This is a genomic window from Sulfitobacter sp. F26204 (assembly GCF_026410305.1).
Classification (GTDB): domain Bacteria; phylum Pseudomonadota; class Alphaproteobacteria; order Rhodobacterales; family Rhodobacteraceae; genus Sulfitobacter.
Genome location: NZ_JAPMLQ010000004.1, coordinates 1 through 115343, shown reverse-complemented (window position 1 = coordinate 115343; position 115343 = coordinate 1). Strand labels below are relative to the sequence as shown.

The window sequence follows — 115343 nt, the reverse complement described above, 5'->3', positions numbered from 1 at the left end:
TTGCCCGAGGATTTTGCCAAGGCGACCCCCAAGGTCGAGATCAACAAGATCAGTGAATATGATTCCGACGGGCCGTTTTTTGCCTGGAACTGGCTGAAACTCGGCGAACATTCCGGCACTCATTTTGACGCACCGCATCACTGGATTTCCGGCAAGGATTTTGAGGACGGCTATACCGATTCCCTTGATGTTCAGCGGATTGTCGCCCCCGTAAATGTCATTGACTGCTCTGCGCAAGCTGCTGATGATCCGGATTTCCTGCTGACCCCTGACCATGTCCAAACTTGGGAAGCAGAACATGGTAACATCAACCCCGGCGAATGGGTGGTGATGCGCACCGATTGGGACAAGCGGTCTCATGACGAAGAACTGTTTCTGAACGAAGACCCTGACCCATTTGAGGATGGTGCCCATAGTCCGGGACCAACCCCGGAATGCATTGATTACCTCTTGGCCAAAGGGATTGTCGGCTGGGGCACGCAATGTGTCGGGACCGATGCGGGCATGGCCGGCAAGATGAGCCCCCCCTACCCGGCTCATAACTTCCTGCACCGCGACAATTGTTTCGGGTTGGCCAGCCTTGTTAACCTTGATCAGCTTCCCGCGAAGGGGGCCATATTGATCGCGGCCCCCCTAAAGATCGAAAATGGGACCGGCAGCCCGATCCGCGCATTGGCACTTGTGCCTGCATAGAGGTTGGCGATTTCGGACAGTGACAATCGCCCGACTTGAGCGCCTGGAAAACCTGCCCGTGCTCCCGACGCGCTCTTGTCTCCGAGCTGTGGGCAACCTACTGCTGGAACCAGAGCATACTATCCTGATCAAAATGAGTTGGCGCAAGTAGATGAGCACGAACACGCCTTCGCAGGTCACAGGCTACGGCGCCGCCTGGATCATTGTATTCGTCTGGTCTTTTTGGTTGATTGTCAGCCGGATCGCGAATGACAGCGGACTGACAATCTATGATCTGGCCGCCATGCGCTATGGTTTGGCATCGATCCTCGCACTGCCGCTCTGCCTGTATTACAAACCGTGGCGCGGAATGCGTCTGAGGCAGATTGCGGCGCTCTCCTTTATCCTGGGTCCGGTCTATATCTTGTCCGTCTTTTCCGGTTTCCTCTATGCCCCAGCGGCCCATGGCGGCATTTTCATGAACGGCGTCTTGCCGTTGATCTCTATCCTCTTCGGGCTTGTGCTGTTGCGCTCCGCCCCCAGCCTGCGACAGATTGTCGGCGCTGTGCTTATCCTGTTCTCGGCAATTGTTCTGGCATGGGACGCCAGCGCGACAAGCACAACAAATGCCTGGATCGGGGATCTGCTCTTTGTGGTGGGTGCAATGTTTTTTGGAACCTATGTGCTGCTGTCAGAACGCTGGCAACTGGGTGCAATGCAGATCATTTTTTGCGGTACGATCGTCAATGCGATCCTTTATCTGCCTATCTGGGCGCTTTGGCTGCCCTCTGGTTTATCAAACGCTCCGCTTGGTCCATTGTTATTGCAGTCTGTATATCAGGGGTTTGTGCCAAACCTTATCGGCCTGTTGTTCATCGCCCATGCCTCCCGCACAATCGGAACGGCAAATACGTCCTCCATTCTTGCCGCTGTGCCCGGTGTTGGCGGGCTTTTGGGCGCAGTTATCTTGGGCGAGGCACTAAGCCCGACCAGTATTTTCGCAATTGCTTTGCTGACGATCGGATTGCTGATCAGCGTTCGCCGACGCACCCGCCCGCCAATGTGATCGCAGAGTGATCCATCCGAAAAAAATCTTCGCTCCCTGCGTCCAGGCGGACCGGCTTGTTCACGACACTTTAACGCGCCTTTGCCGTTTGCATGGCGTCGCGCAGTATTTGGCGATCACCGATATGGTTGGCAAGCACCAATATCAAACGCGCATTCAAGGCATCGCTCTGCGCCTTGTCCAGACCCTGATGCAGCGCCAAAAGTTCATCGTAAAACCCGTCGGGATCCGGGATATTGGGATCAAGGTTGAGACTCATGATGACAGCTCCTTGCCGGTGTTCCTGCGCATGGCGGATTTAATTGCGTCCACATCGGCATCAAGCCACCGCGCGCCGACATGCTGATCCGGCCGGATCAGATAGAGCGCTTGTTCCGCATTCCCCAGAAAGCGTTCAGCTATGGCACCCGTAGGATCAGCATCCTTTGTGTTTAGCGAAACGGTGTTTACCCTGATCCCATCCACCTCGTTCAGCGTGGGAACTGTGCTATTGATGGCAAAGAGCGTGAAATCTCCTGTGAACTTTGACAACAGAAACCCTGCATCCAGCGGTGCATCGGGACAGGCTGATCCGGGACGTGTACGTGTTGGCAAATCTGCATGATCCGGCCCGTTCAGCGGCAAACCATCATAGACACAGGGCACCGAAAGCCGACCTGAATTCACCAACGGTCGCGCAAAAGCGTGTTTTTGCGCCAGTTCAAGAATTGCATTGCGGAACACCTTGCTGATCTCGCTTTTCGGTGTGAGGAAATCTGTGGCCCGGGTCGAATTGAGAATGTTCTCGTCCGCGCCGTGTACCCGTTCCTGCGAATATGTATCGAGAAGCGCCGCAGGGGCCAGACCTTTGATGACGAGATCCAGTTTCCAGGCGAGGTTGTCGGCATCCTGAACGCCAGAGTTCGCCCCGCGTGCGCCAAAGGGGGAAACCTGATGTGCGCTATCACCTGCGAAGAGAATATTTCCGTGACGGAATTCCTTCATCCGGCGGCATTGAAAGGTATAGATCGAAGTCCATTCAAGCTCGTATTCTGCCCCCTCACCCAGCATTGCATCAACCCGTGCGCGAATGTTTTCCGGCTTCAGTTCCTTGGCGCGATCAATGTCCCAGCCCAATTGGAAATCGATCCGCCAGATGTCATCAGGTTGCTTGTGCAACAAGGCGGAAGCACCGCTGTCCTTGAACGGGGGTTCGAACCAGAACCAGCGTTCTGTCGGGAAATCAGCCGTCATCCTGACGTCTGCAATCAGGAAATTGTCCTCAAACACCCGGCCGTCAAAACTGAGGCCCATCATATCGCGAATGGGCGAGCGTGCCCCGTCACAGGCAATCAGCCAGTCCGCCTCTAGTTGGTAGATGCCATCGGGCGTATCGACGTCAAGCGTGACGATTCCGGCCTGCTGTTGCATGCTGGTTACCGCATTCTGGCCGCGAATTTCGATCGGTGCGCCCTCTGCCTGGGCGGTACGAATTGCATCAACCAGAAACTTCTCAAAATATGGCTGTTGCAGGTTAATAAAGGCAGGAAACTTGTGCCCCGCTTCGGGCTGCAAATCGAATTCGAAAACTTTTTCGTTACCGTGGAATACCTTGCCGATGTTCCAAACCACACCTTTGTCCATCATTGCCTGCCCAGCGCCCAGACGATCGGCAATCTCGAGCGTACGTTTGGCAAAGCAAATGGCACGGCTACCTTGTCCGACCCCCTCGTGATCGTCCAGAACAAGCACCGGCGTACCCCTGCGTCCCAGATCAAGTGCAACCGCCATGCCGATCGGGCCACCACCGACGATCACAACGGGATGCCGCTGCGGCGGCGCCGATTGCGCCGCTACCTTCTCATATGGATAGAGCTTGAAGGCGATGTTGTACCTGACGTCTACCATGTGATGTCCCCTCGTTGCCTGACCAGTTATCCTTGCAATTCCGCCCACATCTCCAGGTCGCGCTTGTCGGTCCAGATGCGCGGGTGCAGAATGCCACGCGCCTCGTCATAGGCGCGCGCGACGTTAAACGGCAGGCAATGTTCGTAGATTGCATAATCCTTGAACTTTGGATCGCAAGACGCGCGGACCGCATCCCAGGCCTCTTTCAGTGTGCCACCACGTGCGGCCACCTTGGCGGCGGGTGCATAGGTGCTCTCGACAAAATCTCTGGTGCTTTCGATAGCGCGTGCAACCGCTTCTTTGCCTATCAGCGCACCACCGCGCCCCGGCGCAATCGCGTCGACATCATAGGCTTTGATATTGTCGAGCGTCTGCCCCCAGTCGCCGAAATAGCCGTCACCACAATAGCAGGCAGAGTGGTCCTCGACGATATCACCGGTGAACATCACATTCTCGTCCGGCACATGGATCACTGCATCCCCTGCTGTATGTGCACGACCGATCTGTTTTATGTCGACACGCCGCTTGCCCAGGTAGACGGTCATACTGTCGCTGAAGGTCGTTGTCGGGTAGGTCAGGCCCGGAATGCTTTCATGTCCTTCGAATAAACGCGGAAAGCGCTGGAATTCGCTGTCCCAATCTTCCTGGCCGCGTTCTTCGACCATACCGCGGGCCACATCGGACATGATGATCTGGTCAGCACCATAGGCGCTTGCCCCCAGAACACGCACAGCGTGATAATGGGTCAGCACCAGATGGGTAATCGGTTTGTCAGTGACTTCGCGGACCTTCTCGATAACCTTGTTCGCCAAGCGCGGCGTTGCCTGCGCTTCGACAATCATCACGCTATCGTCCCCGATGATCACGCCTGAGTTCGGATCGCCTTCGGCCGTGAACGCCCAGAGATCGCGGCCCACCTCATCAAAGGTGATTTTCTTTTCTGACATGTCCCCTTGGGAAGCAAATGCTTTGGCCATCTTGGTATCCTGTCTTGCTAAATTTGGTTTCTGGTGAAGGGATCAGGGGAATTTCACAGCGGGCGTGATCTTGCCTGAGCAAGCCCCAAAACCGATGCGATACCCCTCGCCCTGTGCGTGACCCGTCAGGATCATCGTATCGCCGTCTTCGATAAAACTGCGTGTGGATCCATCGGCCAGCGTCAGCGGTTCCTTCCCGCCCCAGCTGAGTTCCAGCAGGCTGCCCCGTTGCGCTTTCTCGGCCCCCGAAATGGTGCCAGAGCCCAAAAGATCGCCAGCGTTCATCGCACAACCGGATGAAGAATGATGCGCCAGTTGTTGAGCGGCAGAGTAATACATCTCGTTATAATTGGTCCGCGAAATGACCTCCTGCGCGCCTCCCTCTGGCTGAATGATGACACTGAGGTCAATATCATACAGCGATGGACCCTCTTCATGCAGATAGGGAAGCAGTTCGAACTCGCGTTCTGGTGTCGGCGTGCGGAAGGGTTCCAGCGCGGCCTTGGTTACGATCCAAGGTGAAATCGTCGTGGCAAATGCCTTGGCCTGAAACGGCCCGAGTGGCTGGTATTCCCATGGCTGTATGTCACGTGCGGACCAGTCGTTCAGCAGCACATACCCAAAGATCATTGCATCCGCTTGAACGGCATTGACGGGCTGGCCCATCTCGGTGGAGGTGCCGACGATAGCCCCCATTTCCAGTTCAATATCCAGCCTTTTCGAAGGACCGAAGCTTGGCACTTCCGCGTCTGGTGCCTTGAACTGGCCGTTCGGCCGGATAATGTCAGTGCCGGAAACAACGACGGTTGACGCCCGTCCGTTATATCCAATCGGGATGTGCAGCCAGTTCGGAGGCAAGGCATTTTCGGCACCGCGAAACATCGTGCCGACATTTGTCGCATGATGTCGGCATGCATAAAAATCAGTGTACTCGGACACAACCATCGGAATATGCAACATCGCGTCCGCCATCGGCACCAAATAGGGTGCAACCTGTGACTGTTCATCAGAATCAGAGGTGAGAATGCCAAACAGGCGCGCGCGCAACTTTTCCCAGGCTTCCGGCCCAAGATCCATTACATCGTTCCAATAGGGCACATCAAAAACCGGTTCTTCTGTCAGCGTCAGAATACCCGCTTCTTCCAGGCCGGTCACATCGAGGATCATATCCCCGATCGCCACACCGCACCGAGCCTCAAGGCTGTTGGTCGAAAACACACCATAGGGCAGATTGTTCAACGGGAAAGGCGTTTCCGCGCTGTTGGCGCTTTCTACCCATGAGGTCATCAGTTGTGTCATGTTGTTACTTTCGCGTCAGGTTGTTGATCAGGATGCGCGGCGGCGATCGCAGGCACAGCCAATGCATTGGTTTCGATGCGTAGCACGTTTGGAAACGGCTCAAGGTCAAGCCCCCAGCGACGCGCATTATAAACCTGTGCAACGATGCAAAGATCGGCAAGGTCCGGACTCTCATCAAAGGCAAATGTGCTCTGCGGGTCAACCATGGTTTCGACGGCGGCAAAACCCTGCGCCATCCAGTAACACATCCAATCTGTCGTTTGTTCGGCTGTGGCCCCAAAACGGCTTCGGAGTTGGCCGATCAGGCGCAGGTTGTTTATCGGATGAATATCAAGCGCTACGGTATGTGCTGCCGCCAATACGCGGGCACGCCTCAAGGCATCCTTTGGCAGTAGCGCAGGTTCCGGCCATGTGGCGTCAATATAGTCCAGGATCGCCATTGACTGCGTGAGCACGGTACCATTGTTCAATACAAGCGTCGGAACGCCCTTGCCGGGGTTAAGCGCGGCGTAATCGTCGCGCCGCTGATCCCCCGCAACCAAATCAACAGGAATGGTGTCATATGGAACGCCCTTGAGGTTCAGGGCGGCCCGCACGCGATACGACGTTGTCGAACGCCAATAAGAATAAAGTTTCATTTCTTGCCCGCCGACCCGTCAAACTTCTTTTCGATGCCTTCCCAGCAATCGATGTAATCGTCCTGCAATGGTGCCTCCTGCGCCGCGAATCTGGTCAGTTGCTGCGGAAAGCGCGTTTCGAACATGAATGACATTGTGTTATCCAGCTTTTCCGCGCCCAGTTCGGCATTTGATGCAGCTTCGAATGCGTTTCTGTCCGGCCCATGGGGCAGCATCATATTGTGCAAGGAAATGCCGCCGGGCATGAACCCTTTTGGCTTTGCATCATACTGACCATAAATGTTGCCAAGCAGCTCGGACATGATGTTCTTGTGATACCACGGCGGGCGGAAGGTATCTTCGGCCACCATCCAGCGTTCGCGGAACAAAACAAAATCGATATTCGCGGTGCCTTCCTGCCCGGAAGGTGCGGTCAACACCGTAAAGATGGAAGGGTCCGGATGGTCAAACAGGATCGCGCCTACCGGACAATAGGTTTTGAGATCATATTTCACCGGCGCATAGTTTCCGTGCCATGCGACCACATCCAACGGGGACTGGCCGATCTCTGTTTCGTGGAACTGGCCACACCATTTTACAGTGACGGTTGATGCCACCTCGCGGTCTTCGAAGGCTGCAACAGGTGCCTTGAAATCACGCGGATTGGCCATACAGTTGGCCCCGATCGGCCCCCGTCCGGGGAGTTGGAATTTCTGACCATAGTTTTCGCAAACAAACCCGCGACATGGCCCATCCAGCACCTCGACCCGATATACCAAACCACGTGGAATGATTGCTATTTCCTGTGGCGCAATGTCGATGATCCCCAATTCGGTGCAAAAGCGCAAACGTCCCTCTTGGGGTACGATCAACATCTCACTGTCAGCTGAGTAAAAATAGCTGTCGATCATGCTCTCGGTAACCAGATAGATATGCGACGCCATGCCGACCTGGGTATGAACATCACCTGCAGTTGTCATGGTGCGCATGCCAGTCAGCCAGGTCAGCTTTTCCTGCGCATGTGGCAGCGGATCCCAACGATATTGGCCCAGACTTGCAACATCTTCGACAATATTCGGAGCAGATTTCCAGTAGGGCAGGTCGATCTTTTCATAGCGATGCGAATGCTTGACTGAGGGTCGAATGCGGTAACACCATGTGCGTTCATTCTGATGGCTGGGTGCGGTAAAGGCTGTGCCGCTCAACTGCTCTCCATATAGGCCATAGTTGCATTTTTGCGGACTGTTCATGCCTTGCGGCAAGGCACCGGGCAGGGCTTCGGTTTCATAATCATTCCCGAAACCCGGCATATATCCCTCATGCGGGCCGGGCAAAGAGGGGGCCTGTATAAATGGCACCGCCGCTGTTTGCTTGTTCATTTCGTCCTCCTCACTTAAGTTTCGATTTTAGCTATCAGTTACTTATGTAACTAACAATCACAAGATCAGATCATTGGACTGTTTATGCCTTTTCAACTTGAATCCTTCCTTCCCTATCTCCTGAATCAGGCCGCCGAAGCGGTCAGCGCAGACTTCAAGCAAAGCTATCGTGACCGTTATGGCATGCTTCGAACAGAATGGCGTGTGTTGTTTCATCTGGGTGTCTACGGACAGATGACCGCAAAAGGCATCTGCGAGAAAGCGACCATTCACAAGACCAAGATCAGTCGCGCCGTCACAGCGCTTGAGAAAAAGCGATATATTACAAAAAAGGTGGCTTCTCATGACCGCCGAATTGAACATCTCAACCTAACCGACCTTGGAGAGGAAGTGTTCTTCAACCTGCGAAAATCCGCAGAGGAATACGAAACCAAAGTAACCGAGGATCTTGATGATGAAGAACTCACACAATTAAAATACCTGCTTGGGAGACTCTTGGTCAGCCGTTGAATGCTACCCGCAGCATGGCGACCCCGTGCCATACGCTTGACTGTGCTATTCCATGAAATGTCTTGGGGAACCGGGCCGGTGCGTGGCATCCGCGCCGCCCTCTTTTCATGCCGCCCCATGCAGCTTTACGCGGCCATTGTGCCGGTTTACAGGGCCACCTCAACAACGCCATCTTTTTCAGCAGCCCGACTCTGGCACAAGATCACCGCTGTTTCCCGCTGTGCCTTTGACAGAACAAAGTCGCGGTGTTCAACCGTGCCCGAGACAAGCCCGCATTTGCACACGCCGCAAATGCCGTCGCTGCATTTGACGTCGATATGGATACCGTTTTCGGCCAGCACTTCGGTGGCCGTCTTGTCGACCGGAACAATGAATTCCCTGTTGGAGCGCGCCAGTTTCAATGTGAATTCGTGATTGACGTATTCAGGTTGTTCCGGGACCGAGAAATATTCCAGATGTTGTGCCTCTTCGGGGAACCCGTTCCGCGTCGCCGCATCAAGCACCGCACGCATATAGCGATCAGCTCCGCAGGTATAAACATGCCAGCCCGGTTTATACCCTGACAGGATCGCATTCAGGTCCGCCCGTGTGCCCTCGTCCGTAATGTTCAGGTGGACTTTGTCCGCCCAGGGGCTGTTGCCAATATCATCCATCAATCCCATCGCAGCCCGTGTGCGCCCCGAATAGTGCATGACAAAATCACGGCCTTGTGCATGCAACTCATGCGCCATTGCGATCATGGGTGTGATCCCGATACCTCCTCCCATCAAAAACGATCTGCTGGCTTGCAGATCGAGCGGAAAATGATTGATCGGTTTCGAAACGAAGATCCGGCGGCCTTCACTAAAGATGCGATGCATCAGCTTTGATCCTCCCCTGCCCTTTTCTTCGCGCAAAACAGCAATCTGGTATCTGCTGCGGTCCGCCGGATTGCCGCACATCGAATATTGCCGCAGGAATTCGGGTGCCACGACTATGTCCAGATGTGCCCCTGCCGACCAAGTCGGCAAATCATCACCGTCGACAGAGCGGAATTCATATTTCATCACACCCGCGCCGCTGGCTTCGGCCTTGGTGATTTCAACCTGAATCACCGGGCTGTCACCAGCAGCGGAATAAATATGCAGATGACCTTTTTCGTCACGTTCCAGCAGAGATTTGTATTCCTGCGCGGTGATCATCGCTTGATAAGCGGCGATGCCCGCCTCGCGGTCCATCGGAAAGGGATAGGGGTAGGGATGCGGTGCCAGAGGCGCGGGATATACCGCAAGTGTCTGATCTTCGTATCTGAGGTTCAGATCTCTTTGCAATGACCGCGCGTTCACCGGGTTCGTTGTCGGACGATAGCCTCCATCGTCCTCGATCTCTAAGTCCCACCACCATTTCTTGACTGGATTCAAACTGCCATTGCCTGCGGCATCATCAAGTCTCGCCAAGGCGGGTGCGAGTTGTGGCATCTTCATCGCTGCCCAGCGAAACGGCTTTTCCTTGAATATTCCTTCCAGGTTCCAAGGACAGGTTTTCATGCAACGGCCACACATCGCACCACCCGCGGTCGTGACACGGTAAGTTGCACATTTCTGGCTGTCCGATTTCCAGATTTCATAGCCATTGAACATCAGCTTTGGGCCTGCCGTAATTGCACCCGACGGACATTCGCGGGCACATTTGTTACAGCTTTCGCAAAAGCGTTGCAGACCGAAATCGATCGGCTTGTCATGGGCCATAGGCAAATCGGTTGTCACCGTGCCGGATTTGAGTCGCGGACCAAGAAAAGGGTTCAGGATCACTTCGCCGATGCGACTGACTTCGCCCAACCCCGACAACAGTAACAATGGAGGTTGCAATACTTCGCCGTCCATCACGGTATGGGCTTTGGCCTTGTAACCGAGATTCCGGATTTGTTTGGCGATCACCCCGCCAAGCAAGGAAAAGCGAAGATATGCCCGCATGCTTTGTGCAACGGCAATCCAGTCATCACCGGATGACCCTTCCATCGTTTCATACCCTTGATCAATAATCATGTTGATTGCTTGATCATGAGGCGGATCAATTGGTTCGCCCCGCGCATCGTGACTATACCAGGCCCAGTCAGGGCAGCGCGAGATGCCCACGGCATCAGCCCCCAGATAATAGCTGGTGGCCTTGATCAACGCCGCGGCCTCCTGCGGCGCCAGTTTTGTTTTTTCAGCGGCAGTCTCACCATCCTGCAGCAATACAAAAGCACCCAGGGCGCGCCGCTGTGCCGAGGACGGAGCAGATTTGCGCACATAATGCCCACCCTTCGCGGCATCCTGCATTTTGCGCCCCATATCTCCGAACTGGGCGCGGGCAAACATGTCGGTGCGTTTCGGTACGCGGACGACATTGGGTTCATCAATATAAGTCGTTGGTACCTCGACTCTTTTGAGATCTTCAAAAGGATGTGCCCCATCAACAAAGCGCCGGTTGGCATAGGGCAATGCATTCATCTGGTTCTTGGCGGATGCAATCCCGAGTTTCCAGGCCAGACCAAAACCTGATTTCGGCTGTTGCGCCATCGGGGCCAAAGGAAGGTCGGGTGCGATTTCAAAACTGGTTGTGACCGCAGCAAGGCCAAAACGGCTGCCGACATAAGGATGCGACAAATTCCCATCCTCTAAGGTGGCAAGGCCCGCAGCCACGGCCAGTTTACCCAGATCAACATCGGAACTGGACACAGTATGCCCCCGCGCCCCATAGCCCAACAACCGCAAATAATTGGCCAGAATTACCGCCGCTTCCGCCGCCAACAACCCGGCACGGTGCGCCTGGGCATCTTTGATCCATCCAGCGCCTGGCTCGTTATCATCAGGGTCACGCGGGTTTTCAAAGAGAAACACCAAAGCATGGGTATGATCTTCAATGCCAGTTGCTGGAGCATCCATCGACTCCTTGAGATCGGCCATGATCAGGTCAATCCCCGCTGCCAGTGTCTTGGTCTGGCGAGTCCTGAGATCATGACCCAGCCGGGTGACATCGGGATTTACTTGCGGCGTGCTTAGCATCGCTTCGACGGGCAGCTTGCAAACCCCGACCACCGCGGCATCGGAAAAGTATCCGAACGCTTTCAAGTGATCGGCGCGCTCCTGGGGATCAGTGGGCACCTGCGAAACCGCTGGATTGATCAATCCGTCTCGTATCGCATCCAGCATTGCCTGATGTTCGCGCATTGCGTTCACGATCGACCTTGGATCAGCGGGGCGATCAAACGACAGTTGGCAGGATGGTGGCAGTGACGTCAGATCCGGAACTTGGTCCCTACGCGCCAATCTTTCTGTTGGATATGGTCCCATATGAACCGGGCGTTTTTTATCTGAAAAGAAACGGATCGTCATTGAGCGTCCAGTTGTTCGGGCTGCAGTTGTCTGCAGTAATGCCGGTCGCAACCAACATTGCAAATCACAAAACCAACGGTCCAGTCACGACGCCCAGGCCAAACAGGCGCCCAGCATCACATTCTTCAGTTTATCGCCCTGACCAATATCGGCCTCACTTCATCAGGCTTGCCAGTGCCGTGCACCGCATTGCAGGGCAAACCGCCTCGCCAGCCGGCATCAAACAGTGATCTTTCAGTTTATATCGGTGCATTCGATCGGGGTTCTGACCTATTCGTCGGCCTGTTCGTCGCCTTCCATGGTAAGCGTCACGGGCTCGTAGGTTGGCAAGAAATAGCTGCCCAATGTCGCCTTGTAGGGTATACCCAGGTAATTTTCCCGCACAAAAAAGGTAAGGGTCTCGCCTTCATAAGTCGGGGCGGCGATTTCGGAAAACTCGGGAATACCGTAGTTATGGAGCCGAACCAGACCCGCAACCGCCTTTTCTTCGGGGTTCTCAGCCTCATACGCCTTCATGTACTGCGCCTGGAATTCGTCAGGATCGATGATCAATTCGTACTTATAGCCATGGGCCATATGGTTCAGAATATTTGCGTAAACGCGTATCCATTCGGGTTTCTGCAAGGCGGGGGCTGCCTCGATCAGTTCCTTTGCGTTTGTAACTTGCGCGTCGCCGACGATCACAACAGGTGCGCCCTGATCGTTCACAATCGTCGAAATCGGAGGGAGTCCATCAGACATATCTTAGTACTTTCCCGGAATGTGCATGGTGCAGCCCTTACTCTTCAAGCAAAAGCCATTTGGCATTTGTCCAGCTTGTGTCAGCCGGAGACATTGTACCGTCGAATTCGTTCTTTTCCCACATCCGAAGTTTCCCAGTCGCGGGATCCGGTGCGAAAACAAAATAGATCTGGCTGGTCGCGTCGCCCCAGTTCGCATCGGCGACGACCACTTCAGGCAGATCAAATTCCGCCGCAAGAACGCCAGCGGTCGCGCTGTCCACTTCCATATCCTGCAATTTTTTCAGACGGGATTCTTCAAGGTTGTAATCGGCATCTGAGACGACCTCGCCATCGGCGATCTTCTTGGCTTTCCAGGCGTCAGCCTCTTCCTTGGCAACCGCTTTTTTGAAATCTTCCGACACTCTGTCGATATGCGCATCCAGCTCTTTGGGGCTCATTTCCTCGGTCGGTCGTTTATCCAGTGCAAGAGCGAGCAGATCGTGTTGCGTGCTCTCGGTCTTGTCTGAAATGGCATTGATGGCCTTTTCAAAAATCTTTGCGGCTTTCGCAGCCGGAAATTTCGTCTCCGAGATCACACGCCCCGGGGCCAGCAGCTCTGCCTCGATCTTGGCTGACGTATCCGCACCCTTGATCTTGTCAAGGCTGGGGTGTCCTGGTACGGCGTTAAAAGCATGCTGCGCATTATCGCCTGCAGTGCGCATCATTTCCATATCACCCGTCATGGCATTGATCTTGCCCATCAGGCTTTCCAGAACGACCTTGGACCGTTCCAATGCCGCGTCTGTTGTCGTGCTGGGCGGTCGTTTCTTGCCAAGGAACTTCTTGTCTACGTGGTTACCCCCCCGCAGGACAGAAGTTGTATCGCCGCCATAACCGGCACCGCGTGACCATGGCGGATCGCCGCCATTGGCCTTGGTCACCGCATCGGCGAAAACGTCGCTGGCAATATGCGCGGTGATCTTGTCGATCTCGACCTGAGATGCGCCGCTGGGCAATGCGGCCAGTGCGATCTCCGTCATGGCCTTCACATAACTCGCTCTGTCCTTGATCTTGGTACCGTCCACAAAGACATCATATCCACCATCCGTCGAGCGTCCGTCCCCACTGGAACTATCCCCCTTTGATCCCGGGGCGGCATTGTAGACATATTTGAATTTAACGCTGATCGCTTTCTTGATCCGTTCTTCGATCCCCATGTCGATCTCACCGGTCGCCGGATCAACTGCGCGGGTGCCGGCCCATTGGGTCGGATCATCAAGCATCGTTTCGATCCCCGACAGGTTCTGACCCGGCGGTCTGGTATCGCCCATGACCACGCCTGTATCCCAGTTCTTGGTCTGGCTTTGCGCAAGGTTCGCACCAGCGTCAGCAATCGTATACTCCAGACTGCGCATCAACGGATTCTGACCTTCATGCGCTGATCTGTTGGCGGGATAGATGTCGCCTGGAACAACCGTCACGTTGCCCGCAGCATCCGTCACCGTACGATCTGCCGCCTGAACCGTTCCGGTGTTTACGATCCCCGAAAACTTTTCCATCACCTTGAGCGGTTCGGTCTCTTTCATCCGGCGCACAGGCCCGGTTGAAAAGCAAGACCCGACCGGCCCCTGGGACAAAGGCGTCATCATCGCGGAAAGCACCGCTTCCTTGGCATCATTGTGCGAGATGTTGCGCGGTGTTTTTCCCGTCGTATCGGCAACAATATGACGGGCGCGCCCGCTTTGCTTTTCACTGCGCTTTGCAACCTTGGTATCACCAATGATCTCGTTCGCCCTGTCCTTGGTTGCGGGATCGGCAAACAATTTTTTGGTTTTGTCGATCTCATCTATCGCATGAGGAGAATAGGTTTGTAGGGAACCAGGGTGATACAGGATATGATCCATGGCCGATTTGGCATTCTTACTGTCAAAGTCGACGCTGCCATTGCCTTGGATCACCGCATCCGCCATCAACGCCGAGCGCTTTTGCGCTACGGCATCTATGTTCAAGTCACGGTCTCCGGGCTCTCTGTCCGTTCCGCCACAAGGATCCTTTTTCAACTGGGCACCGCTGTCCATATAAGCATTGAAGCCGTCGAAATATTCCTGCCCGCGTGCGCTGCCAAGTTTCAGCGCACTGATCGCCATGGCCTCTGCGGCGGCCTTGCTGGGCGGTCCCTTGGTGCCGTCGGGTTTGGTGATCTCAAGCTTGTTGCCCTTGGCATCGGCAAACCCGCCATCCAGTCGATCAACAACAGCACCCACATTTGCAACAATCAGCGAAGGGTCTTCCAGTTTCTTGATCAGTTCGAGAGCCTCTTGACCCACATCCGGTGCCTTGCCATAGGCCTCGATCACTCTGGCTTTGTCCTCTTCACTCAGCGGGGACTTGGCCTCGGCCGAGAGCGGACCAAAGGTGATCGCGTCAATCAACTCGCGTTTGTCCAAAAGGGTCTCATTATCCGCAACCGCTGCATCAAGAGCACTTTGGGCCGTAAAATAATCGGATTGGGCCGTGACAAATGCCGCCGAGGCATTGTTTTTTGCGGTCAATGCCGCAGCCTCTGCCGCATTTGCGGCCGTCATCGCGGTCCGTGCCGCCCCCAGCACGCCATTCAACCGCGCGATTTCGGCCGCGGCTGCCGCCTGTTCAACTGGGGACAGGGTTGTCAAATCAGCGGGCAGCGTAGCCTGATAGGTTTGCAAGGCAAGCGCGGCTTCATACTCGGCATTTGCGGCAGCGGTCGCGGCGTCAAACGCTGTGTTATATGCTTCCTTCGCAGCTTTTTCTGCGGCTTCTGTTGCATCCCAGTTGTTCAGTTTCTCACGAAAAACCTTTTTCTTTGCCTGCACATTCTTCAACGATTGAGTTGTCGCAGCGATCGAGACATCTATCGCCCCAGTTGCGTCGATATTGGCCATCGCGGCAATTGTGGCGGCATAGGCTTTCGGCTCGGATTTGCTGAGCGCCAGCAGGTTTTCGAATTGTGCCGGGGGCAGCTTGAGTGTCTTGATCTTGTCCAGGACCGGCAAGGCAGCAGTGATCGCGGCCGGGTCATTGCGCGCCGCATGAACCAGCACCAACTGCTGTTCATCACTCAGTCCGTATGCATCGATCTTGGTTTTGTTCGCCTCATCCGCATCGGTCAATGATCCCACCACGTCATGGGCGGTTTCAGAAATGCCCTTGGCAAGACCGCCAAAGAAGTCTCCGATGTCTGATGCGGCCTCTCCAGCGGAACTCGTCAGCTCCGAGACATCTTGTCCGAGCGATTGACCGATTCCGCCGAAAAAATCCTTGGCGGTTTTCAACTTGTCGTCCGCCATCGGAAGTTTCAGCACGCTCTGGACCGTTTTCTTAAGCAATTGCAAAGTTTTGGCTGCTTTGTCCAAATTACCTGCATTCAATTCCGTGACAAACATCTGGCTCAACATCTGAACCTTTTTTACCGCGCCGGGGTTCGCGGATGCACCGGCTTTGATCAGGTCAGGCTGCATTGCCGCATATTCAGCAAGCAGGGCCTTCCGACGTTTGGCATCGGCATCCTTGGGATCAGGTGCTGCTGCGGGCCGGTCAACTGGTTTGCCAGCATTGGGCGTTCCCGACCCATCACCCGCCGGGGCCAACGAGGAACCATCATCCTGCGCAACTGTATTGGGCTTTATTGCAAGCGCCGCAGCAATTTCCGTTTTCAACTTGGCCAGAAGTGCCTGCGCAGCATCCAGATCATCACCTTTGACCAGTTTGTCAAAGCTTTGGGCGTCATTGGCCAGAGACTTGGCAATGTCGCCGCCTGCGTTCTTCATTGCTTCCTTCAGGTCATTGCTCAAGGCCTTGAACCCCGACACCAATGCCTTGCGCTGCTTTTCATCTTCCGCCGTGTCATCTGTCGCGCTGTCATCGGCTGCGTCACCGGGCAATATCAATGCCAGTTTCAGGGCGAGCCCGCGTTCCGCAAAAAACTCCTTACCAAGGCGTACCAATGACGTTGGCGGATCATCCGCAAGGCAAGTCAGTTCGACAATCTTGCCCTTCACGTTCATGGTGCCCATTGCACCCTTGGACCCGCCGCCAACCTTCTTGGCCATCCTCCAGAGCGCCTCCGGCGGCTTGCGTATGTCAGTCTCAAGGACAAGACCCTCCTTGCCCAGAAGGATTGCAAAGTTATGCGTTCTTTTACGGGCTGCGGCGATCACTGCGCCCAGTTCCACACCCTCTTTTTTCAGTTCGGCAGGCGATTTTTTAGTGGCCATTCTGACAACCTAAATTGCTGGATGATTGAATATCTAAAAACAGAGTATCGCGAAAAAATATGCCATCACGTTAGCGCGAGAAGCGTGATTTCACCAAGAACAGATTTAATACTTGAAAAAGCTATCCATTATCAGATGGTTATCTGATGGCCCGCAACACAGATAACTCGGGATGGGCCAATCCGGCAGATCCCGAGTTTAAGGTTTTTCATTCAAGGCAGCTCGGATTGTGTTGGTTCGCCACACCCAGTCGGATGCACCGCAACACCTATTCCGCCATCTGCTTGTCGACTTGTTGCTCTTCGTTGATCATCGCCTGCAACTGTCGACGAAACCGCAATTGCCCACCATCAATCGGCAGATCGATATGCGGCGATGTCTTGTTGGTCATCCCCAGTTGGACAGCGTTCAAAACGTCGCGGTCCTCTTCAAAGGCGTTCTGCACATCCTCACTCATCATTTTGGAGAGTGCCGCGTCATCAGGACGGATGTTGCGCAGTTGGAACCAGTAGTAACGCGTCTGCCCGTCGGTGGTAGGTGTCATGAAATTGTAGCTGTCCATGATAAACGTCTTTTCATGCAGCTTGCCATCCGGCCCCCCAGTTCCTGCGGGCGTGAACACCGCTTTGATCAGGGCATGTGAGGGATAGCGCACCTCGTAATGTTGCAGCCGGTCGCAGTTTCCTTCAAATTCCACGATCTTTTTGTAAAAGGGTGCCGGTTCATGGTCCATCATCCAGCGGTGCACGATCACACCCTTATCCGTCTTGGAAATGCGTAGCGGCGTATCTTTGGTCGCAGGGGCAGCAAAACTGCTTTGATGCACCCATGCTACATGGGTGGGGTCCAGCAAGTTATCGCACATCAAGAGATAGTTGCAGTCCAGTTCCATCGCCGCACCCCGGTTCATTCCCCAGGCCGGGTCGCCAAAATTCTCGATCTCGAAAATGTCTGCCACATCCGCCAGCGCCGGATTGCCCATCCAGATCCAGACCAGACCATATTTTTCGTGCATGGGATAGGCGTGTACCTTGGCATTGGAAGGTGCACGCCCCGCACCCGGTGCCCAGACACATTGCCCTGCGCAATCAAAGGTCAGCCCGTGATACCCGCATTCAACGGTATCGCCTTTGATGCGCCCCTTGGACAGAGGCAGTTTGCGATGCGGACAGGCATCTTCAAGTCCGACCAACTCCCCCGCCTCGGTGCGAAAAACACAGATATTTTCACCCAGAACCGTAATCTGCTGAAGATCGCGGGTGATCTCGTGATCCCACGCAGCAACATACCAAGCATTTTTCAGAAACACACCTTATCTCCCCAAGATGCCCGGCAGGTTCAAACCCTGCTCGCGCGCGCAGTCCAGCGCCTCTTCATATCCTGCATCAGCGTGCCGCATGACGCCGGTCGCAGGGTCGTTCCACAGAACATTCGCGATGCGTCGATCCGCATCTTCGGTGCCGTCACAACAAATCACCATGCCGGAATGCTGGGAAAAGCCCATGCCAACGCCGCCACCGTGGTGCAGGGATACCCAGGTTGCGCCACCTGCGACATTAAGCATCGCGTTGAGAAGCGGCCAGTCAGAGACCGCGTCAGACCCGTCTTTCATCGCTTCGGTCTCACGGTTGGGCGACGCGACAGAGCCGCTGTCCAGATGATCGCGTCCAATCACCACAGGGGCGGACAATTCGCCGTTACGCACCATTTCGTTAAAGGCCAACCCCAATTTGTGACGCAGGCCAAGACCCACCCAACAAATACGCGCAGGCAAACCTTGGAAGGCAATGCGCTCGCGCGCCATATCCAGCCAGTTGTGCAGATGTGGGTCGTCGATCAATTCCTTGACCTTGGCATCCGTCTTGTAAATGTCCTCTGGATCACCGGACAAGGCACACCAACGAAACGGGCCGATGCCACGGCAGAAAAGCGGCCGGATATATGCAGGTACAAAACCGGGAAAGGCAAAGGCGTTTTCCAGCCCTTCTTCTTGCGCGACCTGGCGGATGTTGTTGCCGTAATCCAGTGTCGGCACACCCATATTCCAGAAATCGACCATCGCTGCCACCTGGACTTTCATCGAAGCACGGGCGGCCGTTTCCACGGCTTTCGGATCGCTTTCCTGTTTTTCACGCCATTCCGCAACGCCCCAGCCTTGCGGCAGATAGCCATGCACGGGGTCATGTGCGCTGGTTTGGTCGGTGACCATATCAGGCTTGACACCTCGCTTGACCAACTCAGGAAAGACATCAGCCGCATTCCCGATAAGCGCGACTGACTTGGCTTCTCCAGCGGCGGTCCAGCCTTCGATCATTGCCAGAGCTTCATCCAGGTCATATGTCTTTTCATCAACATAACGCGTGCGCAGGCGGAAATCGGCGCGGGTCTCATCGCATTCCACCGCCAGACAACACGCACCCGCCATCACAGCAGCCAGCGGCTGTGCACCGCCCATACCTCCCAGACCGCCGGTCAGTATCCAACGCCCCTTGAGGTTGCCATTGTAATGTTGGCGCCCTGCTTCCATGAAGGTTTCATAGGTGCCTTGCACGATACCCTGCGTGCCGATGTAGATCCAGCTGCCCGCAGTCATCTGACCGTACATTGCCAGACCCTTTTTATCGAGCTCATTGAAATGGTCCCATGTCGCCCAATGCGGTACGAGATTGGAGTTGGCGATCAGGACGCGTGGCGCGTCCTTATGGGTGTTGAACACGCCAACTGGTTTGCCTGATTGTACCAAAAGCGTTTGTGTCTCTTCCAACTCTTTTAACGCGGCAACGATCGCGTCAAAATCTTCCCAGGTGCGGGCGGCGCGCCCTATGCCCCCATAAACCACCAATTCATGCGGGTTTTCGGCGACATCGGGATGCAGGTTGTTCATCAACATGCGCATCGGCGCTTCGGTCAGCCAGCTTTTGGCGGTGATCTCTGTTCCGGTGGCGGGGAAAACGTCACGGATGTTGTGGCGGGGGTTGGTCATGTGGTGCCTCCTAAGGTCGGGGCCAGATCGGCCAAAGTGGTGAGGATTTTAGCAAGTTGCGCACGCAGGGGTTCTGCCTTGGTCCGGTCATAGGTCCATGGCGCAGCTTCGGTCGTCAGGTAAGCCGACTGGGCCAGTTCCATCTGGATTGCATGAATGCCATCCTGTGGCCGGCCATAGTGGCGCGTTGTCCAGCCCCCTTTGAAACGTCCGTTCAACGTGGATGTATACCCTTCGGCCTGAGCGCAGATTTCTGTCACCGCAGATTCAATTGCGGGTGCGCAGGTCGCACCGACGTTTGTGCCGATATTGAAGTCGGGCAAGACACCATCAAACAGGAATGGAATGCTGGAGCGAATGGAGTGACAATCATACAGGATCGCCACACCGTGCAGACCGCGCACACGATCCAGTTCCTCGGCAAGGGCGGCGTGATAGGCCGCATGGAATGCCTCGCAGCGCAGCCCGATTTCCGCAGTCGTTGGCGCGACATCCCAAATGTCCCGCCCGTCAAAATCGGTCAGCGGCACCAATGTCGTCGTATTCTGGCCCGGATAGAGGCTGTTTCCCGAAGGATCGCGGTTGGCATCAATCACGTAGCGGTGAAAGTTTGCGGTAACGGTTGTCGTATCGGGCAGCAGCCCTTCATAAAGCTGGTCGATGTGCCAATCCGTATCCGCGAGTTTGCGGCCATTCAAATTCAGTTTTTGCGCAACCTCGTCAGGAAGATAGGTTCCCGTATGCGGCAGACCCAGCACGATAGGGCCACTGCCCTGGCTGATTGTAACCGGTGTCATCCGCCGTATCCTTTGACAAAGTCAGGCAGTTCAACCGCGCTGGACAGCGCACCTGTTGCCACCAATTCCGCCGCCGCTTCGATCGAGGGTGCCATATATCTGTCCTCGGCAATCACGGGGACCTGCTTGCGCAATACAGCCATGGCATCCTGCAATGCCTTGCTGGTCTGTAACGGGGCGCGGAATTCGATTCCCTGAACACCACACATCGCCTCAACGCCGATGATGACATTCAGATTCGCATTCATGCGAACCAGTCGTCGTGCCGCATGGGCCGCCATGCTGACATGGTCTTCCTGGTTGGCAGAGGTTGGCGTGCTATCGGTGGTACAGGGGTTGGCAAGATGTTTGTTCTCGCTCATCAATGCAGCAGTGGTCACCTCTGCAATCATCAGGCCGGAATTCAACCCCGGATCAGGCGTCAGGAAGGGTGGCAAATCAAAGGACAGCGTCGGATCGACCATCAAGGCGACGCGACGTTGTGCGATGGCACCGATTTCGGAAATTGCGACGGCAATCTGGTCTGCGGCAAAGCCAACCGGCTCCGCATGAAAGTTCCCGCCCGAGACGATAAGTCCATCCTCGACCAGCACCAATGGATTGTCTGTGACGGCATTCGCCTCAACCTCCAAGGTGCGCCCGGCGAAATGCAGCAGGTCCATCGCGGCACCGGTCACTTGCGGTTGGCAACGAATGCAATAAGGATCCTGTACGCGGGTGTCACCATCTACATGGCTTTCGCGAATTTCGGACCCTTCCATCAGGTCACGTTGGGCTCGGGCCACTTCGATCTGACCCCTGTGTCCGCGCAATGTGTGAATGGCATCCTGCAACGGTGCGGTTGACCCCATGATCGCATCGGTGGACAAGGCGCAGCTCAAAACTGCAGACGCTGCGTTTTGCCACGCGCCCCACAGACCGACCAGCGCACATGCTGTTGAAAACTGGGTGCCGTTGATCAGAGCAAGTCCTTCTTTCGCACCCAATGTGATCGGGTCCAACCCTGCCTGGGACAAGGCTTTGGCCGCGGGCAACCGGGCTCCGTCAAAAAATGCCTCTCCCTCGCCAATCATTGCTGCGGCCATATGTGCCAGCGGGGCGAGATCACCAGAGGCGCCCACCGACCCTTGGCTGGGTATGACCGGGGTAACACCCTTGTCCAACATCTCTTCGATCAATTCGATCGTGGTCATCGCAACACCGGATGCACCACGCCCAAGCGACAGCAACTTCAGCGCCATCATCAACCGTGTGGTGGACAGGTCCAATGCCTCCCCCACACCGCAACAATGGGACAGGATCAGGTTTCGCTGCAGTGTGGCAACATCTTTGGCTGCAATCTTGACACTGGCCAGTTTGCCGAACCCGGTATTGATCCCGTAAACAGCCTCTTCGCCACTGGCGGCTTTCGCAACCATCGCCGCCGCGGCCTCGATCCCGGCATGCGATGACGGATGCAATCGCGCCGCCTTGGCACCAGACCAGATGTCATGAAGTTCCTGCAAAGTTGCCGAACCGGGTGTCAGGATAACAGTCATAGCGCCCCCTTGAAAATGCGAGAATGAAGTGGATTGAACCCGATGCGGTAGGCCAGTTCCGCCGGATGTTCGACATCCCAGACGCACAAGTCCGCCTGCGCACCTGCAACGATCCGACCCCGGCGCTTATCGCCGAGGGCAGCAGCGGCATGAGCGGTCATGCCCAGCAATGCCTCAAGCGGCGTCATGCGAAACAGCGTACAGGCCATATTCATGGTCAACAGCGGAGAGGTCAGCGGTGAGGAGCCAGGATTGCAATCCGTGGCCAGCGCCATGGGCACGCTATGGTCGCGAAATGCCTGAATCGGCGGGGCCTGGGTTTCGCGCAGCGTATAAAACGCACCCGGCAGAACCACCGCGACAGTACCAGCCTCGGCCAGCGCCTTGACGTCGTCTTCCGTCGCATATTCCACGTGATCCGCACTCAGCGCAGCATAGGAGGCAGCCAATCTGGTTCCTCCGATATTCGACAATTGCTCTGCATGCAGCTTGACGGGGAGGCCCAGCGCCACCGCTACGTCAAACACCCGTGCAATCTGAACGGTATCAAAGGCGATGCCTTCGCAAAAGCCGTCGACAACGTCGACAAGACCCTCTGCATGCGCGGCCTTCAAAGTCGGAATACAGACCTCGTCAATATAGGCATCTGGCTTGCCAGAATATTCCGCAGGCACGGCATGGGCACCCAGAAAACTGGTGTGTACCTCAATCGGTCTCATGTCTGCTATCCGACGAGCAACACGCAGCATCTTGAGTTCGGTATCGCGATCCAGTCCATAGCCGGACTTGACCTCAAGCAGTGTTACCCCCTCGGCGATCAACGCATCCACACGTTTCAAGGAGACCGCGAGCAGGTCAGCTTCCGTCGCATTGCGCGTTGCCGTCACGGTTGAGACAATCCCGCCTCCGGCCTTTGCAACCTCGGTATAGCTTGCCCCGTTGAGCCGCTGTTCAAATTCAGCCGCGCGGTTGCCGCCGAAAACCACATGGGTATGACAATCTATCAATGCAGGGGTGACAAGACGCCCACCAAGATCGTGCCGACCCTGGTCACGGAAGTTATCGGGAAGGTCTGCCTCGGATCCTGCCCAGGCAATCTGCCCGCCATCCAAAGCGATCACACCTTCAGGGACAAGACCGAAATCCTTGTCTGTTTTCAGGGTGACGAGTTGCGCATTGGTTAAAAGCATCAAAGTCGACTCACTTGCAAATGTTCTCGCTTGATGCTTTTATGTGCATACATAATAATTTTGTCAAGCGAGCGTATCATGAAGACTGTTTGGGCGAAGACGGCATTGTTACCCACCGGATGGGCATCAAGGGTCCGTATCGACATTGATGACGCGGGCCGCATTGCAAGTGTGCGCCCCAATGCACCCGAGGCCGGCACGCGCGCGGGTCTCTTGCTCCCCGCCCCGGTCAATGTGCACAGCCATGCCTTTCAACGGGCAATGGCAGGTCTCACCGAACGGCGCGGCCCAAACCCGAACGACAGTTTCTGGACCTGGCGTCAATTGATGTTCAGATTTCTTGACCGCCTGACCCCAGACCATGTCGAAGCGATCGCAGCCTTTGTACAGATGGAGATGTTGGAAGCGGGATATGCCACCAATACTGAATTCCACTATCTGCATCACCAACCGGGCGGCGTGCCCTATGAAAACCTTGCCGAAATGTCGGAAAGGATCGCTGCGGCAGCACAAAAAACCGGCATCGGGATTTGTCTGTTGCCGGTGCATTATGAATTCGGTGGATGTGATGGACGCGGCCTGACAGCGGGGCAGATCAGGTTCGAAAACACCCTTGACCGTTTTCACGAACTGCACACAGGAGCGGTCAAAGCCCTGTCACCCCTGCCCCAAGACAGCAGCTATGGCGTTGCGCCCCATTCCCTGCGTGCGGTTGGGGAACAAAACCTCAAGTCCTATGGCGATCTTTTCCCAACCGGACCGATCCACATGCACCTTGCCGAACAAATCCCCGAAGTTGAGGAAGTGATGAAACATCGCGGTGCCCGTCCTGTCACATGGGCGCTGGAGAATATGAACATTGGTGACCGCTGGTGTCTGATCCACTGCACACAGATGACGCCCCATGAAACCTTGCAACTTGCCCGCTCCGGTGCCGTGGCAGGCCTGTGCCCGATCACGGAAAGCAGCCTGGGCGATGGTATTTTTGACGCTGTGCGCTGGATGGATGCAGAGGGGGCAACGGCGATCGGATCTGACAGCAACATCCGCATTGCACTTGCCGAAGAGCTGCGCACACTGGAGTACTCCCAACGCCTGCGCGACGGCACCCGTGCCGCCTTGGCAACTTATGAATTTTCAACGGGGCGACGTATGTTTGATGCAATCTTGAAAGGCGGGGCACAGGCCACAGGGCGCAAGACTGGCCGGCTCGAGACCGGCTATTGGGGAGATATGCTGACGCTCGATACAACCTCCGAACATCTCTCGGGACGCACCGAAGACACGGCTTTGGATGCCTGGATCTTTGCAGGGGATGACCGGTTGGTCACAAACGTTTGGTCCGCAGGGCGTCACATGGTCAAAGATGGCAGACATAGCGCACGTGCCGAGATCGTCGCGAATTACCTGCGCACGCTCGACGCCTTGCAAGACGCACTATGAGCGCTCCTTCGTTTCGCAACTGGCAAAGCGTGCAGGAAGAGGTACGCCGCCGCATTCATGCCCGCATCTGGAAACCGGGTGATCTGATCCCGAACGAGGCCGACCTTGCCCTGGAATTCGGCTGTGCCCGAACCACCGTAAACCGGGCGCTGCGCGCCCTTGCAGATGCCGGTGTACTGGACAGGCGGCGTAAAGCCGGGACACGAGTCGCCGCACAACCGGTCGCCAAGGCAACCCTGCAGATCGCCCTGATCAAGACAGAGATCCGGGAGCGTGGCCAGGACTACAGCTATCAACGTCTTACACGCTCAAAATCAATACCGCCCGCGGCAATCAGCGACGTGATGCAAACGGCGCAAAGCCGCGCCTTGTTGCATATCCGCGCCCTGCATCTTGCAGATGACAAGCCCTATGCCTTTGAAGACCGCTGGATCAATACGGATGTCGTCCCCAGTGCCCGCGCCGAAGCCTTTGACATGCTCAGCCCAAACGAATGGTTGCTTACCCATACCCCGTATACTCATGGTGAGATCGCATTTTCGGCGACCGAAGCAACCGCAGATGAGGCAGCTGTTCTGAAATGTGCGGAAGGAAGCGCGCTCTTTGCGATTGATCGAATGACTTGGGATGGTGCGCGTTCGGTGACCAAGGTACGCCTGCTATTTAGGCCCGGCCATCAGCTTCGCACCAATTTATAGAGCTCTCCACGGGTTTTGACAGTGCGATAAATCCACATGGCGCAGGCATTTACCGAGGTCATTCGTAACCCAGCTTGGCTTTCTTCATGTGGACATCAAAACGGGCCTCTTTGGCCTCAGCCTCGGTCGTGAACCAGTCTGTGCGGCACTGGGCCTTGCTGCCAATGCAACCCCATTCGCGCACCAAAGCCCATTCATCAAACAGACCACGCAGAATTTCTATCCGGTAAAACCGTTCAAGATCGGTTTTTTTGTCATTCAGAGTCAAATACATAGGGTTTACTTGGCAAAAGTCTAATCGTCCGATGAGAGGTAACAAACCCTCATAGGGATGTCTTTAGAAATTTATCGTTCCGATGCCAAGAACGTGCTGTTCAAAATCACGCGGCGGCATCCGCGCCGCCGTTAAATTCCTGTCCATTCCTTTAATGGTCTCTGCGATTATCAAAAAAACCAAAAGACTTCTGCTAAATTGAATGCCATGGCTTTCCCGTTCCCATCACCTAATATCCAATAAAGAGTTTACCAAGCGAGGAACGCTATGTCTGTCAGCTATTACGCACCCAGGGGCGGTCATCCCGGTCAGGATCAATTGCTGACGGACCGAGCTGTTTTTACCGATGCCTATGCAGTCATTCCCAAAGGAACGATGCGCGATATTGTGACCTCCTACCTGCCGTTCTGGGATAAAACCCGGCTTTGGGTGATTGCCCGCCCTCTGAGCGGTTTTGCCGAAACCTTTTCACAATACATCATGGAGGTCGGTCCCGGCGGTGGATCGGACCGCGCCGAGACTGACCCAAATGCCGAAGGGGTGTTGTTTGTTGTCGAAGGCACCGCAACACTGGTTGTGGCAGGCACGACCCATGAAATGACACCCGGTGGATATGCTTTTCTACCACCCAATTCCGGTTGGACCCTGCGCAACAACACCAAGGACACGCTGCGGTTTCATTGGATCAGAAAGGCCTATGAGGCTGTCGAGGGGCTTGCCTATCCCGAGGTGATCGTCACCAACGAGCAGAACATCGCACCAACAGTAATGCCGGACACCGACGGCAAATGGGCGACCACTCGTTTCGTCGATCCCGCTGACATGCGCCATGACATGCACGTCACCATCGTCACCTTCGAACCAGGTGCGGTCATCCCGTTTCTGGAAACCCACGTCATGGAACATGGGTTATATGTGTTGGAGGGAAAGGCCGCATACCGTCTGAATACCGATTGGGTCGAAGTTGAAGCGGGTGATTACATGTGGCTACGCGCATTTTGTCCGCAGGCCTGTTATGCAGGTGGTCCGGGGCGTTTCCGTTATCTTCTCTACAAAGATGTGAACCGACAGATGGCGCTGCATCCCAGAGGTCACCTGTAGCCGTCAGGCACCGCGGCCAGTGCCACCAATTGCAACTGACAGCGCATGACCGGCGGCGACCACTGCTTCGCTCAACGGCGCTATCTGTTCTGTTCCCAAACGCGAAGTCGGCCCCGAAACCGAAATACCTGCCACTGCCTCACCGTGAATGTCGAAAACCGGTGCCGCGATACAACGCATGCCCAGATTGCGTTCTTCCCCGTCTATGGCAAACCCCCTACGGCGGGTTTCACGCAGGTCCGACAAAAGGGCAGCGCGGTCTGTCAGGGTGAACTCTGTGAAACGCTCCAACGGAACCGCTGACAGCAGTCTGTCAATCCGCGCGTCACTCAAATGGGCCATGAGTGCCTTGCCAATTCCCGAAGCGTGCATGCACGACAACGTCCCAGGCGGGAAAAATGCACGTATGACGGCCTGTGTCTCAACCTGGCTGACAAAAAGGACCTGACCGTTCTGTTCAATGCCCAGATTCGCAGTCTCGCCTGTCATCTCCATCAAATGCCGCATAACCGGCCGGGCACGCTCCACCAATGGGCTGCGCTTGAGAAACCGCGCTCCAATGACAAAAGCCTGGGCACCGATATGCCAGACCTGACCGGTCTGATCGAACTCTACCAATCCCCTGCCTTCTAGTGTCACCAAAATACGGTAGATCGTCGCTGGCGACTGGTCCAGATCAGCGGCCAAGGTCGACAATGCCTTTCCCTGCCCTTCGCTCAGGAAATCGAAAACCGCCATCGCCCGATCCAGAGATTTGATGGTATTCTGGGCTGTCTTGTTATTCCAGTCACGCGGACGCCCACGCGGCTTTCGGGCGGTTCGGGCCGGATCAAATGAGGAGGTCATGTGCCACACGTTTCTATGTTGAAATTCACATTCAGACTATGAAAAATACAACCGTCTGACAACAAAGCATTTATTGAAAACAAAGTTAAATGAAAAATGTTTTCAAAAAAATATCATGTGTAGCGGGGAGCCATTAAGATGGCGCAACACTCTTCCAGGAGATCAAGATGAGCTTCCAGAACCCTACATTCATCCCCGGACCGACCAACATGCCAGAAGCACTTCGCAAGGCATGTGACATGCCGACCATTGATCATCGCTCACCGCTGTTCGGCAAGATCCTGCACCCTTGCCTTGACGGAGTGCGCCAGGTTCTGGGTTCCAGGGATGCCAGCATCTTTTTCTTTCCATCCACCGGAACAGGCGGCTGGGAAACTGCCCTTACCAACACCCTGTCCAAAGGCGACAAGGTTCTGGCGGCGCGCAACGGCATGTTCTCGCATCGCTGGATAGACATGTGCCAACGTCACGGGCTTGACGTTCAGATCGTCGAAACCCCCTGGGGCGAGGGCATTCCAACCGACGAATACGCAAGAATTCTGCAAACTGACACCAACCACCAGATCAAAGCGGTGCTGGCCACGCATAATGAAACAGCTACCGGTGTAAGATCTGACATTGCCGCTGTACGCGCAGCAATGGATGCTGCCAACCACCCTGCCCTGTTGTTTGTTGATGGCGTAAGCTCCATCGCGTCGATGGACTTCCGTTTTGACGACTGGGGTGTGGATGTCGCCGTGACCGGCAGCCAAAAGGGGTTTATGTTGCCTGCGGGGCTGGCCATTGTTGGATTTTCCGTCCGGGCGGTCGCTGCGACCGAAACCGCAGACCTGGCGCGCACCTTCTTTGACATCCGCGATATGCAAAGAAGCTATGAAGCAAGCGCATTCCCCTATACCCCGCCTGTTGGATTGATGAACGGGCTCAAGCTGTCGCTTGAAATTTTGCTGGAAGAGGGCATCGATAATGTAATCGCCCGCCACGCCCGCATCGCTACTGGCGTACGTCTGGCCGTGAAAGCATGGGGCCTTGAACTTTGCGCGGCATCTCCCGAACTTTACTCGGACACCGTGTCCGCGATCCGCACCCCCGAGGGCTTCAATGCGACAGACATCGTTACCCATGCAGCCGAAGTATATGCTGTGGCATTCGGTGTGGGCCTTGGTGACGTCGCAGGCAAGGTCTTTCGCATCGGTCATCTTGGCAGCCTTTCAGAGGTGATGATGCTCAGCGGTTTGGCAACAGCAGAGATGTGCATGGTTGATCTGGGTCTGAATGTGAAATTGGGCTCCGGTGTTGCCGCCGCGCAGGAATATTACCGCAGTCACCCGGCACCCAGACTGGCCCGTTCTTAGGGAAGGATTGAATGATGAAGATCCCAGTCTACCAAGATGTGTTGGATGCGTATGAGCGCATTGCGCCTCATATCATCCGCACGCCTGTGCTTACCTCGCCCTACCTGAACGAATTGACCGGCGCGCAGTTGTTTTTCAAATGTGAAAACTTTCAGACGCCAGGTGCTTTCAAGGTACGCGGCGGCTCCAACGCGGTGTTCGGGTTAAGCGACGAACAGGCCAAATCGGGTGTGGCAACACATTCATCGGGTAACCATGCCTCCTGTCTGAGTTACGCAGCCAATCGTCGGGGAATTCCGTGTAATGTGGTGATGCCCCGCACCGCGCCGCAGGCCAAGAAAGACATGGTGCGCCGTTATGGGGGCGTCATCACGGAATGTGAGCCATCAACATCTTCGCGCGAAGCAACTTTTGCGCGCGTGCAGGCTGCAACCGGTGGTGATTTCGTCCACCCCTACAACGATCCGCGCGTGATCGCCGGGCAGGGGACCTGTGCACTTGAATTTGTCGAACAGATGCACAACGATTACGGTGGAGGACTTGATTTCGCCATGGCCCCAATCGGGGGCGGCGGTATGGTCTCAGGTATCTGCCTGACCCTGGCCATGCTTGCCCCCGAAACACGGATCATCGCCGCTGAACCGGAACAAGCAGACGACGCGATGCGCAGTTTCAAGGCCGGCTACATCATCGCCGAAGATGCGCCCAAGACAATCGCCGACGGCTTGTTGGTGCCGCTCAAGGATCTGACGTGGCACTTTGTATCCAATCATGTCACGGATATACTGACAGCTTCTGAGCAAGAGATCATCGAGGCGATGAAACTCACATGGAAACATCTGCGCGTTGTGATGGAGGCCAGTTCATCCGTGCCACTCGCCACCATTCTAAAGAACCAAGAAAAATTCGCCGGCAAGCGGGTCGGCATCATCATTACCGGCGGCAATGTCGATCTAGGCCAATTGCCATGGCTAACGTAGAGGGAAGTCAAACATATGAAAACTCATGTAAATTTCGAGGATTTTGAAGTTGGATTCGACATTCCTGCCAAACCCGGCATGGATGAATCCGAAATTCAGACTCCCTGCCTGATCCTTGACCTCGACGCGTTGGAACGAAACGTCAAGAAGATGGGCGATTATGCCAGGACCCACGGGATGCGCCACCGGGCACATGGCAAGATGCATAAATCTGTCGATGTGCTGAAGCTGCAGCAAGACCTGGGCGCGGCGGTCGGTGTCTGCTGCCAGAAAGTTTCCGAGGCGGAAGTCTTTGCCCGAGGCGGCATCCAGGATGTGATGGTGTCCAATCAAGTGACGGAGCCTGCCAAGATCAAACGTCTGGCAGAAATGCCAAAATATGGCTGCCGGGTTCTGGTCTGTGTAGACGATCCAGAAAACGTGAAAGCCTTGTCCAACGCCGCAGTTGCCGCCGGTACAGAAATCGAAGCGCTGGTGGAAATTGATTGCGGCGCAGGCCGCTGCGGGGTGAATACCACCCAGGATGTCGTGAACATTGCCAAGCTGATCGACGCTGCCCCGGGGCTGAAGTTCGCCGGCATTCAGGCCTATCAGGGCGCGATGCAGCATCTCGATCTATATGCTGACCGCAAGGAAAAGCTCGACATTGCAATCGCCCAGGTGACCGATGCAGTGAACGGGCTAAACAGCAACGGGCTGACCTGTGATATTGTTGGTGGCGGCGGCACAGGCTCTTATTATTTCGAAAGCGCGTCAGGGGTTTATAACGAATTGCAATGCGGGTCCTATGCCTTCATGGACGCGGATTATGGGCGTATCCTCGACGAAAAAGGCGATCGCATTGACGCAGGTGAATGGGAGAACGCCTTGTTTATTCTCACTACTGTAATGAGTCATGCCAAGGCGGATATGGCCGTCGTGGATGCCGGCCTCAAAGCTCAGTCCGTCGATAGCGGATTGCCCGTTGTCCATGGCCGCAATGATGTCACCTACCTAAAGTGTTCGGATGAACACGGCGTCGTGGCCGACCCTGACGGCGTGCTCAAGGTGAACGACAAATTGCGTCTGGTGCCAGGTCATTGTGATCCGACTTGCAATGTGCACGACTGGTATGTCGGCCTGCGCGGCGGCAAGGTCGAAACCGTCTGGCCTGTATCCGCACGTGGCAAGGCCTACTAAACCCGTGGCGTAACCGTTTACCACGTTTCCCAAGCGCCGCTCCTTCGATCCGCAATCCCAGCGTGGTGCCACAACTTACCAAGGATAGCCCTATGATAATTGTCCCTGAACGTGAAATCGCCAATCTGATGACCCGCGATGCGGCCTTTGACGCGGTCGAAAGCGTATTTGCCGCAATGGCATCCGACGATGCCTATAACTTCCCGGTCATTCGCGAGGCTATTGGCCACGAGGACGCGCTCTACGGTTTCAAGGGCGGCTTTGACCGGGCAGGTATGACACTGGGCCTCAAGGCCGGTGGATATTGGCCAAACAACCTTGAAAAACACGGGGTGATCAATCATCAATCTTCGATTTTTCTGTTTGATCCGGACACCGGCAAGGTCAGCGCGATGGTCGGGGGAAACCTTCTGACCGCGCTGCGCACGGCGGCGGCCTCCTCTGTCTCCATCAGGCATCTTGCCCGCGAGGACGCCAAGGTAATGGGCATGATCGGTGCGGGGCATCAGGCAACCTTTCAGTTGCGCGCGGCGCTTGAACAGCGGAATTTCGAGAAAGTCATCGGCTGGAATTACCACCCGGAAATGTTGCCCAACATTGAAAAAGTCGCGCAAGAGGCTGGCCTGCCCTTTGAAGCGGTCGACCTCGACGGCATGATCGAGGCGGATGTTGTGATCTCGATTACATCGACCTTCAACCCCTCTATCATGGCCAAACATATCAGTCCCGGCACCCATATCGCCTGTATGGGCACCGACACCAAGGGCAAACAGGAGGTCGAGGCCGGTCTTCTAGCCAAATCAACTGTGTTCGCCGATGAGGTAGCCCAATCAATCAGCATCGGCGAAGCGCAGCATGCAGTCGCCGCCGGCCTGATCCGCAAAGCCGATATTCACCAGATCGGCGCGGTCATAAACGGCACTCACAAGGGCCGCACATGCGATACGGAAATCACCCTGTTTGACGGCACCGGGGTTGGTCTGCAAGACCTCGCTGTGGCAGCAGCAGTTGTGAAACGCGCGGTTGAAAAGGGTCTCGCGATCCACGTCGATTTTTGATGTCAGCCTTGCAGACCGCCTGGTGGTTTGCCCGACTGGCCCTGCGGGAATAACGCACAATGTCGAAACCAGGAACGCACGAGGTCGAAAACCGCGCGCTTTCCTGTTTCCACTTGATTCTGATCGATCTGTCGCCGTCTATTGATCAATGCCGTTTCTTGGGCGGCATCAGGTCGGTGATCGTGCCTTCGAACATCTCTGCGGCAAAGTTCACTGTCTCGGACAATGTCGGATGTGGATGGATCGTATGGCCCAGATCGGTAGCATCGCATCCCATTTCAATCGCCAGGGCAACTTCTGCAATCAGATCACCTGCGTTCGTGCCGACGATGGCGGCACCGACAACACGATCATCAGCAGGGTCGAACAGTACTTTTGTCATGCCTTCCGAACGTGCATTTGACAGGGCGCGACCAGAGGCGGCCCAGGGGAAGACGCCTTTGCCCACCTTGAGGCCCTTGGCCTTGGCTTCGGTTTCGGTGATGCCGACCCATGCGACTTCGGGATCGGTATAGGCCACCGACGGAATCACCAGCGCGTCGAAGGCGCGTTTTTCGCCTGCTGCAACTTCGGCCGCGACCTTGCCTTCGTGCACGGCTTTGTGCGCCAGCATCGGCTGGCCGACCACATCACCTATGGCAAAGATATGCGGCACACCGGTGCGCTGCTGGTTGTCCACGGCGATAAAACCACGTTCATCCACCGCCACGCCCGCCGCTTCCGCGTTGATCAATTTGCCATTAGGGCGGCGTCCGACCGATACCAGCACCTTGTCAAAGGTATCTGTTGTGACCTCACCTTTATCGTTTTCAAAGGTGACCTTCAGCCCTTTCTTGTCAGCTTCCATGGCCGTCACTTTGGTCTTGAGCATGATGTTTTCATAGCGTTTGGCGATGCGCGTGTGCAGCGGCTTGACCATGTCCTTGTCCGCGCCCGGCATCAACTGGTCCATGAATTCGACCACGGTGATCTTGGCCCCCAGAGCATCATACACACAGGCCATTTCCAGACCGATGATACCACCGCCAAGGATCAGCATGCGCTTTGGCACATCAGCCAGTTCCAGCGCGCCTGTGCTGTCCAAAACACGCGGATCGTCATGCGGGATGAAAGGCAATTCAACCGGTTCCGACCCCGCCGCGATGATGCATTGATCAAAGCTGACGGTCTTGGTGCCGTCCTCGCCGGTCACTTCGATCATGTTGGGGCCGGTAAAGGTGCCGGTTCCGCGCAGGGTGGTGACCTTGCGCCCCTTGGCAAGACCGGTCAGCCCCCCGGTGAGTTGCCCAACAACGGAATCTTTCCACCCCCTGAGCGCGTCCAGATCAATCTTGGGTTTGGCGAACTTCACGCCATGCACGGCCATGTCTTCGGCTTCGGTCAGCACCTTGGCCACATGCAACAGCGCCTTTGACGGGATGCATCCCACATTCAGGCAGACACCCCCCAAGGTTGGGTTTTTCTCGATCAATACGACATTCTTGCCCAGATCGGCGGCACGGAAAGCAGCGGTATACCCACCGGGGCCAGAGCCCAGGACAACCACTTCGGCGTGGACGTCGCCGGGACCGGTTGCGGTACCTGTGGCCGCTGCCGCCGCAGGTGCAACAGCCGGTGCCGCAGCCGGCGCAGGTGTTGACGCCGCCGGCGCTTCCGCCGCCTCTGCCCCGTCCAGCACGATGATCACGGAACCTTCAGAAACTTTGTCGTCTATCCTCACTTTGATCTCTTTCACCACACCCGCAGCCGGGGATGGCACTTCCATTGTGGCCTTGTCGCTTTCCAGCTCGACCAGCGGATCTTCGACGGCGACCCTGTCACCCACGCTGACCAGAATGCCGACTACCGGAACTTCGTCAAAATCGCCAATATCAGGTACTTTGATTTCCATGATCGCCCCCCCCCTTACAACATCAGCCGGCGCACATCGCCAAGCAGGTGTTTCAGCGTCGAGCAGAACCGTGCGGCCAAGGCCCCGTCGATGGCGCGGTGATCATAAGACAATGACAAAGGCTGCATGTTGCGCGGCTGGAAGGCCTCGCCGTCCCAGACCGGTGCCATTTTCGAACGGGTCAGCCCAAGGATCGCAACCTCTGGCGCATTCACGATCGGAGTAAAGGACGTACCGCCAATGCCGCCGAGCGAGGAAATCGTGAAGGTCGCGCCCTGCATGTCACCACTTTTCAACGCACCCTCGCGGGCCTTGGCCGAAAGATCACCCAATTCCTTGGAGATTTCCACCAACCCTTTGCGATCCGCATCCTTGATCACAGGCACCATCAAACCGTTTGGCGTGTCGGCGGCAAAACCGATGTTGTAAAAGTCTTTCTTGATCAGCTTATCACCATCGGGATGCACGGAAGAATTCACTTCCCAGTGCTGCTTGAGGGCCGAGACTGAAGCTTTGATGACAAAGGACAAGAGGGTCACACGATAGCCTTCGGTTTTCGCCTGCGTGTCCAGTTCCTTGCGGTATTTGTCGAGATCGGTGATGTCGGCCTCTTCATTATGTGTGACATGCGGAATGTTAAGCCACGACCGGTGCAGCGCAGGTCCGGACAGCTTTTTGATGCGTGGCATTTCCACGTCTTCAACGGGGCCGAACTTGGAGAAATCCACCGCGGGGATCGGAGGGATGCCTATGCCGCCGGATGCACCGCCCCCCGCAGCCGTGGCAGAAGTCGTGGATTTGAGGTACTTCGTAACATCCTCGCGCAGGATACGCCCCTTGCGGCCTGTACCGTTTACTTTTGTGATGTCGATGTCCAATGTCCGGGCAAAAGCGCGGATGGAAGGCGAGGCATGTGCCTTCCCAAATCCCGCGTCAGTGACAGGCGTCGACGTGGCCGATACAGGGGCGGTTGGCGCGGATGCCGGCGCTGGTGCAGGCGCTGTTGCCGGGGCCGCGGCAGGCGCATCAGCGGCTTCAGCGCCTTCCAGAACAACGATCAGCGAACCGCGAGACACCTTGTCCCCCTCAACAACCTTGATCTCTTTCACCACACCCGCAGCCGGGGATGGCACTTCCATCGTCGCCTTGTCGGATTCCAATTCTATCAGTGGGTCTTCGACTGCAACAGAGTCGCCAATGCTGACCAGAATGCCGACAACAGGCACCTGATCAAAATCGCCGATGTCTGGAACTGTGACTTCAATTGTCATGATAATTCTCCTTTTCCGGCTGCTCAAACAAGCCGTGGGTTCGGCTTGTCGCCGTCAATGTCGTACTTGGTAAGCGCGGATTTCATTTCGGCTTTGGTGATCGCGCCTGCGGCGAACAGTTCGCTCATGGCAGCGGCTGCAATGTGGTTTGCATCGACCTCAAAAAACCGGCGCAGGTTTACTCGACTGTCGGAACGGCCAAAACCGTCGGTGCCTAGAACGCAGTAGGCATTCGGCACAAAGGCGCGGATCTGCTCGGCATAGTTCTTCATGTAATCGGTCGCAGCGATGATCGGACCCTTGGCCTTGCTCAGTACCTTGGTCACATAAGGGACTTGCTTTTCGTCCAGCGGGTTCAGTCGGTTATGCCTTGCGGCATCCTGACCACCACGAGCCAATTCGTTGAAACTGGTGGCCGACCAGATGTCAGAGGTAACACCGAAGTCTTCCTTCAACATTCTGGCCGCCTCGATGGCCTGGACAAGAATCGTGCCCGACCCCATCAGGTTGACATGCTTCTTGCCCGGTTTCTTGGTCTCACTCAAACGGTACAGCCCTTGTATGATGCCCTCTTCAGCTCCCATCGGCATATCGGGATGCTGATAGTTTTCATTCATAAGCGTCAGGTAGAACGTGATGTCTTCCTGATCGACAAACATGCGCTGCAATCCGTTGTGCATGATCACCGCCAGTTCATAACTGAAGGTCGGATCATAGGTCACGCAGTTCGGGATCGTACCGGCAAGGATGTGACTGTGGCCATCCTCGTGCTGCAAGCCCTCTCCGTTCAACGTTGTGCGTCCCGCTGTCGCCCCCAACAGGAACCCGCGCGCACGGCTGTCACCCGCCGCCCAGGCAAGGTCACCGACACGTTGATGCCCGAACATTGAATAGTAGATGTAGAAAGGGATCATCGGAACGCCATGGTTTGAATAGGAAGTCGCAGCCGCGATCCAGTCCGCCATTGCACCGGCTTCATTGATGCCTTCCTGAAGCACCTGACCGTCGATGGTTTCCTTGTAATACATCATCTGATCGGCATCTTCGGGCGTGTAATTCTGCCCCAGGGGGTTGTAGATACCCGCCGATCGGAACAACCCCTCCATCCCGAAGGTACGGCTTTCGTCCGGCACAATCGGCACGATGAATTTACCAATCTGCTTGTCACGCAACAGCGTTGTCAGAATACGCACATAGGCCATTGTCGTCGAAATCTCTCGATCTCCGGTGCCTTTCAACTGAGCCTCGAACTTGGACAATGGCGGAATTTCCAACTTGGGCACGTTGCGCCATTCACGTTTTGGAAATTCGCCACCAAGGGCGGTGCGGCGATCAGCAAGATAAGCTTTTTGTGCGTTGTTGAGAGACACGAAAGGTGCCTTGGGCAAATCTTCGTCCGAAACAGGGATCTGGAAACGGTCGCGGAATTCGCGTAGCTGGTTGTCCGCAAATTTCTTGGCCGAATGTGTAGTGTTTTGCCCTTCGCCGGCTGTACCCATGCCGTAACCTTTGACCGTCTTGATCAACAGGCAGGTTGGCTGGCCCTTGGTGTCACTGGCCTTCTTGAACGCGGTATACACTTTTTGCGGATCATGCCCGCCCCGGCGTAAAGCCCAGATTTGATCATCCGACCAATCGGCAACCAATGCCGCTGTCTCAGGGTATTTGCCAAAGAAATGTTTGCGGATATAGGCGCCATCCTTGGATTTGAATGTCTGGTAATCTCCGTCAACGGTTTCATCCATCAACTGTTTCAGCCGCCCGGTATGATCATTCTCCAGCAGATCATCCCAGCCCTTTCCCCAAAGCAGTTTGATCACATTCCAACCGGCACCGCGGAAATCACCCTCAAGTTCCTGAACGATCTTGCCGTTACCGCGCACCGGCCCGTCCAGACGTTGCAGGTTGCAATTCACGACAAAGATCAGGTTGTCCAGACCTTCACGCGCCGCCAGATCGATGGCACCCCGGCTTTCCGGCTCGTCCATCTCGCCGTCACCGAGGAAAGCCCAGACCTTGCGGTCACCCATGTCGATGTGACCCCGGTTGTGCATGTATTTCATAAATCGCGCCTGATAGATCGCCATCAACGGACCCAACCCCATCGAAACCGTGGGAAATTGCCAGTAATCCGGCATCAGCCAAGGGTGTGGATATGACGACAGGCCACCGCCGTTCACTTCAGACCGGAAATTTTCCATCTGCTCTTGCGATATGCGGCCCTCCATAAAGGAACGCGCATAGATGCCGGGGATCACATGACCCTGAAAAAACACCAGATCGCCACCGTGGATCGCGGATTTCGACCGCCAGAAGTGGTTAAGGCCAATGTCATACATCACTGCAGAGGAGGCAAATGAGGCAATATGGCCGCCGTATTCACTGCTTTCCTTGTTCCGTCGCACTACTGTCGCCATGGCATTCCAGCGGTTTATCGTCCGGATACGCCATTCCATTTCCTGATCGCCCGGCACCTCAAGCTCGTCGTCGGCGGGAATCGTATTCTGGTAAGGTGTCGTGGCGGAAAACGGCAGGGTTGCACCGGCTGCACGGGCCTGTTGCACGGCTTTATCCAACAGGTAATGGGCCCGGTTCGCACCGTCCTTTTCAATAACATCCTGGATGGCTTCCTGCCATTCCTGGCTTTCGATCGGATCAATATCGCTGTTTTGTATGGTCATTTCGGGAATTCGAACCTTTCCGAAAGTGGCGCGGCGTTAGACATAGATTGACAGTAAAGGCGAGAACCGCATTGCGCCTGCTTGGTAGCCTAGGATGGGAAGTGGAGCTTTGGTAGCAATTTCGAGATCATGAACAGAAAACCCCGCCACACAAACGCGCAGCGGGGCCTCCCTGCTCCGGGTTTTTCGGAGGTCAGCTTTGCTTTGAATTGTCCTTGATACCAACTACGGCACCGGCCAGTTCGGCTTCGGCTTCGTCACCGATTGTCTTGGGCAAAAGCAGGTTCAGGATAATCGCGATAAAGGCCGCAGGCAAAAGACCGGAAGTCATCAGAATTCCAAATGTATTCGGAATCTTGCCGCCACCACCATTCAACAGGAAAGCACCGGCATCGTCGAACTTGAAGAAGATATTAAATGCATCCGGAACCTGTTGCAGACCAAGCCCAACCGAAAGTGCAACCGCAAAGATGATCATGTTACGGCTGTTCCAGTTGACATCCGACAACATGGACAAACCCGCCGCCGCGACCATGCCGAACATGACAATCACACCGCCGCCCAGGACCTGAATCGGAATTGTGCTGATGACGGCACCGACTTTCGGCACCAAACCACAGGCAATGAGAAAGATCGCGCCAATTGTAACAACATGGCGTGACATCACGCCCGTCATCGCGATCAATCCGACATTCTGGCTGAAGGACGTGTTAGGCAGCGAACCGAACACACCGGCAAGCGCGGAACCCAAACCATCTGCATAGGTTGCTCCGGTTACTTCCTTGTCTGTTGCTTCACGGTCAGCACCACCTTTGGTAATTCCCGATACATCGCCAACAGTTTCAATTGCGGAAATAAAGGCCATCAGACACATGCCGATGATGATCGCGGGGTTAAATGCAATGCCGAACTTGAACGGCTGAGGCAGGGCAACCCATGCGGCACCTCCCAGGCCAGACAGGTTCACATCGCCCATCAGGAAGGCCACAACATATCCGACGATCAGGCCGATCAGCACCGCAGACACCGACAACATGCCACGCGCGAAAAACTTCAGCGCCAAAGTAACAAACAGGACAACCCCGGCCTGGAACCAGTTCGACATGCCACCCCAGGTCGGCTTGCTCCGGTTGAAATCACCCGCCCCGCCGGCTGCATATTCGATACCGACCTTGATCAACGCAAGACCGATCATCAAAACGATCAGACCCGTCACTAACGGGGGCAGTGCAAAGCGGATGCGCCCCACAAAAATCCCTAGACACGCGTGAAACAAGCCACCAATGACCACACCTGTCATCAACCCGGCAAGCCCCGCGGTGCCTGCCCCGACCATCGCCGGGATCATGACTGGCAGAAAAGCAAAGGAGGTTCCCTGAACAATCGGCAACCGCGCCCCAACAGGGCCAAATCCGATTGTCTGGAATAATGTTGCGACACCCGCAAACATCATAGCCATCTGTAACAGATAAACCCGCGCTTCGGGGTCCGCATCAGGTCCAAAGGCAATGCCTGCGACACTTGAAATGATGATCGCTGGCGTGACGTTCGATACGAACATCGCCAGAACATGCTGAATTCCAAGCGGTACAGCCTTTGCGAGCGGTGGGGTATAATTTGGGTCGCGGAGCTGTTCCGGCGTTCCAATGGAAGCTTCTGTCATAATCATTGTCCCTCTTGTTGATACGTTTTGCCGGCTTTTACGTTTGCCAGTCTTGTCAAATGGTTTCAGTTTGCGTCGATGATACAGCTTTGTTCCAACCAGTGCTCTTGCAGGTTTGCACCTGCGCCAATGCGGTCAACAACAGCAAACAGGCCGGGTCCGGCCAAAGGTGTCAGCACCCCATGCCAGGTGCCGCGGTGGTAGTTGATTGCCTGCCCCCCTGTGGTGACGAAGGCGCGCAGATCGACAGGTATGCCATCTGCATCCGCGGCAACGACGACCAGAAAAGGGTCGGCCGACATGGGCACAAATGCCTGCGACCCCTCTGGATGTCGCTCAACAAGTTCCAGCTTGAGCGGTAGAGTAACCGTTTCGCTTTGAAAAATGCTGATGCCTGCCGCGCCATCGGAAAAATCCAGTTGGGCGCGATCGTGGAACCGGCCACATTTCCCTTGATTGATCAATTTGTCGGCAGCCCCAGCCGCTTCCAGGACATCGCCGTAAGGTGCAAAACCCCCGGCGGTCAAAGGCTCTGTTTTGATGTGGAATGTCATGCCGAGAACCGTTCGATCAGTCGCAGTTCCGCAATCCGTTCAACTTGTTTGCAGGACTCTGAAAATTCCGTTTCGCGGTCGTGATCAATCCGCCGCTTGAAGGCTTCAATGATCGAAGCCTTGCTGTTGTCCCGCACCGCGATGATAAACGGAAAACCGAATTTTTCGGTATATGCCCTGTTCATTTCTGTCAGGTTTGCGCGTTCGTCATCTGTCAAGGCATCCAACCCCACTGAGGCCTGTTCGGCGGCGGATTCCGCGGTGAGTTGTTTAGCCTCGGCAAGCTTACCGGCAAGATCAGGGTGGGCATTAAGGACACCCAGACGCGCATCTGGGTCAGCGCTGCGGAATACGCGCGTCAATGCATTGTGCAACCCTTTGGCAGTATCATGGGTTGGCCCCAGTTCCAGCGCGTGAGCCCCTTCAGCAATCCAGGCCGAATGCTCGAAAATGCCGCCAAAAGCGGCAACAAAGGTATCCCTGTCCATTTCAGAGGGGCGGGCTTGCATTTTGCGCGGGTGCTCCCTTGTCCAGTGCTCGGCAATCTCAAGGCGGGTGGCAAACCATACTCCGTCATGGGATTGAAAATATTCAATGGCGCGGCGCAACGCCGCGGCCCGGCCCGGACGTCCGATCAGGCGGCAGTGAAGGCCTATTGAAAGTACCTTGGGCGCACCAGCCTCCCCTTCTTCGTAAAGGTAGTCAAAGCTATCCTTGAGGTAGCTTTCGAATTGATCGCCATTGGTATATCCGGCCTGAATTGCAAAACGCATATCGTTACAATCCATCGTGTAGGGTACGATCAACTGGTCTTTTCCGTCGAATTGCATCCAATAGGGCAGATCGTCGGCATAACTGTCCGCGACATAGGCAAATTGCCCGGTCTCGGCCACCAGCCGGACGGTATTGTTGGAACAGCGTCCCGTATACCAGCCCCGTGGCGCAGTGCCGGTCACCTCGGTATGCAGCCGGATTGCTTCGGCAATCGCTGCCCGCTCTTCATCCTCGGGCATGTCCTTGTGTTCGACCCATTTCAGGCCGTGGCTGGCAATCTCCCACCCCGATGCGATCATCGCCGACACTTGTTCCGGCGCACGGGCAAGGGCCGTCGCCACGCCGTAAACCGTAATCGGCAGGTCGCCCAACATACGATGTACCCGCCAGAAACCAGCACGGGCACCGTATTCATAAATTGATTCCATGTTCCAGTGACGTTGACCGGGCCAGGCAGCAGCACCTGTGATTTCTGACAGAAACGCCTCAGAAGCGGCATCCCCATGCAGGATGTTATTCTCGCCACCTTCTTCATAATTAAGGACAATTTGCACAGCGATCTTTGCGCCGTTCGGCCAGTTTGCCACTGGTGGGTTGGCCCCATAGCCCGCCATGTCACGTGGGTATCTTTGCACTGTTCGCACTCCTCGTTCAGATGCTTATATTTCAAAACAATAGTTATGTTTTTCAAAAAAAACACGAAGCAGCATTCGGGTGCCCCATGCTTTGCATACACCCGTCAGCTCTGTCACTAAGACAGAAACGCGAGGAGCAACAAGATGACCGGTTACCTGACGACACATGTACTGGACACGGCACGCGGCTGCCCGGCCAAAGGCCTGAAAATTGACCTGTACAGGATTGAAGACGCAAGACGGATCCACCTCAAGACATTGGTTACCAATGATGATGGGCGCACGGATGAACAGATTTTGCCGTCTGATCAGTTTGCCACAGGTATTTACGAATTGCTTTTTCATGCCGGGGACTATCTGGACGCGATTGGCACCCCGCCCGAGACCCCGCGATTTCTGGACGTCATCCCACTGCGCTTCGGCATGTCCGAGGCGTCACATTATCACGTCCCACTGCTGTTGTCCCCATTTGGATATTCAACCTACCGCGGCAGTTGAGCCTGAAGCGAATGATCGCGTACAGCTTCGGTTATGCGCGAGATCACATATTCCATGAACAATCGGGTTTTGGGGTCTTGGCGGCGGCGATGGGTGAACAAACATGCCATCTGGATCGGCTCGGGCGGTGTTTCGGTCGCGACGGCCACCAACCGCCCGGCCTTGATATGTTCCGCGACTTCGAAAATGGGTTTCAGGGCAATCCCGTTTCCTGATAGCGCCCAGTCCGTCAAGACATCGCCATCGTCTGATTCATATCGTCCAGCGACACGAAACCGCTTGGGTCCATCCGCAGTCAAAAGCCGCCACTGGAATTCGGTTGCACCAGGAAACCTCAGGTTCAAACATTCGTGCTTTCCAGACATCAGATCTTCACCCGATGTTGGCTTCCCATGTGCCTCGACGTATGCGGGACTGGCGCAGAGGATGCGTTCAACATCAGCAATCTTGCGAATGCGCAAGTTGCTGTCTTCCGGTTGCCCCAGGAAAAATGCAAGGTCCAGTCCTTCGGTTGTCAGATCCACCTTGCGGTCGGTCAGGCGCAATCTGATGTTCACTTCGGGATATTCCACCAGAAACCCAGGCACCAATGGCGCAATCAAACGCCGCCCAACGCCAAGCGGTGCGGCAACATACAAGGACCCTTTGGGATTATCGGTGATGTTGACGACCTGCGCCTCGGCGCTTTCTACCGCCTCAAGGATCTCGCAGGCACCCCCATAAAATGCCTTGCCCTGTTCCGTAGGGGTCAGGCTACGGGTAGTCCGTTGGAAAAGCCGGACGCTAAGATGCTCCTCCAATTGCGATATGCGCGAAGATGTGACAGCAGGCGATATGCGTAAATCGCGCCCGGCAGCAGACATACTGCCAAGCTCATAGACACGCACAAAGGTTCTGATGTTATCTAGATATGACATTGTTTGGTTTTTTTTGATGCTGCTTGGTGTTTTGACACGATACCAGAACAATGTGGTTTCGCATAGTATAGCATCAAATTCGGAATGCGGGAGAACACCATGTACGACTTAGCCATCATTTGGGACTGGATCGCATTTGCGGTGCGCTGGTTACACGTGGTGACGGCGATGGCCTGGATTGGCGCATCGTTCTTTTTCATCGCACTCGATCTGGGTCTGCGTCAGGCTGCCAATATGCCCAAAGGCGTCCATGGCGAGGAATGGCAGGTACATGGCGGCGGTTTTTACCACATTCAGAAATACCTCGTTGCGCCGGAAAATATGCCAGAGCACCTGATCTGGCACAAATGGCAAAGCTATATCACCTGGGTGTCCGGTGCCGCCCTGCTGATGATTGTTTATTGGGTGGGAGGCGAATTGTTCCTGCTGGACCCGACCAAGGCAGATTTGTCCTTGTGGCAGGGCATCCTGATTTCCGGTGGTTCCCTGACGATTGGCTGGATCGCCTATGACGCAATGTGCAAGTCCAGGCTGGGTGAACATTCAACTTTGCTGATGCTGCTGTTATTTGCGCTGCTGGTGCTCATGGCATGGGGCTACAACCAGATATTTACCGGCCGTGCCGCCCTGCTCCACCTGGGTGCATTTACGGCCTCGATCATGACCGGCAACGTTTTCTTTCAAATCATGCCGAACCAGCGCATTGTGGTAAACGACCTGAAGGCAGGACGCACACCGGATGCCAAATACGGTAAGATCGCCAAACTACGTTCAACCCACAACAACTACCTGACGCTGCCTGTTGTGTTTCTAATGCTGGCCAACCACTATCCTCTGGCCTTCGGCACCGAATACTCATGGATCATCGCCAGCCTGATCTTTCTTACCGGCGTCACGATCCGCCATTATTTCAACACGATGCACGCCACCGGCAAAGGCCCGGACTGGACATGGGCGGTGACGGTATTACTGATGGTCCTGATCGCCTGGTTGTCGACCATGCCGGGCATCAACACCTTTGAAGAGGCCGAGGCACGGCCGCTCACCCCCTATGAACAGCGCTTTGCTTCTGCCGCGGGATTTGACGCCGCCTATGATACCGTGATCGGTAACTGTTCAATGTGCCACGCCCGCGAACCGGTATGGGATGGCCTGCGATGGGCCCCCAAAGGCGTCGTGCTCGAAACCCATAGCGATGTGGCCCGCCACGCTGATCAAATCTATCTGCATGCCGGCCTGAGCAAGGCGATGCCGCCGCCGAACGCGGTTCAGATGGAGGATGAGGCCCGCGCGACCATCATCGCCTGGGTGAAAGCCGCGCGCGCGGAGTGAAAAGAGCCGGGGCTTTCCAAACCAATGGATGGTGATCAAACACCCCGTTTCACGCCGGCAGCACACCAATACGCCAACCTTCCATCGTAATGGTGAGCGCGGCATTCCCGCCCATTTGGAATCACGGGCGATGCGATCCCAGACAACCGTTGCTCTGGCCGGGGCCTTAGCCTGTCAGATGGCGTTGGAGCGTGCTTCGTCCAGCATGGTTGTGCGAATGCGTCGTGTTACATCCCCTGGCCGGCCAGTCCCCACTTTCACACCATCCACCTCGACAACTGGCAGGGCATAAATCGGAGAGGCTGTAATAAACACTTCATCGGCAGCTTGCGCTTCGGCGATGCTGAAGGGGCGCTCCTCGATCTGAAGCTGGGCAGAGTCGCGCAGACCCATGATCGCCTTTCGCATCACGCCATGCAAAATGTCGGATGACAATTGCCGCGTGATGATCCGACCATCCTTGACGATAAAGGCATTTGCCGAGGTTGCTTCGGTGACAAAGCCGTCCTTGACGAAAAAAGCGTCATTCGCTCCGCGGGCCACAGCATCGGTTTTCACCATTGACGTGTAAAGCAACTGAACCGATTTAATATCACGACGGATCCACCGGCCGTCTTCGACCGATACCACCTTGAGACCCACTTCATTGATGGGATTTTCCACAAAGTTAAGCGTTTGGGTAAAAGCAGTTACCGTCGGCGTTGTATTGTCGGGGAACAGGAAATCACGTTCTGCGATGCCTCGTGAAATTTGCAGATAAACCCCGCCAACATCAATGTTGTTCTTTGCGACAAGTCTGCGGTGCATCTGCAAAATCTCGTCACGCGATAAAGGGCACTGCATCTGCAGTTCGCCCAACGAACGTTTCAGCCGGTCTATATGAGCGTCAAATTCACTTAATTTGCCGTCAATCACGGCGGTATATTCATAAACAGCATCCGCCATCAGAAACCCCCGGTCGAACACAGACACCTTTGCGTCCTCCTCGGTCAGGAATTCGCCATTGAGGTAGACAATTCGGGACATGCGTGGCCTCTCTATGGTTTCGGCACGCTTCCCGATCAGGGCTTTGAGTGCCGTTTACGGCCTGTGAGTTACCATAGAGGCAAATTATATGTCAAAGTATATAAAATGTAGACATGTATAATTCACATGGTTACGCTATACCAATGCTCGAGTCTTGGAGGCTGCCATGTCAGATTCACACAGCACACGCCGTCTTATTGATGCCTATCCATTTGTCAGCGGCAGCAATCCGATAGCGGCAAATCATGAACACGTACTTATTCTGCACCTCAAACGCGGCCTGGATGCGGACATCAAGCGGGTGCTGACGCAACATTCCAACCTCAGCCTGCCCCAATGGAGAGTTATCTCAGTCCTTTACCGCAGCAGCGACGTGGTGAGCCAAAAGGAACTGGTGAGCCGAACCTACATCACACAGGGCCAAGCGAGCCGCGCCTTGTTCACGCTCCAGACCAACGGCCTCGTGGTCGCCAGCCAATCCGAAAAGGACCGCCGCTCCTGGGACTATTTGATCAGTGACAAGGGGCGCAAACAATTCGAGGTATTGCTGCCGCATATGGAAGCCCGCCGCAAAGATCTGGACAGCGCGCTGTCGCTGCAGGAACGCGAACAGTTTTTGTTGATGGCGCGGAAAATTGCCACGGTTTTGGAAGAACGACTCGAAAACAACTGAAGCGGTCACCGCAGAAGCACCGTATCATTACAAGGGAGAAGACTATGATACAAAAACGGAAATTCTTCAAAACGATAGCAGGCGCGCTTGCCGGAATTGCGATGTTCGGCGCGGCTCCTGTTCTCGCCGAAGACTGGAAGCCTTCCGGGCCTCTCGTCATCGAAATCGGATTTGGCGCAGGCGGATCAACGGACGTCATTGGCCGGATCGTTGCCAATACGATCAAGGAACAGACTGGCTGGAACGTCATTGCCGAAAACAAACCCGGCGGTGGCGGCATGGCGATGTTCACCGCGATTGCCAATAAACCAGCTGATAACCTCACAGTTGGGCTAGGCGTGAACATGCCGGTGATGATCAATCTCGTAAACCGCCCCGATGAGGTAAAATTCAATCTCGACAGCTTTGCCTATCTTGGCACCGCAGCAGGGGCTCAGGTCGCACTGGTGGCGCGCGGAGATGCACCCTTTGACGACCTTGAAGGCATGATCGCCTATACCAAAGCCCAAGGAGGTCTGGCCATCGCGTCAGATGCCAAGCCACAGGTCTTGACCATGCAGCAGGTCGCAGCGCAGGCGGGTACGGAATTTCAATTCCTATCCACCAAAAGCAGCGCCGAGATCATAAAGCTGTTGTTGGGCGGCCAAGCGCTGGTCGGCTTTGCCACGGGGACTCACCTCGAGTATCTGGAATCCGGCGAACTGAAAATGATTGCCAGCGCAAACCGGACCCGGCACGGTTATGCTCCGGACACTCCGACCCTGATCGACGAAGGTTATGATGTCTATGTCGATCCATGGTTCTATTTCGCCATGTCTGCGGATACCGATCCCGAAGCGCAGACCGCCATTGCAGCGGCCCTTGCCAAGGCGCTTGCCACGGATGATGTGAAATCCGCAGTCCGCAACGCACTGAGCGTTGAGGTTGTGAACCTTGGGCCGGAACCGACCAAGCAAATGCTTGTCGACGGCATCGAAAATGTCAAAATACTGTTCGGCAAATAACCAACAGCGACCCAAAGGGTGCCAGTGTCCTCGGATGCTGGCACGACCAACTTATGAAAAATGCCATTGATCGACTATCCGGGCTGTTTTTTGTGCTTTTTGCACTGGCACTATGGCTGTATCTGATCCCCACCCAGATCGAGACAGTGGATTATGGCGCAATCCGCCCTAAAACCCTCCCCCAGATCCTTGCGGTCATTCTGGGCCTGTTTGGGGCCCTGTTGATGATAAAGCCCGCGGACGGAACCGATCTGAGTCAAGTGCCCTGGGCGAAAACGATAATGATCATTGCGGTATTGGTTGCGGGTCTTTGGTTGGTCGTTGAACTCGGATTTGTCTATTCAGCCACACCCTTGGCGCTGACCCTGATTTTTCTGATGGGCGAACGCCGCCCCCTCTGGATCAGCATCGGCGGCTTCGTCATACCGGCGCTAATCTGGTACGCCGTGACGATACTCCTGGAAAGACCGCTTCCGTGAACTGCACTCAATTGAACCTTCTACACCATGCCTGAGCTGAGCATTATCCTCGCGGGGCTTTCAGATGCCTTTACGATCACCAACCTGTTTTTTGTATTTCTGGGCGTGCTCTTGGGACAGTTCGTAGGTGCCGTTCCGGGGATTGGCCCGGTGATGGCAATGGCAATTGCAATCCCCTTTACATTTGGGCTCGATGCGCTGGTTGCAATCGGATTTCTGATGGGTGTCAACAAAGGTGGCCTCGTCGGTGGCGCGATCCCCGCCATTCTGATGAACACGCCTGGCACACCCGACGCGGCTGCAACTGCCCTTGACGGCTATCCGCTCGCCAAACAGGGTAGGCCACTAAAGGCGACCAAGATGGCGCTCTATTCCTCTGTGACCGGCGATACCTTCAGCGACATAGTGCTGATCACCGTGTCGGCACCCATGGCCATTCTGGCGCTAAAGATGGGGCCCGTCGAGGTGCTGGGCCTGATCATTTTAGCCTTCTGTGTCATCTCCGGTCTGATTGGAAATTCTATCACCAAAGGTATCATCGCCGCCGCGCTTGGCATGTTGGCGGCCACTGTTGGCACAGACCCACAGCACGCCACCCCGCGTTTTTATTTTGGCTACTTCGAGATTTACGACGGCCTGCCCTTGGCTGCAGTGGCAATCGGGATGCTCGCGATTTCCGAAATCCTGCGCCGCATGGCTGAAAACACAGGTGTTATGCGCAAGGGGATCGAGGTATGCGACACGGGCAATCCTGCCGATCAACGCATTTCGTGGCCTGAGTATTGGTCCTGTCGATTCACCCTGGTGCGCGGTACCATCATCGGCACGATCCTCGGCGCGCTGCCGGGAATCGGATCGACCGCCGCCGCCTTTATGTCCTATGCCGGTGCACGACAGGCCTCCAAACACCCTGAAACCTTCGGCAAAGGCAATATCCAAGGTATTGCCGCCTCGGAATCCGCGAATTCTGCCGTGATGGGGGCAAACCTGATTCCATTGCTCACCCTTGGCATTCCCGGCAGCGTCGGGGCGGCGCTGATCATCAGTGCCTTCATGATCCACGGAATCCAGCCGGGTCCGCTGATGTTTGAAAAACAAGGCCAACTGATTTACGGTCTGTTCGGTGCCATGGTGATGGCAAATGTCTTGAATCTCATTGTCGGGCAGGTGGGGATGCGTTTCTGGATCAAGGTCGTCTCCGCGCCAGAATCCGTGATTTTTCCATCCGCAATCTTATTGTGTTTCGTCGGAGTATCGCTCGCATCGGGCGGTATTTCCGGAATCGTCATCATGCTGATTTTTGCAGTGCTTGGTCTGGTCATGAACGCCCTCGGTTTTTCAGTTGTGATCTTCATCATCGCTTTCTTCCTGGGTCCTCGACTCGAAGAATCCCTATCCCAGACCCTCGCGCTCCTGAATGGCAATCCATGGGCATTGTTGAACTATCCAATCGCATTGGCACTGGTGGTTCTCGCAGCTGTGGTTCTTTTCTCAACCCAACGCAAACGCGGCCGCTGAAAATCCATATCCCTATCATTTGATGCAAGACCAGCGCTGCCCGGGTGCTGCGCAATCTCACCAGACAATCGCGTAAGATCAGGAACCGGCGCTACAGAAACCGGATCGCGAATGAAATGTGCCTTTGTTCAACGGCTGTCCGCCCCCCCCCCTGCCGCAAACAGATTTCCCGCACGCCGAAGGGCCTCGTCACCCTTTCAAAAAGCCCCTGTCCACATCAATCGAAACCGATGACCCTGCGTCCTGTCAGAAGTCCGACTCCCCCTGGTCAGAATTTACTTTTGCCCACTTGGTTAACCAGTTGAATATTTGCAAGAAAAACGCGGCACGAAACTCTTGACACTCAAGTTCGAATGTAAGAGTTACTGCGAATGAAGTGAATGGCGTGTATTGGTCCAACCTAGACCACAACATGCGGTGGTATTGAGACTTGGCTTAGTCTATTTCTTAACCCACAACGCCAATTTCGCCGCGTCAGCCGATGCACATTGGCACGCCCGGGTAGCTCAGGGGTAGAGCAGTGGATTGAAAATCCTCGTGTCGGTGGTTCGATTCCGCCCCCGGGCACCATTTAAATACTCCATATTTTCAATGGCTTGCATGTGTTTTTGCATGAGCTTCCTCCCTCTTATATTTGCTGTCTTTTCGCTCAGTGGCACACTGGTGGCACAGGGCATCTTACATAGGCGGCGACTTCGGCGTTTCCGTGTGGTCCGAAGCACGCTATTTCGTGTCTGAGTCTACAGGATCAAACTGTTTCGTCCACTCTGCCCTGTCTCCCTCAATCATCGCGACATAAGCGTTCACTTCGGGCACGATAAACCGGGTGCTGCAATTTTCGTTGAACGGGTTGCCGAATTTGTGTTTGCGCGGAAAACTCGGGTTTTCCCTGTGCCACCGGTCAATCGTGGCGCGGGAGACTTCGAAAAGCCGCATAAGGTCCTTGATGGTGCAGTAGCGGCGGCCTGAAAGCCATTTGGGGAGTGAGGTGTCCGTATTCGACATTGTGTCGTTCCTTGATTGTTTGAGTTGATCGCCGCCGAAAGATTGAAGGGTCGGCTCACTGACACCAAAGATAATGGACCCTCGGGAACGGATCACGGCAGCATCCCCAGCTTTTTACAGTAGCAATGTCGAATCCTGTGGATTGTGTGCGCAAATGAATATGGATGACCGCCGTTTGGTGTGTGAAGCAGTTGGTTTGACGGTGATGGTCTGAATTTGATGCGTTATTCTTTATATGGCTTTGGTTGCACCTTTGGGTGTTTGTTTATCTTTGAAGAGGCCGAATACTGCGGCCTCTTGGGGCTGCAAAGCTGATGGTTTTGCAAGTAGGCGGCGCGAAAGCGCCTTGGTTGTTCGGTGGCTCAGGCCACCGCGTTTTCTCCAATAGCTTTTGTGGGTGTGGGTTGAGGTGTTGTATTCTTTTAACCGGGTAAGGGGATTGGTCGCGCTGAGTGGTTTTTGTAGCTGTGATTGCTACCACTATGGCTGTGCATTTTCAGGTGATGGAGTGGCAGTGTTTTCAGTGACGCGCTGAAGAAGCTGCGCAATTTCAGAGCTGCGCAACGATCTCTTCTCGACAAGCTCACTGGCGAGTGCTTCCAAGACCTGTTGATGCTGCCGCAGGATTTCTCCGGGGCGTTTTTCCGCCTTCATAATGCGCTGGCGGACACGGTCACGGATCGCTGGTGTCGCGAGGTGAAGTGCATCGGGGTTTGCGTGCCAGACCGGCCCTTCATGGCCGAGGCCGTATGCTGCCTCGATGTCCACGGCATGGCGGGTCGCAAGGGCCAGATCCGATGTTGCGGGCCCGCCCGCGCCGGCTGATACTTCGCCGAGCATGAGCCGTTCAGCTGCCCGTCCGCCCAAGGAATAGACGATTTCATCCTCGATATCGCAGAGGCGGCTTTCGCTTGATTGCGCGCGGCGATGGATTTGGCCGCCGTCACCTGTGATCATAATGCGGTCGATGGGTCCCAGGTCCAGAGCTTTGCCGATGACAGCATGCCCTGCTTCATGAACCGCAATTCGCCATGTGCGGTTGGGGTTCTCTTTGGCGGAGCCAATTTTCAATTGTTCTTCCAGCATTGCGACATGCAACAGCTTCCTTTCGTGCCGCGCGTTGGAGCGGGCAGCACGAATTGCAGCGTCAATGTCAGCCGCGCTGTGGCCCACGGCACGATGGGCGAGCTTCTGAAGCTCGTGGTCGGCAATGTCTTTGCTTAAGTCGTGGGAGAGGATCGCATACAGTGCTTCAGCATCCGGCAAGGGGACCTCGATCTTAACATCCATACGCCCTGAACGCAGCACAGCGGGATCCATGCGGTCGACATGGTTGCAGGTGCCAACGACAACAACACCTTCTCGCTGCGCGATCTGATCCATCTCTGCGAGAAAAGCCGTGATCACTTGAATGCGATAGTGGGAGGCATGGCGATCGTCATCTGTCCGCGAACCGACCGCGTCGATCTCGTCAATCACGAGGATGCAGGGCGCATTGCGGCGCGCTTTGGCGAAAGTCGCGCGCATTTCGCGCAGCATATCCCCAAGATGGCCCGCTGCTTGCCATTCGCCGAAGCTGCCGGTCACTACGGTAAGCCCCGCACTATTGCCCATCGCGCGGGCCAACCATGTTTTGCCGGTGCCGGGCGCATCATACAGCAGCAAAGAATGGCTCAGCTCATGCCAAGCAGCTTTCCCGGCCTGCCAATCGAGCAGATCGGCAACGATGCGCCGCGCTGCGGTCAGTGCGGTGTTGTCACCCGTTATGTCTTCAAGGCGGGGACCGTTCTCTTTGGCGTGACGATGCGTCATCCTGCGCAGGCGTTCCACGGCTTGGTGCAATGCTGGAGCCCGCGTGGCTGCGCAGATATCAACGGCCCCGAGAGCTTTCATAGCTGTTTCAGTCGGTAGTGCTGCTCGGACATTGCCAGCGCCGGCAAGCTGGTCGGCGAGATGACCACAAGTCAGAAACTTCAGGAGCACATCATGCGTGACATATGAGAAAGCCAGAGTGGTGGGGGCAACGGCTTTCAAATGAGCAGGAAGTGTAATGCCGTCGGGCTGCAGTATGATAACTGGCTCGATCTTGTCGACGCTATCGACCAGAAGACGATTGAAGCGCGACTGCGCATTCTTCGCAAATGCGCCCTCTGCCACGTCCGGCTCAATGATAAGCCATCGGGTTGGGAAAGCACTTTTCATCGTGTCTTTGATCAGTTGCAGGTCCTCGATAGCAATATCACGGATGACGGTAATGGCACCGCATTGCGCACTTTCCTGCTCTTGATCCTGAGAACCAAAGGTCGCTGCCAACCTGATGCCTGTCAAAAGCTGTCGAGCGGGCAGATACCGTGATGAAATATCTGCGCGCTCGGTGAATTGCGTTGCTGGAACAGGGCCTTCGAGTTTTTGAAAAAGAATATCCAGCTCGGATGGCTCTTCGTCTTCGTCGTTCAGAAAGCGCGCTGGAGCAAGGCCGTGGTGGCGGCGCAGGCGTTCAATCAGAGTGTCGGCGAATGCTGCCCAAGTGGGCGTTTTTTTGGTGAGATGGGGCATGATAAAGCCCTCCATATAAAATATGCATATGTGATCTCCGGCCGGATGACCGGAGAAACGAAAAAGATTTTCGGAACAGACTATGAGACGCTCACGCTCGTCGGTTCAGCGAGCGCATCAAGCTCGGCGAGGATCACAGGGGTCATAGCAATATCGTAAATTTCGGATTTCACCTTGATCTGATCTGCAAAAACGGCGTGAGGGACTACGGCGTCAGGAAAGCTCTCCCGCAGCTTTTTGTGCAGGCGCTTTTCAAGACGAATGGCAAGTTGGCCAGAGTTCACGGACACCTTCCGCAGGACTTCGCAGGGCATGTCTGTGTCCCGCAGCAGCTGATGATATAGGCGACTTTCAGGATTGTTCGAATAGCCCAGCTTCACCAGCTCACGGCTGTTTGGTAGCGTGAACTGGATGGCGTAGAGATAGCTAGGTGCTGCAGGCCATTGCTCTCCGCACGCGCCACATGAGATGCGCCCTGTCTGCAAGTTCGCGCGGGCGATCCGTTGTTCGTGCCCGCAGTCCGAATGGCGGTAGTGCCTGTAGTTTGGGTCGCTCTCTGGATCAGGCCCGATGAGTTCCCAGCCACGTGCAGCAGCTTCGCGCATTTCAGTTTCTTTATGGCAAATATCGCAACGAAGGTCGGTTTTACCCGCTGCCACACGTTCGGCAAATTCAAACTGACGGCGGATTTTATGACCGCACGCGGCCTCATAGAATGCGTAGTGGCGGTTATCAGGACACCGTTTAAGGAAGATCAGTCCTGCGGCCTGTGCAGTCAAAACCCATTTTTTTTGCACGCAAACAGAACACAGCGGTTGCGCGGACATCAGCGTGAAAAGCCTGACCTTGATCAGTTCACCGCAATGTTGGCAGCGCAGCGCGAGATGAAAACGGTCAATGATGCGGGCGACAATATCGTAACCTTTGTCCCGGGCCGCCTCAATCCAGTGAGGCATCAGCTTGCCGGGGTAGATTGGGACGGGAGAGCCGGAGATCGTGAGGGTATTGGCGAAGTTGGACATGAGGAATCCTCCGAGAAACTGCAGCTGCAGCGCACGTCAAAGACGCGGCACAGGCAGGCGGCCGTTCTATGAAAATGTGATGAAGTGGCTCTCCCCAAATCTGAGGGGAAAGGAATTGGCCAGCTCGCTTTAGAGGGCCGCGCCCAAGTCGCTTTCCGGCGGCTCATCAGTATGTGGGCCATCGACAGGACCGCCGTCAAACAACGGCAAACTGATCATCGCATCGATAAGATGGCGTCCGTGGATCAAAAGTCCGTTGCGATGCATTGCCGTTGAAGAGATCCCAAGCACTTGAAACTTTGTGAAAAACGCTACCTGCATCTGCAGGTGTAAAGCCCGCGCGCCGCCAGGTTCTTCATGCCCGATCATTGCATCTGCAAGCAGTGCCATGCGGCGCAGCGGCTGATCCTCGCGGACCAAGACAGGCAAGCTATGCACGTTGACCAGAGCTTCCGCGAGTTCTTCATGCGCCTTTTCTGTATCCTCGGCCCAAATCGCGTAAGCCGGATCGCGGCTGTATGCGATGTCTTCGAGGTCACGCTCCGCGACGATGAACGCACGCATCGTTTTGAGAACATCACCGAATGCCAGAGACATTGGGGTTACGCGAGGGGGTTCATGCCCGTCACCGGGCGTGATAGTAAATTGTTTAGTCATCAGATTTCTCCTGTGGAATGACGATGATCAGGACCTTGGCGAGAGTTGCCGCTCTTGCCTTGGTCCGCTTAGTGTGTAATTTTGTAATCAGATAGTCAAGCAGTTTTAAGGATGATTCGACATGTCTGAGCAGAAAAAGAAGATTGGCCGCCCGAAAACCGACACCAAACCGGTGATGATCCGGATGGAGCCTGAAATGATCGACGATATTGATGCGTATCGCCGAACCCTTGATGATATACCGACCCGGCCAGAAGCCATGCGGCGCATTTTGGCGGACTTTCTGGACGATTGGAAAGAGGGCGGGGGCTAAGAAGTCATCTCCGCTCAACCTTGTCAGATTTTGAAAAGCCCCGCGCTAATGCAAACGGCGACCGCATGTATTTTTGATTTCACGCCCAAGCGAGCACAAGCACGCCGCGTGTAAAATGCGACAGTCGCTTCTGACAAATTTAAAAGTTGAGCGGTCTCCCAAGTGGTTTTGCCTTGGGCGGCCCACTTAAGCACATCAAGTTCCCGTGGGGCAAGATACAGCGCGGCGCGCTCTGATGTATCACCTGCCGTCCGCGCACTGCCGGTTTGCAGACGGGTTACTTTGCCATCCTTGACTCCGGACATACGGTGAAGGGTGAGTGCCGCTCCGCCAACTGACCGTGAACCACTGATGGTCTGCCCGCAGTTTCGCACGACCGCGACTCCGACGCAAACACGATACCTCTGTTTGGTGGTATTTTAATGTGAGTGAAGGGATGAAATAGTTTCGTTATTCTTTTCGAGCTGATTGGAGGGTCCGAAATGAAATTCTATTCTGCATTTTTATGCATGGTGTCTTTGCAGTCGACGGTGCTGTAACGTGGATGCCGGTGATTTTCGCTCTTCAATAAGTGCGCATCGCCCCACTAAATCAAGGCTGGGGGGACGCAAAACTGACCTGCCGGTGAGACGCATGCATAGTAGATGTCCCATCCTCTAATCGTCGAGAACGGCCCATTGCTGCCGTTGGCCCTGTCTTCAAAATGCTGCAACTGCAGCTCACAATGCGGACATTCAACGCAGACATTGAGCCAAAGGTTGCACACCGCAACATACCGCCGTACTTCCGAATGCATAGTACTTTCCGTCCGATAGAGAGGAGAGCGGTGTCTTGATTACTGAGGCAGTACTGGACCAAGCGCGCAATGACCTCGAGCTTCGAGCTGCTGCCCTAAATGGCGTGCAGTTTGAAGATGTAGTTCGGTTAAATTTCTCTTTCGAGGAAATTAGAGCCGGATTTGGACCTGGTGCTATCAGCGCTCGGATCAGACCATTGCTCGGCGAAGGGATCAACTCTGCTGCCATCTACCGGATCACCGTGAATAACCAAGCCGGTGCAAGCAGGTTGCGAAACGCTTTTGTGGGCTACGAACCACAAGACGGGCACGTTCTTACGCGAAACAACAATGTTGCCAATAGCACTGCTGTCTATGTTGGAAGTTCCCGGAAAATTGGGCAGAGGCTTCAGCAACATTTGCACACCTGTGCCAGAGGCACCTATGCTCTAAAAATGCATCTATGGTGTCCAGATGCAGATAATCGCGTGAGCGTGGAAGTCTCCGCCGTTCGTGGAGTCGTCGAAGCATCACTAATCCAAGATATTGAGGATGCCCTTTGGAGAAGTTCGCGGCCAATGTTTGGGAGATTGGGTCCTAAGTAGCAACGGCCCAAAGCTGCCTTTAGCATAGGGTCGATGCAACGGCACCTATTTAGCCGGTAGGCGGCAGTCAGTGACTTGACGCGAGCGTCTGATTGTCAATCATCGTCACTGCCCCACAGATCGACGAGGTTTACATCACTGCTGGCCGGTTCTTGCTCTTTCGGCAGTTTGTCAACTTGCATGAGCATCGGAATGTCAAAACTGGTTCCAGTTACAACGCACGCGCCTTGGGGAAGCGTCGGTATTTGCCCTCGAGAAAGGCTGTCCAGCGTCGATATGGTATTTTCCAAAAGCGCAAGATCTCTGTCATTCACAAGGCGATGAATGAAATAGTTATGCAATTGCGAGACAATAGTCGGGGAGATGTCCGCTGGTCTTTGGCTGGCAATCGTAAGGAAAACGCCAAATTTTCGACCTTCTTTGATGATCTCTTCGAACAGTTCTAAGCGATAATCTTTCCAGCTTTCCGCCTCACGATTTGATTGCTGTGAAAGTATGTTGTGCGCCTCATCGACGATCAGATGGAGAGTAGTCGAAGGTGGGCTTGTCACGACGCTTCTATGCTGCTCATAAAAATGCTTTGCGATAAGAATAGGTAAGATTTTCTTCACGTCTTGCTTGCATTCCCGCAGAGAAATAACGGTTACGAGCCGATCTTCATCATCAGCCAGCTCTCCAACGGAGATGACACGCGAGAATTCCTCTTTCAGAGAGTCAATACGGCGCAAAAGCGGTTGTATGTGCTCGTATTGTGCAGAGCCGAATTGGACATCGTTTATAAGTTGCAAACTGGCGCGAACCTGCAATTCCGTGAAGCCCGAGAGGTTTTGCAAGTCTATCCGAGAAATTTGTGGTTCGAAGATTGCACCGAAATGGGCTTCGTTGTCCGGATACCGCATTTGACCGTCTACTATCAGATAAAAACTTCGGTTAGTGTTGTTCCATCCAACTTTGCCAACTAACTCCGCTAGATTCTCAGCGTCAGGCATCTGTCTGACAAGCGATTTAACTTGCTCAAGCGCCTCGACGCTGGGATCAGTCGAACACAGGACGCGTCGAATGGTAGCTCGGGCGTAGTGTGTCAAACTATCTGGAACGTCAATGAACCTAGCGCGACCAGATATGGTTCGCCTCAGGAATGGTTTTTGTGTGTTCGTTGTGGCTTGAAAGAGAATACCAAGCGTTTCAGCGTCCCAAAACTCATCGTCGTGGATCTTGAAACGGTCGCCTTCGGCGTTGCGCGTTGTCAGCCGAACAACCTTTTTATGATCTGCTCCAACAAGTTGATCACCAGTGTATTCACCATTGAAATCAAGAACCACAAACTTGCTGTGGGATGCGATACTATTGAGCTTGTTAGCGAAAAGCACTGTGAACAGCTTCGTCAACGTGTTTGATTTTCCGCTGCCGGTATTGCCGAAGATACCCAAATGCGAGTTGAAGAGCTTTTGCCAAGGAAGAGCTATCGGTAGGTCTTCTTTCAAGAGCTTGCCAATAATATAACCGTCAGAAGATTTGCTTTCGAAAATGCTGCCAACCTGTTGCTCCGACAGAAGTGTAGCAATATCACCGATCTTAGGTAGGTATTTAATACCATCCTTAAATGCGTCGTCCTCAAAGTACCCAATTGGCCGCAACTTTAACTTTCGCGTAAATAACTTCTCGCTTGCCTCAAGTTCGAAGTTTCGCTCATCCAAGTATTCACCTTCAACGGTACAGACAATTTCGCGGAAGCCGTGCGAAATGGACACGAACTCTCGGATAGAGATGCCTTTGAATTTCTTCCCATTGAAAAAGTGTGTCTCATGGTTTGAGTTCTCGAAGGCTCTGACAGAAACTTCTACGCCCATTACCGCTACGACTTCGCCGATTTGAATGCTCATTGCTATGCACTCGTTGGCTTGGTTGTAAATACTTCATTGTTGAAAGCCGAAAAATCGAGCAACCCGTCTATCCGTATCAACTCAACGTTCGCAAAGCCAAGAAACCTTTTTTCCATCGAGTGCTTCTCGCTGTCGTCGAAGCAGCAAACGTACATATGAAGGGATGGGTTCGAAAGCGAACGTTTTACCAGGTTCAGGATATGTTCATCTGCGAATGAGAACCCAAATGCGATGAATACGGTGTCAGGCTTCTCAAGCTCGTAGCTCAGTAGCCGCAACATCTGATAATAGTGCTCTTCGAAAACAGTTTCGTAGAACTTCCATTTCGTTGGATTTACAATCGGAAGAGCTTTGTATGCTTTTTGAAATGCTTCGTTTTGTGTAAAGGTAACGTCTGCAGGAGGATTCAGATCCTCATCCGTGAAGGAATCATCCAACAAGCCATCGAAAAAGTCCTGATCTTCTCTGAGAGGCACGTCTGAAATTCGCCGCTTCGCACGATCCAGATCATAGGATACCTCGATTTTTTCGCCGTCTTTGTACCAGTAAACACTGCCATGTAGCTCGATCAGGTTTACTTGAGGAACACTCTTAGAGTGACGATCGAAAACCCCATGATCCTGAAAGTACCTTCCAAAGTTACGCGCATTCAAAGTGCGCTTAACAAATCCGTCAGTTCCATCATTCAGATGGAAGTCATACGAGCCAAGCCTCAGAAGGGCCTCGGCCGTGTGGGCAATCATCCCGTCGTAGTTGGTTGTGAAAATGTTAACCCTTTTTTTGTGACTCTTCTTGCTGAGGATCTTCAAAATCGTTTCAAGGAATTGGCGGTAGTTTTCAACCGCTGCGTCCTGCGGCGCGGTGTTCATAACCGCATTGCGGGGATCATACTCGGCGGCAGGAAGAATAACCTCATGAACATACCAAGAGAAAAGATGCGCTAAGAAGTCTGCATCTTCTTCGTACTTGGTCGCCAACGTTTCGACGGTATGCGCTTTGCCAGATCCTTTCTCCTTAACTCGCAGAGCAAGGGTTGGGAGCAAACCATAAGATGCCCCAGAGCCGAGCAGAAAATTCAAGTTCTTCTCGTAAATGTCTGCTTTGTTGATTTTCGACAAGGTGACTCGTCCTTCGATTGAATGCAGGAAGAACACCACTTTTCCGCAGGGATTGCACGCGTTTTGCGCATCAAGCAGGCTGCAAGAGCGCGACATTATGAATGGCGGTACCCCACTGAGGGATAACAGAAAAATTCTTCATAGATGCTCACCTTTCTTACCCTTGGAACTCAGGCCCAACTAGGAGAAAGCATAATGCAAAGCAGACTTTCGCGCGACCTGCAGCGAAGGTCCGGAATCCGCCCATTTCGAGGGTCCTGAAATCGCATTGGTCACCCCAGTCACACTTAGAACCCAAAGTCATCATGATCTGCGTCGGCATCTTTTTCTTGGGGGTGTTCTGGCAGATGCCTTAGATAATCCTCCTGAAACGCAAGAGCCAATGCGCCGCCCCTCAAGACCTTCATGTCATAGGCCGAAACTCTGACAGCACTCATATCATCAAAGACCACTACAATTGTGGTGTGGCCGCGTGCTATTTTTGCTTTCCACCCGGATGTTCGCTCAGCTGCTGTAGCGCATACGCGCCTCAAAAGCATCGCGAGTGTCAATCGATGGGATGTCCCAGCATCTTCATCAATTGGTTCATCTTCTTCTCTTGTCTGACCAGCTGATCTTGTATGGTGTTGGTCAGAGTTTGTGTTTGCCGGCTCAGCTCCGAAAACGCTTCGGCCATTTCCGCGTGCTGTGCCTGATACCTTTGCTGCGTTTCGATCAGCTCCCTCAGCAAACATGCCAAGCGTTCGCCCAGTGCTTCCCTCTGGTCGTCCGGCCTCGTCAGCAGATCGATCAGGGGGTAGAGCCCCTCCACCTTCTTGTGCGTCTGTAGCAATTGGTCGAATATCACTTTGGATGGTTCCGGCAAGTCGAGCAGTGCGTGTTGATCGGATTGTTCGGTCAAGGAGCTTCTCCATTTTTGGGGTTTGGAAGATGTCGATAAGTGCTTCGCAATCGAAGGCGTTTCGTAGTTTGCGAAGCGTGCCGCAGAAGGTGAGCCGCTCGCGTAAAACGCGTGGTTTCCATGCGGGGCCGAGTGCGCCGCTAAACAACTGTGCATCATCGGTAGAAAACGCGAATGCTTGAATGCCATAGGTGTTGGGTTTTTCCTCAGCACGGAACGCACTATTTTGCTCATCAAGATGATGGTTCAGGTCGACCAGACTTTCGGGCTGCCTCCGAAGAAAGGCCTCTTGCAGGTCTTTGTGCAAAGCGGCGGGGATTGCTTCGCTTAATCTGCGCCCCGGTGTGATGGGTTCGAGGCGGGGTAAGGCATCCGGATCGAAATATGCCGGCGCCGGCAAGCCAAGCATCGAACACAGATGTTTGTGAGCGGCTTCGCTTTTCGCGGACGATCCTGTGAATGTGAGAGGCCGCCCCGCAAAATCGCGAAGGACGATCGCGGTATGCACGTGGTCGCAATTCCCGTCAGTGTGACGTTTGGCAAACCATGGCGTCATTTCTGGATCGAGCTCGAGCATCTTCATCGCCGTTGCTACCGTCCGTTTCCAGATCTTCTTTGCCGCCTTAACCCCGACGGGTAGCGATAGTGTCATGTGGAGAAACTGAGGTCCCTCTGACTGTTCTGAAGCCAAATCGCGAAACCGTTTGAACAGATCGCGATTGCTGCGGTTCGGGATTGTGCCCCCGATCGGCTCGGCCCCAGCTCTGTTTATGTATCGATTGAGGCGATCCGGGTCATCGTGCATTTGAATGTATGGGCGCATGTCAATCCTCCCGCAGTTCGTCGGTGATCGCGTCACAGGCCTCAATGATTTTTCGCACCGCTTTATCTGCCCTGCGCCCGGTCAGCCGCCGATTGTGGCTTTCATCTTCCCCAAGGATTTCATTTGCGAGCAGTCCCAGCCGGCCGACTTGTGCCGCAATTCTGGAGAGGTCTGCAGACGGCTCCTCCAGCACGCAGTCGATAATATACGCTGATCGCGTGCTATATCGCGCCGCCGTCTGCCCCGCCATAATTGCAGCCTTCTGCTCAGCGGTCGGGTAGATCTTCCAAGGTGTTTCTTTCTTTGGCATACGGCTTGTCCTTCAGGGTCTGGCAATCGTCAGATGTTCAGGATGCCCGCCCGGCGAGCTGTGATAACCTCACCGCTATGCCCGAGTATGGCTTCCCGAATGACCTCGGATCGCGCTCGTCTTCTGGACTTAAGGACGCAGTTCATTCTGTCATCAGTGAATATCGTCTATTCTGGACAGGTATGTCGCTTTTTCGTGGATAAAGGTCTGGTCCCACTTTGTTGCGCCATAGCGAAGGCACCGTGTTTGCCACGCTAATCCATGAAGTTTATCTGCAACCGTTTTTTTGCCCATCTGCGGCAAGGACCTAAGGAGGGGGCCCGTTCTTATGTTTTACCAAGAATGGTGAGGGCGCGGAAACATTCGTCGAAAAGTGTTGATTGCATTGCACATTTAAGCCCTCCGAGTAAGGTATGGATAAGCCAACTTTATCTGGTGATGGAGCTCAACTTTGCGCATAATCGACAACACTACGACCCTCTTGGGAGACGACCTCAAGCGCGAGCTAACAGGGGGGACTAAGTTACGTATAGCTGCGGGTTGCTTTTCAATTTACGCTTTTGAGGCCTTGAAGTCCGAGTTGGAACAGTTGGACGAATTTGAATTCCTTTTCACCGAACCGACATTTGTAGCCAACGGCGCGATTGATCGCATCAGAAAAGAAAAGCGCCAATTTTTCATTCCGAACGGGCGCTCCAGTAGTGTTCTGTCCGGTAGCGAGTTTGAAATACAATTGCGCAATAAAATGACCCAGCGCGCTGTGGCTCGTGAATGTGCTGAATGGATACGCAGGAAGGCGTGCTTCAAATCAAACGCGACCTTTGGCCCTATGCAGCAATTTGCACATATTCAGAAAACCGATGCGAATACTGCCTACATGCCGCTGTCCGGCTTCACGGCTGTCGATCTTGGATATCAGCAAGGTGACGCAATTTCGAATTACACGCAAGTCATGGACGAGCCTCAGTTTGCGCAAACTTACCTGAATCTGTTTGACCAAATCTGGAACGATAAGGGAAAGTTGAACGATGTAACTACTGAAGTTTTGGAGCATATCGAGGCGGTCTATCAGGAAAACCCAGCGGAACGGGTTTACTTCATGATCCTCTTTAACCTGTTCAGCGATTTTCTTAACGATATCGATGAGGACGTCCTACCGAAGGACCGCACTGGATATCAGGAAAGTCTGGTCTGGAAAAAGCTGTTCAATTATCAAAGAGATGCTGCGGTCGGTATTATCAACAAGCTTGAGACCTACAACGGCTGTATTCTGGCGGATAGCGTTGGGCTCGGCAAAACCTTTACAGCCCTTGCGGTCGTCAAATATTACGAACTGCGCAATAAGGACGTTCTTGTCCTCTGCCCCAAGAAGCTTGCGGACAACTGGCGAAACTACAATGCGAACCTGACCACCAATATTTTTGCGAAGGACCGGTTCCGCTATGACGTTCTATCCCATACCGACCTGTCGCGGACATCTGGGGAGTCCTTCGGGATGCGACTCGATCGCGTTAACTGGGGAAACTACGATCTTGTTGTCATCGATGAATCTCACAACTTCCGGAATAACGATGTCTATAAAGACAGGGAAACCCGCTATCAGCGATTGATGGAGAAGGTCATTAAAGCGGGCGTGAAAACCAAAGTTTTGATGCTGTCGGCGACCCCGGTGAACAACCGATTTACGGACCTGCGAAACCAGCTGGCCCTAGCGTATGAAGGGCATTCAGACGCACTTAGTAAAAACCTCAAGACCAAGACGAGCGTAGAGGAAATATTTCGCCGTGCTCAGGCAGCGTTCAACGTATGGTCGGACCTGCCTCCAGAGCAACGAACGCCAGCATCAATCCTGCGGGCGCTCGATTTCGACTTCTTTGAACTTCTGGACGCGGTGACAATCGCGCGGTCGCGCAAACATATCGAAACGTTCTACGATACCGCTGACATCGGGACTTTCCCGACGCGTCTAAAACCGCTGTCTCACCACTTACCCATCACCCATCGGACGGATGTGATCGGGTTCAACGAGATCTTCGCGCAGTTAAGTGCGCTCAAGATGGCAGTCTATGCCCCAGTCAACTACATACAGCCCAGCAGGCTAAAGAAGTATGAAGACCTTTACGACACAAAGACTGAAGGTGGCAAAGGCACTCTGAAGCAGGCTGATCGTGAGAAAAGCCTTCAAGCTCTGATGACTACCAACCTGCTCAAACGGCTGGAAAGTTCTGTCTATGCTTTCCGCAAGACCCTTGGCGCTCTTTCCGAGAATATCGGGCGCACATTAGAAGCAATCGATCGGTTTGAAGCTTCGGGCGGCGGCGGACTGGTGGATGATCTGGATATCGATTTCGAAAACGCCGCTGAGGAAGACGACGATTTTTCGGATTTCTCAGTTGGCAAGAAGATCAAGATTGACCTGGCTGACATGGATATCAAGGCTTGGAAGCACGAACTGGCTGCCGACAAGATTATCATCGACGGCCTGATTGTCGAAATGGAGCGTGTCACCCCCGACGATGATGCCAAACTCCAGCACCTGATTGCCGAGATCGAAGGCAAGATGGCTAACCCGTTGAACGCCGGTAACCGCAAGGTGGTCGTCTTCACCGCCTTCGCAGACACAGCAAACTACCTGTTCGCCCAGCTTGCTCCCCATTTCGCCGAGGCGCAGAACATCCATACCGGAATTGTCACAGGCTCGGGCGGTCCCAGGACAACGCTCAAGAAAACGTATGACTTCCAATCCGTCCTGACCCTCTTTGCACCCCGTGCGAAAGAAAAGGACAAGATCATGCCAGACGATCTAGCCGAGCTGGACATTCTCATTGGCACTGACTGCATATCAGAAGGCCAAAACCTTCAGGATTGTGACTACCTTATAAATTATGACATCCATTGGAACCCGGTGCGTATCGTCCAGCGATTCGGCCGGATTGACAGGATCGGCTCTCCAAACACGCAGATCCAGTTGTCAAACTACTGGCCCGACATCAGCCTTGATGAATACATCAACCTCAAGGAGCGGGTCGAGAACCGGATGCACATCGTCGATATGGCGGGCACCGGTGAGGATAACGTGCTGACCTCCAAAAGCTCGGATGTGGCCTATCGCAAGGACCAGCTTCAGCGCCTTCAGGACGAGGTGATCGAACTGGAGGACGTCAAAACCGGCATTTCCATCACCGACCTGGGGCTCAACGACTTCCGGATGGATCTGCTGAACTACCTAAAAACGCACGATGATCTGCCGCGTATGCCTAACGGGTTGCATACGGTTGTCCCTGCTGATCCGCAACGCGGGCTTGTCCCCGGGGTGATCTTTGCGCTGCGCAACATTCATGACAGCGTCAACGTCAACCAGCAGAACCGCCTGCACCCCTATTACCTGATCTACATTGGCGAGGACGGAGAGATCGTCGCCGACCAGATGCAGGTGAAACGCTTGCTGGATCTGGTCCGCACGGGCTGTAAAGGCCACACTATCCCATTTCGCGAACTTTGCGCCGCTTTCAACGCGGAAACGCAGGACGGGCGCAATATGGGCGCCTATTCCGATCTGCTGAATGACGCCATCCGTTCCATGATCGAGGTGAAGGAGGAACGTGACATCGACAGCTTGTTCTCGGGCGGTCACACAACCGCGTTGACACAGACCATTGCGGGGCTTGAGGATTTTGAACTGATTGCCTTTATCGTGGTCCGTGCCGAATGACTGCGCTCTATCAATATCCGCCTCAGACCGCGCTGAAACGGGTGATCCCGAAGACGCGCATCTATGACGGGGCCAAGGCCAGCACTGCGCTGCGCGAGCGGTTCGTGCGCGAGGTGGATCAAATCGTGTGGGCGCATAAGCTGGCACCTGAAACGCTGAACCTGCCTGCCACGGCGGCAGTGCCGGAAATTCAGGTGTTCCGCCTGACGCTCAAGGGTGACGCCCTGCATGATGATATCTTGCGCGCCATTGACCGCGCCATTCCTTTCCCTGTGATGTTTGAGCTGCTGGCGGGCGAACGGATACAAGCCGCTGCTGCATTCAAACGCCCATCTGATGCGGCAACAGGCAAATGGGTGGTGTCCGACCATATGCGTGGAACGTGGCAGAGCCGTGAGACACCGCGCAGCCCGTTACCCGTAGCGGTAACGCTGGGCGCGCTTTACGAGGGGATGTTGTCGCCATTGATGCCTGTGGCGCCTGTTGCGGGCGAGGATGTGGAAACCCGCCTTGCGCGCGGGGCGGAAATCAAGGCAAAAGAGCGTGAGATTGCGCAGCTTCAATCCAAGCTGAAGCGAGAAAATCAGTTTAATATCAAAGTGACGTTGCATGGCCAACTGGCCGAGGCGCAGGCGGAATTTGAGCATATGAAGACGCCGAATAGGGGCGATAAGGGGACACCATGACAGACGAGATTGAAAAGCTGAAAATGCACAGCCCCGACCTGACCCAAGACAATATCGCCAAGATCCGCGCGCTGTTCCCCGGTTGCGTGACCGAAGCGGCGGGGGAGGATGGCGCACCGACGCTGAAGGTGGATTTTGACCAGTTGCGGCAGGAGCTGTCGGACAGCATCGTGGAAGGGCCGCAGGAACGCTATCATCTGGACTGGCCGGGCAAGCGGCAGGCGCTGATCACCGCCAATGCGCCGATTGCCAAAACCCTGCGCCCGTGCCGCGAGGAGAGCGTGGATTTCGACACCACGCAGAACCTGTTCATCGAGGGCGACAACCTTGAGGCGCTCAAGCTGCTGCAAGAGACCTATCTTGGCAAGGTCAAGATGATCTACATCGACCCGCCGTATAATACGGGGAACGATTTTGTCTATGACGATGATTTTTCTGAAAGCACGGCTGAGTTTCTGGAGCGGTCGAACCAGAAGGATGAGGCGGGGAACAGGCTGGTTGCGAATACGACCAGCAATGGGCGGTTTCATTCGGACTGGTTGTCGATGATGTTTTCGCGACTAAAATTGGCGCGGAACTTGCTAACCGAAGACGGTGTCATTTTCATAAGCATTGACGACAACGAAGAGCACAATGTCAGAAAGCTCTGTGATGAGATTTTTGGTGCTGATAACTTAATTGGCCCAATGATACACAATAAACTTAATTCAAAAAATGACGCTGTAAATGTTCAGAGAAATCACGAATATATCGTGTGCTACAGGAGAAGCACACGATACGTTTCGGCAACCAAAATTGAAGCTTCTTTGGAAAAACATCAATCTGATGAAGTTGAAGTTTTTCGCGAGGGAGATGACTATTTTATCCTGAACGACCCAATCACAACGAGGGGTGAAGGCGGGACGTTGAACAAGCGTAAGAATCTTGGATACACCGTGTATTACAATCCGCAAACATCCAACTTTGTCGCTGTGAAGGACTATGATGTGGAGTTGGCGCAGACTTCTAACGACGAAGAGGAAATATATTCTGATGACCTGAAGCTGATTGGCGAAGGGTATCTAAAGATCAGGCCTCCAAAAGTAAGAGGAAAGCTTGGCGCTTGGACTTGGGAAATTGACAAATTTAACAGTAGCAAAAGAGACATACTCATAAAGGAAACGCAGAACGGGTATCAGGTAAGAAAACGAACCTTTCTCAGCTCACCAGTCGTTGAGGAGAGAAACGGCAGATATTTTGTTACGCATACGAAAAGCTCGAATAGCAGAAGCATTCTAGATTTTTCGACCAACGAAGGCTCAACGCAGTTGTCGGACTTGCTCGAACATGATGGAGTTTTTGACAACCCCAAGAATGTGAACCTGATTAAATATCTGATTGGGTTGTTGCCTCATAAGGAATTTATCGCGCTCGATTTTTTCGCTGGATCGGGTGTTACCGCCGATGCTGTTATGCGACTTAATGCTGAAGAAGGTGGCAACCGTAAGTTCGTTGCTGTTCAGTTGCCTGAAGAAACCGGCGAGGACTCGGAGGCTCGCGAAGCAGGCTACTCCACTATCGCCGAAATCTCCAAAGAACGCATCCGCCGCGCGGGCGCAAAAATTCTCGAAGGGGAAACCCACCCCGACTGGAACAAGGACGTGGGTTTTCGCGTGCTGAAAATCGACAGCTCGAACATGGCCGACGTCTATTACACCCCCGATGCCACCACGCAGGCCGACCTGCTGGCCCGCGTGAACAACATCAAGCCGGATCGCTCCCCCGAAGACCTGTTGTTTCAGGTGCTGCTGGACTGGGGCGTCGATCTGGCCCTGCCCATCACCCGCGAGGTGATCCACGGCAAAACCGTGTTCTTCGTCGCAGGCACCGCCCTTGCCGCCTGCTTTGACGATGGCGTGGACGAGGTACTGGTCAAAGACCTCGCCGCTCGCGCACCCATGCGTGTGGTGTTCAAAGACACAGGCTTCAAGGACGACGCGACCAAGATCAACGTGAAACAGATTTTCAAATCTCTTGCGCCCAACACAGACGTGAAGGCGATATGATATGAAAATTAAATTCAAATCCCAGCCCTATCAAACACTCGCGGTGGATGCCGTGGTCGATTGCTTTGCGGGCCAACCGCGTCAGGACCCACTGAAATATACTGTCGATCCTGGTGCTGCTGCACAGGCTCAGTTGGAGGTTGAAGGTTTCGGCAATGGGGCTATCAAGCTGACGGAAGACGGATTGATAGAGAACATCACCAAGGTTCAACGTCTTGCGATGCAGCCGCTGTCCGATAGCCTGACTTATTTCGCGGATGACAAAGGCAAAAAGAAGCCTGCCAGCTATAAACCCGGTGCGCGGGTCAATCTGGATGTCGAGATGGAGACAGGAACGGGTAAAACCTATGTTTACATCAAGACCATGTTCGAAATGCACAAGCGCTATGGCTGGTCCAAGTTCATCATCATGGTGCCCAGCGTCGCGATCCGTGAAGGCGTGGCCAAGTCGATCCAGATGACCGCCGAACATTTTCAGCAGGAATACGGCAAGAAGGTCCGTTCTTTCGTCTACAATTCCAAGCGGTTGCACGAGTTGGAGAGCTTTTCGTCAGACTCTGGCATCAACGTAATGGTGATCAACGTGCAGGCGTTCAACGCTTCCGGCGCAGATAACCGGCGGATCTACGATGAGCTGGACGATTTTCAATCGCGCAGGCCAATTGACGTGATCGCGAAAAACCGCCCCATCCTGATTTTGGATGAACCGCAGAAGATGGAAGGGCCTGCCACGCAGAAAGCCCTGCCAAAATTTAATCCTTTGTTCATCCTGCGCTACTCTGCGACCCACAAAACGATACACAACAAAGTGCATCGTTTAGACGCCGTGGATGCCTTCAACCAGAAGCTGGTCAAGAAAATCCGCGTCCACGGCGTGGAAACGAAGGGCTTGAGCGGCACAAATCCTTACCTGTTCCTGCACCGGATCGACACATCCAGCGCAGCTCCAGTGGCCTTTGTTGATATCGAGGTAAAGACCAAGACTGGCATCAAACGGGTGCCCCGCAAGCTGGAACAAGGCCGCGATCTCTTGGACATGTCCAAGGGGCTGGAAGTTTATCGTGGCTTCACGGTTAGTAACATCGATGCGCGCGACGATACAGTTCACTTTACCAACGGTGATGTGCTGCACGCCGGTGAGGCATCGGGCGATGTAACGGAGCGCGATATCCGGCGGATCCAGATCCGCGAAACGATTACCGCACACCTCGAGCGCGAGCAGGTGCTGTTTGCGCGAGGGGTCAAGGTGCTGTCACTCTTCTTTATTGACGAGGTCGTGAAGTATCGGGACTACGGTCAGGATGATGACAAGGGGGAATACGCCTGTGTATTCGAGCATGAATATGAGCAGGCGGTCGCCGATTTGCTGAGTGAATTGCCTTTGGAAAATGTCGAATATCGTAAACACCTTGAGGGGATCGATGTTGGCAAGACCCACCGCGGCTACTTCTCTATCGACAAAAAAGGACGGATGACGGACCCAAAGGCCGCCGCCCGCGGAGAACTGGCTGGCCAATCGACTGAACCCAGCGACTATGACCTCATCTTGAAGGACAAAGAGCGGCTGCTATCATTTGATGAGCCCACACGCTTTATCTTTTCCCATTCTGCCCTGAGGGAGGGGTGGGACAACCCCAACGTCTTCGTGATGTGCATGCTCAAACACAATGAGAGCCAAAACACGATTTCACGACGTCAGGAAGTTGGGCGCGGTCTGCGGATTGCCGTCAACCGGAACGGTGAACGGATGGACCATCCTGCCACAGTGCATGACATCAATGTGCTGACGGTCGTTGCTTCCGAGAGCTACAAGGGCTTTGTTACCGGCCTTCAAAAGGAAATAGCGGAAAATCTGTCTGCCCGCCCTCAATTGGCAGATGCTGACTACTTCGAGGGGAAATCGCTCAAGACCGGCGATCTGGAGTTGGTGCTGGACAAAACACTGGCCAAAAAGCTTGAGAGATTCTTGATTAAGAACGACTACGTGGATGACGATGGCCACATCACCGAGGCCTATCACGATGCGCGCAAGTCCGAAGAGCTGGCCGCGTTGCCGGAAGACCTTGAGGAGCATAGAGATGCAACTTTTGCGTTGATAGATACGGTGTTCAGTAGCGCCGCTCTCAATGACATGCTGAGCGATGGGCGTGCTCCGAAGAAAAACAAACTGAATGACAATTTCGACCGCAACGAATTTCAAGAACTATGGCGGCGCATCAATCGCAAGGCCGTCTACCAGGTCGATTTTGACAGTAACGCGTTGGTCAAGACCTGTATAGACCGGCTGGAGCGTGACCTTTCGGTTGCGCCGCTGCAATACTTGGTGACCGAAGGCACGCTGTCTGATGGTGTCACCGATGAGCAATTGCGCTCGGGCGACGCTTTTGTTCAAGGGAAGCTTCGCACCGAAACGGGGACCAGTGCTCATTCTCGTGTTTCCTATGATGTGATCGGTGCAATTTGCGAGAATACGGACCTGACACGCCGGACAGTCGGTGAAATTCTCGGGGGTATCCAGACTGTTAAATTTAGTGAATTCGCTAAGAACCCCGAACAGTTCATCGCCGATGCGTCGCATATGATTCAGGAGCAGAAGGCAACTGCAATTATCGAAAAGCTGACCTATGACGCATTGGAAGAGCGGTATTCATCTGAACTGTTCACAGCGGGAGAGACAGGTAATGACTTCAAAAAAGCCACTGATAAATTGAAGAACCATGTTTATGACTATGCCATAGTCGATTCTAAGATCGAACGTGAGTTTGTTAAGGATCTCGACACCAGCTCAAAGGTAATCGTTTATTCAAAACTGCCACGAGGGTTTCTCATTCCCACCCCAGTGGGCGACTATAATCCGGACTGGGCGATCGCATTTAAAGAGGGAGGCGTTAAGCACCTATATTTCGTTGCAGAGACAAAATCTGACCTGCCATCAATGAAAATGCGTGAGCTTGAACAAACCAAGATTAAATGCGCGCGCAAGTTTTTTGACGAGATCGGCAGGCGGATTAATGAAGATCAGGTGAAGTATGACGTCGTAACCAACTATTCGGACCTTATGGCTTTGGTTAAAGCCGTCGCATAAAATACCATTTCTCCGTAGGGCTTCGTCATATCATTGAGGTCCGGTATGAGGTGTGTCCTGCCAATCTGTCCATTTAGCGCGAAGCACTGCCGTGAGAGATTAAGTTAAGTCCTTCCTGCTGGCCATTTCAATATGTTCCAAAGCCTCTGCCAATTTGTCCAAGGCCACCTTCTGCGGATCGACTACATGCTCGAGAAGATGTGTGGTGGCCAGATAGTTTTCTAAGGCTGTAGAACTGCCCTCGTCCTTATTGGATGCATTGTGCGCCAGAATTTCATCGATAATCCGTGGCGATACTCCCAGCAATTTCATGATTGTCGCAGCTGTCCTACGCAAGTCATGGCGGTGCCAATTGCTAGTGTCGCTTACACTATGGACGGCGCCGGTGATCCGCTGCCAGTTATCCAAACCGCCACCCTCTGCATTCGGAAAAACTAAATCACCAGGTTTTCGGGTGTCGAAGTTCGGCAGTCCACGCAATAACTTGATCGCCGCATCAGACAGGGGCAAATTCTGCAACTTTGGGGGCCCGGAAATTGTTTTCACATATGGTTTGTGCCAAATTCCAGAATTCTCCCGGAAATGTCCCCACTTCATGTTAACAAGCTCAGAACGGCGAGCGGCGGTCAACAACAGAAACCTCAAAGCCACTGCTCGCAGATCGTGTTTCGGATGTGTCTTCAGGCCCAAAGCCTCCGGTGCGGGCCATACCAGCAATGGTAATATGCGTGCTAGTTCCAGATGATCCAGTGCCCTGTCACGCCGACCTGTGATGGAGTGATCGTCAATCGATGGATCATATGTCTGCCTCACATCAACAACGTCCAGCTTCTCGCGACGTCCCAAGCCGACTTTATTTGATTTATTCCGATGGGCCGCCCAGTCGAACATCGTCATTAAGTAAGAACGCCCACGCGAAACTTGACCGTTTGCCGTGCCTTTTCCGGAACGCGGAACATAAGTAGTCATTGTGTGCGCGAGATCTTCAAGCCCAATCTCCGTGATCTGCGTTGACAAATGTGGTTGAAACACTCGCTCGATACGGCGCCTTGCTTCACTTGGTTTGCCGTGTTTTGTTGGCATCCATGTTTTTCGCTTCTGACACATGATTTTTTCGTATTCCAATACGATCGCTTGGAGCGTTGGGATCTCAGCACGCAATGCGGCTTCTTCGGCAGCAGCGGCTTTATGTGCCGCGGCAGTGATGTTCTCGCCAGATTTCAATCGTCTGCGGAGTTCTGCCGCTGCCAGGCGGGCATCAGCAAGGCCGATGTTCCCATAGTGGCCAATGTTCACACTCTGGGTATTTCCGTCTGGTCCGCGCAACCTGAAGGCAAAGGTTTTCTGACCCGATGGATAGAACCGGATCAAAAGCCCAGTTTCCTTTGCATCTGTAACGTCGTTCCGTGCTAGGACCTTCCGAGCCTTAATGAATTTATCTGTAAGTTCAATTTTAGCCATAACGCTCTTCTCCTGTTTCGAGAATGATATGCGGAGGCCTTTCCAGTGGCACAACAGTGGCACAGAGGGGCCAAGCTACGTCGATGCCAGATAATCTGGCATGAGTAGTCAAAGGTAATTATTTATCTACTTAAATCAGATGGATAATCGAAATTTATTATCCGAATTCTGTTCGGGGTAACTCGCCAAGAACTGCCTGAAATCACTACTTATTGGCTTGAAAATCCTCGTGTCGGTGGTTCGATTCCGCCCCCGGGCACCATTTAAGTACTCCATATTTTTGTGACCTTGCGGCGATGATTTCTGCAGCCGCTTCAAACTGCTGGATAGGGACAATGGCATCAAAGACGCCTACGGCACGCACCCAGTGTTCTGGCAGATTTCGGACATGGTTTTGCTTGAGCTTGAAAGAGCTTCGGTTCCAGACGATGTTGCCGATGTATTTTTCTTTGGTCAAAATCTGACGGACGACCCCAGTGGACCAGCTCCGTCCCAAATCCGTCACGACTCCCTGTTTGTTCAGTGTTGCGCAGATTTCCGCTTCAGATTTTCTGTCTGAGACGAATAACTCAAAAATCTGCCTGACTATCGCTACCTCATCTGATGGCCCGGGGACTAGGATGACGCGATCAGTCTGAATGCTCTTGTGCTCACCACGATCCAGAAGTCCTTTCTGAACACCGTCTTCGTCCACCAGCATTCTGCGAAGCCCAAAGCCTGGAGCTCCTCCTTGACGAAAGTCCATCTCAATGAGACGTGCCTGACCCGCAAAGACCTTTTTCGAAAGTTCCCGACTGTACTCACCGGCCATCGTTCGTTTAAGCGTTTTGGCCAAGGTGGACATTAAGCTGCCGTCATTCTCAAACTGTTCAGCGCAGTATTCCACAGCGATGCCAGCTTTACGGCAAAGGAATTCATAGTATGCGCTTTCATCCGCATCCTGAAATCGACCCCAGCGACTTACATCGTAAACCAATACAGTTTGATAGGTTGTTCCACCGCGCTCGATGTCGCGAAGCATCTCCGAAAGCCCATGACGGCCTTGAATGCGAAGGCCACTTTTTCCGGCATCGGAATAGGTGCGGACAATCTCGTACCCCCGTTCTTCAGCGTATTTTGCTATTGCTGCCGCCTGGTTCTCGGTTGAGTAGCGTTGATGCTCAGTGGACATGCGCACGTATTGCGCGGCCTTCCGGACGGTTTTTTCCGTTTCATTTGCGTTTTGAACTGCCAACGTTTTCAGATTCCTGATTTTGCAGCGTAAGCCTGCATCAGGCATCTGCGATTCTGCCTCTGAAATTACCTGAATGGAGGCGGAAACATGTTGCATAAGAAGGGCAAAGTTTGTCAAAACTGCTCAGACGAGAGCTTTTTGGACCTGGGTTTTCGATCAGCCTTGGCAAAAGTACTGAAAGAAGAGCTTGGCGGCACCAATCAGGCTGCAAAGTCGATTATGAAATGGGCCAACGTTTCAGAGCGAACTGCAAAGAACTGGATTGGTGGTACGAACAGCCCAAGCGGTGAGCACTTGATCGAACTGATGCGGCATTCCGATGCGGTTTTGAATATCGTGCTTTGTTTGGCGAACCGTAGAGGTGCATTGGCCTCCGTCCAAATAGATCGTCTGATTGCTCATTTGAACGGAACCGTCCAAGATTTGAAAGAACTAGCTTCTGATGTCGAGCGCGACGGTTGAACCATCAAGACTGCGAACGCAACCGCACTGATGTGCTCCAGTCTGAGCCAGCATAGGAAGCGGCCAATACCACTACTTCTTTGAGCTTATCGTCGACAACAAAGCAAACAACGCCTTTTCCTGCCGTAGGGATTGCGCGGACGCCCGGTGCAATATTATCTCTTATTGAGCCGATATGCGGGACTTGGCGCAGCTTTCCAATCGTGTCTTCGATTTCTCCGATTTTTCGCAGTGCGACAGCGGTACCAGCATATTCAGCTATCAGAAAAGCTATGGAGTTTAGATCTTCAGCCAGTTGAGGATGGCGTACAACTCGATAGGGCCTCATTCCGTTTTGGACAGTCGTTGCCGTATGTCGTCGAACATTGTGTCGTTTTCGTCCATCTCGATGAACTCTGATCGTGGTGTCTGCAAGCGAGCCCTAACTGCTTCAGTCATACCGGCAAGTACTGCTTCCCGCTCTTGTTCTTCTTGCATCAAACGCTCGATGCCTTGCGCGACCAAGCTGCTTACTGATGCACAAGAACCTTCTTGCACTTTTTGCTTTGCGAATTGGTGGTGACGTTCTGTAAAGCTAACGGTGGTTTTGATGGTCATGAAGCGAAGCTCCTAGTGCCTGGTAATACTAAGTAACACAATCCGGCATGAATTTCAATGTGGCCCGCGTGTTCATGCTCAACTTAGCACATTGCTAGCACAGTTTGGTTTCAACGCAACAATATCAACGACTTAGGCTACCATGACGCGCATTGAAAATCCTCGTGTCGGTGGTTCGATTCCGCCCCCGGGCACCATTTAACAAGCTGATTTGTTTGCGTTTATTCAGCTCATACCTAAATTTGTTTCGATCGGCCCTGCTGCTTTTCTGCGAAGGTTTGGCACTTTCGGCCCGCCTTCGGTATTCTTCTTCCAATGTGGCCATGGTCTCGCGGTTCTTTTCCGCAAGCTTTGCCGAACGGAAATAGTACCGCGCCATGGATGGTGTTTTGTCAGAAAAATTCCGCAATGCGGCGTTCATCAAGGCCCGCTTCGCGCAGGGGGGTGACCTCAACCAAGTTCTGATTGTGCCACGTCTCAAAATTGATACGGGTCAACCCCAGGCTGTTGGCAATGGTCTATACTCTGCCTTGTCACCAAACGACGTTTCCAATGCTCTATTGGCTTTTGACTGGTTTGAATAGGTCCAGCTCATTGCCAGGCTTGCACGAAAAGGCGCTGCCACCCAATCAGATCCGCCAGGGCTTTACCTCAAACTTTTTCGCCCCGTGTCACAGGTACTTGTCAGCTTTCAACGACGCGACAACCCGATCGGCCATATTGGCACAGCGGGCACCGTCAAAGGGAAAGATCGCTTCAAAGCCACCCTGGATGCGGTCCTCAAGCGCGCTGCGCAACCGGCGGCGGGCACGGAAAAGCCGCGTTTTGACAGTGATCGGATTCAACGAAAGGTCACGTGCAATTGCAAGTATGCTCATGCTTTCAGTTTCTCGCAGCAGAAAGGGGAGGCGCAATTCCGCGGGAAGAGCGGCTACAACTTCCTCCAACAGCAGGCGCATTTGTGTCCTCCCGAGCGCCACTTCCGGACGGTCGGGCTGCTGGCCGGGAAAGGCAAGAATGGATGTTGTTTGAATTTCTTCTTCGGCCACGGTGTCATATGCCTCCTGTGGACGGGCACGCCGGATCTGCATCAGCGCGGTATTGATTGCGATGCGGGTAATCCAGGTGGAAAATCCGGATTCGGCGCGGAAACTGTCAAGCTGGGTAAAGGCTTTCAGATAGGTTTCCTGTACTGCATCCTCGGCTTCTGCATCACTGGCAACGATACCGCGTGCAATACGAAACAGCCGCGGGTTCATGCGCCGGACAAGTTCACGCACTGCGGTTTCGTCACCGGAACGGGACGCAGTAACAAGCTCCGCCTCTGTCCTATGCCCTTGCGCAAGTTCAATGATTTGTTCGTCTAACTGGGCGATCATGCCTCATTCTCCTATTCGATCCGTCCACGCGCAAGAACAGTCTCGACTGCCGGAAAGGCCGCCAGGACTTCCTCTGAAACGTCATCCCTGTCTTTGCTCGCACCTTCCCAGTGCTTGTCTTCGGGATTTCCAACGACAATACGACCAACCATGGCCGCCATTTCGTGCGGGATACAGTAATAGTCGTACACGCCTGGCTCTGTCAGAGTTACATCAAACATTTCGTCTGGCAGCAGGAAACCGCTGTCCCAGGGAAGAGCAGCCTGCGGTATCCGGCGGATTCGGTCAAAATTGGACGGATGATATGCAGTTGCCGTATGGCTATTGCCCGCATCTCGGTTGACAAACCGGATGGTTGTACCTGTCGGCACGGCAAGGCCACGAGGCTTGAACCAAACCTTTTCACCTCGCGTCGTACCCGTCATTTCTATGACCTCTACCTGGGCTGCACGCAGGATCGCGGGGGTGGAAAGGGCGGCAATGATGCCACCCCCCAGCGCCAGAAATCGTCGCCTTGCGGAAATCATTCCGCCAACCGCGATTTGGCGTCGGCATCATGAAACAACACAACATGCGCATGGGGTTTGTCGACCCCCGGGTGACCCGCATTGTAATAGATGTCGACCGAGGTGACCGCCTGCGAACCGGTTGCCAAATCATCATAGGAAACGCCGTTCTGCAATTCTTCCAATGGCGTCATATAGACAGTGGCGGACAGTTTGCCGTCATGGTCGTAGGCCAGGAACGGACCGGCTGGCAGTGTATCGGGCGATACAAACAATGTCCCAAGACCGGGAATAAACGCGGGCAATGGCAGGACATCACTGACTTGAACATAGGGATCCCCCGGAGGTGATTGAAGCAGCGCCTGGTTTTCCTGAGCCATAGCAAAGGATGCGCAGATTGCCATTGCGGCGCTTAGTGTCATTGATTTTAACATGGTGTTGCCTTTTCGATTTTCGCTACACGCCAGTTATCTGGCGCTTACTCCGTTAGATGCAGCGGCTCTGAAAAGGTTCCCGTAAATTTTGAATGGTGTTTTGATCTTGCTGCCTTGCTCAATGACAGCCCAGCCAACGATGCAGCAAATGTTAGTCAGGTTTCCGATTGCCCTCGGCAGAACTTCCCGGTGCACTCACCACCGTCGGCCTGTTCTTCGCAGCCCCCAAGAGATTGACCTCGCGCCTACCTGCGCGAAACAACAATGGTGGATCACGTCTTTTCCCTGCTTTTTTCCTTTGGTGTGCCGTGGGGTGACAGAACTGATCACCCCAAGGCTGAACCACTTGTTCTTCCAACCAAGGTCACATCATCAGCGCTTTTCGAACAAGGGCTTCTTTGTCCTCAAATCTGGATATATCAATCCCACGATCTGCCAATGCCTGCTTCAGGTCACCTTCACTCAGTGCCTTGATGGCCTGTTCCGTCATGTTCATGAAATTGATCCTACGCTTGAACGGACCGTTGGTTTCCCCAAAAAAACTTCGGTTCTCAAAGGCAAAGTCCGCTGCGTATTTGGTCATGAAATGAGACAGGAACGTGTTGATGCTGATCCGGACCCGCGGGTCCTGCGTCATCAGATCCGATGTCGCATCAAGTGTTTCAAGCATCAGGTGTGACCAACGCTCCGCGCCCTTGTCATTCATCAATTGCATGGCGTTGTGCGTATGATGAAAGTTCAATCTGAACTCGGCACCATGATAATATGGACCACCGCCCATCACATCAATCCACATGGACGCCTGCGTGGTAATGTGGTGCCCGACCCCGCCAACGCGTTCAAAGACGGAAGTAAACCATGCCTCGTCCGCAAAGACCCTCTGATAGAAATCCTGAACAATCCCGACAATCGAATCCTGCCCGAGCACCGAAAAAAGCTGCCAGAACTGTATCGGTTGCCCGGTATCTCTGGAGGCTGTCAAGGACAGGATTTCGGGCATCCGATGCGCATCTGTAGGCAACAGACCCTTTGCAACAGCCCAGGTGATGTAATCGCGCTGGATCTTTTCGCTCATGTAGCCGTGCTGTGTCGGGAACTTGGGAAGGTCGATGCGTGCCATGATACTCTTTCGCCGGGGTTTAGCGCCCCTCTCAATGCCAGATTGATGTATGTGGGAATTGATTGTGGTGTCGAGCAGTGCACTTAAGCGTGCCACCATCGAGATTCAACTGGCGCAATGCATGGCCGATATGCTGCCAATATAAAGCCAACGGGCCGCTGGGCTATCGTCACATCGTCAAATAAACTGCAGGGGTTCCCAATGACCCAAATTTCCGGCTCGTCTTGCCCAGCGCGCCCAGTCGCCTCGCATGCCAGCGTCCTGCGCCCATTCCCTTCACCGGCAGCACAACAGCCCAGACTCCTCTTTTATGTTCGCCGTCGATTGATGGCATTGCACAGCGGTGTTTCATCCGTCCGGCCTTCCAATTCGGTTTCAGCGTTGTAAGATTACAAAAAATCCCGGTGACTGGCCTCAGGTGAGGCCGTGAGCGTGCATTGGGGATATGGAATCCATCAATGCCCGACCGCATTTCACCCTTAGTTCTTTTCAAAAATCAAACATTCCGATCCCTGTGGATCGCCGCGCTTGCCTCAAATTTCGGCGGATTGGTGCAAGCGGTTGGTGCTGCCTGGTTGATGACCTCATTATCTGACTCGCAACGGATGGTGGCCCTTGTACAGGGATCTGTCACCCTGCCGATTATGGTTTTTTCGCTTCTTGCTGGCGTTTTTGCCGATAACTTTGACCGCCGGCGCGTTATGTTGATCGCACAGGGTTTCATGTTCGTGGTCTCTGCTGTCTTGACCTTTATGGCCTTTGAGGGCTGGCTGACGCCCTGGTCGTTGCTTGCCTTCACGTTCCTCATTGGGTGCGGCACAGCCCTGCACAATCCGTCGTGGCAGGCAACGATGGGCGATATCGTCAGCCGCGAACAATTGCCATCAGCGGTTTCGCTGAATTCGATGGGCTTCAACTTGATGCGCAGTGTTGGCCCGGCGGCAGGTGGGGCCATTGTGGCAATAGCCGGCGCCGCCGCTGCCTTTGCCGTAAACGCATTGAGCTATGTTGCCATCATCCTCGCGCTGCTGCGCTGGAAAGCGCCCCAGCGCGACACGCACCTGCCACGCGAGCCCCTCGGCAGTGCCTTTGCTGCTGGCCTGCGGTATGTGGCGATGTCCCCCAACTTGCTACGCGTGATCCTGCGCGGCTTCTGGTTCGGGCTGTCGGCGATTGCCCTGCTCGCGCTTTTGCCGGTGGTGGTACGTGAAACACTGAATGGAACGGCCTTTATCTATGGCGTGATGTTGGGTGCCTTTGGCATCGGTGCGGTTGCAGGTGCACTTGCCAGCGCCCGCCTGCGCGAACAGTTCCGAAATGAGATCATCGCCCGTGGTGCCTTTATCTGTTTTGGCGTCAGCTGCGCCGCGCTTGCGGTTTCCTCCAATACCTGGATTGCAGGTTCTGCCCTGCTGGTAACCGGGGCTTGTTGGGTTTTGGCGTTATCCATGTTCAATGTGACCATTCAATTGTCGACGCCACGCTGGGTCGTTGGCCGCGCGCTGGCTCTCTATCAAACCGGGACATTTGGCGGCATGGCGGCGGGCAGTTTGATCTGGGGCGGGCTGGCCGACCTTTATGGCCCCATGCTCGCACTGCTCTGCGCCGCCGTATTGCTTATCATCGGCGCGCTGCTGGGACTCAAGCTTCCCTTGCCAGAGTTCGCAGGCCTCGATCTTGGCCCGCTCAACCGGTTCAAGGAACCCATGACGCGCTTTGACCTGAATTATCGCAGCGGACCGGTCATGGTGCTGGTCTCATACGAGATTGCACAAGAAGACGTGCCCGAATTTCTTGCCGCGATGAGCCAGCGACGACGTGTCCGCATCCGCGATGGCGCACAGCAATGGGCGTTACTGCGCGATCTGGAGGCACCGGATCATTGGAGCGAGAGCTATCATGTACCGACCTGGGGTGAATACGTGCGCCACAATGAGCGGCGTACCAATGCCGACGCGGCTTTGGCCGATCAATTGCGCGGGTTGCATCGCGGTACGGGTTCTCCTGAAGTGCGCCGCATGATCGAACGTCAAACCGTGCCTCTGCGCGATGATATGGCCCGCCGGAAAGACCAGTAAACCTAAAATCGGCCTTTCAATGGCAGTGCAATGGGCAGCTCCTGTGGCCGATCCCCCCATTTCGGTTCCAACCGTAGAACTGACGCCACGGCACCAATTCATATTTCTACTGTCGGTTGATTGACTGTCTCCTGTTGACTATCAACTATAGATAGAAAGACATCGCCCTGAAAACAGAAACCCGAGATAGGCAGGAATAGTTCTAAATCGCGACAACTTTGGTAGATACCCTGTGACTTCACGTTTGGAAATTTTTGTTGTCTTGGTCTGTGTGATCCTGACCAGCAGCTTGTACGGATCAAGCGAGAAAACCCGTGCCGAAGTTGCCGACAGCGAGTTTCAGCGGTTGGCTGAAGATGGTGTTCAGGTCCTGCGCACCAGGATGATGACATATCTGCAAAGCGTAAAAGGGATCGCCGCCTTTGTTTCTGCCTCCGATGAAGTTCGGTCAAACGATTTCGAAACCTATATCAGCAGTCTCGAAACACAGCAGCAACTCCCAAGCATCACAGGTTTTGGTCTGGTTGTCGAAGTCCCGGACGCGGAACTCGACGGGTTTGTCGAACTGGTTCGGGCTGACGGGCAGCCAGATTTTACATTGCGCCACCGCACGTCACAAGAAACCCATTTCATTCTCAAGTACATCGAGCCAAGGGCAACCAACGCCCAGGCGCTGGGGCTGGATCTTTCCTTCAACGCCGACCGGGTCAATGTGTTGGAAAAAGCCCGCAAGACCGGTCAACCGCAAATGACTCCGCCCGTGCAATTGGTTCAGGAAAACCGCGAAAGGCCCGGATTCATTGTGTTGGCACCCATAATTTCAAAGCAAGATGGGCCGCGTCAATCTGAGGGCTTCGTCGGTTGGGTAAGTGCCGTCTTCATAGCTGAAAACCTGATTGACGGGCTCACCGCAGGTCAAGGCAGCAACTATGAAATTCAGGTTTTTGACGGGGCAACCGCCCAAGAGGGTCAGTCAATCTTTGACGGTCGCAAAGATCCGGCAACAACCGGTGCCTATTCCGCAACCTATCAAATGGAACAGTTTGGCCGCACATGGACGCTTGTTTTTAACAGTACCAAGAGTTTCGACACATCTCTGCGCTCCTACCAATCGCTGACGGTCCTGATTGCCGGGCTCACGCTCACCGGCTTTTTGATATTGGTGTTGCGGAATTTCCAACAGCGTTCCCGCTCGCTCAATGAACTTGCGGCCTTGCGCGCCCGTCAGATCGCCGCCCAGGGCGAAGAAAACCGCTCTATCATTGAAAATGAAGTCACCTCGGTTCTGTTGCTGGATGCCTCGGAAAACATCAAGTTCGCCAACCAGGCAGCGCTAAAGTGCTTTGGCTATTCCGAAACCGAGATCGTGAAACTGCAATTCAGTTCGGTGGCGCATAGGGTCAAGGATACCACCGAAGGACACAACGCAATTGGCTACCACAAAGACAGCAGCGTTCTCGAACTGGATCTGCAACGCAATGACTGGGTCGATAGTGCAGGCAGGACGTCGACCACCGTAATCCTGCGTGACCTGACAGACCAGAACACGGCCCAGCGCGAACTGAAACACAACAAGGCCCTGTACGACATGGCCCTTCAAGGTGCCGAAATTGGCGTCTTTGATATTGATCTCATAACCGGATTGTCAGAGGTCTCCGAAACCTGGTGTCAGATCATGGGATATGCCGCCTGCTGCAATGGCATGAACACACAGCAGGATTTTCTTTCCCGTATCCACCCGGAAGACATCGAAAAACTTCGCAGTGCTGACAATGATTGCATCGCAGGCCGGACAGAACGTTCAATTACTGAATACCGTTTGAAAACCATGGATGGTAACTGGTGCTGGATGCGTTCCGATGCAGTGATCGTAGAACGTGACGAGACCGGCAAGGCGCTTCGTATGATCGGCACCCAAACCGACGTGACGGCACTGCGGCGTGACAAAAACGCATTAGAAGCAAGCGAACAACTTTTCCGTCAGGTGCTGTCCAATGCCCCTATCGGCATGGTGCTGATGAATGATCGCGGTAAGTTCATTGGCGTCAACGATGCCTTCTGCCAGCTTGTCGGTTGCCCGGAAGAAAAACTGATTGGCAAAGGTCAGTTTGCAGAATGGATGCCAGATGACGACCGCAGAAAGATTTATGCTTCCATTGCACGCATGATGGATGAAAAGACTTCTTCTGTTTACACAGCAGAACATCGCATCCTGAACAACATGGGTAATGAACGTTGGGGGCTGGTCAATGTCACATGGTCGTTTGACAAGAATGAAGGCCGTAATATCTTTATTGCCCAGATCATCGACATCACAGAACAGAAACGACTGGACCTGATCAAAGACGAATTCGTTGCAACCGTCAGCCACGAATTGCGGACGCCGTTGACATCAATCAAGGGTGCGCTCGGCCTGCTTACTGCCTCAAAGGACGCCAACCTCAGTAAGGGCAATGCCCGCCTGGTCGAGATCGCCAATTCCAACGCCGAACGGCTGACCGATATTGTAAATGATATTCTGGATCTCGGGAAAATATCCTCTGGTAAGGTATTGTTCGATATTGGAGACGTTGATCTTGCTGAGGTAATGGAAACCGCTGTTCAGGAAATGCTGCCTTTTGCCTTAACACACGAAAGCACCATGAGACTGGATGTGCCGGCAGCCCTACCGCCGGTTCTTGTTGATCCACGACGTACCAAGCAGGTTCTGGCCAACCTGATTTCCAATGCCTGCAAATACTCCTACCCCGATAGCGAAGTCGTGGTACGAGCAGAAAGGCTGGACGATGTTGTCATCGTATATATCCAGAACACTGGACCTGGCGTGCCGAATGAATTCAGATCCCGCATCTTTCAAGCATTCTCTCAGGCAGATAGCTCCGATACCCGCACCAAGGGTGGCACCGGTTTGGGGCTGAACATCACGCGTCAGATCGTATTGAGACAGGGCGGAAAAATCGGGTTCGAAAGCAAACCCAACGGCATTACTGTATTCTGGTTCACAGTGCCGCTGGCAGAGACAGACATGCAACAGGAAATCACCCCGGTTTTGACCAGGCCGCCGGAAGTTGCCAAACCAACAGTGCTTCATGTCGAGGATGATCATGATTTCGCGGAAGTCATATCTGGCGCATTGAACGAGGTAGCCTGTGTGACACACGCAAAATCCATCGCAACCGCAAAGAGTATTCTGCACCGAAAACGGCTGGATGTGGTCATTCTGGATTGGACCCTGCCCGATGGGAATGCAGAAACCCTGTTGGATGACATCCTGTCGCTTCAACCTCAGGCCCGCATCATTGCTCTGTCAGCGGACGCAGAAAGGGCATTCGATCCACGGCTCTTCTCAAACATGGTCAAAAGCAGAACGGACATAGCCACCATTGTCGCCTCGGTATGCGACAGCCAGCCTCTTGCATCCTAATCACTTTAAGTTTGAAGCTTTTTTTAGCCTCAATTTCAAAAAAACACATAAATGCCAATTTTGCGGTGCATAAGACCGATCAGTTGATTAGACCATCCGTCCTTGGCGAGGCAAACAGGGGAGGATTCGACGACAAAGGAGCAACTATGCAGGCCACTACCCACAAAAACAGAAAAGCACTATGCGTCGCTGGTGCCTGTGGATTGGCAACAGGCTGGTATGCTGCTTCGTCGATGTTGTTAACCGGATTAGCTGCAAGCGTGATCCCCGCTGCGGGCGCAATTGCAATCGCCGGCGTCCTTCCCACGATGCTGGCCAAGGGCAGAAACAGTAAGGAAAACGACCATAAACTGCTCACCATGTCCCAGCGACTGGAAGCGCTCAACCATCACGCAGGCATCAATATCGTCAATGAAAACAATGCCCTGACAGAGGTGAATGATCACCTGCTTACCCTCACCGGCTATTCACGAGAAGAGTTGATCGGCCAGCCGGTCAAGGTTCTTTATGACGATAACGCCAAAGATGTTGCCGATGAAGTACGCAGCTTCCTCGTGCAGGGCAAGACATGGCAGGGTGAAACCCAATTGCGGCGAAAAGATGGCAGCATACTTTTCACACAGTCTACCATCATGCCCCTCTTCAAGGCGAATGGGGAATGGGCGGGGTCCATTTCGGCGCGTACCGATGTGACCGAAGCCAACAAATTGCTTTCTGAACGCGATACTGCGCAAACCTTGAACGAGTTACGCGATGACATCTGGATTGTTGATTCGGAGACAGAGCAATTCAGCTATATGAATCGCGCCGCCAAAGGCCGACTGTCCATCGAAAGCGACGAATACAAACTCAAGGGGCTTGCCGATTTCAATCAGGACAAGGAAATCCAGGAAGTGCTCCGCGCCTGCCGTGCCTTGCGCAAGAATGGAGAGACGAATACCCAGTATCGGTCCAGCTTGATCGGTGTCCCGATGCACGTCAGCATCAATTTCTTGCCGGGATCAAACGGAGAGGGGCGTTACCTGATCCTGTTCAATGACATCACCGATCACCTCCAGCAGGAACAGATCAAATCTGCCTTTATTTCAAACGTCAGTCACGAGTTGCGCTCGCCCTTGACCTCGATCAAGGGCGCGATGGGGCTGCTGCTGTCTGGCTCCGCGGGAGAAATCCCCGACAAAGCGATGACCCTTTTGGACATTGCGCACCGCAATGCGGACCGTTTGATCCTTATCATCAATGACATTCTTGATCTCGACAAAATATCCAACGGCCAGTTGGAATTTGATGTCCAGATGGTTGACCTTGCCGAACTCGTCAGGGAAGCCGACAATGCAAACGCTATGTTGCAACAGCGGTTCGGCGTGAGCACAAAGCTGCAAGGACTGGAAGACGCGATGATGGTTCAGACAGATCCGAACCGCTTTATCCAGGTGCTGACCAACCTCCTGTCCAATGCCTACAAGTTTTCATCCCCAGGAAGCGAGATCACCATCTCAGTCCAGAACGAAGATGATTACCTTCGCATCGCAGTGAAAGATCAGGGAACAGGAATTCCTGTTAACGAACAGCACAAGATATTTGACCGTTTTGCGGACATGACAAATTCTGACCGCATGACCAAAGGCGGCAGTGGACTTGGACTCAACATCTGCAAGGCTATTGTGGAAAGCTTGGGTGGCAAGATAGGATTTGATACCGAAGTCGGCGTAGGTACGACGTTTTATTTCAACCTACCAAAGACTTTGCCCGATACAGTAGCCGTAGAAGAAGATACGGTCAGGCAAATCGCCTAAACTGGAGAGCTAAAGATGATCAAGCTTTTGCATGTCGAAGACGATGCAGACATTCGTGAAATCGCCGAAATGGCTCTGGGCCTTTCCGGTGAATTCGAGATTGTTCAATGTGAGACCGGCGAAGCGGCATTATCAAAAATCGAAAGCTATACACCCGATGTTGTCCTGCTGGACATGATGATGCCTGGAATGACTGGTCGACAGACCTTGGAAAAAATGCGCCAGAGGCCGGAATTGGCCGACATACCGGCCATCTTTATGACGGCGCGCGCCCAGCATTCCGAAATTGAGGAACTGTTGCAGATCGGTGCCGCCGATGTGATCAGCAAGCCGTTTGATCCAATGGCCTTGCCCGACCAGATCAAAGTGGCGATGCAAAAACCCCGCTAAACGCGGGACCACCGGCCATCTTTCACGTTTTCGAAACCCGTCACAGGACGCCGGTTACCCGGCATCACCTCTGTTTTGTCACGGGTCAGTCTTTTGAATTTTCATCCAAAAGCGCCTGACTCAGCGAAACGAAGGTATCCAGACTCTCCATGATTTCCCCTGGCACAGTGGCCGTCGCGGATTCGTCACTTTCAAGAAAGCCCAGGATGTCGTTTTCGCACTGACGCGCCGCGGTACCCAAGGTGCCAAAGTTCAATGAACCAGCACTGCCCGCGATCTGATGCAGGATGCCTTGCGCCGCAGCCAGATGATCGCGGAAGGCATCAACATCCGTGGTCTCCCATGCGGAAAGCGCATGAGATGCAATGTCGCCCTGACGGGTCTTTAGCATGGTCAGAAACCGCGTTCTGATCCGCTCGATGCCGGGTAATGTATCAATCATATCTTTCATGCGCGTTGCTCTACCAACCAGAGGTCATTCATGGCGCGTTCATGACGCGCGCTTGCTGCCTCGGCCGACGCATGCGCCGATCCAATGGCTTCCATGACCGAATTTTCGGACTTCCAGATCAACCGGATCGCCTCGCCCGCGCTGACCCGCACATATAACAGCTGGCCGGTATTATCGTAAAGCTCCGTACGCGCCAGCGCCAGATTCACCGCATTCACAAGGGCCAACATGTCGGGACGCCAACCGCTTTCAGTGACACAGACAAAGGTTCCGCTGCCCGCATAGGACATCAGAAATTGATGATTGGCCAAAGTATCGGAAATGATCTCGGCCACGTCTGAAACTAGGCTGGAAAATTCGAAAGCAGACAGTGAAGCGAATAATTTCTCGATCGTGCGGATCGTGAAGGCAAAGGTCGTCGACCCGAACAGCGCACCGCGTGACAATTGCGCGACGTAATTCTCCATCGCTAAATATTCGATCACGTTATCCACGTCATAGATCGAAATCGGTTCGTGCAGTTCCAGCATTTCAGACGAATTGCCAGCTTGTGTTTTTCCGGACAGGTTCTGGGTCGCAAAGATCTTGCGCGTACGCGAATTGCGCGCATCAATAAGACCTTCCACCAGCCCCAGCCGCGCTTTCAACTCGGCCAGTTCGAACGGTTTCGTGACATAATCCGTCGCACCTGCGGCAAATGCCGCGTCAACATATCGCTTGTCTGACATCGCTGTCAGCATCAGGATCGGTGTATCAGCATACCGCGTTGAGGAACGAATACTCTGTGTCAAAGCGATGCCGTCCATATGTGGCATCTGGATGTCGAATAAAAAACAATCAAATTCATTGCCTCGCCCGGCGCTGACGATTTCGATCGCCTCCGCACCGGATGTGGCCGTTGTCAGTTCATGTTCACCAACGGCACTCACGAATTGAGTGAGTAACTCAAGAATAATCGGGTCATCATCGACCGCCAGAATTTTCATGTCATTCACCATCTTCCGAAACAAATTTCCTGCCAACAGCGGCCATAATTCTTGTTACTTCAACCTGAGGGGGAAACATGGCGAAAGTTGGGCATTTCGAAACAATTAATCAAATAACCTGTCGATTGTTAAGAATTTGCCCAACAATTACATACTTGCCCCTGTCGCTTGAGGGAGTTTGTTGTCCAATCGTGCGAACAGATCGTTCTCTTCGGTTGGCGTCAAATCACCCAAACCAGCCTCCTGTGTCTGGCATTGTCTCAGCGCGTCACTTGCAGAAATGCCTGACCATATACGCTGTGCGGAAAGCGCGGTTAAACGTCCCTTGGGTGCCATCGGCACACCTGTCAAATTGGTGTCCCAGGCTTCTTCGAGTTCGGCGTTCAGGCGGTCATTTACCTCTTCGCTGTCAAAACGCTGGCGATCCATGAAGGCGCCGATAAACCGGCCCTTGCCGATATAGGCAAGTCTGAAGTTTCGCTCACCAAATGCTTCAACTGCCGCTTCGCCAATAATTTCAAGACAACTACGGAAAGCAGAAGCTCTGACGGCACGGTAGATCCCACGCATGCTGAAAATATCAATGCTGAACATGGTCATCGCAAAACATTCCGCCCGATAGCGCAGCAGTTCATTCTCCAAGGCAAGCGGTGTGCACATCTTGTCGATGCCAAGATCCAGAGGTTCATCAAAGCGGATTTTCAATCGGTCGGCTAAGGCGCTCATAGTGTGCTGTGCCTTGGCAAGGCTTTGGTTCAGCAATCCGGCCATCTTTACCCGCGCTGTCAATTCTTGCGGATCAAAGGGTTTGTGGATGAAATCTGTCGCCCCGACTTCGAATGCTCGCGCCATCAACTGAAGATCAACCGAACCGGTGATCATCAGGATCGGGGTGGTTGAATGGCGGCTCGATTTGCGCAGCTCATTGCACATTTCAATACCGTTCATCCCGGGCAGCATAATATCCAGTAGCATGCAATCGAACTGGTGTTCGCTATTTGCCAATGCTTCAAGACCGCTTTCCGCGGATGTGTGCATTTCGAGTTGGTAACCCTCTTCTTTCGTCAGCGTTGCCGCCAGAAGGTCAAGCATAATCGCGTCGTCGTCTACTACCAATATATGCATCGTTACTAATTCCTATTTGACACCGCCGATCAAGGCGAGCCCCAACTCCCTGATAATCATGCAACACCCTGTCCAAGACAAATCAGTGGCGCATTTGTGAAAATATTGAGACAACTCAAGATAGATCACCTTAGGCGCGAATCCGCTCAGGATGTGCCAAAACGCCTCGAAATGGCTCCGGTTTCAGGTACAGGACACAATTAAACCTAAATCTTTCATAATTTGGTCCAGTTCATCTCCCAATCTATGGATGCAACCTAAGGTTAGCAGGAGAATGTTATGAAGTTTTTAGTAGTAGACGACGATCCACTTGTCCTTGATCTGGTTACACTCGTCTTGCAGCAGGAAGGGCACAAGACGATCCATACCGCGCGCTCCGGTGTCGAGGCCCTTGACCTGCTGCGCACTTATACCGGGATTTATGACGTTCTCGTGCTCGACATCTCCATGCCGGAAATGAACGGGATCGCGCTGTGCCACCATATTCGCCACCTACCAGGGTACAAGAACACGCCCATCATCATGTTGACTGCCAACTCCGACAGTATTTCGATTGAAAAGGCATTTGCCGCAGGCGCGAATGATTACATCACAAAGCCGTTTGACGTGAAATCGATCGGCGGCCGGATTCAAATTGCCCGCCGCATGATGGACGAACATCAAATTTCCTACGCGGCTGATCAAGATTATTTCTCTGAGCCGGGGAAGATTGGCGAACACGAATTTGGCGTTTCCGACCCGATCAGAATTACGGGAATGGAACAACACACCGATACCTTCTCTCTTGGAAACTACCTGTTGCAACTCGCGAAAAAGCGCGTGAACGAAACCTATGTATTCGCAGCCCAGATCGACGATTTCACCAGTATCTACGAAAACTCCGACAGCCAGACGCTTCTTGTGACAATATCAGAAGTATGGCGGGCGATTTCATCTGCTGCTGATGATAACCGGCTTTTGGGGGCATATTTTGGTTCCGGGGTATTTATGTGCATCGCAACCAGCGACATCCAGGATCTGTGGAACAAGATGGAACATGATGTTGTTGCGATATTGCAGCGATCCGAACGGTTGAAGAAAATCGGTGCCTCCACAGATATTCCCTTGATCGTTGGACGCCCTGTCAAACCGAATGCAAGCAAGACGAAACGCGTCCGCCCCAGTTTCAACAGAGCGATTTCTCTGCTCGAAAAGAGAAAAGGCGTTTCGGAATCGCCGCTGGACGACACGTCGGGCCCGCGTACAACCACCCTGCGGCCTCGTGATTTTCCGCGCTAGATGACCCTGCATGACAGGCAGCAATGCAAAAGGGACAGGATTCCCTGACGTTTCATTGCGCCGGCTTTTCCTTTACAATAGCCAAAGGATTACGCCGGTCGCGATCGCCCCCCCGGTCAAAATAATCGCAAGTGTGGTCATGCGCCCATGCGATTGCGCATGAATATCATGATGGTCCATCCGCTTTTGCGTTTCACGGCACTTGGTCACGGCCGCCCAAAAGATCAGAATCGCCACCAGAATAAAAACTTCGGCAACAGCCTTGGCAATCAGGGGATGGTTTGTGTCTTCAAAAACCACTTTGAGTCCCAGGGCAAGCGCGATACAGGCCATGCCGGTACGCATCCAGCCCGCAAAGGTCCTTTCGTTCGCCAGCATTGTTCGATCTTCTGCCCATGCCGTCCGTGTACTGGACATTTCATTGGAATCGGGATCATCAGAAAGGTCGGTATTCGGCATTTTGATTTTCCATTCGGTCAGTAAACGTTACGCATGGCCTTTCACAGCGGACGCGATTTTGCACGGGGCCACAAGGGCACTAGTGCTGCGGCCGAAACAGTACGCACAAAAACCCCATCCCGCGAAGGCACTATGGCATATCCGGCCATTCTCATGCACTGTCTTCATACAAAAGCCACTGCAGGGGAATTTGGATTTAATGGAAGCCACTGATCCCGATGCCTGCGTGCCTGAAGAATTGATCCAGCTGGGAACCTATGCCTGGCCGCGCAGCCAGACCCGGCAAACGCTGGGTCACCTGATCCAGAAGATCAAAACAGGCTTGGGGTCTCGAACGGGCGAAGATGCTATCGATCCTGATCGTCTTAAATCGGTATCTGATGAGACCTACGAAGCAAAGGTCCGTCAGGCCCTGTCGCGGGTACTCCACACCATGCTCGACAAGGAATATCTGGCGTGGATCACTTCTGTCAAGGTCGAACAACCACGTCGCCTGTTTGTTCATCCACCGATGGAAAATGACATCCTGACCGAATGGGCAACGCAAAACGACATCCCGATCCTCCTCCAAGGCGGCGTGCTGAGCGATTTTTTCGCGCAGGGGCGTGTCGTGATTCCGCGTCTGGATGCCTTTTTTGTCCGTGATCAAAACCGGTTGGGCCTGCTTTTTGATCTTCTTGACCAGTTAAGCCGCTTTGACGGTCAGGTCCTTATCGGCTGCAACAGTTGGGCCTGGCGGTTCCTACAGCAATTTGACGACGCTTCGATGGTACTGGGAGAGGCCAAAACCTTTCCCGCATTTGATGCAGATGCGCTTGCCGCCCTGCTGCGGGGCATGTCGGATGCTGCAGAAAACTGCATATCCGTCGCCAGCGGCGAACCGGTTCTGAAACGCAATGCCAAACAGGAACTGTGCGATCCGTTTCTGGAAAACCTCGCGGCACTCAGCCTGGGCATTCCGTGGGTCGCCATTGAAATGTTTCTCAGAGGCATTGCCGAAACCAAGGAAACCAAGGAAACCAAGGACGCGGTGTCGGACGATCATATCTGGGTTGATCTGCCGAATACCTCTTCTTTGCCTTCCTCAGGTGCTGCCATGCTCAAGTTTGCACTGCATGCGCTGCTGATCCACGGCCCGCGCGAGATTGACGCGCTGAACAACGTCCTGCCTCAGCGGGTTCCCAATGGAATCTGGTTGGAATTGAACCGGCTCGGATTTGTCGCAATGCGTGATGGCAGGGTCAGCCCGGTCATTTGCAGATACCCCGATATACGCAGCGAACTTGGTGCTGCCGGTTTTAACCTTGATAAATTGTAGTTGAGCACATGGAAGATCGCACCGAACGCCTCACGAAGCTATTCAATGACATTGATGGGTGGGTCATTGCTGAAATCCTGCTGAGTATTCTACTGGTCTGGATCTTCATCAAGGCAACGCAAAAAATCCTGCCTTGGCTTGGTGAATTCCTACCGGCAAATTTGCGAACGCTGACGCTCAGTTCCGTTCCGGTCCTGCGGGTCGTGGCGCTCGTGGTCTTGATCATCTGGGTGGTTCCCTTGATCTTCAACATCACGCTTCAGAACTTTGTGTTCATCGCCGGTGCATTCAGTGTGGCAGTTGGTTTTGCCGTCAAAGACCTGGCAAGCAGCGTGATAGCGGGACTCGTTGCCCTCTTCGAAAAGCCTTACCGGCTTGGCGATTGGATCAAGATCGGTGACGACTACGGCGAGGTTGTCGCCATTGGCATGCGTGCGGTGAAGATTCGCACACCAGAAGACAACGTTGTCACCATCGCCCATGACAGGATCTGGACCGATAACGTTTCGAACGCAAATGACGGCTTTGGCACCTTGATGTGCGTGGCAACCTTTTATGTGGCAAGAAATCAACCGCTCCACGAAATCTCGCAACTTCTCAAAACCGTTGCCCGGACCAGCGCTTATCTAAATCTTGATCGCGACGTCATTGTAGTCATGGAAAACAGCCCGTTTTGCATGGTTTACAAACTCAAGGCCTATCCTTTCGAACCCCGCAACCAGTTTGCCTTTATCACCGATATGACGGAACGCGGAAATACAGCACTGCATGACGCCGGCATCGTCGCCGCAACGATTCCAGAAGATTTCATTTCGCGCAGACGTCAAAATCAGTGAAGCCAATATCGCTCTCTCAAAGGGTTTCATCTACCGGCGCTTGTTTCAGATCCGTTTGTCCATCTTGGTCGGTCTGGCGGGGCCCAGAAAGTTGCCAATGGCCTGCATTTCAGTGAAGTTATCGCAGACCACCTTGAAAACCAGCAAGAATGGCACCGCCACCAAGGCCCCTGGAACACCCCAAAGCCAGCCCCATAACACCACCGTCAAAAACACGGCTACGATGTTCAACTCCATCCGCTTCCCGATCATGAAGGGGGTCACGAACTGCGCCTCCGACGAGGTTAAGGTCAGATAGCAAATCGGCGCAAGCATGGCGTAGGACAAGCTGTCAAAGAAAAGGATCGCATGAACAGCCACCAGAGCGGTACCAACGACACCGCCCAGAATAGGCAGAAAATTCAACAGGAATGCAGCGACGCCCCAGACATAGGCATATTCCAGTCCCAGAAGCCAAAGCGCCCCCGCAACGGACAGGCCGAGACCGATATTGATGATCGTAATCGTCAGCAGGTACCCCGACACCTGCCGTTCAATTTCGTAAACCGTTGCCAGCGCTCTTTTCTTCTCGCTCAGCGTCGTAAAGGATTGAACCAGCTTTGCATAGAACAACTCTCCCGAGGCCAAAAGGAACAATGCCAAAACAAGGGCGACACCAATCGACGTCGCCGTGCTGGCAACAACTGTCATTGCCGAACTCAAAAGCCCAGGCGGTTTTACCACCACTTCCTGTTTGCCCGGTTCTGGCGCATCGGCAACTTTCTGAACCTGCTCGGATGCATCCTTTACCGCGTCAATTTGTTTGGAAACACCGCTCAATTTCTGCCTGAGTTCAAGAGCGATGTCCGGTGCGCTGTCGGTCCAGCTTCTTGCCGTTTCTCCAGCAAAAACAATGACACCAATAATCGCTGCAGCTGTAAAGGTGACAAGGATCGCCGCACCGACTCCTGCCGGCAATCCGACTTTCTGGAGCCAGCGGTTTATCGGACTTAGAGTAAGTGCCAGTAAACAACCAAGCAAAACAGGAAGAATAAAATCCCGCGCAAAATACACCACGACAAACACTGCAAGAACAGAGAGTAGGCCAAGACTACGCCGGATCGCTTTGATATCTTGGTCCATTGGTGTCCTGCTAAATCAAAGGGTGCCCAAAACGAGGGTCGTCAACTGATTACTGTCGTTGGAACAAGGGAATCGTGGAAATCGCCATTTTCGCCGACCCATTCTGTACTTCCCGAGCATGGGCGACGTAGATCAACGTCTGGTTTTCAGAGTCAAATATGCGGGTGACTTTCAAGGATTTCCAAACAATGGAGCGCCGTTCAGAAAACACGCTTTCCCCCTCGTCATCGCGCTCAATATCGCCAATCTCGATCGACCCGGTCTGACGGCAGGAAATCGCGGAATTCGACGGATCTTCAAACCAGTTCCCATTCTGAAGCCGATCCAGCAAACCGCGCTCGAAATAGGTCACATGACAGGTCACGCCCGTCACCTTGGGATCGGAAAAAGCTTCGATAATCAAATCATTACCAAGCCAGTCAACATCCACTTTGCCGACCTGCTCTGCGCTCGGTGCAAAGGGCCACATGACAGTCAAGGCGACCATCGCGGCCCTTTTGGCAAAACTTATCCGCATGCAACCTCCGACTTCATTTTTTAGCGTAGCCCAAAAAATGAAAGCACAGCCAAGATAATAACGATCAAGCCAACAATATAGATAATCCGTGACATGTATTCTCCAGTTCAGTTTGGGCCGCCAAGACGCGCCAATTGCGGCTGCACATGCAGATCCAATCGGTCGCGCTGCCGGCGACGGACAGCATCGTAAATCAACGTTTCCGGCCCGAATTCGTGCCGGCCTGCATTCCGAACAGGAACGCCTGTACCAGTGGTGGTGCCTCCGGGGGTGGCGCGGGCTGGGCATCTGTCCTCATATCCGCGTCGTGATCTTCCCTCGCCCCGAGACCGATCAACAAAAGGCCCGTACCAAAATAGACAGCCGCGATGATCAGCGCCGCCTCCATTGGCGAAAATCCGACAGTGAGATACAGCCAGGCTGCCAATGTCAGAAAGCCGGTTCCGACAATCATCAAAACGCCAGCCCCGGTCAAAAGGCCCGCACGTTTGGCGGTGCGCGCCGCTTTTTGTTTGATCGAGCGCATGGGTTATTTCCGCGACATCATCATGCCGACCAGGAATCCCAGACCTGCCGCGATCCCAAGTGCGGCCGCAGGTTGTGTGCGGGCAAACTCATCCGCCTGATCATGCAACTGCATGGCCTGCTTTCGTGCCGCGTCAACTTGATGCACAGCGGAATCTTTCACCGCCGAAATCTGGTCTTTGGCAGTTTGCGATAGCTCGCTGCCCTTGATCTGCGCCAGTTCGGACACAGTGGCAGTCAGCGCACCAATATCGGTCCGCAGGATTTCCATCTGTTCAGCTACATCTGCCGGCGTGGCGTTGGCATTTGTTTTCGTCTTCGCATTCATGTCCAAATCCTCTTCTTCGTCAATTTTGCGTGATCAAGTGACGCATTCAGGGTTACAACGCCCCGGAAACGAAATCGTTCCCTGCAGTTTGCAAGATTCGAATGCGGCTGATGCGGGCATGCAAAGTAACGCCATTTCGCGGTGATCTTGCGTCATAACAGGTATGGTTAGGCATGGCATTGCAGTACCATGAACCGGCTCTGCCCGCTGGGCCTGCGCTTGATCAAAAGGATAGCATCAACATGGCAACGAAATGCGAACATTGTCCGCTGCGGCGCAAAGACCTCTTCGCCAAGATGAACAGCAGTCAAGTTGCTGAAATTCAAAGATTTAAAGTAGGTGAGATGGTGGTGGATGCAGGCACGCCCATCTTGCTGCAGGGATCGAACAGCCCACAGCTTTACACAATCCTGCATGGCATGGGATTGCGCTACCGTCTGCTGTCAAACGGTCAACGACAGGTCATCAGCTTTGTCTTCCCTGGCGATTTCCTTGGCCTTCAGGCCGGCGTCATGGGGGAAATGGGCCATTCCGTTGAGGCAACAACAAAACTCACCTTGTGCGTTTTTGACCGAAATGAACTCTGGTCCTTCATCAAGGCAGATCCCGAACGGGGATTCGAGCTGGCATGGCTCGCTGCAATCGAAGAACACTTCATGGGTGAGGCCCTGACCACAGTCGGGCAACGGACAGCGGTTCAGGCAATTGCCTGGGCCTTGGTCCGGATCTATTTGCGTATGCAGGCCAGCGGACTGACAAATGGCAATTCCATAAAATTCCCCTTTCGCCAGCAAGATCTCGCAGATGCTCTGGGTCTATCGCTGGTGCATACCAATAAAACGATCGCCGGTCTGAAATCCAAGCAACTACTTGGTTGGGCCGACGGAGAAGTACATCTGCACAATCTCAAGAAACTTGCTGAAATTGGTCTTACAACCGTCGACCTTCCGAAAGAACGTCCCATCCTCTAATACGGCATACGGCCGTGCTGTCCTGAAGCTGGGGGAACGTCATTTCTTTAGCGATTTTTGAGGCTGGGTTATCAGCCCGCCTTTTATTGCGCATTTTTTCTGGACATCTGTACAGGAAGACTGTTCATTATTTTCTATCCGGTTTCACTTGGCCTGCGCATGCAATCCGCCTGAAACGGACTGCCTGTGAAAATACCGCGTTTTGGGAGGAACGGTATGAAGTTTGACTTTGTAATCATCGGTGGCGGCTCCGCCGGCTCGACAATGGCCGCCCGACTAAGCGAAGACCCCAATGTCAGCGTTTGTCTGATAGAAGCCGGCGGCAAGGGAACAAACATTCTGTTGCGCGCACCCGCTGGTGTGGTGGCGGTGTTGCCGGGGTATGGCAAACTCTTCAATTGGGCGTTCAACACGGTTCCCCAACCAGGACTCAAGGGGCGGCGCGGCTATCAACCACGCGGACGGGCACTTGGCGGGTCGTCCGCAATCAACGCCATGCTCTACATCCGCGGCCACAAGTCAGACTATGATGATTGGGCCGAACTCGGCTGCAAGGGCTGGTCATGGGACGATTGCCTGCCCTACTTCAAGAAATCGGAGAACAACGAACGCGGTGCCGATGACGCGCACGGCAATGCTGGCCCACTTCAGGTCTCAGATCAGAAAAGTCCACGACCGATCACCCAGGCTTTTGTCGAAGCCGCGACCAGGAAACAGATCCGCCAGCGGAAGGATTTCAACGATGGTGAGAACGAAGGCGTCGGCCTGTTCCAGGTTACCCAATTTCACGACAAAGCCAGAAATGGAGAGCGCTGTTCAGCAGCGGCCGGGTATTTGCATCCGGTCATGAACCGCGCAAATCTGACCGTCATCACCAAGGCGCGCGCAACAAAAATCCTGTTTGACGGCAAACGCGCCACCGGTGTGGCCTATCGTCAGGGTGGCGCAGACAAACAGGTGCACGCCCACAAGGAAGTCATACTGTCAGGCGGCGCATTTCAATCACCACAGCTGTTGCAATTGTCAGGCGTCGGACGACCGCAGGATATTACCCAGCATGGCATCAAAATGGTGCACGAACTTCAAGGTGTCGGACAAAACCTCCAGGACCATTTGGATTTCACGCTCAGTTACAAGACCAATGACACAGACAACTTTGGCATCGGGCTTACCGGCACCGCACGGCTCACGGCGGCAATCTACAAGTGGTGGCGCAAGGGCACGGGCATGATCGCTACCCCCTTTGCCGAAGGGGCGGCTTTTCTCAAGACAGAAACAACGCTGTCACGGCCCGACGTACAATTGCATTTTGTCATCTCTGTTGTAGATGACCATGCCCGTCGCCTCCATCTGGGCTATGGATACGGTTGTCACGTCTGCGCGTTGCGCCCTCATAGCCGCGGCGAAGTATTCCTGAACAGCGCTGATCCTTTGGCTGATCCCGGCATCGATCCGAAATTTCTGTCGGACCGCCGCGACCTCGAAACAATGATCGCGGGTGCCAAGATGACCCGAGAAATCATGCAGGCCGAACCATTGGGCGCATACGCCAAACGCGAGCTATTCGACCTCAAGGACAATATGACCGACGCCGAATGGGAAACTCATATCCGCGCCCGCGCCGATACAATTTATCACCCGGTCGGCACCTGTAAAATGGGCACAGATGACATGGCCGTTGTCGACCCGACCCTCAAAGTGCACGGCATGCAAGGCCTGCGTGTCGTGGATGCGTCGGTCATGCCCACCCTGATCGGGGGCAACACAAATGCCCCGACCATCATGATCGCGGAAAAATGTGCCGATATGATCAAGGCAGAATACGCCGCATAGCGGCAATCTAATTCAAAAGGAGAATGCAATGGACGGTGCTATGATGACTTCCCACATCGAGGAATACGACGCAGCACTCGATGCGCTCGACGCCGCAAAAGACACCTGGGCGCGCACCAGCATCGCGGAACGCATCGCGCTATTGCAACAGGTCAAAGACTGCCTGATGGACGTTGCCGCAGGCTGGGCCGAAACCGCTGCACGCAAAAAGCAGATACCCAATGGATCTCCTCTGGCGGGCGAGGAATGGACTTCCGGCCCCTATGCGGTCATGTCCGCATGTAACGGCCTGATGCTGACCCTCAGCCAAATGGAAAACAAGGAGTTCCTGAAACATCTGCCCACACGCAAACTTGTGACCGGTCAAACCGCTGTAAAGGTCATGCCACATTCAATCTGGGATCATTTGCTGCTGTCCGGCGTCACAGCCGAAATCTGGATGCAGCAAGGGGTGACACCGACAAACATGCATGAACATGCGGCGCTGGCCTATGATATTCCCCTGGCCGAACGCAAGGGCAAGGTCGCGCTGATTCTGGGGGCTGGCAATATCGCTTCGATCGCACCATTGGACGTGTTCCAAAAGCTGTTCCTGGAAAATCAGGTGGTCATTCTCAAAATGAACCCGGTCAATGACTACCTGACCGAATATCTGAACGCAGCGCTCAAACCCCTGATCGACCGTGATGCCCTGCGCATCGTCAAGGGCGACGGATCCGCTGGTGCCTATCTTACGACCCATGAGAATGTCGAAGAGCTGCATGTCACCGGCGCAGGTTCGACTCACGATGCAATTGTCTGGGGGACAGGAGCCGAAGGCGAAGAGAACCGCAAGGCGAACACTCCAAAAAACAACAAAAGGTTCACTTCCGAACTGGGTGCCGTGTGCCCCACCATCGTCGTACCCGGCCCTTGGTCAGATGCCGATTTGCAGTTTCAGGCCGAACATATCGCCACCCATAAATTGCACAACTCCGGCTTTAACTGCGTTGCCTGTCAGGTTCTGATCATGCCAAAGGGCTGGGACAAGGCCCAAACACTGTTGTCCAACATCGGTTCCGTGGCGCGCAAGTCTACCCGCGGGGCATATTACCCCGGCGCAATGGACCGTCTGGATACCTTTAGGGGCAAGGCAAAAGCCATGAAGGAGGTGCCGCGGGGAACTGCGCCCTCGCTTGTCATCAATGACGCCGATGACAGCGAATGGTTCCGCAACAACGAGGTTTTTGCACCCGCGATGTCAACTCATGACATGGATGCACCCGATGCGGAAACCTACCTGCGCAACGCCATCACCTATGCCAATGATCAACTGCATGGCACCCTTGGCGCGAATATCCTGATTCATCCCAAAACCATGAGCGAGATTGGCACGCAACGGTTCGAGGAGATCATCGCAGACCTGCGCTATGGCACCATTGCGGTCAATGCCTGGACCGGTCTGGCCTTTCTGGCAACTGCATGCCCCTGGGGGGCATTCCCCGGTCACACACCACAGGATGTGCAATCAGGCATCGGAACCGTGCACAACACGTTCATGCTCGAAAATACGGAACGCGTGGTGATTCAGGCACCATGGCGGCCATTTCCACGCGGGCTGTTGTCCGGCCAGTTCACGCTTCTGCCGCGTCCGCCGTGGTTCATCACCAACCGCAAACAGGACAAGGTTGGCCGCCTTCTCACGGCCTTTCAATATAGACCAAGCTGGTTCAAGCTGCCGCGCATCTTTTTGAACGCATTGCTGGGATAAGGGGACATCGGGCCGTTTGTGATCTTGCATCCGGCCCGCTATGACACCTACGTAGTATCATGAACGAAATGCCCGCCAAACTCAAAGCCCGTGCAGAACGCAAGTCTGCAAAGCGTGACGAAAAGAAACGTCAGATTGCGGCCAGTGCCATCACGGCATTGCAGGAACTCGGCTATGCCAACACCAGTTTGCGCGACATCGCCGCAAAAAGCGATATGTCGTTGGGCATTCTGCATTATTATTTCGAAGACCGGTCGGATCTGATTATTTATTGTGTGCGGATCTACAAACAGGAATTCGTTGGCGAAATCACAACCAAGCTGAAACAAGCAACCGGCCGCGCGGCGGTCATTGATGCTTTGTCAGGGGCGCTGGCCATCTCGATTGCTAAGGACTCAATGACGCATCGGCTGTGGTACGACATCCGCAATCAGGCCCTGTTTGATGAGACCTTCCGCCCGGTTACGTCCGAAATCGAGGCTATGCTTGCCGCTGTTGTTGCGCTTGCCTTCGAGCGCGCCGGGCACACCGCCCCGGCACAGATCGACGTACAATATGCGCTGCTTGACGGTGTGTTCCGCTTCCTGTTGCAGGACCAACTTGGCACCACGAAACGCAGCGCCTCTGCACTCAAGGATATACTCAAGGCGGTGCTGGAACAGGTCCTCTGAGCGCGGCTATCGCCGTGTTGCCTATCCTCGGTCACCATCGGCTGACTACCGTCTGTCAGTGTGCATTTGCAGGTAGGCACCAACACCAATCCCTCGATTACAGCGCCCCCGGAAAGGTTTTTTCGCAGGGCGTGAAACTTCCTGAACCGGTATTGCGTGGCTTCGTTACTCTGATGGGCTTTCTGTTCATCAAACAACATGGAGACACCAATGAAAAATTTCGTATCAGCACTCGCTTTGAGCGTACTTGCAACAGCCTCTTTTGCAGATGGTCATGCACCGGTTCCCGCTGTCGACGCCAGTAACCAGTCGGTAGCAAACGGTGTCGTCAGCGCTGACAAGGTTGTCGCCGCAGAAAACGGCTGGATGGTCGTGCACCGGACAGATAGCACGATGAAGCCTGGTCCCGTTGTCGGATATGCACCCTTGCGCATGGGCGAAAACATGGATGTCGCCGCGATCCTGACAGAAGAAGTCAAAGCCGGAGACATGCTGATGCTGATGGTTCACGCTGAAACAGGTGGCATGAAAACCGGCGGGTTCGAATATACCCTCGGTGCCAAAGAAGACGGTCCAATCAAGATCGACGGCGCATTGGTCATGTCCGTGATCACCGCTGAATAAACGACGGGCTTCGGGCGTTTCCTCATCCACATCGGGATGTGCACATCACGTCCACAACAAATTTCCTCTGCCGATCAAACAAGACCGGCAGAGGAAGATCGATGTCGCAAGTCTGGCTAAATCAATTTTTCGGTGTTTTTGACACTCTGAAGCCGCATGGGTCAGGCAATCCAGATCTCAACGTGCCTGTTCCATCACCCCAGAACAGGCGGGGCGTTCACACCGGTTGACTGGGGCAGGCCATAACTCAACCCGCGTCCTATCCGTTGCGCGAGCAGTGACCAGGACTGTGCAAGCGCGGGCGGCAGTTCCTCGTGGAGCACTTTTTCGAACAGGGACAGCCAAACCACGAAATGGTCCGGCTTGACGTTTCCGGCGGCAGCATGCACCTGCATCGGATTCCCATCATAGCACCGCTCCAACAAGAGCGCATTTCGCCAGAACCGCACAATCTTTGCCTCATGCGATGGCCAGTCCGCCACATGCCTGGCAAAGACCGGTCCCAATATCGGGTCCATGCGGACAGCTGCATAGAATTGTGCCACAACTGCCTCGATCTGGGCCGGCGTGACGGGTATACGTGGCGGCATGTTCACACTACGAATATCCAGACAAAAACAAGGCAAAGCACCAGATAGACAAGCGTGTTGACCAACCAGCGGATCAATCCTGCTTCCCCCTCCGGGTCAACGCCCAGTCTTTCGCAAACTTTGGTACCCGGCCATAGAAAGGCTTCGGAAAGCGTCATGAGAATCTTCCTTATCTGGTATTCCACATGCGCATTATCTAACGCTTTTAATTCCGTATTTCAAATGCTAAATATAAAAACATGCAACTGGACAAATTCACTGATTACGCTCTGAGGGTCTTGATGACCTTGGCTGTGCATGCGCCCGCTCGGGTGCCGACATCCAAAATTGCATCCCTTTACGGATTGTCCGAACACCATCTGTCCAAGGTCGCCACACAGCTTGTCGCGGAAGGCTTTGCAGAATCCGAACGCGGACGAAATGGCGGTCTGACCCTGGGACGGTCGGCGGAACGGATCAGCATCGGCGCAGTCGTGCGCGCCATGAAGCGCAATGATCCGGTTGTCGAATGTTTCGGAACTGACAAATCATGCCTGATCCTGCCTGCATGTGGATTGCGTGACCCTCTGTCGCGCGCACAGGAGGCGTTTTTTGCAACGCTTGATGGCTATACCCTCGCGGATGTGGTGCAACCATCCGGCGCACTCGCCGCCTTGCTCAAGAAATAACCGCGTCTAGAACTCAACAACCGACACGCCGATGACGTAGCTGTGAAATGCCAAAAGCAGGGCAAAAACACCAACAGCCAAGACACTGCGGACCATTACCCAGGACAGGTTGCCCCGCATTTTCCTTGGCGGGCTGTTCTTGATTTCGGCCTGAATCGCGTGCCATCGCTCCCTTGTCATCTCGCGCTGCTTGCGTCGGTCAATGATCTTGCGACCTACCCACGCAAAGCCTGCGAAAATGCCGAACAGAATAACATGGGCCAGATCACCGTTGGGCAGCATATGCAGCAAAGCCCAAAGCCCGAGACCGACAAGAACAGGGTGACGGATCCAGCGGACGATGCCGGGGTGTTGCGGATCAAACCGGTCATTATGCGCACTGCCAAAGGAAAAGGGATTGGGCTGCCCAAGGCCAAAGGCAAGAATCAAGCAGACGACGAACATCCCAGTCAGAACTACATGATGCTGCCAGGGTGCTTGCGGCCATAACAGCACAAAAGGTGCCCGGCCCGCCGCCACAATAACCGCGGCAAGCATACCTAGCGACAACAGAGAATAGACGATTGTAAACCCCCGTTCGCCCAGCGCCCGGACAAGCAAATGGCGTATGCGCGGCCGAACGGGTATCGAATGACTCAGGAAAAAGGCCGCCAGAACAGCCGCAAAGTCAATCCAGCCTGTCATGATCTTTCCCGCCTCGCACGCAGGAGCATGGGCCCATAGGCGATCAGGAAAAGAGCAAAGGAAACACACCACAACAGGGCCGAACCATGCAGCATATGATCCCGCACACCGGCAAAGCTGTCCGCACAGACCCGCAACAGGACCGATCCGATCAAGGCCAAATAAATCACGACCGTTGACCGATCCGCTTGCAGCTCCTCGCCCGCATGACCCCGTGTCGCTCGTGTCATTACCGCGACGGTCATCAACCCAACGGTTCCCGCCGTCCAGACATGCAATGCCGCTGCCTGCGACAGCATCTCTGGCATCAGTATCGACACTGCCATGGCAAGCGCCCCAAAGGGCAGGAAGCCATAGGCAACATGCAACACCCATAGCATCGGATCAACCAAGGTCTGCAAACCCCGCCAGCGCGCCAGCCGCGCTATGTGCAGTCCGCTCAGGATCAGCATCAACGCCCCGGTCACCACATGCAAAGGCGCAAATCCCCAAAGCAACAGAATGGCAAACGTAACAACCAGACAGGCTTTGTCGAACCACTGCATCGGTGGGGCGGGCATGGTCGTTGCGCCACGTTTAACCAGCCAGTTTCGTGTAAAAGACGGGATGATCCTCCCACCAATCACTGAAATCAGCATCAGAACCACAGCCAGACCAAGACGCTGGGCAAATCCCTGCGCTGCAAATCCGTCCTCTGCCGCCTGAAGATGAAACAACAGGTTGGCAATCAGGAACACCCCGATCAAGGCCAGCACCGGCAGGTTGCGCCAGTTCTTGCCAACAACGATTTCCCGAAGGATCACCAACGACAAGGCCAGAAGAAACGCCATATCACCGAGGGCGACAGATACTGGTGACAAATATAACGACAGGGCAACGCACAACCGTCCCACCACCCAAAGAAACGCCAATCCGCCAAGTGACCAGCCCACCACGGGCAAGCGTCCGGTCCAGTTCGGCACCGCCGTCAGCAAGAAACCCCCGATCACTGCGCCAAGATAGCCAAACAGGAATTCATGAGCATGCCAGGTGACAGGATCGAACCGCGTCGGCAGCGCGAACCGCCCGCTAAGCATCAGGACCCAAGCCACCATTGCACCGGCCGCCCAAAGCGCAGCGAGAAAGAACAGCGGCCGGAACCCGAAACTCAGGACCGCGGGACCGCGCCATTGGCGCATTTGTTCAGATGTCGATTGTGCCATTGCTATTTTCCAACAGGGGCTCGGCTGGTCGACAAGACGCTACCATCCTGGGCGCAGGTCAATCGCAGGCGCGTGCCGTTGTGGTAAAATGTCAGCCGGAACCGACCGGCATCCTCCTGCGCGCCGGTTTCAAAGCGGCTGGTGATCTCGCCACTGCGCATCTTTACTGGAACTTGCGCCGGCTCAAGGCCCAGAAGCGGCCCCAAATCATGGGCGTCAATTACCGGTTGCCCTTCGGTCATGGAAATCATCATTTTGTGGCCTTTCCTTCGGCAATATCCATCAATCGCTTGATATGATGTGAAAATGCAATCGTTGCCGGCACCCCGATCAGGCACCCCAATGCAAATGACCATGTGGTCGACAAGACCGGGCCGCCCATCCAACTGCCGATCAGCGCCGCGAAAAACACATTCACCCCCGCAGCACCAGCCGCAAAGGGGTAAAGTACCAGCGCGATGCGCCGCGATGACCAGCCCGCGGTTTTCATTTGCGCATCACCAGATGATGCACCAGCCACAACGCGCCAATCAAAGCCAGAGAAGCAATGGCAAACCACATCTCCGCGGTGGCCGACTGGACCTGCGGAATCGGCCGCTCATAGCTGGCACCCCAGGCAGGGACGGCCAGCAACAGAAGCAAAGTTGTGAGATAACGCATTTCAAGTCTCCTGGGTGAGTGTACGGTAAATATCAGGCAAGGTCCGGGGCAGCTTTTCGGGAGTGGACAACAGACTGAACCCGCCCCGCCCGAAAATGCGTGCGAACCAGTCCTGCCCGTCTTCGTCAATGATGACACCGTGCAGCGATTGCCCGCTCCGGCGCGCTTCGCGCACCGCCATGCGACTGTCTTCGACCCCGTGCTGGCCCTCGTAATGGTCCAGGTCATTCGGTTTGCCGTCCGTCAGTACGATCAACAGCTTGCGCGAAGCCATCTGCTGCGCAAGCATCGCCGAAGTATGTCGGATTGCAGCACCCAGGCGGGTATAATGGCCGGGGCGCAATGCACAAATATTATCGGTTATGGAGGGACCGAACTTGTCCTCAAAACCTTTGCACCGGGTCAGAAACACGCGATCACGGCGCAACGATGAAAACCCCCAGATGCCCAAAGTGTCACCCGCCGCATCAATACCGGCGGCAAGGGCGGCCAGCGCCTCGCGGGCCACATCAATCACGCTGGTTTCACCCACGGCGGCCTCCGTGGACCGGGAGGTATCGATCAGGAAAGCCACGGCAAGATCCCGGTCGATCTGGCGGGCCGACTGCCATATACGGTCACTTCCCTGGCCTGTCGCCTTCAGATCCACCTGTGTGGTAATCAGGGCATCCAGATCAAGGTCGGAACCATCGATCTGGCGCGGCTTCAAGATACGGCGCGGTCGCAGTGTTTCGAACTGTCTGCGCACCTCTCGGATCCGGGACGCATTTGGCACAAAGCCGTTTTCGGCATCCGGCAAGGCAGGTGCATCCAATACGCGGGTATGAGCCTCCATATAGATCTGACTACGGTGGTTCCATTCAGGATAGGTGAATTCCCCTGCCAAGTTTTCATGATCAGCATCTGCCGGAGATAAATCCAGATGCAGTCGCAGACGCGTGGCCGCACGCTTGTTCACTTTGGACAATGTGATGTCGTCCTGATCATCAGCAGCCTTTTGCGCGTTCTGGTCGTCGTCATCATCGACACTGCGATTCAAATTCATCGATTCAACCCAGGACAGGATTGATTCAAAACGGTGCAGAATAAAGCTGTCCTTGCGGTTGGCTTCGTCGCGATCTTTCCGATTCCCCAATTTGCGAGGTGTCGTCGCGGCGACTGGTGGCGGCGCGGCATCTTCTTGAGCATGTACGGCCGCTTCGCCCGCCTGGGACGTGCCAAAGCGCAACCAGAAGGGCACGGGTAAATAGGAAAGATAGCGCCGGTCATTCTCGGCCTGTGGCAGCTGTGGCACAACGCCATTCAACTGGTCGCGCACCACCTGTTCCATCGCCGCCTCTGTTTCTGGCAGGCGCAACGTCGAACGCGCAACAAGAACGTTCTCACACATCTGGACATAGGCATCGCGCAGGCCCGGGCAGATCTCGAAAACCTGCTCTCCCGCCATGCCATTCGCCCGGATTTGTGCAAAGTCATCCATCACCCTATTGGATGCGACCGGTGGAACCTTGGCCTTGGCCGCAAGGGCAACCAGCCAGAAATAAGCGGCACGGTTCAGTGTCGCATGCGCAAATGTGGCGATGAAGGGCGGCAGGCGCAACCGTTCGCCATCGAAACGCGCGACATATTCCTTTTCCCGTTCAGTACCCAATTTGCGCTGCATGCTGCGGCGATGGCGGACAATCGTCGCTGCAGCCTCGCCAATCTCGACACCTGCTTCGCCCCCCAGGGCGCGAAACAACATGGCGAGACTCGGACGGATCTGATCAAATGTCACGACCGCCTCAGGGTAAAGCCGATCAGCCCCCATGCCGTTGGCCAAATCGTGCCAGAGGTTGCCAATGGTTTCCTCGGGTTCCATCAGATCCATCAAATGCATGATGCACCCCCTATCCGTAGACCGTCGAAACAAGGTCCCGCAGTGCGGTCTGCACATCTTCATCGTCACTCAGCGGTTCGATGATCGCAGCCTCGATCGCCTGTATCACCCCCATGCCACCAGCCATCAACGTCGCCGCATAGATCAGCAAACGGGTCGATACCCCCTCTTCCAGATCCATGCCGGAAAGCGCACGGATATGTCCCGCCAGTCGCACCAGCGGTGCAACGCGCCCTTCTTCCAGACCGCTTTCGCCCACAACCACCGCCAGTTCCAGTTCGGGTTTCGGGAATTCGAAAGTCACCGAAAGAAAACGCTGCCGGGTCGATGGTTTCATCCGCTTCAACACATTCTGGTAGCCAGGGTTATAGCTCGCCACCAGCATAAAATCCTTGGGAGCCAACAGTTCTTCACCAGTACGGTCGATCATCAAGGTGCGACGGTTATCGGTCAACGGGTGCAGCACAACAGTCACATCCTTGCGCGCTTCGATGACCTCATCGAGATAACAAATACCACCTTCGCGCACGGCGCGGGTCAGCGGGCCATCAACCCATACGGTCTCCCCCCCTTTGAGCAGATAGCGTCCGACCAAATCCGCCGCGGACAAATCGTCATGGCAAGCCACGGTAAACAGGGGCTTGCCCAGTTTTGCCGCCATATGTTCAACGAACCGTGTTTTGCCGCAGCCGGTCGGCCCCTTCAAAAGAAGGGGCAAACCATTGTCATATGCCGTTTCAAACAACTCGCATTCGCGCCCGGACGGGGCATAATGCGGCACTTCGGATGTTGTGATATAATCCTTCATGATCACTCTCCCGGAACGGTCACATTCGGACCGGGTTCGATAATTTCGCGGTTACGGATTACCAGTTGCGAATAGATGAACAGCAGTGCACCGATCACAACGGCCAGACCGGCACCAAAACGCATCAGATAGAATATCGACAGGCTATCCTGTACCTCCATATAGTAGTCACCCACAACGCGTTGCATATGGGTCTGGATGGTCCCGGCAAAGGTCAGCACAAAAGTCATAAAGGCCATACCGCCTGTCATCAGCCAGAAACTGGCCATATTCAGAACCTGATTATACGGCTGGCGTTGACGCAACAACGGCATCGCATAGCTAAAGATCGCGAGGTTCAATGCCACATAGGCACCATAAAACGACAGGTGGCCATGCGCCGCGGTGATCTGTGTGCCGTGGCTGTAAAAGTTGACGCCGTGCAGCGTATGCAGAAAACCCCAGACGCCTGCGCCAAAGAATGCAACCGTACTGGACCCCAGCGACCACAGCAGCGCTGCCTTGTTGGGGTGGTTCCGCTTGCCCTTCCAGACCATGACAAAGGCAAAGGACATCATCAGGAAAAAGGGCACAACTTCGAAGGTCGAGAAGATGGAGCCAATCCACTGCCAGTATCCCGGCAGACCGATCCAGTAGAAATGGTGCCCCGTGCCAAGAATGCCCGAGAAGAGCGCGGTGGCCACAATGACGTACAGCCATTTTTCCACCACCTCGCGGTCAACACCGGTCAGCTTGAGCAACAGGAAGGCAAGGATCGCCGCCATGACAAGTTCCCAGGTCGCTTCGACCCAGAGATGCACAACAAACCACCAATACATCTTGTCCAGTGACAAGTTATTGGGGTTGATAAAGGCAAAAATCCACAACAGCGACAGCAGCCAAAGCCCCATCAACAGGACGTTGGTAATCGCAGTCTTCTTGCCTGCCAGAACCGTCATCGAAATGTTGAACAAGAAGATCAATGCAGCAACCAGAATACCGAATTTGACCCAAAGCGGTTGCTCAAGAAACTCGCGTCCGCCGTGAATTCCAACAAGGTAGGACCCGACGGCACCCAGGGTTCCCACCATCAGGAGAGCCAGTTGCAGATAGGCCAGTTTGACCGAATAGAGTTCGCGCTCGGATTCTTCGGGTACCAGAAAATATGCCGCACCGAAAAAGCCCAGCAACAGCCAGACGATAAGTGCATTGGTATGAATCATTCGGACGATGTTGAACGGCAAAAGCTCCGACAGGAAGTTGGGAGACACATATATCCAGCCGACCAGAAGCCCGCCCAACACCTGAATCCCGAACAGGGCCATCGCGCAGACAAAATAGGCATAAGCCACTCTTTGTGATTGATATTTCATGAAACTTTCCCCTTAGCCCGCATCATTTGGCGGCCAGCCTTGTGTGTCTGTCTGATCAGCCCAGCGCAAAAATTCGGCCAATGCACGAAGCTCTTCATCGGTGAGGTTGAATTGAGGCATCTGGCGCCGCCCTTCGATGCCGCTGGGCTGGGCTTCCATCCAGCCTTTCAGCACTTCGAATGCTTCTTCCGGTTCATCCTGAACACCCCAACGTGTCATCACATTGCCGACCTCGGGCGCGAAATAGGCCCCCTCGCCATGCAGCGTATGACAGTTGATGCAGGAATGCCGTTCCCAGACGTGTTTGCCCAGGATCACCTCGTCAGTCAGCGGCATGCCAGCCGTAGATACATCCACCACATATTTGTGGCTCTGCGCGCTGAGCGCGATAAAGACGACGACGAAAAAAATCGACCCGCCGTAGAACACATTGCGTGCCCTCGTTTTAGTTAGAAACTCAGCCATCTTGCGCGGCCCCCGATCATTATTGGATTTCCCTCAGATACCGCGGGACGTCGGGATGAAGTTTGCGCCAGCGCAATGTTTCTCAACTTTGCGATGGTAGGCTGCGGGGCTGAAAGAGAGGCCGTCATGCACGCAAAACGTCTGGATGATCCCGACTTATCGCTGAATATGCTGATGTCAAACTGGCCGGAAACCGTGGCAGTCTTCATCCGTCACAGGATGCTCTGCGTGGGATGTATGGTAAACCCATTCCACACGGTCATGGATGCCTGCGCCGAATACGGATTGGATATAGATGAATTTTATTTAGAGCTGCACCAGGCCGTTAACCCGTTGCCTCTGCCAGCAAGACCAGCTCGTGAGGTTCACAAACGGTGATCCGTTTGCGGCCACTCGACACCATCCCCTGCTTTTCCCAGGCACTCAAGGTACGGCTGACCGTATGCAATGTGCTCCCCGTCATTTCTGACAGATCCTGACGGGTGATCGGGAAATCGATCTCGATCCCGGTCGCAACCTTGCGCCCGGTCTGGTTGATAAGCCTGAGCAGTGATTTGGCAATGCGCTGTTCAACTTGCTGCGTCGCCATTTCCATAATGCGGTTATTCATTTCGGCCACCCGGATGCCTACCGTCTTGTAAGTCTCACTGGCAAATCCGTCATATTCCGTCACAAATTGTTCCCACAACCGCGTCGGCCACGACAAGGCAATGGATTCGGCCGCCGTAACAGCCGTGGCGGGATAGGTTGTGTGACCCAGCGCCTTGGCAATGCCAAAAAGCTGTCCGCTCGGAATGTGCAACGCGATCACCTGCTCCCCTCCCGGCGTGATGCGCACCACGCGGATATATCCGTCCAACAACATAAAAAAGCGGTCGGCATCCTCGCCTTCCTGGAACACGGTCGTACCTTCGCTGTAACGACGCGAACTGGCGAGATCCAGGATCTCGCGGATCTGGCGCGTTTCCAGTTTTGAAAACGGCGGTACGTTGGTCAGCAGGCTCTCGTCGAGCCGCGATTGGGGTCTAGCGTTTCTCATATCGGTTCTTTGCACAGGCTACCTTCGCTGGCCATTGAATTGATCACATTCGACAACACACTGCCATTTGTTTGTCCCAGCGCAAAGAGTGTCGCAAGCGGAGTGTTAATCACTGCCCAACAGCACTTGAAAGGATAAAACAATGCTTCGCACAACATTAACTACTCTCGCCTTGGGACTTGCCCTTTCCACAACCGCCCTGGCGGAAACCCATGAGGTAAAAATGCTCAATAAAGGGGCAGAAGGGAAAATGATTTTCGAACCTTCTTTCCTGCAAATTGCCGTAGGTGATTCCGTCCTGTTCCTGCCCACAGACAAGGGGCACAACGCAGAAAGCATTGAAGGCATGATGCCTGAAGGTGCCGAAAGCTTCAAAGGCAAGATGAACAAGGAAGTCGAGGCCACATTCGATGTCGAAGGCGTCTACGGCATCATGTGCAAACCCCATTATGCCATGGGCATGGTGATGACCATCGAAGTCGGTGACGCCGATGCGACACCCGATGATTTCTTTGAAGGCCGCGTTCCGAAAAAAGCCAAAGAGCGTTTCGAAGAACAGCTTGGCAAGCTGTAGCGCGAATTTCGCGGTGCCATCCGTTTTCGGCGCCGCACCACTTTTCCGATGGAGGAAAAAATGACCAAATTTATCAATCCTGGCCTTATGAAAACCAGCCGCCGCAATGTCTTGCGTGGATCTGTCCTTGCCGGTGCGGCAGCCATGACCGGTGCCAGCACCCTGGCCTCTACACGTGCCCCCAGGATGCAAATTGCAAATGCAGCTTCCGCCAACTTGTACAGGACTGCGGACAAGGTAACCAAGGACAGCACAGCAAAGCCTGCCGATCTGTCCGGCTATACCCGCGTCAAGATGGATTTGGTTCCGCCGCCCTTCGCGCCGGTGCATGAACAGGTTGCAACCGGTGGCCCCAAAATCATCGAGATCACCATGGACACCACTGAGCGCTTGATGGTGGTGGACGAAGACACAGGTGCCAGTATCTGGGCGCTGACCTACAACGGCTCGGTTCCCGGTCCGTTGATCATCTGCCACGAGGGCGACATGGTCGAACTGACCCTGCGCAATCCCATAGACAGCCAGATGGAGCATAATATCGACTTTCACGCGTCAACCGGTGCCCTGGGCGGCGGCGGCTTGACCCACGTTTATCCCGGCGAGGAAACCGTGCTGCGCTGGAAGGCGACCAAACCTGGCTGCTTTACCTATCACTGCGCCCCAGGCGGCGCGATGATCCCCTATCACGTCTGCCACGGGATGAACGGTGCCGTCATGGTCTTGCCGCGCGACGGCCTCAAGGACAAGGACGGGAACCGGCTTATCTATGATTCCATCGCCTATATCGGCGAACAGGACTACTACCTGCCGATGGACGAAAACGGCGATTACCGCACTTACGAATCCGCGGGCGATGACTATTCAGACAGCATCGAAGCCATGCGCACATTGACCCCGACCCATTCGGTGTTCAACGGAGCCGTCGGTGCCCTGACTGGCGAAAACGCCTTGAAAAGCAAGGTTGGTGAAACCGTCCTGATGATCCACAACCAGGCCAACCGCGACAGCCGTCCACACCTGATCGGCGGGCACGGCAGCTATGTCTGGGAAACTTCGTTCAGTGACGCGCCCCATACCGACATGGAGACATGGTTCGTGCGCGGCGGCAGCGCTGCAGCAGCGCTCTATACCTTCGAGCAACCAGGGGTCTACGCCTATGTGAACCACAACCTGATCGAGGCCGCGCTGCTGGGTGCCACTGCACATTTCGTGGTCGAAGGTGAATGGGACAATACCTTGATGGAACAGGTCGTCGCGCCTCGGGAATTTGCAACCTGAACACGGTAAAGGAGCACGACAATGAAGACCGCCTCCCCGACAACCAAACGACGCCTTGCCGCGATGTTTGCGGGGCTGGCGGCCATTATTGGGCTGGGTCTTGTAGGTGTCCAGCAGCTTGACCAGCGCGACATCGATTTGTCGCTATTGCCAACACTGGCACCACGCCCGGTCACGATGCCTGACAACAGGAGGGTCTTTGTCCAGAAATACGAAGTGACCATCGCCGAATGGAATCTCTGTCACGATGCCGGTGCCTGCAGTCTTGTGTTGCGTGCCCCTGCCGGCAAGGATGGGCAGTCAACACCGGCCACTGGGTTGTCCCATGCGGATGCTGGCCAGTATCTTGCCTGGATCAATCGCGTGACCGGCCATGATTTTCGCCTGCCGACATTAGCGGAATGGGAACATATGGCCGCAGAGGTCCTCCCCCAGGAGCCGGACCCGATCTTTACCGCGCCGGAACTGACCTGGGCTTCTGCCTATCTCACCACCCCGAGGACCAAACGGACCCTGCGCGAACAAGGTGCCTTTGCGACCACCTCAACCGGAATCGTCGATCTGAACGGGAGCGTCTGGGAATGGACATCGGATTGTTACGCCGGGGTGTCTGACGGTATCCCGTCGCGCGATCGCTGCCCCGCCTTCTTTGTCGGCGGGGAACATATCGCCGCCATTTCCTTTCTGGAGCGCGATCCTGCCCGTGGCGGCTGTGCCGTTGGCGCGCCACCCGCACATCTGGGCATGCGGCTGGTATCGGATGTGGCACCCAAAGGGGTTTAGTGTCCCTTGTTCTTCGAAAAGTATTCTGACGTTTCCAACAGATTTCGCGTCCAGCGCCGATGCCCCTAACCCTGGCCGCGATCAAACCGGCATCCCCCTCCCGACAAACAGTCATGAATTGCCTGTGTCCGTTTCTTTCTGCCAACTGTTATCCTTGCCCGTCACGACATCAGTACGGTAAGCATGGAAGACGCTGCTGACGCCATGACTTCGGCCAGCGAACAAGAAGCACGCAAACATCATGCGATCCGGGACGAGGCGACAAATACCCCACACCATGCTGAAACAAAAACATCCACGCCTGCCGATTCATGTTGTGCCCGCGTCGCAGGAGCCATGAAATGCAAGTCAGCGGGTCACGGCGACGCGCCACCCTCGACCCCTGCAGCCTACAGAAAGGATTGCCATGAAAACCATGTTGATTGCATTTCTAACAATTGACTTGAACGCGGTCGGCATGAACATGATCCTCCGGGTTCTCGGAATTTTCAGTCAGGATCGCACCGCGGGCACGGCGCATTTCCCCGTTCGGTGACGCGGCCCGGCTGGTAGGACAGGTTCACATATGAACGACATCTGGGCCGGACTTCTGGCAGCTTTTCGGCTAATTGTTACGCTTGATCCCGATCTGGTCGAGATCACCTTGCGCTCGCTTCAGGTCAGCCTGTCCGCACTGGTGATCGCTTCGTGCCTTGCCTTGCCCTTCGGGACATGGCTTGCCATCCGCCGCTTCCGGTTTCGTCGCGCCACGATTGCAACATTAAATGCCCTGATGGGGCTGCCACCTGTCGTTGTCGGGCTGATCGTCTATTTGTTGCTGTCCCGTTCCGGCCCCTTTGGCGTGCTTGGGTTGCTCTTTACACCTGCGGCAATGATCATCGCGCAGGTCATCATCATAACGCCGCTGATCGCGTCAATTACCCATCAGGCAATGCGTGAACTCTGGTCGGAATATCACGACCTGCTGATCTCGCTGAACACCAGTAACCGTCAACGCATAGCCACGCTGATCTGGGACGGGCGCAGGGCGTTGCTCACAGGCGCGCTGGCCGGCTTCGGACGCGCCATAGGCGAAGTCGGCGCGATCATGATTGTTGGCGGCAACATCGACCATGCCACAAGGGTCCTAACTACTGCGATTGCTCTGGAAACCGGCAAGGGCGATTTCGCCCTCGCGCTGGGTTTGGGCTTTGTCTTGATCGCCCTCGCCTTGCTGGTGAACTTTACAATCCATTCCCTGTCCAGAACCGAAAGAGATCGCATATGGTAGAGCAGGATCTGTCCCTGCGCCTGAAAGAGGTCTCTGTCAAAAGGCGCGGCAAAACCATACTGGGGCCGATCAATCTCGAATTGTCGGGCAGCGGGTTCACCATCGTACTCGGCCCCAACGGTGCGGGCAAAACCACCCTTCTCAAGGTGCTGCACGGCATCGAACGTATCAGCACCGGGTCTGTGAAGTGGTCCATATCAGAGGGCAAGGCGCAACAAATGCAGGCCTATGTTTTTCAGCGCCCGGTGATGTTGCGCCGGTCGGTCCGGCAAAATCTGGGCTATCCACTCCAACTACTCGGGCTGCCCAAACCGGTGATCGCAAGCAAGGTTCTCGAATGGAGCGAACGGATTGGTCTGGCAACCATGCTGGACCACCCTGCCCCGCGTTTATCAGGCGGCGAGAAACAAAAACTCGCCCTTGGCCGCGCCTTGATCCGCAAGCCCAAGGTCCTCTTTCTCGACGAACCCTGTGCCAATCTTGACGGACGCTCCACTCGAGAGATTGAAACCGTCCTGCAGCATGCCAACCGGACAGGCACCCGCGTCATAATGACTACTCATGATCTCGGGCAGGCCCGTCGCCTTGCCAGTGATGCGGTTTTTTTGTTGAATGGCCGTATACACGATCATGGCCCAACACCCGATTTTCTTTCGGCTCCTGCCACAGCCGAAGCCAAAGCATTTTTTCAGGGAGATATTGTCGAATGATCCGTGTTCTAGCTCTTGTTGCTTGCCTCTTCGGTGCCACAGCAAACGCCGAAACCATGAAGCTTGCCGTCACAACCAGTTTCCACAATTCCGGCTTATCTGATGTTTTGTTGCCGATCCTGTTTCAGGAAACCGGGCTAGAGGTGCAACTGCTGGTGGTTGGCACCGGACAGGCACTGCGCCTGGGCGAAGCAGGGGATGTTGACGCGATCCTCGTGCATTCCCGCAGCGCAGAGGATGCCTTCATCGCCAGGGGATTTGCCCCCTATCGTCGCGAAATCATGTATAATGACTTTGTTTTTGTTGGTCCACAGAACGACCCCGCCGGGATCCGCCAGGCAGATGATGCAATCGATGCGCTGCAACACATCGCCTTGCATAAGCCAAATTTTGTCAGCCGTGGTGACGACAGTGGCACCCATAAAAAGGAACGCGCCCTCTGGCTGGCCGCCTCGCTTGATCCTGATCACTTCGGTACATGGTACAAAGCCGTAGGATCAGGTATGGGTGCCAGCCTGAACACGGCAACCGGGCTGAATGCCTATATTCTCTCAGACCGGGCCAGCTGGCTTAAGTTTGGTAACAAGGGATCGCTTGCCCTGTTGTTTTCCGGCGACCCGGTCCTGTTCAATCAATATGCCTATCTCCCGATAGACCCACAACGGCATCCGCATGTTAAGGCCGAGGCGAGCCAACGTCTGGAGAACTGGCTCACAGGGCCGACTGCAGAACGCCTGATCAACGACTACAGGATCAACGGTGAAGCATTATTTATTTTCAATGCACAGAAATAGGCCATCAACCAGACCCACCTTTGGGTAAGACCGCTAACCAGATCCTTGTGTCCGAAGACCAACTTTGACGGTTCTGTTGTTTCCGCATTGACCAGCCCTGTCATAATTGACGCTGACCGTACTGGCACTGCGGCGAAACCCTTGCGGACCACGGTATCATCCCGGTAATTCTGTTTCGCCTCTTACGCTTACGCGAAAAAGAGCGACGACAACAGTTCACCGCGCTCACACCGTTTGATTTTTTTGTATTTTTATCGTTAGAGAGATATTTATGTTTCTGAGTTCTTGTTAGGTTTGGCGATGACCTACTCTCCCACGCC

The 115343-nt window shown here is 54.3% G+C and carries 102 protein-coding genes and 1 tRNA gene (1 of these 103 running past the window's edge); 43 read left to right on the top strand and 60 right to left on the bottom strand.

All coding sequences use genetic code 11. From position 1 onward, the window contains the following. A protein-coding gene (locus OS190_RS11880; protein WP_267159126.1) for a cyclase family protein crosses the window boundary here: on the top strand, positions 1–693 show its 3' portion. The gene continues 108 nt to the left of window position 1, outside the view; the window shows 693 of its 801 coding nt (coding positions 109–801); its start codon lies off the left edge, out of view; it ends in the stop codon at positions 691–693. A gap of 151 nt (positions 694–844) precedes the next feature. Next, positions 845–1738 (top strand): DMT family transporter, encoded by an 894-nt coding sequence (locus tag OS190_RS11875; RefSeq protein WP_267158925.1) that lies wholly within the window; start codon positions 845–847, stop codon positions 1736–1738. A 70-nt stretch (positions 1739–1808) separates the two neighbouring features. Here OS190_RS11875 and OS190_RS11870 read toward each other — a convergent pair whose 3' ends face one another. Genes OS190_RS11870 through hmgA form a run of 6 tightly spaced genes read right to left on the bottom strand, consistent with a single transcriptional unit; the run spans position 1809 to position 7897 of the window. Then, the gene (locus OS190_RS11870; RefSeq protein WP_267158924.1) at positions 1809–1997 is read right to left on the bottom strand and encodes a DUF2783 domain-containing protein; all 189 of its coding nucleotides are present in this window, start codon (positions 1995–1997) and stop codon (positions 1809–1811) included. After that, complete coding sequence (locus OS190_RS11865) at positions 1994–3625, bottom strand: FAD-dependent oxidoreductase (RefSeq protein ID WP_267158923.1); 1632 nt, start codon at positions 3623–3625, stop codon at positions 1994–1996. The genes OS190_RS11870 and OS190_RS11865 overlap by 4 nt, the downstream gene beginning before the upstream one ends. A 26-nt stretch (positions 3626–3651) precedes the next feature. After that, positions 3652–4602, bottom strand: a complete 951-nt coding sequence (locus OS190_RS11860; RefSeq protein WP_267158922.1) for an MBL fold metallo-hydrolase — start codon at positions 4600–4602, stop codon at positions 3652–3654. 42 nt (positions 4603–4644) lie between these two features. Continuing rightward, a complete protein-coding gene (fahA, locus tag OS190_RS11855) occupies positions 4645–5901 on the bottom strand; it encodes a fumarylacetoacetase (protein WP_267158921.1) in 1257 nt (418 codons plus the stop codon). Beyond that, positions 5898–6539 (bottom strand): maleylacetoacetate isomerase, encoded by a 642-nt coding sequence (gene maiA / locus OS190_RS11850; protein ID WP_267158920.1) that lies wholly within the window; start codon positions 6537–6539, stop codon positions 5898–5900. Before maiA ends, fahA begins: the two co-directional genes overlap by 4 nt. Further along, complete coding sequence (gene hmgA, locus OS190_RS11845) at positions 6536–7897, bottom strand: homogentisate 1,2-dioxygenase (protein ID WP_267158919.1); 1362 nt, start codon at positions 7895–7897, stop codon at positions 6536–6538. The genes maiA and hmgA overlap by 4 nt, the downstream gene beginning before the upstream one ends. Before the next feature lie 84 nt (positions 7898–7981). On the opposite strand from hmgA, the gene OS190_RS11840 reads away from it, so the two are divergent. Beyond that, positions 7982–8407: a MarR family winged helix-turn-helix transcriptional regulator gene (locus OS190_RS11840; protein WP_267158918.1), complete on the top strand. Its 426-nt coding sequence runs from the start codon at positions 7982–7984 to the stop codon at positions 8405–8407. Positions 8408–8553: 146 nt separating this feature from the next. Here the strand turns inward: OS190_RS11840 and OS190_RS11835 are convergent, their stop codons facing one another. The 8 genes from OS190_RS11835 to hutI form a co-directional block, all read right to left on the bottom strand. Beyond that, positions 8554–11763, bottom strand: coding sequence for a reductive dehalogenase (locus tag OS190_RS11835; RefSeq protein ID WP_267158917.1), 3210 nt, complete (start codon positions 11761–11763; stop codon positions 8554–8556). 270 nt (positions 11764–12033) lie between these two features. Further along, positions 12034–12504, bottom strand: coding sequence for a hypothetical protein (locus tag OS190_RS11830; RefSeq protein ID WP_267158916.1), 471 nt, complete (start codon positions 12502–12504; stop codon positions 12034–12036). 37 nt (positions 12505–12541) lie between these two features. Next, on the bottom strand, positions 12542–16738 hold the full coding sequence (locus OS190_RS11825) for a hypothetical protein (protein ID WP_267158915.1): 4197 nt from the start codon (positions 16736–16738) through the stop codon (positions 12542–12544). A 268-nt stretch (positions 16739–17006) separates the two neighbouring features. After that, positions 17007–18047 carry an aromatic ring-hydroxylating dioxygenase subunit alpha gene (locus tag OS190_RS11820; RefSeq protein WP_267158914.1) on the bottom strand — a complete coding sequence of 347 codons (1041 nt, stop codon included), beginning with the start codon at positions 18045–18047 and terminating at the stop codon, positions 17007–17009. A 3-nt stretch (positions 18048–18050) separates the two neighbouring features. Continuing rightward, positions 18051–19721: a urocanate hydratase gene (gene hutU / locus OS190_RS11815; protein WP_267158913.1), complete on the bottom strand. Its 1671-nt coding sequence runs from the start codon at positions 19719–19721 to the stop codon at positions 18051–18053. Further along, positions 19718–20518, bottom strand: coding sequence for an N-formylglutamate deformylase (gene hutG, locus OS190_RS11810; protein WP_267158912.1), 801 nt, complete (start codon positions 20516–20518; stop codon positions 19718–19720). Before hutG ends, hutU begins: the two co-directional genes overlap by 4 nt. Beyond that, complete coding sequence (gene hutH / locus OS190_RS11805; protein WP_267158911.1) at positions 20515–22056, bottom strand: histidine ammonia-lyase; 1542 nt, start codon at positions 22054–22056, stop codon at positions 20515–20517. The genes hutG and hutH overlap by 4 nt, the downstream gene beginning before the upstream one ends. Further along, on the bottom strand, positions 22053–23246 hold the full coding sequence (gene hutI / locus OS190_RS11800; protein WP_267158910.1) for an imidazolonepropionase: 1194 nt from the start codon (positions 23244–23246) through the stop codon (positions 22053–22055). The genes hutH and hutI overlap by 4 nt, the downstream gene beginning before the upstream one ends. A 78-nt stretch (positions 23247–23324) precedes the next feature. On the opposite strand from hutI, the gene OS190_RS11795 reads away from it, so the two are divergent. Beyond that, positions 23325–24689: a formimidoylglutamate deiminase gene (locus OS190_RS11795; RefSeq protein ID WP_267158909.1), complete on the top strand. Its 1365-nt coding sequence runs from the start codon at positions 23325–23327 to the stop codon at positions 24687–24689. Beyond that, on the top strand, positions 24686–25387 hold the full coding sequence (hutC, locus tag OS190_RS11790; RefSeq protein ID WP_267158908.1) for a histidine utilization transcriptional repressor HutC: 702 nt from the start codon (positions 24686–24688) through the stop codon (positions 25385–25387). The genes OS190_RS11795 and hutC overlap by 4 nt, the downstream gene beginning before the upstream one ends. A gap of 58 nt (positions 25388–25445) precedes the next feature. Here the strand turns inward: hutC and OS190_RS11785 are convergent, their stop codons facing one another. Continuing rightward, positions 25446–25661, bottom strand: coding sequence for a WGR domain-containing protein (locus OS190_RS11785; protein ID WP_267158907.1), 216 nt, complete (start codon positions 25659–25661; stop codon positions 25446–25448). Positions 25662–25928: 267 nt separating this feature from the next. Between OS190_RS11785 and OS190_RS11780 the strand changes: the two genes are divergently transcribed. Continuing rightward, positions 25929–26762 carry a bifunctional allantoicase/(S)-ureidoglycine aminohydrolase gene (locus OS190_RS11780; RefSeq protein ID WP_267158906.1) on the top strand — a complete coding sequence of 278 codons (834 nt, stop codon included), beginning with the start codon at positions 25929–25931 and terminating at the stop codon, positions 26760–26762. 3 nt (positions 26763–26765) lie between these two features. On the opposite strand, the gene bhcR is transcribed toward OS190_RS11780, so the two are convergent. Then, positions 26766–27608 (bottom strand): HTH-type transcriptional regulator BhcR, encoded by an 843-nt coding sequence (gene bhcR / locus OS190_RS11775; RefSeq protein WP_267158905.1) that lies wholly within the window; start codon positions 27606–27608, stop codon positions 26766–26768. A 167-nt stretch (positions 27609–27775) separates the two neighbouring features. On the opposite strand from bhcR, the gene bhcA reads away from it, so the two are divergent. The 4 genes from bhcA (at position 27776) to bhcD (ending at position 32180) form a co-directional block, all read left to right on the top strand. Next, positions 27776–28963 carry an L-aspartate--glyoxylate aminotransferase BhcA gene (gene bhcA, locus OS190_RS11770; protein ID WP_267158904.1) on the top strand — a complete coding sequence of 396 codons (1188 nt, stop codon included), beginning with the start codon at positions 27776–27778 and terminating at the stop codon, positions 28961–28963. 14 nt (positions 28964–28977) lie between these two features. Next, positions 28978–29943, top strand: a complete 966-nt coding sequence (locus OS190_RS11765) for a pyridoxal-phosphate dependent enzyme (RefSeq protein WP_267159125.1) — start codon at positions 28978–28980, stop codon at positions 29941–29943. A 15-nt stretch (positions 29944–29958) separates the two neighbouring features. Further along, complete coding sequence (gene bhcC, locus OS190_RS11760) at positions 29959–31122, top strand: 3-hydroxy-D-aspartate aldolase BhcC (protein WP_267158903.1); 1164 nt, start codon at positions 29959–29961, stop codon at positions 31120–31122. A 92-nt stretch (positions 31123–31214) separates the two neighbouring features. Further along, a complete protein-coding gene (gene bhcD, locus OS190_RS11755) occupies positions 31215–32180 on the top strand; it encodes an iminosuccinate reductase BhcD (RefSeq protein WP_267158902.1) in 966 nt (321 codons plus the stop codon). 145 nt (positions 32181–32325) lie between these two features. On the opposite strand, the gene lpdA is transcribed toward bhcD, so the two are convergent. From lpdA to puuE, 6 genes are all read right to left on the bottom strand, one after another. After that, on the bottom strand, positions 32326–34071 hold the full coding sequence (lpdA, locus tag OS190_RS11750) for a dihydrolipoyl dehydrogenase (RefSeq protein ID WP_267158901.1): 1746 nt from the start codon (positions 34069–34071) through the stop codon (positions 32326–32328). A gap of 14 nt (positions 34072–34085) precedes the next feature. Next, positions 34086–35342 (bottom strand): dihydrolipoyllysine-residue acetyltransferase, encoded by a 1257-nt coding sequence (gene aceF / locus OS190_RS11745; RefSeq protein ID WP_267158900.1) that lies wholly within the window; start codon positions 35340–35342, stop codon positions 34086–34088. A gap of 23 nt (positions 35343–35365) precedes the next feature. Continuing rightward, positions 35366–38023, bottom strand: a complete 2658-nt coding sequence (gene aceE, locus OS190_RS11740; protein WP_267158899.1) for a pyruvate dehydrogenase (acetyl-transferring), homodimeric type — start codon at positions 38021–38023, stop codon at positions 35366–35368. Between the two features lie 193 nt (positions 38024–38216). Next, a complete protein-coding gene (locus OS190_RS11735; RefSeq protein ID WP_267158898.1) occupies positions 38217–39686 on the bottom strand; it encodes a uracil-xanthine permease family protein in 1470 nt (489 codons plus the stop codon). 65 nt (positions 39687–39751) lie between these two features. Continuing rightward, the gene (locus OS190_RS11730) at positions 39752–40240 is read right to left on the bottom strand and encodes an ureidoglycolate lyase (protein ID WP_267158897.1); all 489 of its coding nucleotides are present in this window, start codon (positions 40238–40240) and stop codon (positions 39752–39754) included. Further along, positions 40237–41649 carry an allantoinase PuuE gene (puuE, locus tag OS190_RS11725; RefSeq protein ID WP_267158896.1) on the bottom strand — a complete coding sequence of 471 codons (1413 nt, stop codon included), beginning with the start codon at positions 41647–41649 and terminating at the stop codon, positions 40237–40239. Before puuE ends, OS190_RS11730 begins: the two co-directional genes overlap by 4 nt. A gap of 144 nt (positions 41650–41793) precedes the next feature. Here puuE and uraH point away from each other — a divergent pair, with 144 nt between their 5' ends. Continuing rightward, positions 41794–42147: a hydroxyisourate hydrolase gene (uraH, locus tag OS190_RS11720; RefSeq protein WP_267158895.1), complete on the top strand. Its 354-nt coding sequence runs from the start codon at positions 41794–41796 to the stop codon at positions 42145–42147. Here the strand turns inward: uraH and OS190_RS11715 are convergent. Then, entirely contained in the window at positions 42132–43064 is a 933-nt protein-coding gene (locus tag OS190_RS11715; RefSeq protein ID WP_267158894.1) for a LysR family transcriptional regulator, read from the bottom strand. The genes uraH and OS190_RS11715 overlap by 16 nt on opposite strands. Positions 43065–43163: 99 nt before the next feature. Between OS190_RS11715 and OS190_RS11710 the strand changes: the two genes are divergently transcribed. Further along, complete coding sequence (locus OS190_RS11710) at positions 43164–44396, top strand: urate hydroxylase PuuD (RefSeq protein ID WP_267158893.1); 1233 nt, start codon at positions 43164–43166, stop codon at positions 44394–44396. Between the two features lie 174 nt (positions 44397–44570). On the opposite strand, the gene OS190_RS11705 is transcribed toward OS190_RS11710, so the two are convergent. Further along, the gene (locus OS190_RS11705) at positions 44571–45422 is read right to left on the bottom strand and encodes a D-amino-acid transaminase (RefSeq protein WP_267158892.1); all 852 of its coding nucleotides are present in this window, start codon (positions 45420–45422) and stop codon (positions 44571–44573) included. A gap of 166 nt (positions 45423–45588) precedes the next feature. On the opposite strand from OS190_RS11705, the gene OS190_RS11700 reads away from it, so the two are divergent. The 5 genes from OS190_RS11700 to OS190_RS11680 all read left to right on the top strand — a co-directional run bounded on the left by OS190_RS11700 (position 45589) and on the right by OS190_RS11680 (position 49666). Beyond that, positions 45589–46095, top strand: coding sequence for a MarR family winged helix-turn-helix transcriptional regulator (locus OS190_RS11700; RefSeq protein WP_267158891.1), 507 nt, complete (start codon positions 45589–45591; stop codon positions 46093–46095). Between the two features lie 44 nt (positions 46096–46139). Continuing rightward, a complete protein-coding gene (locus tag OS190_RS11695) occupies positions 46140–47099 on the top strand; it encodes a tripartite tricarboxylate transporter substrate binding protein (protein WP_267158890.1) in 960 nt (319 codons plus the stop codon). 53 nt (positions 47100–47152) lie between these two features. After that, positions 47153–47578, top strand: coding sequence for a tripartite tricarboxylate transporter TctB family protein (locus OS190_RS11690; RefSeq protein WP_267158889.1), 426 nt, complete (start codon positions 47153–47155; stop codon positions 47576–47578). A 27-nt stretch (positions 47579–47605) separates the two neighbouring features. Further along, on the top strand, positions 47606–49096 hold the full coding sequence (locus OS190_RS11685; protein WP_267158888.1) for a tripartite tricarboxylate transporter permease: 1491 nt from the start codon (positions 47606–47608) through the stop codon (positions 49094–49096). A gap of 495 nt (positions 49097–49591) precedes the next feature. After that, positions 49592–49666 (top strand) — tRNA-Phe (locus OS190_RS11680). 153 nt (positions 49667–49819) lie between these two features. On the opposite strand, the gene OS190_RS11675 is transcribed toward OS190_RS11680, so the two are convergent. The 4 genes from OS190_RS11675 to OS190_RS11660 all read right to left on the bottom strand — a co-directional run bounded on the left by OS190_RS11675 (position 49820) and on the right by OS190_RS11660 (position 54336). Continuing rightward, complete coding sequence (locus OS190_RS11675; protein ID WP_267158887.1) at positions 49820–50101, bottom strand: helix-turn-helix transcriptional regulator; 282 nt, start codon at positions 50099–50101, stop codon at positions 49820–49822. 480 nt (positions 50102–50581) lie between these two features. Beyond that, complete coding sequence (locus OS190_RS11670) at positions 50582–52657, bottom strand: AAA family ATPase (RefSeq protein ID WP_267158886.1); 2076 nt, start codon at positions 52655–52657, stop codon at positions 50582–50584. 80 nt (positions 52658–52737) lie between these two features. Next, complete coding sequence (locus tag OS190_RS11665; RefSeq protein WP_267158885.1) at positions 52738–53679, bottom strand: GIY-YIG nuclease family protein; 942 nt, start codon at positions 53677–53679, stop codon at positions 52738–52740. A 129-nt stretch (positions 53680–53808) separates the two neighbouring features. Then, positions 53809–54336, bottom strand: coding sequence for a hypothetical protein (locus OS190_RS11660; protein WP_267158884.1), 528 nt, complete (start codon positions 54334–54336; stop codon positions 53809–53811). A 121-nt stretch (positions 54337–54457) separates the two neighbouring features. Between OS190_RS11660 and OS190_RS11655 the strand changes: the two genes are divergently transcribed. After that, positions 54458–54649 carry a hypothetical protein gene (locus OS190_RS11655; RefSeq protein WP_108642222.1) on the top strand — a complete coding sequence of 64 codons (192 nt, stop codon included), beginning with the start codon at positions 54458–54460 and terminating at the stop codon, positions 54647–54649. 23 nt (positions 54650–54672) lie between these two features. On the opposite strand, the gene OS190_RS20565 is transcribed toward OS190_RS11655, so the two are convergent. The 5 genes from OS190_RS20565 to OS190_RS11635 all read right to left on the bottom strand — a co-directional run bounded on the left by OS190_RS20565 (position 54673) and on the right by OS190_RS11635 (position 61064). Beyond that, a complete protein-coding gene (locus tag OS190_RS20565) occupies positions 54673–54954 on the bottom strand; it encodes a response regulator transcription factor (RefSeq protein ID WP_416237404.1) in 282 nt (93 codons plus the stop codon). Between the two features lie 1170 nt (positions 54955–56124). After that, positions 56125–57912: an ATP-binding protein gene (locus tag OS190_RS11650; RefSeq protein ID WP_138578418.1), complete on the bottom strand. Its 1788-nt coding sequence runs from the start codon at positions 57910–57912 to the stop codon at positions 56125–56127. 2 nt (positions 57913–57914) lie between these two features. Then, positions 57915–59030: an SIR2 family protein gene (locus OS190_RS11645; RefSeq protein WP_267158883.1), complete on the bottom strand. Its 1116-nt coding sequence runs from the start codon at positions 59028–59030 to the stop codon at positions 57915–57917. A gap of 287 nt (positions 59031–59317) precedes the next feature. Then, positions 59318–60754: a hypothetical protein gene (locus tag OS190_RS11640; RefSeq protein ID WP_267158882.1), complete on the bottom strand. Its 1437-nt coding sequence runs from the start codon at positions 60752–60754 to the stop codon at positions 59318–59320. Between the two features lies 1 nt (position 60755). Continuing rightward, a complete protein-coding gene (locus OS190_RS11635) occupies positions 60756–61064 on the bottom strand; it encodes a hypothetical protein (protein ID WP_267158881.1) in 309 nt (102 codons plus the stop codon). Positions 61065–61515: 451 nt separating this feature from the next. Here OS190_RS11635 and OS190_RS11630 point away from each other — a divergent pair, with 451 nt between their 5' ends. The 4 genes from OS190_RS11630 to OS190_RS11615 are packed head-to-tail and all read left to right on the top strand — an operon-like array spanning position 61516 to position 70592. Next, a complete protein-coding gene (locus OS190_RS11630; protein WP_267158880.1) occupies positions 61516–64776 on the top strand; it encodes a helicase-related protein in 3261 nt (1086 codons plus the stop codon). Then, on the top strand, positions 64773–65462 hold the full coding sequence (locus OS190_RS11625) for a DUF4391 domain-containing protein (protein WP_267158879.1): 690 nt from the start codon (positions 64773–64775) through the stop codon (positions 65460–65462). Before OS190_RS11630 ends, OS190_RS11625 begins: the two co-directional genes overlap by 4 nt. Beyond that, on the top strand, positions 65459–67507 hold the full coding sequence (locus OS190_RS11620; protein ID WP_267158878.1) for a site-specific DNA-methyltransferase: 2049 nt from the start codon (positions 65459–65461) through the stop codon (positions 67505–67507). The genes OS190_RS11625 and OS190_RS11620 overlap by 4 nt, the downstream gene beginning before the upstream one ends. Positions 67508–67550: 43 nt before the next feature. Beyond that, positions 67551–70592, top strand: coding sequence for a type III restriction-modification system endonuclease (locus tag OS190_RS11615; protein ID WP_267158877.1), 3042 nt, complete (start codon positions 67551–67553; stop codon positions 70590–70592). 99 nt (positions 70593–70691) lie between these two features. On the opposite strand, the gene OS190_RS11610 is transcribed toward OS190_RS11615, so the two are convergent. Next, a complete protein-coding gene (locus OS190_RS11610) occupies positions 70692–72053 on the bottom strand; it encodes a tyrosine-type recombinase/integrase (protein ID WP_267158876.1) in 1362 nt (453 codons plus the stop codon). A 205-nt stretch (positions 72054–72258) separates the two neighbouring features. After that, positions 72259–73332, bottom strand: coding sequence for a recombinase family protein (locus OS190_RS11605; protein WP_267158875.1), 1074 nt, complete (start codon positions 73330–73332; stop codon positions 72259–72261). Between the two features lie 42 nt (positions 73333–73374). Here OS190_RS11605 and OS190_RS11600 point away from each other — a divergent pair, with 42 nt between their 5' ends. Continuing rightward, positions 73375–73749 carry a hypothetical protein gene (locus OS190_RS11600; protein ID WP_156875470.1) on the top strand — a complete coding sequence of 125 codons (375 nt, stop codon included), beginning with the start codon at positions 73375–73377 and terminating at the stop codon, positions 73747–73749. 324 nt (positions 73750–74073) lie between these two features. Here the strand turns inward: OS190_RS11600 and OS190_RS11595 are convergent, their stop codons facing one another. The 5 genes from OS190_RS11595 to OS190_RS11575 form a co-directional block, all read right to left on the bottom strand. Continuing rightward, complete coding sequence (locus OS190_RS11595) at positions 74074–74346, bottom strand: hypothetical protein (RefSeq protein WP_267158874.1); 273 nt, start codon at positions 74344–74346, stop codon at positions 74074–74076. Positions 74347–75017: 671 nt separating this feature from the next. After that, positions 75018–75725, bottom strand: coding sequence for an RNA polymerase sigma factor (locus OS190_RS11590; RefSeq protein ID WP_267158873.1), 708 nt, complete (start codon positions 75723–75725; stop codon positions 75018–75020). An 11-nt stretch (positions 75726–75736) separates the two neighbouring features. Continuing rightward, positions 75737–76252, bottom strand: a complete 516-nt coding sequence (locus OS190_RS11585; protein WP_267158872.1) for a plastocyanin/azurin family copper-binding protein — start codon at positions 76250–76252, stop codon at positions 75737–75739. Beyond that, positions 76249–76665, bottom strand: a complete 417-nt coding sequence (locus OS190_RS11580; protein ID WP_267158871.1) for a hypothetical protein — start codon at positions 76663–76665, stop codon at positions 76249–76251. The genes OS190_RS11585 and OS190_RS11580 overlap by 4 nt, the downstream gene beginning before the upstream one ends. A 364-nt stretch (positions 76666–77029) precedes the next feature. Beyond that, a complete protein-coding gene (locus tag OS190_RS11575) occupies positions 77030–77785 on the bottom strand; it encodes a globin domain-containing protein (RefSeq protein WP_267158870.1) in 756 nt (251 codons plus the stop codon). 458 nt (positions 77786–78243) lie between these two features. Between OS190_RS11575 and OS190_RS11570 the strand changes: the two genes are divergently transcribed. The 4 genes from OS190_RS11570 to OS190_RS11555 all read left to right on the top strand — a co-directional run bounded on the left by OS190_RS11570 (position 78244) and on the right by OS190_RS11555 (position 85473). Continuing rightward, entirely contained in the window at positions 78244–79863 is a 1620-nt protein-coding gene (locus OS190_RS11570; RefSeq protein ID WP_267158869.1) for an MFS transporter, read from the top strand. A 232-nt stretch (positions 79864–80095) separates the two neighbouring features. Next, positions 80096–83287 (top strand): CHASE domain-containing protein, encoded by a 3192-nt coding sequence (locus OS190_RS11565; protein ID WP_267158868.1) that lies wholly within the window; start codon positions 80096–80098, stop codon positions 83285–83287. Positions 83288–83433: 146 nt separating this feature from the next. Further along, positions 83434–85083: a PAS domain-containing sensor histidine kinase gene (locus tag OS190_RS11560; protein WP_267158867.1), complete on the top strand. Its 1650-nt coding sequence runs from the start codon at positions 83434–83436 to the stop codon at positions 85081–85083. Positions 85084–85098: 15 nt separating this feature from the next. Further along, a complete protein-coding gene (locus OS190_RS11555; RefSeq protein WP_267158866.1) occupies positions 85099–85473 on the top strand; it encodes a response regulator in 375 nt (124 codons plus the stop codon). 85 nt (positions 85474–85558) lie between these two features. Here the strand turns inward: OS190_RS11555 and OS190_RS11550 are convergent, their stop codons facing one another. The 3 genes from OS190_RS11550 to OS190_RS11540 form a co-directional block, all read right to left on the bottom strand. Further along, positions 85559–85924 (bottom strand): Hpt domain-containing protein, encoded by a 366-nt coding sequence (locus OS190_RS11550; protein ID WP_267158865.1) that lies wholly within the window; start codon positions 85922–85924, stop codon positions 85559–85561. Beyond that, positions 85921–86910, bottom strand: a complete 990-nt coding sequence (locus tag OS190_RS11545) for a response regulator (protein ID WP_267158864.1) — start codon at positions 86908–86910, stop codon at positions 85921–85923. Before OS190_RS11545 ends, OS190_RS11550 begins: the two co-directional genes overlap by 4 nt. 147 nt (positions 86911–87057) lie before the next feature. Then, positions 87058–88035: a response regulator transcription factor gene (locus OS190_RS11540; RefSeq protein ID WP_267158863.1), complete on the bottom strand. Its 978-nt coding sequence runs from the start codon at positions 88033–88035 to the stop codon at positions 87058–87060. A 279-nt stretch (positions 88036–88314) separates the two neighbouring features. On the opposite strand from OS190_RS11540, the gene OS190_RS11535 reads away from it, so the two are divergent. Further along, positions 88315–89313: a response regulator gene (locus OS190_RS11535; RefSeq protein ID WP_267158862.1), complete on the top strand. Its 999-nt coding sequence runs from the start codon at positions 88315–88317 to the stop codon at positions 89311–89313. Positions 89314–89385: 72 nt separating this feature from the next. Here the strand turns inward: OS190_RS11535 and OS190_RS11530 are convergent, their stop codons facing one another. Next, positions 89386–89772: a YidH family protein gene (locus OS190_RS11530; RefSeq protein ID WP_267158861.1), complete on the bottom strand. Its 387-nt coding sequence runs from the start codon at positions 89770–89772 to the stop codon at positions 89386–89388. Between the two features lie 199 nt (positions 89773–89971). Between OS190_RS11530 and OS190_RS11525 the strand changes: the two genes are divergently transcribed. Next, positions 89972–91090, top strand: a complete 1119-nt coding sequence (locus OS190_RS11525; protein WP_267158860.1) for a hypothetical protein — start codon at positions 89972–89974, stop codon at positions 91088–91090. A gap of 8 nt (positions 91091–91098) precedes the next feature. After that, on the top strand, positions 91099–91926 hold the full coding sequence (locus OS190_RS11520) for a mechanosensitive ion channel family protein (RefSeq protein ID WP_267158859.1): 828 nt from the start codon (positions 91099–91101) through the stop codon (positions 91924–91926). A gap of 45 nt (positions 91927–91971) precedes the next feature. On the opposite strand, the gene OS190_RS11515 is transcribed toward OS190_RS11520, so the two are convergent. The 4 genes from OS190_RS11515 to OS190_RS11500 form a co-directional block, all read right to left on the bottom strand. Next, on the bottom strand, positions 91972–93048 hold the full coding sequence (locus OS190_RS11515) for an AI-2E family transporter (RefSeq protein ID WP_267158858.1): 1077 nt from the start codon (positions 93046–93048) through the stop codon (positions 91972–91974). A 49-nt stretch (positions 93049–93097) separates the two neighbouring features. Beyond that, positions 93098–93535 (bottom strand): CreA family protein, encoded by a 438-nt coding sequence (locus tag OS190_RS11510; protein WP_267159124.1) that lies wholly within the window; start codon positions 93533–93535, stop codon positions 93098–93100. A gap of 223 nt (positions 93536–93758) precedes the next feature. Beyond that, positions 93759–94091 carry a phage holin family protein gene (locus OS190_RS11505; protein WP_267158857.1) on the bottom strand — a complete coding sequence of 111 codons (333 nt, stop codon included), beginning with the start codon at positions 94089–94091 and terminating at the stop codon, positions 93759–93761. Between the two features lie 3 nt (positions 94092–94094). Further along, positions 94095–94418, bottom strand: coding sequence for a glycine zipper domain-containing protein (locus tag OS190_RS11500; protein WP_267158856.1), 324 nt, complete (start codon positions 94416–94418; stop codon positions 94095–94097). 242 nt (positions 94419–94660) lie between these two features. Here OS190_RS11500 and OS190_RS11495 point away from each other — a divergent pair, with 242 nt between their 5' ends. From OS190_RS11495 to OS190_RS11475, 5 genes are all read left to right on the top strand, one after another. Next, on the top strand, positions 94661–95389 hold the full coding sequence (locus tag OS190_RS11495) for a Crp/Fnr family transcriptional regulator (RefSeq protein ID WP_267158855.1): 729 nt from the start codon (positions 94661–94663) through the stop codon (positions 95387–95389). Between the two features lie 216 nt (positions 95390–95605). Continuing rightward, positions 95606–97222 carry a GMC family oxidoreductase gene (locus OS190_RS11490; RefSeq protein WP_267158854.1) on the top strand — a complete coding sequence of 539 codons (1617 nt, stop codon included), beginning with the start codon at positions 95606–95608 and terminating at the stop codon, positions 97220–97222. Positions 97223–97250: 28 nt separating this feature from the next. Then, positions 97251–98972, top strand: a complete 1722-nt coding sequence (locus OS190_RS11485) for an aldehyde dehydrogenase family protein (RefSeq protein WP_267158853.1) — start codon at positions 97251–97253, stop codon at positions 98970–98972. Positions 98973–99031: 59 nt separating this feature from the next. Further along, positions 99032–99643, top strand: coding sequence for a TetR/AcrR family transcriptional regulator (locus tag OS190_RS11480; protein ID WP_267158852.1), 612 nt, complete (start codon positions 99032–99034; stop codon positions 99641–99643). A 210-nt stretch (positions 99644–99853) separates the two neighbouring features. Beyond that, positions 99854–100267: a DUF7282 domain-containing protein gene (locus OS190_RS11475; protein WP_267158851.1), complete on the top strand. Its 414-nt coding sequence runs from the start codon at positions 99854–99856 to the stop codon at positions 100265–100267. Positions 100268–100461: 194 nt separating this feature from the next. Here OS190_RS11475 and OS190_RS11470 read toward each other — a convergent pair whose 3' ends face one another. Together OS190_RS11470 and OS190_RS11465 are read right to left on the bottom strand one after the other, a co-directional pair. Continuing rightward, positions 100462–100857, bottom strand: coding sequence for a group III truncated hemoglobin (locus tag OS190_RS11470; RefSeq protein WP_267158850.1), 396 nt, complete (start codon positions 100855–100857; stop codon positions 100462–100464). 2 nt (positions 100858–100859) lie between these two features. After that, a complete protein-coding gene (locus OS190_RS11465) occupies positions 100860–101015 on the bottom strand; it encodes a hypothetical protein (RefSeq protein ID WP_267158849.1) in 156 nt (51 codons plus the stop codon). 81 nt (positions 101016–101096) lie between these two features. Here OS190_RS11465 and OS190_RS11460 point away from each other — a divergent pair, with 81 nt between their 5' ends. Further along, on the top strand, positions 101097–101525 hold the full coding sequence (locus tag OS190_RS11460; protein WP_267158848.1) for an RrF2 family transcriptional regulator: 429 nt from the start codon (positions 101097–101099) through the stop codon (positions 101523–101525). A 6-nt stretch (positions 101526–101531) separates the two neighbouring features. On the opposite strand, the gene OS190_RS11455 is transcribed toward OS190_RS11460, so the two are convergent. From OS190_RS11455 to OS190_RS11415, 9 genes are read right to left on the bottom strand one after another with little or no spacing between them, the layout of a single operon-like run. Continuing rightward, positions 101532–102209: an NnrU family protein gene (locus OS190_RS11455; RefSeq protein WP_267158847.1), complete on the bottom strand. Its 678-nt coding sequence runs from the start codon at positions 102207–102209 to the stop codon at positions 101532–101534. After that, a complete protein-coding gene (locus OS190_RS11450; RefSeq protein WP_267158846.1) occupies positions 102206–103411 on the bottom strand; it encodes an NnrS family protein in 1206 nt (401 codons plus the stop codon). Before OS190_RS11450 ends, OS190_RS11455 begins: the two co-directional genes overlap by 4 nt. Positions 103412–103413: 2 nt before the next feature. Continuing rightward, positions 103414–103665 (bottom strand): DUF6522 family protein, encoded by a 252-nt coding sequence (locus OS190_RS11445; RefSeq protein ID WP_267158845.1) that lies wholly within the window; start codon positions 103663–103665, stop codon positions 103414–103416. Further along, on the bottom strand, positions 103662–103901 hold the full coding sequence (locus tag OS190_RS11440) for an NnrT protein (RefSeq protein ID WP_267158844.1): 240 nt from the start codon (positions 103899–103901) through the stop codon (positions 103662–103664). Before OS190_RS11440 ends, OS190_RS11445 begins: the two co-directional genes overlap by 4 nt. Beyond that, complete coding sequence (locus OS190_RS11435; protein ID WP_267158843.1) at positions 103898–104071, bottom strand: protein NnrT; 174 nt, start codon at positions 104069–104071, stop codon at positions 103898–103900. The genes OS190_RS11440 and OS190_RS11435 overlap by 4 nt, the downstream gene beginning before the upstream one ends. A gap of 1 nt (position 104072) precedes the next feature. Further along, positions 104073–105950 (bottom strand): nitric oxide reductase activation protein NorD, encoded by a 1878-nt coding sequence (locus OS190_RS11430; protein WP_267158842.1) that lies wholly within the window; start codon positions 105948–105950, stop codon positions 104073–104075. Between the two features lie 10 nt (positions 105951–105960). Next, a complete protein-coding gene (locus OS190_RS11425) occupies positions 105961–106758 on the bottom strand; it encodes a CbbQ/NirQ/NorQ/GpvN family protein (RefSeq protein WP_267158841.1) in 798 nt (265 codons plus the stop codon). A gap of 2 nt (positions 106759–106760) precedes the next feature. Further along, positions 106761–108110: a cbb3-type cytochrome c oxidase subunit I gene (locus OS190_RS11420; RefSeq protein ID WP_267158840.1), complete on the bottom strand. Its 1350-nt coding sequence runs from the start codon at positions 108108–108110 to the stop codon at positions 106761–106763. Between the two features lie 12 nt (positions 108111–108122). Continuing rightward, positions 108123–108575: a c-type cytochrome gene (locus OS190_RS11415; RefSeq protein ID WP_267158839.1), complete on the bottom strand. Its 453-nt coding sequence runs from the start codon at positions 108573–108575 to the stop codon at positions 108123–108125. Positions 108576–108650: 75 nt separating this feature from the next. On the opposite strand from OS190_RS11415, the gene OS190_RS11410 reads away from it, so the two are divergent. Then, positions 108651–108953: a DUF1858 domain-containing protein gene (locus tag OS190_RS11410; RefSeq protein WP_416237398.1), complete on the top strand. Its 303-nt coding sequence runs from the start codon at positions 108651–108653 to the stop codon at positions 108951–108953. On the opposite strand, the gene OS190_RS11405 is transcribed toward OS190_RS11410, so the two are convergent. Beyond that, positions 108901–109614 (bottom strand): Crp/Fnr family transcriptional regulator, encoded by a 714-nt coding sequence (locus OS190_RS11405; RefSeq protein WP_267158837.1) that lies wholly within the window; start codon positions 109612–109614, stop codon positions 108901–108903. The two genes, OS190_RS11410 and OS190_RS11405, sit on opposite strands and share 53 nt — an antisense overlap. Positions 109615–109756: 142 nt before the next feature. Here OS190_RS11405 and OS190_RS11400 point away from each other — a divergent pair, with 142 nt between their 5' ends. The 6 genes from OS190_RS11400 to OS190_RS11375 all read left to right on the top strand — a co-directional run bounded on the left by OS190_RS11400 (position 109757) and on the right by OS190_RS11375 (position 115023). Further along, on the top strand, positions 109757–110188 hold the full coding sequence (locus tag OS190_RS11400) for a pseudoazurin (protein ID WP_267158836.1): 432 nt from the start codon (positions 109757–109759) through the stop codon (positions 110186–110188). Between the two features lie 60 nt (positions 110189–110248). Beyond that, entirely contained in the window at positions 110249–111466 is a 1218-nt protein-coding gene (gene nirK / locus OS190_RS11395) for a copper-containing nitrite reductase (RefSeq protein ID WP_267158835.1), read from the top strand. Positions 111467–111487: 21 nt separating this feature from the next. Next, a complete protein-coding gene (locus OS190_RS11390) occupies positions 111488–112249 on the top strand; it encodes a formylglycine-generating enzyme family protein (RefSeq protein ID WP_267158834.1) in 762 nt (253 codons plus the stop codon). A 565-nt stretch (positions 112250–112814) separates the two neighbouring features. Further along, the gene (locus tag OS190_RS11385) at positions 112815–113519 is read left to right on the top strand and encodes an ABC transporter permease (RefSeq protein WP_267158833.1); all 705 of its coding nucleotides are present in this window, start codon (positions 112815–112817) and stop codon (positions 113517–113519) included. Beyond that, positions 113513–114229 carry an ABC transporter ATP-binding protein gene (locus OS190_RS11380; RefSeq protein WP_267158832.1) on the top strand — a complete coding sequence of 239 codons (717 nt, stop codon included), beginning with the start codon at positions 113513–113515 and terminating at the stop codon, positions 114227–114229. The genes OS190_RS11385 and OS190_RS11380 overlap by 7 nt, the downstream gene beginning before the upstream one ends. Continuing rightward, positions 114226–115023 carry an ABC transporter substrate-binding protein gene (locus OS190_RS11375; RefSeq protein ID WP_267158831.1) on the top strand — a complete coding sequence of 266 codons (798 nt, stop codon included), beginning with the start codon at positions 114226–114228 and terminating at the stop codon, positions 115021–115023. The genes OS190_RS11380 and OS190_RS11375 overlap by 4 nt, the downstream gene beginning before the upstream one ends. The last annotated feature ends 320 nt before the right edge of the window (positions 115024–115343 follow it).

What these genes read in the sequence shown, in the direction of transcription:
- OS190_RS11875 (WP_267158925.1), top strand. Translation starts at nt 845, where the DNA reads ATGAGCACGAACACGCCTTCGCAGGTCACAGGCTACGGCGCCGCCTGG.
- OS190_RS11870 (WP_267158924.1), bottom strand. Translation starts at nt 1,997, where the DNA reads ATGAGTCTCAACCTTGATCCCAATATCCCGGATCCCGACGGGTTTTAC.
- OS190_RS11865 (WP_267158923.1), bottom strand. Translation starts at nt 3,625, where the DNA reads ATGGTAGACGTCAGGTACAACATCGCCTTCAAGCTCTATCCATATGAG.
- OS190_RS11860 (WP_267158922.1), bottom strand. Translation starts at nt 4,602, where the DNA reads ATGGCCAAAGCATTTGCTTCCCAAGGGGACATGTCAGAAAAGAAAATC.
- fahA (WP_267158921.1), bottom strand. Translation starts at nt 5,901, where the DNA reads ATGACACAACTGATGACCTCATGGGTAGAAAGCGCCAACAGCGCGGAA.
- maiA (WP_267158920.1), bottom strand. Translation starts at nt 6,539, where the DNA reads ATGAAACTTTATTCTTATTGGCGTTCGACAACGTCGTATCGCGTGCGG.
- hmgA (WP_267158919.1), bottom strand. Translation starts at nt 7,897, where the DNA reads ATGAACAAGCAAACAGCGGCGGTGCCATTTATACAGGCCCCCTCTTTG.
- OS190_RS11840 (WP_267158918.1), top strand. Translation starts at nt 7,982, where the DNA reads ATGCCTTTTCAACTTGAATCCTTCCTTCCCTATCTCCTGAATCAGGCC.
- OS190_RS11835 (WP_267158917.1), bottom strand. Translation starts at nt 11,763, where the DNA reads ATGACGATCCGTTTCTTTTCAGATAAAAAACGCCCGGTTCATATGGGA.
- OS190_RS11830 (WP_267158916.1), bottom strand. Translation starts at nt 12,504, where the DNA reads ATGTCTGATGGACTCCCTCCGATTTCGACGATTGTGAACGATCAGGGC.
- OS190_RS11825 (WP_267158915.1), bottom strand. Translation starts at nt 16,738, where the DNA reads ATGGCCACTAAAAAATCGCCTGCCGAACTGAAAAAAGAGGGTGTGGAA.
- hutU (WP_267158913.1), bottom strand. Translation starts at nt 19,721, where the DNA reads ATGACCAACCCCCGCCACAACATCCGTGACGTTTTCCCCGCCACCGGA.
- hutG (WP_267158912.1), bottom strand. Translation starts at nt 20,518, where the DNA reads ATGACACCGGTTACAATCAGCCAGGGCAGTGGCCCTATCGTGCTGGGT.
- hutH (WP_267158911.1), bottom strand. Translation starts at nt 22,056, where the DNA reads ATGACTGTTATCCTGACACCCGGTTCGGCAACTTTGCAGGAACTTCAT.
- hutI (WP_267158910.1), bottom strand. Translation starts at nt 23,246, where the DNA reads ATGCTTTTAACCAATGCGCAACTCGTCACCCTGAAAACAGACAAGGAT.
- OS190_RS11795 (WP_267158909.1), top strand. Translation starts at nt 23,325, where the DNA reads ATGAAGACTGTTTGGGCGAAGACGGCATTGTTACCCACCGGATGGGCA.
- hutC (WP_267158908.1), top strand. Translation starts at nt 24,686, where the DNA reads ATGAGCGCTCCTTCGTTTCGCAACTGGCAAAGCGTGCAGGAAGAGGTA.
- OS190_RS11785 (WP_267158907.1), bottom strand. Translation starts at nt 25,661, where the DNA reads ATGTATTTGACTCTGAATGACAAAAAAACCGATCTTGAACGGTTTTAC.
- OS190_RS11780 (WP_267158906.1), top strand. Translation starts at nt 25,929, where the DNA reads ATGTCTGTCAGCTATTACGCACCCAGGGGCGGTCATCCCGGTCAGGAT.
- bhcR (WP_267158905.1), bottom strand. Translation starts at nt 27,608, where the DNA reads ATGACCTCCTCATTTGATCCGGCCCGAACCGCCCGAAAGCCGCGTGGG.
- bhcA (WP_267158904.1), top strand. Translation starts at nt 27,776, where the DNA reads ATGAGCTTCCAGAACCCTACATTCATCCCCGGACCGACCAACATGCCA.
- OS190_RS11765 (WP_267159125.1), top strand. Translation starts at nt 28,978, where the DNA reads ATGAAGATCCCAGTCTACCAAGATGTGTTGGATGCGTATGAGCGCATT.
- bhcC (WP_267158903.1), top strand. Translation starts at nt 29,959, where the DNA reads ATGAAAACTCATGTAAATTTCGAGGATTTTGAAGTTGGATTCGACATT.
- bhcD (WP_267158902.1), top strand. Translation starts at nt 31,215, where the DNA reads ATGATAATTGTCCCTGAACGTGAAATCGCCAATCTGATGACCCGCGAT.
- lpdA (WP_267158901.1), bottom strand. Translation starts at nt 34,071, where the DNA reads ATGGAAATCAAAGTACCTGATATTGGCGATTTTGACGAAGTTCCGGTA.
- aceF (WP_267158900.1), bottom strand. Translation starts at nt 35,342, where the DNA reads ATGACAATTGAAGTCACAGTTCCAGACATCGGCGATTTTGATCAGGTG.
- aceE (WP_267158899.1), bottom strand. Translation starts at nt 38,023, where the DNA reads ATGACCATACAAAACAGCGATATTGATCCGATCGAAAGCCAGGAATGG.
- OS190_RS11735 (WP_267158898.1), bottom strand. Translation starts at nt 39,686, where the DNA reads ATGACAGAAGCTTCCATTGGAACGCCGGAACAGCTCCGCGACCCAAAT.
- OS190_RS11730 (WP_267158897.1), bottom strand. Translation starts at nt 40,240, where the DNA reads ATGACATTCCACATCAAAACAGAGCCTTTGACCGCCGGGGGTTTTGCA.
- uraH (WP_267158895.1), top strand. Translation starts at nt 41,794, where the DNA reads ATGACCGGTTACCTGACGACACATGTACTGGACACGGCACGCGGCTGC.
- OS190_RS11715 (WP_267158894.1), bottom strand. Translation starts at nt 43,064, where the DNA reads ATGTCATATCTAGATAACATCAGAACCTTTGTGCGTGTCTATGAGCTT.
- OS190_RS11710 (WP_267158893.1), top strand. Translation starts at nt 43,164, where the DNA reads ATGTACGACTTAGCCATCATTTGGGACTGGATCGCATTTGCGGTGCGC.
- OS190_RS11705 (WP_267158892.1), bottom strand. Translation starts at nt 45,422, where the DNA reads ATGTCCCGAATTGTCTACCTCAATGGCGAATTCCTGACCGAGGAGGAC.
- OS190_RS11700 (WP_267158891.1), top strand. Translation starts at nt 45,589, where the DNA reads ATGTCAGATTCACACAGCACACGCCGTCTTATTGATGCCTATCCATTT.
- OS190_RS11695 (WP_267158890.1), top strand. Translation starts at nt 46,140, where the DNA reads ATGATACAAAAACGGAAATTCTTCAAAACGATAGCAGGCGCGCTTGCC.
- OS190_RS11690 (WP_267158889.1), top strand. Translation starts at nt 47,153, where the DNA reads ATGAAAAATGCCATTGATCGACTATCCGGGCTGTTTTTTGTGCTTTTT.
- OS190_RS11685 (WP_267158888.1), top strand. Translation starts at nt 47,606, where the DNA reads ATGCCTGAGCTGAGCATTATCCTCGCGGGGCTTTCAGATGCCTTTACG.
- OS190_RS11675 (WP_267158887.1), bottom strand. Translation starts at nt 50,101, where the DNA reads ATGTCGAATACGGACACCTCACTCCCCAAATGGCTTTCAGGCCGCCGC.
- OS190_RS11670 (WP_267158886.1), bottom strand. Translation starts at nt 52,657, where the DNA reads ATGCCCCATCTCACCAAAAAAACGCCCACTTGGGCAGCATTCGCCGAC.
- OS190_RS11665 (WP_267158885.1), bottom strand. Translation starts at nt 53,679, where the DNA reads ATGTCCAACTTCGCCAATACCCTCACGATCTCCGGCTCTCCCGTCCCA.
- OS190_RS11660 (WP_267158884.1), bottom strand. Translation starts at nt 54,336, where the DNA reads ATGACTAAACAATTTACTATCACGCCCGGTGACGGGCATGAACCCCCT.
- OS190_RS11655 (WP_108642222.1), top strand. Translation starts at nt 54,458, where the DNA reads ATGTCTGAGCAGAAAAAGAAGATTGGCCGCCCGAAAACCGACACCAAA.
- OS190_RS20565 (WP_416237404.1), bottom strand. Translation starts at nt 54,954, where the DNA reads ATGTCCGGAGTCAAGGATGGCAAAGTAACCCGTCTGCAAACCGGCAGT.
- OS190_RS11650 (WP_138578418.1), bottom strand. Translation starts at nt 57,912, where the DNA reads ATGAGCATTCAAATCGGCGAAGTCGTAGCGGTAATGGGCGTAGAAGTT.
- OS190_RS11640 (WP_267158882.1), bottom strand. Translation starts at nt 60,754, where the DNA reads ATGCGCCCATACATTCAAATGCACGATGACCCGGATCGCCTCAATCGA.
- OS190_RS11635 (WP_267158881.1), bottom strand. Translation starts at nt 61,064, where the DNA reads ATGCCAAAGAAAGAAACACCTTGGAAGATCTACCCGACCGCTGAGCAG.
- OS190_RS11625 (WP_267158879.1), top strand. Translation starts at nt 64,773, where the DNA reads ATGACTGCGCTCTATCAATATCCGCCTCAGACCGCGCTGAAACGGGTG.
- OS190_RS11620 (WP_267158878.1), top strand. Translation starts at nt 65,459, where the DNA reads ATGACAGACGAGATTGAAAAGCTGAAAATGCACAGCCCCGACCTGACC.
- OS190_RS11610 (WP_267158876.1), bottom strand. Translation starts at nt 72,053, where the DNA reads ATGGCTAAAATTGAACTTACAGATAAATTCATTAAGGCTCGGAAGGTC.
- OS190_RS11605 (WP_267158875.1), bottom strand. Translation starts at nt 73,332, where the DNA reads ATGCCTGATGCAGGCTTACGCTGCAAAATCAGGAATCTGAAAACGTTG.
- OS190_RS11600 (WP_156875470.1), top strand. Translation starts at nt 73,375, where the DNA reads ATGTTGCATAAGAAGGGCAAAGTTTGTCAAAACTGCTCAGACGAGAGC.
- OS190_RS11595 (WP_267158874.1), bottom strand. Translation starts at nt 74,346, where the DNA reads ATGACCATCAAAACCACCGTTAGCTTTACAGAACGTCACCACCAATTC.
- OS190_RS11590 (WP_267158873.1), bottom strand. Translation starts at nt 75,725, where the DNA reads ATGATCGCCCAGTTAGACGAACAAATCATTGAACTTGCGCAAGGGCAT.
- OS190_RS11585 (WP_267158872.1), bottom strand. Translation starts at nt 76,252, where the DNA reads ATGATTTCCGCAAGGCGACGATTTCTGGCGCTGGGGGGTGGCATCATT.
- OS190_RS11580 (WP_267158871.1), bottom strand. Translation starts at nt 76,665, where the DNA reads ATGTTAAAATCAATGACACTAAGCGCCGCAATGGCAATCTGCGCATCC.
- OS190_RS11575 (WP_267158870.1), bottom strand. Translation starts at nt 77,785, where the DNA reads ATGGCACGCATCGACCTTCCCAAGTTCCCGACACAGCACGGCTACATG.
- OS190_RS11570 (WP_267158869.1), top strand. Translation starts at nt 78,244, where the DNA reads ATGCCCGACCGCATTTCACCCTTAGTTCTTTTCAAAAATCAAACATTC.
- OS190_RS11560 (WP_267158867.1), top strand. Translation starts at nt 83,434, where the DNA reads ATGCAGGCCACTACCCACAAAAACAGAAAAGCACTATGCGTCGCTGGT.
- OS190_RS11555 (WP_267158866.1), top strand. Translation starts at nt 85,099, where the DNA reads ATGATCAAGCTTTTGCATGTCGAAGACGATGCAGACATTCGTGAAATC.
- OS190_RS11550 (WP_267158865.1), bottom strand. Translation starts at nt 85,924, where the DNA reads ATGAAAGATATGATTGATACATTACCCGGCATCGAGCGGATCAGAACG.
- OS190_RS11545 (WP_267158864.1), bottom strand. Translation starts at nt 86,910, where the DNA reads ATGAAAATTCTGGCGGTCGATGATGACCCGATTATTCTTGAGTTACTC.
- OS190_RS11540 (WP_267158863.1), bottom strand. Translation starts at nt 88,035, where the DNA reads ATGCATATATTGGTAGTAGACGACGACGCGATTATGCTTGACCTTCTG.
- OS190_RS11535 (WP_267158862.1), top strand. Translation starts at nt 88,315, where the DNA reads ATGAAGTTTTTAGTAGTAGACGACGATCCACTTGTCCTTGATCTGGTT.
- OS190_RS11530 (WP_267158861.1), bottom strand. Translation starts at nt 89,772, where the DNA reads ATGCCGAATACCGACCTTTCTGATGATCCCGATTCCAATGAAATGTCC.
- OS190_RS11525 (WP_267158860.1), top strand. Translation starts at nt 89,972, where the DNA reads ATGGAAGCCACTGATCCCGATGCCTGCGTGCCTGAAGAATTGATCCAG.
- OS190_RS11520 (WP_267158859.1), top strand. Translation starts at nt 91,099, where the DNA reads ATGGAAGATCGCACCGAACGCCTCACGAAGCTATTCAATGACATTGAT.
- OS190_RS11515 (WP_267158858.1), bottom strand. Translation starts at nt 93,048, where the DNA reads ATGGACCAAGATATCAAAGCGATCCGGCGTAGTCTTGGCCTACTCTCT.
- OS190_RS11510 (WP_267159124.1), bottom strand. Translation starts at nt 93,535, where the DNA reads ATGGTCGCCTTGACTGTCATGTGGCCCTTTGCACCGAGCGCAGAGCAG.
- OS190_RS11505 (WP_267158857.1), bottom strand. Translation starts at nt 94,091, where the DNA reads ATGCGCTCGATCAAACAAAAAGCGGCGCGCACCGCCAAACGTGCGGGC.
- OS190_RS11500 (WP_267158856.1), bottom strand. Translation starts at nt 94,418, where the DNA reads ATGAATGCGAAGACGAAAACAAATGCCAACGCCACGCCGGCAGATGTA.
- OS190_RS11495 (WP_267158855.1), top strand. Translation starts at nt 94,661, where the DNA reads ATGGCAACGAAATGCGAACATTGTCCGCTGCGGCGCAAAGACCTCTTC.
- OS190_RS11490 (WP_267158854.1), top strand. Translation starts at nt 95,606, where the DNA reads ATGAAGTTTGACTTTGTAATCATCGGTGGCGGCTCCGCCGGCTCGACA.
- OS190_RS11485 (WP_267158853.1), top strand. Translation starts at nt 97,251, where the DNA reads ATGGACGGTGCTATGATGACTTCCCACATCGAGGAATACGACGCAGCA.
- OS190_RS11480 (WP_267158852.1), top strand. Translation starts at nt 99,032, where the DNA reads ATGAACGAAATGCCCGCCAAACTCAAAGCCCGTGCAGAACGCAAGTCT.
- OS190_RS11475 (WP_267158851.1), top strand. Translation starts at nt 99,854, where the DNA reads ATGAAAAATTTCGTATCAGCACTCGCTTTGAGCGTACTTGCAACAGCC.
- OS190_RS11470 (WP_267158850.1), bottom strand. Translation starts at nt 100,857, where the DNA reads ATGCCGCCACGTATACCCGTCACGCCGGCCCAGATCGAGGCAGTTGTG.
- OS190_RS11465 (WP_267158849.1), bottom strand. Translation starts at nt 101,015, where the DNA reads ATGACGCTTTCCGAAGCCTTTCTATGGCCGGGTACCAAAGTTTGCGAA.
- OS190_RS11460 (WP_267158848.1), top strand. Translation starts at nt 101,097, where the DNA reads ATGCAACTGGACAAATTCACTGATTACGCTCTGAGGGTCTTGATGACC.
- OS190_RS11455 (WP_267158847.1), bottom strand. Translation starts at nt 102,209, where the DNA reads ATGACAGGCTGGATTGACTTTGCGGCTGTTCTGGCGGCCTTTTTCCTG.
- OS190_RS11450 (WP_267158846.1), bottom strand. Translation starts at nt 103,411, where the DNA reads ATGGCACAATCGACATCTGAACAAATGCGCCAATGGCGCGGTCCCGCG.
- OS190_RS11445 (WP_267158845.1), bottom strand. Translation starts at nt 103,665, where the DNA reads ATGATGATTTCCATGACCGAAGGGCAACCGGTAATTGACGCCCATGAT.
- OS190_RS11440 (WP_267158844.1), bottom strand. Translation starts at nt 103,901, where the DNA reads ATGAAAACCGCGGGCTGGTCATCGCGGCGCATCGCGCTGGTACTTTAC.
- OS190_RS11435 (WP_267158843.1), bottom strand. Translation starts at nt 104,071, where the DNA reads ATGCGTTATCTCACAACTTTGCTTCTGTTGCTGGCCGTCCCTGCCTGG.
- OS190_RS11430 (WP_267158842.1), bottom strand. Translation starts at nt 105,950, where the DNA reads ATGCATTTGATGGATCTGATGGAACCCGAGGAAACCATTGGCAACCTC.
- OS190_RS11425 (WP_267158841.1), bottom strand. Translation starts at nt 106,758, where the DNA reads ATGAAGGATTATATCACAACATCCGAAGTGCCGCATTATGCCCCGTCC.
- OS190_RS11420 (WP_267158840.1), bottom strand. Translation starts at nt 108,110, where the DNA reads ATGAAATATCAATCACAAAGAGTGGCTTATGCCTATTTTGTCTGCGCG.
- OS190_RS11415 (WP_267158839.1), bottom strand. Translation starts at nt 108,575, where the DNA reads ATGGCTGAGTTTCTAACTAAAACGAGGGCACGCAATGTGTTCTACGGC.
- OS190_RS11410 (WP_416237398.1), top strand. Translation starts at nt 108,651, where the DNA reads ATGTTTCTCAACTTTGCGATGGTAGGCTGCGGGGCTGAAAGAGAGGCC.
- OS190_RS11405 (WP_267158837.1), bottom strand. Translation starts at nt 109,614, where the DNA reads ATGAGAAACGCTAGACCCCAATCGCGGCTCGACGAGAGCCTGCTGACC.
- OS190_RS11400 (WP_267158836.1), top strand. Translation starts at nt 109,757, where the DNA reads ATGCTTCGCACAACATTAACTACTCTCGCCTTGGGACTTGCCCTTTCC.
- nirK (WP_267158835.1), top strand. Translation starts at nt 110,249, where the DNA reads ATGACCAAATTTATCAATCCTGGCCTTATGAAAACCAGCCGCCGCAAT.
- OS190_RS11390 (WP_267158834.1), top strand. Translation starts at nt 111,488, where the DNA reads ATGAAGACCGCCTCCCCGACAACCAAACGACGCCTTGCCGCGATGTTT.
- OS190_RS11385 (WP_267158833.1), top strand. Translation starts at nt 112,815, where the DNA reads ATGAACGACATCTGGGCCGGACTTCTGGCAGCTTTTCGGCTAATTGTT.
- OS190_RS11380 (WP_267158832.1), top strand. Translation starts at nt 113,513, where the DNA reads ATGGTAGAGCAGGATCTGTCCCTGCGCCTGAAAGAGGTCTCTGTCAAA.
- OS190_RS11375 (WP_267158831.1), top strand. Translation starts at nt 114,226, where the DNA reads ATGATCCGTGTTCTAGCTCTTGTTGCTTGCCTCTTCGGTGCCACAGCA.